The following is a 115,343-nucleotide window of genomic DNA, read 5'->3' as shown; positions in this document are numbered from 1 at the left end:
GTCGAATGCCTGCAGGAGCCGCTGCTGGTGTTCGGGACAGGGCGTGAAACGCTGGCGGTGGGCCCGCAGGTGCTGACCGGCCCGGTGATAGAGCTGCCGGCAGTAATCGATCCGACACTTCCGGCACAATGTTTTCCCTGTCCGGCATGCGTTAAGCAAAAGCCAGTAGCTCGGGTTGGTACGGAAGCCAGGAATTCGTTGAGCGGCTCTGGCGCTCCGTGAAATGGGAGTGCATCTACCTCAACCCCGCTGACGATGCGCAGCACCTCTACCAGCAACTGCAGGCCTACTTCACCTACTACCACCGCCGACCCCACCAAGCCCTGAAAGGCCAGACACCCGCCACGATCTACGCCCAAACGCCTACTTCAAAACCCGAACTCATTTGCTTAATGAACCCCGCTTAAGCTGGCCAGTTTTTGGGGAGTAGTACAGCTTTACCCTGGTCGAGAATAAGCGCCAGCTCGCCTCCCATACCGGTCTGGACGTGATGCAACGGCAAACCCAGAGAGGGATGTCCCAGGGCCCCCTGCTAGAAACTCCCTGCCGTAATTTTATTCCTCGCTTATATAAGCAGACCGCCTAGTGGGCAACTCTGCCCACTAGGCGGTCTGAATGCTATAGCAGTACGTTCCGGGACGGATTGCATAATTAGGTTCCCAATGATATCGTATTTTTTTCCTCCTGAGAGGCTGGGTACAGGGTCACTGGGTAGCGTAAAGATGCTGTACGCGGCGGGTAGAGCCAAGCTGCTGGGCCACAAGCGTGAGGTTTTGGGTGGCAATGGTGGGGTTGCGCAGCACCTGTTGCAGCGCCAGGGTGAGCTGGGCCGAGGTGCGGCGGCGACGGGCAGGGCGTTTGCTCAGGTCGAGGCAGCGGTTATGGATGGTTTCTTCGTAGACGAGCTGGTCCTGGCCATTGTAGAAGCGCACGAGGGTATAGTCACGGGTGGTGAGGTTGGTTTCGAGGTTCCAGTAGCCGGGCAGGGTGGCTACCGGCCCCTGAGCGCGGGCAAGAGGTGATGCCAACACCAGCAGCAAGAGAAAGAGCAGGCGGGAAATGAGCAGGGAATTCATAGCTGTAAGGGAAATGAGGGTTGAGGAAAAAGGGTGAAGAGCCAGTAGTGGGGCGCGGGCACCGCGAAACCGGCTACTGCCCCACAAATCGGGTGGCCACGTAAGTGCCTTGGCCGGAAATGGCCTGCCACTGGCCACTGATTTTCTGGAAGACGATGCTGCGGCGCACGTAGAGAAAGGACTCGCCGGCCGGGGTGCGGATTTTGATGCGCTTGGTCACAACCATGGTGGTCAGGTCCGGGGTGTAGGCAAAAATGTCGAACTGGGGAGCCATGCGCTCCACTGTTTGCCAGGGGCCGTGAATCAGGGTTTGTATTTCGGCGGCTTTGTTGTTGAGTTCGTTGTTGGGGGTGCAGTTGTAGTAAGGCTCGCTGTAGTAGCGGGCGAAGTAGGCGGAGTCTTTGGCAACCATTGCCCGGTTGTGGTCGTCGTCAAGGCGGTAGAAGTAGGCCTTGGCCTCGTCGGCGGTAGCAAACTCCGGGGCCGCCTGGGGTGCCACGGTGTCGTTTTTCTGACAGGCTGCCAGGGGCAAAAAGCAGAGGAGGTACAGGAGTTTTTTCATGGAATTGCGGGGCTTGCTGTGTGGATTTAACGGGCCTGAGCTGGGTGCCGGAGTAGCCGTGCTGCTGGTGAGTAAACCAAAGGTGGGGGTCCGGAAAAACGCCTGCCAGCTTATTCGCCCGGCGGCGTTGGCCCGACCCAATACACCGGCTTACCGGCGACCAACAACCGGTCTGGTCGTTGGTCGACGCCGGCTTGTCGTTAGTCTATAAAGCCCGCTGTTACTAGGCCGGCCGGGGTGTCCCCGATATATTTACTTCAGCTTCACCCCATTCCACCCCATGGCACAGGCACCGCAACCGTCGCTTGGGCGGGCTCTTCTCGCGCTGCCCGCGGCGCACTGGCTGCAACACGGCCTGTTTTGGACCGTGGACACGGCCCTGGTGGTGAACCTGTTTCTGCACGGCATGACAACCGACTTCCGGATGGCCCTGCGCGACGCCTGCCTGGTGCTGCTACAGCACCTTGTGCTCACCTATGCCCTGCTCTACGGGGTGTTGCCGGCACTGTGGCAGGCCAGCCGCAGCCACTTTCTGCTGCGGCTGCTGGCCTGGTTTGGGCTGAGCGTGGGAGTGACGTTTGGCTTCCGGTTCCTGGTATTTGTGCCGCTGCACGCTGCGGTGGCGTCGTCGTTCCGCGACTACCACGTGGTGTTTTCCATCGGGCCCTACGTGCTGATGCTGTGCACGGTGGGCGTAGCCGCCTGCCTGCGCCTGTACCGGCAGCTGCGGCAAAAGCAGCTCGACAACGTCCGACTTACCCACGAGAATTATCTGGCCGAACTGCAACTCCTCAAGGCCCAAATTCACCCGCATTTCCTCTTTAATACCCTCAACAACCTGTATGCCCTCACCCTGAAGCAGAGTAGCCAAGCCCCGGAGGTGGTGGAGCGCCTTGCCAGCCTGTTGCAGTTTGTGCTGGAGCAGGGCGATGCCCCGCTGGTAGACCTGGCGGCCGAAGTGGCCCTGCTGCGCAACTACGTCGCGCTGGAGCAGCTGCGCTACGGGACACGCCTCACCCTGCAGTTTGAGGCCAATGACATTCCCCCGGCGGGCCGCATTGCGCCGCTGCTCCTGCTGCCGCTCGTGGAAAACGCCTTCAAGCATGGCTCGGCCGAGCAGGTCGGCCGGGCCCACATCCGTATCGTGCTGGCCGGGGCGGGCCCCCGCTTCAGCTGCACCATCACCAACACCAAAAACGCCGCCCCCGCCGCCCCAACCGACCACCATGGTATTGGCCTGCTGAACGTGCGCAAGCGCCTGGAGCTGCTTTACCCGCAGCGGCACCGCTTCGAGGTAGAATCCGGCGACGAGACGTTCACGGTGCGGCTGGTACTGGAGCTGCCGGCCACCGCGGCGCCCACCGAAGCCGCTGATGATGGCCGCCCAGCCTACGCAGCCGTTTCCGCCGACCGCCCGCCCGTTTACGCCGCACCCATCGGGGCCGCCCCGTCGCTATGAAGGCGTTGTTTCGGCACCGCGTGGCGCGGCACGTACTTTTTTGGGCGGCGGTTTCGGTGTTCTTCGTCCTGATTCAGGGGACGACCAATGCCGTGGGGGGCACACGGTTTTACGTGGTGCGGGAGTATTTTTCTACCCTGCTGCCCACATTTTTGCTCACCACCTACCCGCTGCTGTACGGGCTGCTGCCGGGGTTGCTGGGGCCGCGCCTCCGGCCGCTGCTGGTGCTGCTGCTGCCCGCTTGGGCCGTGGCGGGTGGGCTGCTGGCCGGGCTGATGCGGGCGCTGTACGCGGTGGTGCTGGCGCCGGCGCTGTTTGGCCAGTTGCCGGGCCGGGCCTTTGCCTGGAAAGAGTATCTGGGGCTGATCAGCTTCAACTTTTTTGCCCTGCTGGTGGTGGCCGGCGGGGCGTCGGCCATCAAGGTGTTCAACGGCTGGCACGCCCAACAGGAACTCAGCCAGCGCCTGCTGCAACGCAGGGCGCAGACCGAACTGCAGCTGCTAAAGGCCCAACTGCAGCCGCCGTTTCTGTTCAGCACGCTGCGCACGCTGCACACGCTCACGCTGCACAAGTCGCCCGCATCGCCGGGGGCAGTGCTGCAGCTCTCGGCCCTGCTGCGCTACATGCTCTACGAAAGTCCCCTTGATGCCGTGCCGCTGGCCGACGAGGTAGTCATGATGCGCGACTACGTGGCCCTGGAAAAGCTGCGGGTGGGCAGCCACGTGGACGTGTCGCTCAACTTCACGGGCCCCCTGACGGCTCACCTCATTGCCCCGCTGCTGCTGCTGCCCTTCATTGAAAACGCCTTTCGGCACGGCACGGGGCCGGCGGTGGAGTGCCCCTGGGTGAGCATTGATCTGGTAGCCAAGCGCCATTCCCTCGCCTTCAAAGTCATCAACAGCCGCGCCGAAACCAACGCCGCCTTCGCCGAAGGCTGGGGCCTGGCCAGCATCCGGCAGCGCCTGGCCCATCTTTACCCCGGGCAGCACGAGCTCAAACTGATACCCGAAGCCGATACCTTTACGATAGTGCTCCACCTGCGCCTCACGCCCGCACCTACCGCCCCGGCCGGGCCCGCGCCGCGCCTCACCACAGAATCAACCCCATGAAAACGCAATGCTTGGTGGTAGACGATGAGCCGCCGGCGCTGGAAGTGCTGGCCGCGCACATTCGCGAAGTGGCGCACCTGGAGTTGGTGGCCACCTGCGATAACGCGCTTGCGGCCTTCGGCGTGCTGCAGCAACAGTCGGTCGACTTGATATTTCTGGACATCAAAATGCCCAAAATGCTGGGCACCGACTTCCTGCGCAGCCTGCGCCACCCACCACAGGTTATCTTCACCACCGCCTACCGCGAGTACGCCTATGAGGGCTTCGAACTGGATGCCGTGGACTATCTGCTCAAGCCCGTGTCGCTGGAACGCTTCCTGAAAGCCGTGGCCAAAGTGAATAAAACCGAGGCCCCGACCGCCAGCGCTGCCGAGCCCGTCCACGCTCCCAACCCGGAAGCCTTTTTGTACTTTCGCATCGATAGAAAGATGGTGAAAGTGGTGCTGCGCGACATTTTGTACGTGGAAGGCCTGAAGGATTACGTGAAGATTCACACCGTACTGGGCCCACCGCTGGTGGTGAAGCAGACCATCAACGGCATGGAGGAGAAGCTCTCAGAAAGCAACTTTCTGCGGATCCACCGCTCGTTCATCGTGGCCTTGGACAAAGTGCGCACGTTTAATGCCCGGCATATTGAGGTGGCGCAGGAGGAATTGCCCATCGGCCGGCTGTTTCGCCAGCGGGTAACGGAAGTACTCGGGTAATTGCCCGTGCCTGTTCCCGGCGCTGAGTTCGGAAGAGAGCTTCCTGGGGCGGGAAAGAACGCAAAGCCAGTGTTGCTGCAAGTCAAGTGCCGCGATGCATGTGCCGGAACGCGGGGGAAGGGCTTCAAGGGCACAATTCTCTTCCCACAATGCCTGCAACGCGCGGCAACCGGCAATCAGCGCCATGTGCTTGGAGAACATCGCAGGCAGATGCTCAGCAGTAAATTAACGGGCCCTGTGGGCATTGATGGTGCCAGCAGAAGTAGCGACCAGCTAGTGTGAAGTCAGTGAAAAGGATACAAATGCTAGGTCAGCTGATAGTTCTTGCCGCAGGTTGTTTACTAAAGGTGAATCCTTTTTAGCAGCTATTCCGCTGACTTACCATTTCTATCCTTTCGGCGGTGTTGATTATGTCCGCTTATTATTTCTAACCTTTCGAGTCCAAAGATGACCTTTTGTGATTCAGCGGGCAGTAAATTGTATACTGGTAAAGCATTACCTGATTTAGTATGCTTTCTGGAATGAATGCAGCCCAATAGTAACAGGGGGTACAATTTTGTGAATTCCGTGCTACAATTCACAAAGCCTATAAAGTAAATAAAAGCACAAAACGTCTTGAAATATATAGCTTATTTGTGCTAATTTAGACTTTATTTTGTTCATTCTTATTCCTGTTCAACGTTTTATACCTTATAAATCCCTTGCACCTTAGCGTCATCAATAAGTTTGTGAGCTTTTTTTATTTATCGTCTATTTACTGTATTTACAGGGGTATAAATTTTTACCTTCTGATATTTATACCAGTTAAAGAATATAAATGGTATGTGAAGAATAGATTTTTGAGCACAAAGGATGGATATTACCTCACAGTGAACGAGTTTAAAATCATGCTCTCGCTCAAGGCCCCCAAGAGCCACCAGCCGGAGCAGTATGAGAAGATTTCAGCCCTGCAGAATCTGAAGAAGCTGGAAATCCGAGACCCCAAGCTGTTCAACCAGATTCTGGGTAATGCCAAGAAGCTGAATGCCCTTTTCTCCTTCTGCTACAAATATAAAACTGGCAAGTAAAGGCTGATAATAACCTCGATGCACTATTCCTCAAGATGGTAAGCCTTAGCTAAACGGTACGACGCGGGTGGGTCTGTTCATAAGAAAAAAGTGTCGTCTATTATAACGCGCCCGGCCCTGTAGCACCCGCAGACCCGGCAGTCCGGCGATACGCTCGTGGTCTGGTGCTCAACCGACTGGGCCGCTCGCTCAAAGACCTGGTCAGGGTATTGTTAAACAAATAGGGGGCAACAGCCGACTCGCCCCTGTGCCGATTTGCTCGGTAGCTGACACATCTATTTTGGTTGTGCATTTTTGCCGTTCCAATTTACCCGCTGAATTAGTGCCTTTATTCCCCCGCAGATTTTTCCCCTGGCTGCTCTGCTTACTTATCGGGTGCGCTGGCGCGCCGTGGGCCCGTGTGGTACAAGCCGCGCCCGGTAGCAACCTAGTATCCGATTCTGCGCACGTGCTGAAGACCTATCGGTTCGTCATCACCCGCCTGCCTGCCAACACCCCGAGCGATGCGGCCTTCTACCTGGTCGGCTCGTTCAATAACTGGCAGCCGGCCGATACCCACTACCGTTTCCGGCGGCAGTCCAGTGGCCTGTATGGCTTGGCGCTGCGCACCAAGCAGGCGCGCATCGAATACAAGGTGTCGCGAGGAAGCTGGGCCACCGTGGAGGGAAGCGGCCATGGGCAGGTGCGAGCTAACCGGATGGCGACGCACCAGCAGGCCCGGGCCGGCGAGTTGGAAGTGCGCGTGCAAAGCTGGGAAGATTTGAACGGCACCTTTCAATTTTATTCGCTCTACGACCTGCTGCTGCTGTTCTCGTGCCTGCAGGGGGTTCTGCTTGCAGTTGCCATTCCCCAGACGCAGTACGCCAACCGGGCCGCCAACCGCTGGCTGCTATGGCTGCTGGGCCTGGGGGCGCTGGCCATGCTGCTCACGGTGGTGAGCGGCTACCGCGAGGTGGCCAATGCCTACCCCAAGCTCGCGCTGCTGCCGGATTTTATCTGGTTCCTCTACGGGCCGCTGTTTTACTGCTATCTGCGGCGCCTGCTGTTCAACGAGGTGCGGCCGGCCCACCAGTGGCGCTACCTGCTGCCAGTCGGCTTGCAGTTGCTGGTGTACCTGCCCTATCTGCTGCTCGACAGCTATGAGTTCCAGCTCAAGCTGGTGAGCCACGACGCCGTGCTGCGAGCGGTGCTGCTGGCCACCGGCGCGGCCGCCTGGCTGAGCAACGGGGCCTACTGGCTGGCCTGCCGGCGTATCCTGCGAGCCTATACCCGGCAGTACGAGTCCAGCGCATCGTACGAGCAAAGTCTGCAGTACCTGGGTACAGTGCTGGGCATTCAGGCGGCTTGCCTGATCCTGTGGGGATTCCTGTTCGGACTCGTGCTGGCCAGCCGCTGGGTGCCGTTTGACGTGGATGCGCTGGCGGCCCGCAACGTGGAGCTCATCTGGCTGACGTTTTCCACCCTGCCTTACGTGTTGGGCTACGTGGCCATCCGGCAGCCCGAAATTTTCAAGCTGGTGCCCGCCACCCCGGCCAATGGGCCCGATGTACCGGCGGCCCAGCCGGTGCCCGAAGCTCCGTCCCCCACCCTACCACCCCCCACGCCGGTAGCCGCGCCGCGCCCCGGTCCGGCCCGTCCGCCGCTGGCTCTCGACCAGCCGGCCTTGCTGGCTACCGTAACCGCCTACATGCAGGAGCACAAGCCCTACCTCAACCCCAGCCTGACTATCCATGAGCTGGCTACCGGGCTGAAGCTGCCGCCGCACGTGCTGTCGAAAGTTATCAACGAGGGATTTGGCAAGAACTTCTTTGACTTCATCAACGCCTACCGGATTGAGGAATTCAAGGCGGTGATGGCCACGCCGCGCGCCCAACAGTACAGCCTGCTGGGGGTAGCGCTGGAGGTGGGCTTTAACTCCAAGACGGCTTTCAACCGGGCGTTTAAAAAACAGACCGACCAGACCCCGCGCCAGTACTTCAGCGGCGTCCGCGAGGAGTAAGCGGCCCCGGCGCGGCCGGCGCGCGACCAGGTCGGCGCGCTGGCGGCAGCCCGGCAACGTACCGCCTTGCGAAAGAGGCACCTGTTTTTTTCAGTATAATTCACAGCATGTCAGTGGTTTGAAAATATGATTCGGTGGCGGATAGCCACCGGTGGAAAGTGGAGCGCGGCGCGAAGGGCGCCGCGGTAGGTTTGCCCAAACACTCTGGCCTGGCTAGCCCGACCGGAGCAGGACATCACCTATCCATTCACTCGCCGGCCGCCGGGCCGGCTCCGCTTCCCACCTCCTATGTTTTTCCCCAAGCCCCTGCTGGTGCTGCTGCTCGTACTCGTGAGCCGGCTGTCCGCCAGCGCCGCGCCCCTCGCCAAACCAGTCGCGCCCATCCAGCGCATCGACCCTACCTTCTGGTGGGTGGGCATGAAAAATCCCAAGCTCCAATTGCTGGTGCACGGCCCGGACCTGGCCACCAGCCGGGTGAGCCTGACCAGCTACCCGGGCGTGACGCTCGATGGCTTTCAGCGGCTGGAAAGCCCCAACTACCTGCTAGTAAATCTGACCATCAGCCCCAGCGCCCAGCCAGGTAACTTGCAGCTGACTTTCATCGGCAAGCAGAAAAGCACCTACGCCTACGAGCTGCGGGCCCGCACTACGCCCGGCGACAAGTCGAAGGTGCAGGGCATCAGCAGCGCCGATTTTGTGTACCTGCTCATGCCCGACCGCTTCGCCAACGGCGACCCGGGCAACGACGTGGTGAAGGGTAACCGCGCCCCCGGCGTGGCCCGCGACTCGATGTACGCCCGCCATGGCGGCGACCTGCGGGGCATCGAGCAGCACTTCGACTACCTGAAAGAGCTGGGCGTGACGGCCATCTGGCCTACGCCGGTGGTCGACAACAACATGCCCAAGGCCGGCTACCACGGCTACGCCCTCACCGATTACTACGCCGTCGACCCCCACTACGGCACCAATGAGGACTACGTGCGCTTTGTGCAGCGCGCCCACCAGCAGGGCCTGAAGGTGGTGCACGACGTAGTGCTTAACCACATCGGCAGCTTCAATTACCTCTGGCTCGACCAGCCGGCCAAGGACTGGTTTCACCAGTGGCCCACCTTCACGCGGGGCAACTATCGCAACGGCACCGTGAACGACCCCCACGCATCGTCCCTGGACCGCCGGCTGTTCAGTACCACCATGTTTGACACCACCATGCCCGACCCGGCTCAGGAAAATCCGTTGATGGCCACCTACCTCATTCAAAATTTTTTGTGGTGGGTGGAGTACACCGGCGTCGACGGCTACCGCGTGGACACCTACACGTACTCCGATCCAACCTTCCTCATGAACTGGGGCAAAGCCATTCTTGACGAGTACCCGCAGCTGGGTATGTTTGGCGAAACCTGGATGCAGGAGGCCGAGGGCGTGGCCCAGCAGGCCTTCTGGACGCGCAACGTGTTTCCGCCCGTCAACGGCTTTAAGAGTAACCTGCCCGGCGCCATCGATTTCATTTTGCGTCAGGCCCTGCTCGAAAGCCTCACCAAGCCCGCCGGCTTTGCCGAGGGCGTGGCCAAGCTCTACTACGCCGTGCAGGGCGACTGGATGTACGAGGATGCCAGCCGAAACCTGATTTTCCTGGATAATCACGACGTGGACCGCGTGTTCTCGGTACTGGGCGAAGATGTGCGTAAGCAGAAAATGGCCCTGGCCTGGCTGCTCACCGAGCGCGGCATTCCGCAGCTCTACTACGGCACCGAGGTACTGATGAAGAATTTCAGCCGCCCCGACGGCCTGCTGCGCGAAGACTTCCCCGGCGGCTTTCCCGGCGATGCGCGCAACGCCTTTACGGCCGCTGGCCGCACCCCAGCCCAGCAGGACGTGCATGAGTTCGTGCGGCGCCTGGCACAGTACCGCAAATCGCACCCCGTGCTGCACACCGGCCAGCTCACGCACTTCGTGCCCGAGGACGGCGTATACACCTACTTCCGGCACGATCAGCAGGGCCACAGCGTGCTGGTGATGCTGAACTGCGGTGCGGCCGCCAAAACGGTGCAGCTGAGCCGGTTTGCCGAGCGCCTGAAGGGCTATACTGCCGCGCAGGACGTGCTGACTGAGGCCATCGTGCCAGACCTGCGCACGGCCACCGTGCCGGCCTACTCCGCCCTAATCTGGGAACTACGCTAAGCCCGCAGATATAGCGAAGACTTATGGCATCGATTCTCATTCCGGGTGCCACGAGCTTCAACCATATCGTAACTTTGCCCGAGTTGCCGGCTCCGCGGCCGCAAACCATCCATCAGGTGCCTTTTTACGAGGGCATAGGGTCCACCGGGACGGACAAGACCTTGGCATTCACTCAGCTGTGGCTACTGAATACGTTGTATTCGTCTGCGGGCAACGGTGCCTACGGCCGTCACATCGTCGCGGACTTGCAGGCGCAGGGTGCGGGCCTACTACATGGTGGCCCCCGCCGGAACTGAGCGCCACATCAACCTGATGGATACCCAGGGTCAGCGCATCGCCACGATGGCAAATTCAATCGCTGGATAGGCCTGCTCAATTGTTTTGGCGCCGCTTGCTTGCGCTAGAAGATTCTGCTTGAAAACTACCCAGTCGATGGCCGCCCGATCAATGAAATTGGCTTGCATGATACTGACTACCTCTTCCAAGTATTTCTGCACCGCAGGGGCAGGGGACTTACGTTCTACACTACAAGTAGCAAAGACGAGTAATAAAATGCTGAAGTAGCGTAACCGTTTCATCCGTCCAAGGTGAGAATGCCTGGAATACAGTTAGTCACCCAGAAAACTTCCGGCCACGACCCGCGCACCGACCACTTGCGTCCTGTCATAGAGTCGTCCACTAGCTCAGGGCAACCGCCCGGCTCACTGGTGGCGCACAGAGAACGGCACGCGCAGTCGTTCACGTTTGAATGATAGCCAAATATCCGCTCGTTTAACCTCGTATGATTGCGGTGCCTTTCGGTGAAGGGCAGTTGGAGCAGGAAGCAGGGTCACCACGTTTAACCAAACGCGCGGCTGCGGTCTCGACGTTGTTACAAAGAAAGCGTGCCCTGCTTCCGTTTTGCCTGAAGACTGCACAGTATGGAGGGAACCTAAGCCGCGTGCGGGTATCCCGTATTTGTACGAGACAAGTTGTGGCAAAACCCTGGCCGGCTGATGGTTTCATCTGCTTACTGCTTGCCCAATGCCCGCCGCAAAACCCCTGATTCCCCCGCTCGAATACGTTGTCGGAATCGACATTGCCAAGAGCTCCTTTGTCGCCTGCTTTGGCCAGGTGGACGGCCACCAGCAGGTGCTATTTGGCAAGGAAACTACCTTTGACAACACGCTGGGTGGCCCGGCAGCAAGCGGCTGCCGTTCCGCTGTGGTTTGTAGTCGAAGCCACTGGCGTCTATTACGAGGAGCTAGCGTACTTTTTAGCCGATCAGCAGCAGCTCCTCAGCGTGCTGTTGCCCAATAAGGTGAAGCATTTTGCCCGCAGCACCGAACTCAAAAGCAAGACCGACCAGCTGGACGCGCGCTTGCTCTGCAGGTTGGGTCTGGAGCGGGCGCTGCCTGCCTGGCGGCCGCCTACGCCGGCGTTGCGGCAGCTGCGGGCCCTGGCCCGCGAGCGGCAGGTGCTGACCAAGCAAGGGGCGCAGCTCAAAGCCCGCGTTCATGCCTACCAGCCCAATAGCCGGACGCTGACACGCCTGGCGGCCCAGCAGCAACTTATCCTGCAGCAGTTGGCAGCGCTGGACCAGGACCTGACGGAACTGCTGGCAGCCGAGCCGGAGCTGGCGCGCAAGTTGGCCCAGCTGACCAGTATTCCAGGAATCGGTCTAACGACAGCCATCATCGTGGTAGCCGAAACCAGCGGCTTTGCCATAGTCGAGAACGAGCGCCAGCTCGCTTCGTACGCTGGCCTGGATGTGGTGCAACGGCAAAGCGGCCTCTCGTCGCATGCCACCCGCATCTCCAAGCGCGGCAACACACGCCTGCGCACGGCGCTTTATTTGCCCGCACTCAGCAGCCTACGCTATAATCCGTGGCAAATCGCCTTCTATGCCCGTTTGCGTACGCGTCACCCCAGCGGCAAGCTGGGCGTCATTGCGGTCATGCGCAAATTGCTCGTGCTTTGCTATTCGCTCTGGAAAAACGATCAAGCGTATAATCCTGACTACCCCACCGCCCACCAGAGCGGGCATGAAATAGCCCCGGCCACCGAAGTGAGCCGAGGCTACACAGGATGAACACGCACGTTCTCCTTTAGGAAGTCAAAGATAAATAAATGCGGCTTAGCGCTTGCTTACCATCACAGTATCTTTGTACCAAACTTTTAACCCAGGCCACCTTTACCCAGGTCACGCGGTGGAGTTAACTGTGGAGGGGGATCAGGACCCAAAGGGTCTTGCCATTAAACTGGCTCTAGTGCGCGAACTAGCAGCTGACGTTGATACGACCTAACCGCCCTGCTCATGAGCCACCACGCCGCCCCCGCCACCATCCCCTATCTGGAACGGATCGCTGTGCTCCAGCGCACCGCCCTGTTTGCCGCCACGCCCGCCAACGTGCTGGGAGCCATCGTGCCCATCATGAAAGAAGTTGCTTTCCGCGCTGGGGAAGCGATATTTGAAAAAGGCGACCTTGGAGCGTCGTTGTTCATCGTCCACTCCGGCGAGGTGGTCATCTTTAACGGCGCGCAGCACTTGGCCACGTTTCGGGCGGGCAACTTCTTCGGCGAGTTGGCTCTGCTCGATGCCGAGCCGCGCTCGGCCGCTGCCGTGGCCCGTGGCCCGGTGGTGGCGCTGCGGCTCGACCAGGACGACTTCTACGACGTGATGGAGGAGCGCGGCGAAGTGCTGCGCAACGTGCTGCGGGTACTCTGCCAGCGCCTGCGCCGCCAGAACGAAACCACGGCGGCTGCCCCACTGGCGGCCATCGACAATTAAAACTACCCGGTAGCGTACCAGGCCCTGGCGGTGCGCTCGGTTCAAGGCTACCCTTTAATGTCCCCGGACAAGCGCGGCGGGAGGCCGCGGGCAGGCCAGGTGGGGAGGCTGCGCCATCGGCCGTTAAATTTTGGTAAGCCGGAGCACTGGGATGGGTCCGCGCTTGCGGTATACACCCTTGTTTTTACAGACTAGCGACTCGGAAGTAAAACGCCCGAAAATGGCCGCAAATCAGGCCCCGAAGGCAAGCAACGATACGTCAAGCTGATAAGTCATTATCGCCTTAGAACCAGTCGCTGGAAAATCAGCGCGTCGCGCTGTGGTACCGCAAAGAAAAAGCCACCGTAAAGGTGGCTTCGGTAGATAAATGGTACACATGTGATACCGGTAGAACTGGCCTGATTCATAACCAGTGACGGTTACTTAACTGATTCTATACGGCCTTGCCATAAAGATCTTTATACTTTTTACTAAGTAAACCCGATCCCATTGGCGATGCAATATCAAGCAAATCAGTGGTGCACAGCGTATCCATCCTCGCTACTTGATCCGCTGCTGAATGAATCTTTCCTGCCTCCGCGTCAAAACGGGCGATGTTCTCGATAGCACATTTGATCACTGGTAGTAGCTGCCTGAAATCTTCAAGAGGCAGGTTGGCATGATTCACGTAATTCTCAAGCCTTCCACCCTGCCTGTAAGCGGGGTATCCTTCCAAGCCCATGAAGGCCAGCATCCACTCTTTGGAATAAAATCCTATGGTGTTGCTGATGCCGATGTAGTCCGCGACGAGTTCATCATGGAGGTTATTCGAAGCACAGCCGTACCGACGGAGAGTATACAGATGGGTACATTCATGCTCCAGTCTTAAAGTAAGCGACTGAGACATCCAGTCGGCTTCAGTAAGACCCAGGAAGTCAGCACTGATAGCGCTGTAAGGCTTTGCGCTCAGAATAATCAGTTTATCCTTGTACAATCCAGGATTCGGCAAGATGTTCTGAGAAAACTCCTGGCTCCAGCTCGCTGAGGGATGGTTTTGTTGCCATTTTGTTTTTAGCGCCTTGATTCGATCCCAGTTGTTTATCCCATTAAGCAGCAGAGCACCCATGGAATGGGGGACAGGCGTCGGATTGTTCTTGTACAGTAAGCATTGCACTATCTTGACGAAGTCCTCATCGTCAGCGACCGTCAGCACAGGGACTTTCCCCGCAATGCTTTCGTGCAAAGTAAATCTTACGTCTTCTGGTTTGGTGAGTAGCCGTGTATTCACCCCACTCCCAGGAAAGGATTTCCCCTTTAGCACCACATCGATGTAATCCTGGGTTTTGTTGATGCCTTCCTGAATGGGGAAGTTGAGTTGAGGGTAGCACGTTTTCAACAACTGAAAGGCTTCTTCTTCGCTATATGTTGCTGCGTAACCCTCCCAGGACCTGACGTAAGCATCATCAACAGTAGCCATTTTCTTACCAGGATTCTCGCAAAACCTGTTGAGAAAATACGCACTCATTTTATCCGTTATGCTGTCCATAGCATAAATTGAGACCATGGCTGACGAGTGTGCCATCATGATCTATGCAATTTGACGTTTTGCCAGTTGAGCGAACAGCATATCTTTCTCCATCAATTCATCATATGTGCCGCACTCAACGATGGTCCCTTTGTCCAGGACGTAAATACGGTCCGCGTTTTTGATGGTACTTAGTCGGTGAGCGATGATGATCCGGGTTGCCTGAAGTTTTTCCAAACTCTGGGATACCAACCCCTGCGTTCGATTGTCCAGTGCGCTGGTAGCTTCGTCCATGAACAGCAGTCGTGGCTTGTGGGCAATCGCTCTCGCAATCATAAGCCGCTGACGCTGGCCGCCGGAGAACGTACTGGCTCCTTCACTCACCACCGTATGCATTTCCATCGGCATCTGTTTTATATCATCCTCCATGCCGGCCATTTTCGCAGCTTCCCAGGCATCGTCCAGGGTTAGCTCTGAGTTGCCGATGATGTTCTGGAATATGCTACCCGACATCAACGCCCCGTTTTGCAGCACCACGCCGATCTGCCTGCGCAGCAACTCCCTGTTCATTAAATCAAACGAGTTTCCGTCGTAATAGATCAACCCTGCTTCAGGCTGCTCGAAGCCTAAAAGCAATCGCATGATTGTCGACTTCCCTGATCCAGAAGCACCGACGAATGCAACCATCTCCCCTGGCTTGATCTTGAACGTGACGTCATTCAGAACGAGGGGCTGGTCCTCGTTGTAGCGGAAGGACACAGAATTCATTTCTATCTCCCCAGCCAGTTCGCCTGGATCCGTACTTTGCTCGGCTGATTCTGTTTCTGCGGATAAAATCGGCTTAACGCGTTCATACAGCGTGACCACGTTCAGGGACGTTATCAGGGCCATGCTCAGACGCAGACTATCGTTCAGAAACTGATTGAATGATACGATGAACGCCATGAAAATCCCCACCGATAGTACACCCGCTACGCCGGTGGCATGCAACTGGGTATAGTATAGAAAAGAGAAGAAGAAAATGGTCGTAACCAGCGGGTATGAGGCCGTAAATGTCTCTACGAAGTTTTGGTAGGTGCCCGAATTGAAACCAAGCTTTTTCAGTAGAGAAAACTTATTGGCCCAAAGCGCGAAAACTCTCCGCTCCCCCCCCGTTATCCTGATCTTGGTGATTCCCGAGAGAAACTCAAAGAGGAAACCCTGAATCTCCCCCTGGTACTTGGAAACCTGGCGGTCGTACTTCAGCTTCAGCCAGCCGATCGTGAAAATGAACGCGGCGGCAATCACTCCTAAGGCTACCCCTACCAGGGCCAATTTAGAGTCGTAGTAAAAGAGTAATATCAGGTTTACCGATGAGAAAGCCCCGCTCAGCACGGCCGTCATTAAGGTGCTGGAGACGATTTGTCGGATCGTGTTGACGCTTAGTACACGGTTCGTTAAATCGCCCGCTGTGTACTTTTTATAGAACGTAACGGGTAGTCGTAGCATGTGGTCCATCATTCCGGCCTGCAGATTGATGCTGGACTTGGATTCGACCCGTAGCTGCAGTACCCCCTCAACCAAACGCAAGCCTGCCTTCACAAGCGCGATCATGACCAGGATTGTGAATACCTGAAGATGCAGGGATCTATCCGCGGTTGGCACTACTTCATCGTACATGACGCCTGACAGTATTGGCACCAACAAGCCAATGAGGCTACCCGCAAACGCCGCTAAAATCAATAGCTTAGCGTCTTTCTCGACGCTTCGAAGCGCAAACGAGAGCACCTTCTTCACCGAAGTCATCGTGTCATCGAAACCTGGGAAGAACATGTATCCGATCGGTTCTAATGACTCGGCGATCTGGTGATCAACCACCGACTCATTTCCCGTCGATACGTCTTTTATCGTATAACTGCTGGATGACTTCTGTAACAAAGCGACAGGGGTCCTGTCCGTTTTGGTGAAGGCCAGGAGTGGGCCATTCTCTTCTTTCCACCAAGTATCACGCAAAATAATTTTACGGATTCTCAGTTTCGAGCTTTTAGCAATGAGGTGCAGTTGATTCGTGACATTGTTTTGATGCGACTCAATGTATTTGGGCTCTTCTAACGTGAACCCAATCTGATCACCAATTAACTGACAGGTCAAATACAGAATATTCTGCTGCTTCAGGCTTCTATCGACCTTGAGCTCTGAGTTATTGTTGTTCCCAGCCACAACGGACTTAATCTGACCGAGTGTGTTCTCGAGGGCCAGCTGGTCAACGATGAGCTTTTCCGACAGGTACGTACTCTCCTCGAAGAGCTGCGTGTCGATGATATTGTTAATCTGGTCGTAAAAGTATGCCTCCAGCTTGCTCAACGACAGCAGGAAATAAATCTCATCCTGCAGCAGTATCTCACGGGTACTCAACAGCTGCACTACGGTCCCGTTTTTCAGCGATTTGAGCCACAGTTTATTCGATACTGGCACCAAAAAGCCGGAATACTGCTCTGACTTAACATGGGTGCTTTCGGCAAATACACTAACTTCTCCTTTCAACAGGTGAACCCAGCTTATGCCATTGGAGGGGAAAGCAACCGTATTAGCTTCCAGAGTCATTTCTTGGTAATCGTCAAGGGCTTTGTAGACCCTTGGCGCGATCCCGGTGTTGACAACGGACGAGGTTTTCTGAATCCATTTATCGATCATGTTCTTTAGAAAGAAATGATCCATCTCCAAAAGATCCGTCTTCTCAATTGACAGCAGAGTAGACGCGGGAGAAAAGGCAACGAGGCGGGTGCTCTTGGTAACTTCCGGAGTAAGCAGGCTAAATACTAACTCTCCCTTTTTTGCCGTGTATAGGTGTATGAGCCTATTGGTATAGTTTCCGCCCTCATCAATCTTTGTGTAGAAAACGTTTACCTCACCGGCAAGGACCATCCAAAACTGGTCGGAACGGTTGAGTACGAAGGGAGTCTCGCCGCTGACATAGATCTTTTCTTTTATAGATGACATAGGAGTAGCATTTATTTCGTTTCGATCAAGTGCGCGTACACTCCATGTTTATTTAGCAACTCCTGATGGGTCCCCCGCTCCACCACTTTACCATACTCCATGACGATGATCTCGTCGCAGTCGATGATTGTGCTGAGTCGGTGCGCCACAATTAGGCAGGTACATCCCCGTTTCTTAATGTTGTCCATGACAATTTTCTCGGCGGTAGGATCCAAAGCACTCGTTGCCTCATCCATGATGAGAATAGACGGGTTCGTGACTAAGGCTCGTGCGATCTCCAACCGCTGACGTTGTCCGCCACTGAAATTGGCACCCCCTTCCGTGACCGAGCTGTCGTAGGCATCTTTCCGGACGGAGATGATGTCGTGGATAGCTGCGTCACGGGCCGACTGGATCACGTGTTTATCAGGAATCATGGAATCCCAGAAGCTAATATTCTCTTTTATAGTCCCGCTCAATACAAGCACTTCCTGGTCGATTACGGCCAACGAGTTGGTGATGACATGCCTTGGGATCTCGCTTTTGGGTTTACCGTCGAAGTAGAGTTCCCCACTCCACAAGGGAAACAAACCGGAGGCTATCTTGGCTACGGTTGACTTACCGCTACCTGATCCACCCACCAGGGCAACCCGACTACCAGGCTTCAGCTTCAGATTGAAATTCTCGATTAGCGGGGACATCGTCGTGTTATACCCGAATGTCACATCCCTCATTTCGAAGTAGCCAACTAACTTACTGTGGCTACCCGCGTCGTTGCCAGACGTTTCCTCGCTTGCCTTTAACTGACTATCAAGCTCATAGTTCATCACGTCATCTATCCGCCCCATGTCGCTTTCCGTCTCGTGCAGCATCGTGCCGACGGAGATGAGTTGATTGACCGGAGAAATGAAGTTGCCCATCAAATACGTAAAGGATACCAACTCGCCGAGCGTCATATCGCCATCCATAATTCGCAAGGCACCCAAACCCAAAATGAATGTCGTGGTCAGGGAGGTGATCAGCGGGGGCAAAACATTAAGTCGTATGGTCAACCACCCCAAGGCCTGTTGGGCATTCATGACTTTGGCCAAGTAGCCGATCCAATTCGTGAAAAAGTCGTTTTCTCGACCCGACGCTTTGAGCGTCTCAATCATACTGATGCCCGAGGTAGTCGTCCCCAGCAATTTGCCTGTTTCGTTGCAAAGCACGCGAGAGCCATCTTTTCTGGCCCTGGATACATACTTAAGTGCGATTACGTTGAGGCCAGCCATGCATATCCCGATCAGCGTTAGGGATACATCATAGGAGAACATCAAAAGTGCATAGAAGATGACGATGATGATGTTCAGCACCGCGTTGGCGAGGTCCCCACTGAGCAATTTGGCTACTTTGTCGTTGAGGGACACCCGGTTGCCAATCTCGCCACTATACCGCTGCGTGAAAAACGAAATGGGTAGGTGAAAGACGTGCCAGAGAAACTTGCTGGACGTGGTTAGGGCGAGCTTCGTTTCTAATTTAAGCAGGTAATACTGCTGAAGATAGACTAAGGCGGCATTGATGATCAGCACGGCCGTCATGATCAACAGCAAGGGCATAACAAAGTCCGAGTGACCGTTCACCAGGTATTTATCGATAAACACCTGGATAAAAGACGGGATCACCAAGCCCGGAATGACCAGAAATAGACTCACCAGAAAGATATAGGTGATACTCAATTTTGAGTTCGAAATTCTGGAAGCCAGTGACGCAGCCAACCCCCGTTTCTCATTTCCTTTTTCGAAATGATCGTTTGGTTTAAACGTAAGGACGACGCCCGTGTACGCTTCGTCAAACTCTTGGTACGTAACATGATACCGCCCCTGAGCCGGATCACTGAGGTAGACCTTGTTTTTGGAAAACCCCTCCAAGACCAGAAAGTGGTTGAAGTTCCAGAAAATGACGGCTGGCGTCTCAATCTGCATCAACTTTTCAATCGACTTAGCATAACCCTTCGCATCCAGTCCGAATTGGCGGGCAGCCTTGAGAATATTAGTCGCCTTCAAGCCATCCCGGGATACACCACAGGCGATCCGGAGCTTCTCTAACGGCACGAACTTGCCGTAATAGCTTAGGATAATACTCAAGGCTGCTGCACCACACTCAACGCTTTCCATCTGTAAAATGGTAGGCGTCTTGACCGGCTTAGCTTGCTTACCTATGGGGTAGATTGCGCTGGCTGCCATCTTGAAAAATATCAATATAAGTTGAAGAACTTCTTGAATGCGGGGACCACTATCGTGATGGGGTTCTCTTGCTTTATTGTAATCTGACCCATGCAGGAGGTTCCTTCTTTTATCGATATATCAGGTCCTTTAGCGCTTGTCCATTTAAATCCACTGAAGGAGTTACTATCTTTTTCAAACTCTACGTGCACCTCGAACAGGGGCCCCATAGACAGCAAGCCTTTGGCTAACTGATCGTTTTTCACCGAGATCATCATCCCCTGCTGCGTGATGGGGAAATCCGATACGTAGGTAACTTTCCCCTTCATGAACCCATATTCCTGTGGCTGCACCGTCGAGGGCACCACAAAAGCCTCCATATTGCGCTTTATCTTTTTTCCATCTTGCGAAGGAATATAGAGGACTCCCTTCAGCGTGCCCGATTCCTCTCCACTCTGGTTTTTTAGTTTAAACAGCGGAGTGCCAGCGCCTACCATGCTACCCGCATCGGCCAGAACTTCGACAACTTCCCCGCTGTAAGCGCTTTTTATATTTGATTGCGTGTCGTAGCGCTCGTTCAGAAACTGAAAATTCCGCTCGGCTTCAGCTATACGTTGTTTTTGGATGGCAATTTTTTGCTGTATCCCAAAGCCCACGTCGTGTTGCCGACTGGACACTTCGGCCATCTGTCCCTTCAAACGCTCCATCGTATTCTTCGACGCATCAATCTGCTGCTTTGTACTGGCAAGCTGCGCTTTCACGATGAGTCCTTTTTCCAGCAGCCTGGTTTCTGATTCCAGCTGACTTTTGAGGAATATCAGCTTCTTTTTTTCAGCTTCGACTTCGCCCTGAATACTTACCCGGTTTTGGCTCATCAACTCCCCTTCCAACATCGTTCCTTTGCTACCATAGGACACGAGTTTGTTCATTTCGAGCTTCTGCTCCGCTAGAATAGCTTTGGCATCTTCGATCTTCTGGAGCAGCTCCGGTTGCTGCACGGTCGCGATGATGGCCCCCTTTTTTACCTTGTCGCTGATGGAAACATGTAGTTCCGTCAGTTGCCCCTGGGACGTGGCTACTACCTCGTGGACTTCTCCGCCCAGCACCACCCCCGTGACATTGAGTTTTGTACTTACCCGACCAAAGACCGACCAGGCCACACCCGTACCAAGCGCGACGAAGACAACGAGGAGCGCAATCCACGCCCTTGGGCTGGTAACCTGGATGAGTTGATCCAGCTTTTCGGGGGTTGACAGCTTTTCTAAAGCCGACTTTCTTAGAAAACTTGAGGCCATACTTTTAGCGTTTGGTATTGGATATTTCTGGGATCGTGTAAAAAGCCTGCTGATCGATGGTAAATCCTTTAGTATCAGCGTCGATCAACGTTCCCGTATCGTGTCTAAGATTGATTATGGCCGCAGCAAACTGCCGATAAGCCTGAAGATGGCTTAACTGTGCCGAGGTAAGACGCTCTTGGAACAGGATAAGGCTCAAAAGCGTCGTCAGACCCGATTTAAACTTAAGTTGCTCGTTGTTGAACACCTCTTGGTTATAGTTCGTGATTTCTTCCGCCTTCTCTAAGTTGGAAACACTGTTATTCAGGAAGTTCACATCGTTACTTACTTCCAGAGCGATGGTGCGTTCAATGTTGTTGAGGATCACGCCCTGATCATTCAACGTCACGTAGCTTTTCAGCAGGTTTCCTTTTGCCAGGTTGTTGCTAACTGGAAATGTGAACGTCAGCTTGGCACCAGTTCCGATCGTTTTGCCGAGACTGTTGGTAAACGAAGAGAGCATGTCGTTTGCACCGTTTCCGGTACTTACGCTGCCGTAGGAGAAAAATCCTGTTAAATCGAGTTGGGGTTTGACGTTGTTTTCCGCCAGCTGATACTGCTGCCTTAGGGCGTCGTTCCCCTGCTTAGCTGCCCGTAAATCGGCTCTTTCTTCTTTGGCTATTCTGATGAAATCCGCTTGATCTATACCCTTCTTGTATAATGACTGAGTGACAGTCGGGTAATCATTCGCAGGAATATCCAATAGCTGACTTTCCTCGCTACTCAGACCGGCCACTTTTCCTAACTGCATCTTGGCTGCGTACAACTCTCGTTCAGCAGCAATCGTCAGTCTTTCCTGACTGGCCAAGTCGGCCTTAATCTGAATCAAGTCGCCGGCTGGCTTCTTATCGCCTTCGACCAGGTCCTTCGTTACGGACAGAACGCTCCGAATTCTGGCTTCACTCTGCCGGTAGATGTCGAGACTCTTGTACGCCGTGTAGTAATTCCAGTAAGCAGTTCCAATTTGCCACAGCTCGTACGAGTTGACGTACTCATTGCTGCTCTTGGCGTTTTCCACGTACAGGACGTACGACCGTTCAAGTGCCGTGGCAACGTTTCTTCCCCGCCCCCTGGCCAAAGGTTGAATCAGCGAAAAGTTGAGCACGCTTGCATGATTGCCCAAGTAGGTATTTACCGGCTGATTGAAGTTGTTGAATGGATAGTTGTTGTTTGTAAAGCCGTAGTTCACCCCAAGCTCAGCTATCTGCCCCGTACGAACCTTCTTTCTAACTCCAGCGGAGAAATTGAAGACATTGGTCTTCAGGTGGTCATTTTCTAAGTAAGATCTCCTGGGATCAGCCTCCAACAAACTGTGCTGATCGGTACGAAAAAGCAATTCCGAAAACGAGTTCAGGTCGAATACGCTTCGTTGAATCTGCAAGTCAGACGTTACGCTCCGCACCGCATAAGAGCTTCGAATGATGTTCGGGTTTTTGCTGAAGGCCCCGTGGGCTATCTGAACCAAGTCAGCTTTGATCCTCGACTGGCTGCATACGTCGGCTGCATACAGAGTCATAGCGAAAAGCATGACGTATTTAAGGTATCTCATTATATAAATTATTTAATTTACAATGCTCTGGGTGGCCAATGATTTACGAAGCTGTTTAGGAATGCAGTGAAAGGGAAATTTTACGCGACAGCAGCACCGCAACGCCCAGCCAAGGGTAGGCGAGCTGGTTTCTTCGGACAGATTTCGTAACGCACGATTACCGTCTTGTAGAAATAGGCGTTAATGACTAGGGCCACTTTGCGGCCCTGGTAGCCAATTGCAGTTCCGCCGTTTTGAGCCGATGTACAGCTGCCAGCGAATTCAATGCCGGAAGGGTTCAGGGGCGGGGCGATGATGCCGTACGCGTTGCCAAGTCTGGTTCCAAGCTCCTTGCTTACGCCATTCGTCGAATGATTGTACACACCTTGCTAGCTGGATCGCTGGATCGGCAGCAGTTGTTGCGCGGGCAAGCAGTGCCACTAGCAAGCCGTTTGGGATTAGTACACGATGGCTCCGACCCCACCTTTAGGCTGGATCTTACGCCGACGACCGGGCGAGTGAAAAGGCAGATGGCGTTGCATCCAGCTCGAAATGATTCCTTTGGACAAGACTTCCAGGAAAGAGCGAAAAGAGGTTGAGGTACAACCAACCTCGCCCTACCGTGGGTGCCTTTATTGTTATAGCGTGCTGGAGCACTTTCTAAACAGCTTCTATGTCAATTTCAACAGTTTCAGTGCTTGTCAAAACGCGACCCTTTGCGGGGCTACTCGTCGAAACCGTCGTCCCAGTGCCAAGAGAGGCGAAAGGTTGCGTTTCCACGTTGGCGACAAGTACTTACAGCGTAAAAGCACGGCCTATTTAATATTCGCACCGGGTACTCCACGATCTCCACTATACGCTGTATTGCTGTGACGGCTCAGGCTGCTTCTGAGAACCGATGTATGATCTGGACGAACCGCGAGCCTGCTTGAGCGACTCCATCCAAAACGGTAGTTTCCAGCATGTCTTCTTCTTCTGGATTTCCAAATCCAAGCTGATCGGTCGTTCCTCTCAATCGGTTAGATAGGAACAAAGCCAGGGCGTGGTAGAAGTTTGCTTTGAATTCAGCGTTCTTCAGGAGCCGGGCGTCGATTTTATCACGGGAGATCTGGAAAATGGTAGAGGGTTCAGTGACGATTACCGATACCGAAGGGGGACGAGATTCTAGAAAAGACATTTCGCCAACCATATCGCCTGATTCCAGCTTGGCGATACATTTGTTGTGGCTGCTATTTACATACACGGCTAATTGCCCTGAGATTACGATGTATAAGCTATCTATTGCTTTTCCTTTGGTGATAAGCTGGTCACCAGCATCCAGCATTAATCTGGTACCGTTTTGGAGCATCCATTCTACGTCTCTGTCATTTAACTGACCCAGGAAAAAAAGTACGCGTTTCATAATGGCTTCTATTTAGATTTAGAAATTGTTTTTGCTTCATTACAAACGTACTATGCCCTAAAAAGGCATTTTGGTAAAAATGACTGTCATAAACGACATTTTACGAATTCGACTTATCTATAGCGGATTCGGGAACAGTTCGTCCTTCAACTGGTCAACGGCGTACAGCAGCGGATGAAACCGTATTCACTTGATTTACGCAGCCGCGTAGCGGCTGCCTGTCGTGAGCCGGGCGCTAGCAAGGCAGAGGTGGCACAGCGTTTTGGCGTGAGCCATTCGTTCGTCAAAGACCTGATGCGGCGCGAAGCGGCTCCCAAGCCCGCCACAGGCGGCCGTGCCCGCTACCTGGATGCGGCGGCGCAGGCTTGGCTGGTAGCCTACGTGCTGCAGCACGCCGATGCGACGCTGGCAGAGGTGAACCAGGCCTGGCAAGCCCAGGGCGGGCGCCCTGTGGGTCAGACCTGCATCTGGCAGGTGCTGAATGAGCAGCGGCTGCGGCGTAAAAAAAGCCCACACCCGGCCGAGCGTGAGCGGGCGGACGTGCAGGTGGCCCGGCGCCAGCACGTGGAAACCGTCTGCACGCGCCGGGACGTAGCCCGCTTTCATTTTCTGGACGAAACGGGGCTGCGCCTGAACTACGTCCGTACCCACGGCCGGGCGGTGGGCGGACAGCGCGTACGCGGCGCGCGGCCGCTCAAGCGCGGCCCATCCCGCACGCTCATCGGCACCTTGTCGGTGCGTGGATTGGGCGCAATGCAACTGCTGGAGGGGGCGTTGACCAAGCGCCGGTTTGCCTTCTATGTGGCCCGCTGCCTGGCCCCAACGCTGCGGCGTGGCGACGTGCTGGTGCTCGACAACCTGCCCGTCCACCACTTGAGTGGGCTGCGCCAGTGGCTGGCCAAGCGTGGGATAGAGGTGGTCTTTTTGCCGCCTTATTCGCCTGATTTTACCCCCATCGAGCAGGCCTGGAGCAAGCTCAAAACGAAACTGCGAGCCGCCCCTGCCCGCACGCTAGCCGAACTGGAAGCGGCCCTGCACGAGGCCATCGGCTGGATTACCAGTCAAGACGCCCGCAACTGGTTTGACCATTGCGGCTACCACACCCGATCCGCCTGAGTGCGGGGCAAACCGTTCACGAAACCGCTATAATGAGTCATATAGTGTTTTATAATCGGTCATAACAAAGCCGTTACCGTTTGAATCCGCTGCTGACTTATTCCCTTTCTGGTTCTGGGTCGGCCCTTTAACATCAGCATCTGGCTTAACCGGAATATTGATGTATAAATAGGACGGATCAGACTGATCGGTGACCTTAATTCTTTTTACAGAGGAGAATTTCTTACCGAAGGTCTGCTCTAGCGTTTCTTTCGGGTTGGCAAGCAAGGCTTGTTTAAATTGATCATTTTTCCAAGCTTCGGAAATTATCCTGAATAGGACTTCTTGCCCTTTTTTTTGTTGTTCGGTTAAATTCATAGGGTGGGTTTCATTTCGTAAAATTGAGTTTTACAATCGACTCGGAAATAGCTGGCTTCAAATGTAAAACCGATATCATTTCACCGTAGAGAACCCACGAGTTCTTTTGGAGAAACACTGTACTGACTCGCAAACAGCTTCGAAAAGTAATGCACGTCGTTGTAGCCTACTGCGTAGGCGATCTGGGGAATGGAATGTTCTACAAAGTTGTCAATCATCTGCTTTGCTTTGTGCAAACGCAGGATGCGAATGTACTTATTAGGGGTTAGGGCCACCAGACTCAAAAGTCTTCTATACAATTGCCGCTCGCTTACCGCCATTCTGCATGACAGATCATACAAATTCATGAAATTATTGCTTAGGTTGTCATAAACCTCTTTTTCGAGAAGCATCAACCACTCCTGATCGACTTTTGTCACTTTTTGAGGAGTTACGGCATCTGTACACATCTGTCTAACATTCTCGTTAGTCTCATAGATTTCAAATATGTCGGGGCGGCTTTCATGGGTTAAGCTAAGCGCTCTGGCTTTATTCTTGGCCACTATCGCTTCTATGATGTCATTTATCTCCTTGGTACTAGAAAATATTATCTCTTCTATTTTGCCTTTATTGTAATCGTCGCTGTTCCTTCCCGCAGCTGCGATGTTTTCCAAAGGAGCTTTAATGTTCCGAACAAGCTGTTCTAAAAGGTTGGGAGCATCCCAATCAATGACTTGATTTTCTGCCTGATTCATTGTTGTGACAGTTTTTGTTAGGAGTAGACTTCGTTCACCTGGTTATGACTTGTTTGGAAAGACTATTCGACTCTCACTAGGTCCTTATTTTTATGGTAAAATCTGCTTAGCCCCTGGGCACTTATTGAGATAGGAATAGTCTCCGATCCCAAGTAATTCACCGACTTGCCAATTATCCGGGACTCGATACCAAGGATGTTCAAGACTCTTAGTAGCTTACTGTCACACTCGGCGAATGCTACACTATCTTTCTCCTTACAAATAGGTGTCACGGCGTGGACCATGAGTTTTTTGAACATAGTCTTGTCTGTATTGCTTCTGCGCGTAGCAAACCGGCCGATGTGCCAGATAGAAGGCACATTGTGAGTGCAGTCCAGGGTGTCAATCGGGTTAATGTCGAAGATCTTTTGTATGGGTAACTTCGCTTTGTAGTCCCACTTGGTGAGTCTTATGGAGCCTTGAATAGTACCGGTTGAATCCCGGGCAATGTAAAACCTTGAGTTTTCGAGATGGTGCAACTCTTCACAGTAGATATTATGCACGTCACGTTGTACATCCACCTCGGGACATGTTACGGAGTGATGACTGAAGTTTTCCCCTACTACAAATGCTGCCAACTCACTAAGTAGTCCCAGCTCCAACTGCCCTAAGTAATTTTGGGTAATATTCATGTTTATTATAGGGATTAGACACAAATAAACCCCAGGCTAAAAGCCCCGCTACTACACTATATTGTAGTATATCAAAGAGGGCCGAACGACTACACTTTGTAGTTGTTTTATGTGATGATCTAGCTGAGCGAGACAAAAAGGGGGTAATTTTTGCCTATGTAAAAGCCCGATAAATACGGTAAGTAAAAAGCGGCCTGCAGCCCAGAAACCCTGCAAATGGTCGCCGAGAAACGCCCGTCCCCATTTGCCGCTCGGGCCTTGAGCCTGGATCCCAAGCCGCTCCACCAGTTGCAACGCGATGCCCAGCCCGTCCTGCCTGCAGACCCGGCCATGGCGCCCGAAGTGCGTCAGTTGCGTGCTGTCCACCGCCGGCTGGCGCAAGAGTTGGAGATTCTATAAAAAAAGACGACTTTTTTTCCGCCAGTCCCCAGTGCTATTAGTTGCTATCCTTAACGGATCACCAGCGCGGTAGCTTTTGCGTCCGGTTACCGGACAAGGTAGTGGAAGTGGCCCCCGCTCGCTATTATACCTGGCTCAAATAAACTCCCTCGCCTGCTGCCAGTGCGGCGCCCAGGGTGTGGAAATCAGCACTGGAAAAGGCCTTTGCCTACCACCACAAGCGCGCTGGCACCAGTCGCCTGCACTATTCAATTGCGGGAAGAGGGCCAGCACGTGGGCCCCAGCCGTTTGCTCAACCAGGCGGCCCAGAGGAGCTTATTCTGGGGTAGCGATATCGCCTATTGACCCCAGGCCCCTGGAACCGAGGGCATGGGCCTACCAGTACGCTTCCAGGACAGCTTTACCCAATAAGTGGTGGGCGCGCAGGTGCGCAAGACGATGCCGGAAGAACTTGAGCTCAGCTCCTTGCATTAGGCTTTGCTAGCCCGTACTCCCGCTGATGGTCTGTTGGTGCCTCCTGACCGAGACGGGCAGTATTGCGGTAGCGCCTACTGGGCCATGGTGGCTGCATATGGTTGCCTATGCTGCCAAGCCGGCGGGCTGAGTACCTGGACAATGCGCAGCCCGAGAGCTTGTGGTCGTGACGCTCAACCATAGAACTTAAAGCAGGGAACAGGCCTGTCTAGCGCGATTTGGCAGATGCACAAAAAAGCGTGTTTATCTGTATCAGAGTACTATAGCCACACCCGTTGCCACTCGATAATGGCCTACCAATCGCCCCCAAAAGCCTTTACAATCAGCAGCTTGAAAACACCTTCTTAGACTGCCCGGCCCACCCGGACCATTTTACTATATGGTATCCGGAGATTTTAAGTACAATCACCAGCACCTACACCAAGTGCTCAAGGGCCCACTACTGCCCCAGGTGTTTGTTTAAACCACTATTTGTGTCCTTACCACGATTTACTTAATAACCGCTCCTGAACTATCTAGATTTTTAAAGGATAAATACAATAGCTACTTTCACGGAATGTTACTTTAAGCAGTAAAAGGAAGCTAACTTAAACTGAACAGATGAAGGTAACTTCGAGTGGTAAGAAGGAGGTAAGCTCGTTTTTCAACGGTGCCAACACCATTCCTCACATCAAGCAGGAACACGGACAGCAGTTCAACTATTTAGACTGTGTAAAAGCTTTTGCAATAGCTACCAACAGTAGTATATACGTGATAGACTACATGAAACAGGGGTTTGAGTACGTCTCCGATAACCCGTTATTCTTGTGTGGCAACACGGCGACCCAGGTGCAGGAAATGGGCTACAACTACTATTTCAAGTACGTTCCCGATAAAGACTTGGAGTTGTTGCTGAAAATCAACACGGTCGGATTTGAGTTTTACGAGAAAATCCCGTTGAAAGACCGCAGTAATTACTCAATCTCATACGACTTCCATCTAAGAAACCAGGAAGGAAAACTGATATTGATCAATCAGAAGTTGACTCCTATATTCTTTAACGACGAGGGAAAGATTTGGAAAGCATTGTGTATCGTTTCACTCTCATCTGAGCGAACTGCAGGCAACATAAGAATTCACAAGAGTGGAGAGAACAAGGTCTATGCATACGACCTTAAGGAAAATGTATGGCGACCCGATCAGAAGATGAAACTATCGGATCGGGAAACAGAAATTTTGCAATTGTCCGTTAGAGGGCATACAATCAATGAAATTTCGGAGATGCTTTTTGTATCTCCAGATACAGTTAAATTCCACCGGAGAAAGCTTTTTGAGAAGATGGGCGTAAACAGCATGACTGAGGCCATTTCTTACGCTGTAAACAATAACCTTAATATATTTTGGCAGGTTAAGCTCTCCAAGTCTTGACTCCTTGGTTCTAAAAATAGAAAATAGCTTTCCTGTTTCAGAACCCAGTAAGCGCATGCTGCACCTGCACGCCCTGCGTGTGCCGCTGGACTCCTTCGCGGATGTACACCTGATGTTAGTCAATCATCTTTGCTTGTAGAACTACTTGCTTAAGCTATAGCCCCAACCGAGCGGAAACTCACCAGCTCAGAACGTATTGGGATTTAAGGGAGTTGGTTAAGTTGGCTGTAGGTAACCAGGTCTCAACGCTTGCCAGGCCACATTCATAGTCCACAGCCAAGCGGCCAAGATGGGCCAGGCTGGCAAGCGTGCACTTGACGACCCAGGCCTGGGCTACCGGGACAAAGGCGTGGACCGTGGGGGTGGGCGGCTACCTTGTGTGCCAAGCCCAACAGGCCGACACCGGCGGCGAAGCGCGCCGGTGGGCGTTGTCCGTCAACACCGTGGCCGGGCGACGGGCATGACCGGCCAGGGGGCAGTAAAGCCCGGCTGGTTAAACCGTAGTGGCTGTTGGCTGCGTGCACGTGGCAGGCAAAACGGCAATTCTTTACGTCGCTGCCGTTTGCGTTTGTTGCCGCGCTTGCCTCTCTCGATGACCCAGTGTTCCAAAAGGCACGGGAGCGGCTTGACGCTTAGCCTGTCCACGCACACACGCAAAGAAATGGGCGCCCGGTTAACCGCTGGTTGACCGGCCAGAATAACGGTGTCGTCAAGGTCGGCTTAGACGTGTTGCCCACGCTAACGCCGGAAGTAGTAATCCCCGGCAGGCGGCACCTCTGACAGCCCGTAAGGCCCACGTAGCGCATTAGCGACTTGAAGCAAACATTAACGGCCCAAGAGTTGCTGCGGCGCACTCGCTTGCCATTACGAGTCGGTAAGAGTTGATGGCGCTTCACCCTAAAGCGGACCGGAGTAGATGAACTCATCCAGCAACTGGATGGCTCGTTTATTTTTCAATTTAAGCAATTTACAATCAGGGCTCTAAATTAATGCACTAAATTGAAGAGCTATACAACTGTAAAAATTAAACTGTATGTGAGATTGAATGCTCAAGCAAGCTAGGAATTGATCCATCGAAGAATGTACTCCAACTGCTTTTCTTTATGTTCTGGTGTTAATAAATCCACTCGGTGGCGTATATTTTCAAGACAGCTGTATTCAAATATTTTTGGTGAATTTTTGCCTCCCAAAGTATTATCTGAGCTGTCGAGATTGAAAATAGGAATATCGCCATTGACCATTTGCTTTAGTTCAAAATCAAGTATAAAGTCATAGTCTTTTTTATTTTCTTCTCGGAAAGCTTTTGATAGTAAATTGCGTAGTGCAGAGTAATACACTTCATCACTTGACATGAAAGATGCTGATCTCATATATTTTAAAATTTTAAAATATACAAAAGTCGGGCGCCAAACATAACGCACTTCATTATTTACAAAGAAATTGAGCGGAGAATCTGTTGCTTTCAGTTCGTCTTTTGAATCTGAAAGCATGTCATATGTTGCAGAAAACCCGTTAATAAAATGTTCTTTATAGGTATCAACAAAAATATATTTTCCTCTTAATAATGGAATATTTTTGTCTATTACCTTTCTTGTAGAAAATCGAGTAGTTCTTTTGGAATTTATAGTATTAGGGTTTATCACTTTTTTCTCTAATTCGACAACTTCGATATTTCCTTTCACTCCGTATCCCACAATGTCTAAAGGTGATCCAGAGGCTGGATCCACTATCAGAAAGCTTTCTAATACCGAAAAAAGGGGCGTTTTGTATTGGGAATCCCATGTCCGGAAGGCTTTAATATTAAAAAACGGCTGGATAATGGTTTCATGATCGATTACAAATGGATTATTCCCCGACGCAATTATGTTTTCGTGATGACAGTCTTTACTGCCTAAAATTAAAGTAATTGCTAGCAGGGCTCCTGCTTTGTAGTAGTAATCTTGCAAATCCGCTTCTGAGGAAGCTTCTTCGTAATTGACAAATTCCAACCAGCCATAATTATTGCAATTAAGCCCCTTGAATGTCTTTAAGTTAATTTCAAGTTTAGAATTAACCCATTCAATAAAATGGTTATAAGAATTGCATATGTTTATATTTCTTGGTTTATATATCAATTTCGTTCCATTTGATAAATGCACTAAGGATGTACCCTCACCATTATGACCATCGCCGAGGTTTACATCAATATCTTTGATTGTAATGTCCTCTAAATTAAATGTGCTTTTTAGTCTTGCACTATCTTCTCGGAATCGGCGGGTAATATTATGAATATGTTTTGAAAAATTACTGGCCTTTAATTTAAGTATTCTGTCTAAAACAGGATACTTCACGGCCAACAACAGATCCATTTTTCCTACGAACTCCTCAAAACTAGAATTGCCATCGGCAACAAAAGTATCTAATTCTTCTTGTAATATAACTTCAGCAATAGAGCTTAATTCTTGTAGTAGATTGTATTCTAACTTATTTTTTGCTAAATCCGACAATTCAAAGTTAGGGTTGTCCATAAAACCTTCAGTATACCGCAACACGACTTCCACAAACGGAATTGATCGGTAGCTTTCTTTGATCTGGTACGGAGATTGACTAACCATTTTATGCTTAGTTGCTTTAAGGTCAACGAGAATACAAAAATTGCTATTTTTTTCAATCGCGGCTGAGTTTATGCGGATTTACTAGAATGCCAAGTCCGAAATAATAAGGATAATTGTACATTTTGTAACCCGTAGCATTCGAAATATCTATTACGGCACGCTTGACATCCAAGAAGCTTTCTGTGTCGTGAAAAATAACACAATCACTGTGTTGCGCTGCCCAAAGCCCACACTCATATGTTTCAGTATAATTATGCACGATATCTACATGAGCGAGATCATAATAATTGCTGTCATATGGTATCCAGTCCTGGTAATTTGACTTAAACAAAGTAATGTTTTCATAAGCAGCAAGTCGGACCTTAGTTTCATGGTAATGTTCCTTTTTATTAAGGGTATGCCTATCACCATCAAAAGTATCTACACCAATTAATGTATCAAAATAATTTGATAGAGCTACTGCCGAGTAACCGAACTCGACTCCGAACTCAATACATAAATTTCTTCCTAAACCAAATTGAATTATTATGTCGTCAATTATTGATTCCAAGCCTCTCCAGGCAGAAACAACATTCAATAGCTTTGAAGGCCTTTTTTTGTTGAGTGGCTTATATTCGATCATACATGGCTTGAACTGAGACAAATCTTTGATCACTCCTTCTGACATGGCTTTTGTCGTTGCTTAAGTTTTGATATTATTAACCGATATGACGCAATGGCCTTTCCGGTAGGAGTGAAACGCAGCCCAGCTATGACTTGCACACTAGGCCTGAGTAGAGATTATCGGCTTAGGCTGGCCTGGACAGACCTTAGGCACGGATCGGTTGCGGCTGTTTAAGGGCGCGATAAGTCATGATCAAGTCAGAAGCCCTCTAAATCCGGCTTGCTGGGACCCACCCTGGCAGTGGCAGCAGGACGAAGCCAGGATGCGGCAAATCGAGCTAATGCAAAAGCGGGTCGAGCATGGCATGCTCCTTGTCGAGGGGGAGAGCTACCGGGGTATCTTCTGGCGGCTACGCCCCGGCGCAGCTCAATGACAGCAGCCGGCCTAGCATCCTGTAAGCTCCCAATTGTTCGTTACGCCAAAAGTTGGCGTGCTGGTGGGATGGTCCCGCTCGCCCAGTGAGCGCCAGAAAATGCACCACAGGCGTATCCCGTTAGTCCTTGACGGGCACACCCGTCGGTTAACGCCGACTTAAACGCTTATCAGATTTGCCATCGCCATTTAACAGATGGATGCTCTTACCTTACGGCGTATTGGATAACTCTTTCCATCTGAAAATTTGAGATTGTTTCATTTATTTCAGACCTCAACTTATCTACCGCGCTAAAGTCTATTAATGTTTTTTTCTCAAACTTATTCACTAACTCAAGAAAAATATTCCAATAGTTAGGGTTGTCATCTGGATGGGGAATATGACCAGAAACACCAAGTTCTTGCAGTCTCTGTGCTATATCTTCTCGGTCGTAACACAGGGTGCCTACTGTTAGAGAAGGAACCCGATTCATTATTGGATAATGATACATCCCTGAACCACACTGATGAATAACCAAGTTAGAAATTCCGCAGATGTAATTTAATGGAAGCAGCTTATTGTAAAATACGGCATGCTTAAATTCCTCATTTACAATGCAGTCAGAAGTGGTTATGATAGCATAGTTGCGTTTTGCGAAGAACTCTATGAAATTCTCAATAGGAGTTCTATCTATTGTGCCCGTTGTAATGAATACAACAGGCTTCTGTCCATTATTTTTGAAAAATTCATCCAATCTAACGGTTAATTCACTAGATGGCTTGTCCATAACAAGGAGCGGGCCTGAATAGAAGTATGATTCTCTATTCTTGATATTATTTGGCAAGCGCTCAATTGTTGGTATTCCGGGAATTATTTTAGCTTTTGGCTTAACATACTGTCGCAAAAAATTAAAATCAGGATCATTACAATTAGATGCGGCTAAATTTACGTCGCTTACATCCAAAATAAATTCTGACTTTTCATTGTAGTGACCTTTTTGAATAGAATGTATGTGATTGCTATTCCTATAGCGCTCATCGATGGATCTAAAAGTTCCGGTTCGCTGAATCGATATGCGAGGTATATTATTTTTTTCGGCGATTAGTGGAGTCAAGAAAGAATTATCTTCGATAATCAGTGATGGCTCAACTTGATCGTAAGCCTCTTTTTCCATTTTTATGATACTCGCTCTCATGCTCGAGACATTCTCGAAGGTAAGAGTGTTGTCTTCAACGGTATAATCGTAATCAATAGGTGCACACGGTATCCCTTGCATCATGAGAAACCTTTGAATAGTACGATTAACTAAAAAATGATTTTTAACAGCTGCGTTTTTTCTTATATGTCTCTGTTGTAAAACGTAGGCAGGGACGAAGTGTGAAAGGCCACCAGCAATATATGGGATAGTCAGGATTTTCATCGAAATGCAATTATTTTATTATTAAATGCGGATTTTTCCGTTCAATGGACTACACTGCGTTCAATTCGTGTTGGAACTGGGTCAACCCTCATGGCAAGCTCACTTCCAATGTTACCCTTTTTAACTAGTTTTAATATGATCTTGATTGTTGTTACGACTTTTTTTTAACAACAAAAAAAGCAAGATGATGAAGACTACACTATAAAGAACATCCAGCCAGGGCTTCTCAAAAGTCAACGTGTTAAAGCTGAAATGATTTGCTATTGCACTACCTATAATAACCAAGAGGATTATTAAGGTGATACTGAGATTTCTGGTTTTCATGTTTTTCTTGGTTTGCTTTTACATAAATAATCATTCAAATCATTAAACACTCATTCTTTTAAAATGAGTGTTTAATGATTTGAATGCTACAGGTTTCCTACAATGTTAATCAGAGAGAGCCCAGCACACACCGTAGCCAATACATACCCCAAGGACATAGGCACCGCACACTACGGTGGTTCCACCAGAAATCGTTTCCAGTTGTTCTTCGGTCAATGCTAGGTCATCGAAGTCAGGCTTGGCTGGAATGTTGAAATAGATCACAGACTCATCAGTCTGATCTTCTACTGCAATCTTCTTATTTTGAAACATCGTTACTTTCTTTCCTGTAACGAGTTCAATTGTTTCCACAGGATTTTTTATCAACTGCTCTTTAAAAGTGGAGCTTTCCCATGCTTTCTGTGCTAAAAGTTGCATTAACTCTGCACCTTCTTCTTGTTGTTCTTTTGCGGTAGCCATTGTTGCTAAATTTTATTTGGTTTGTTTTTTACTCGTGTGTTGCTGACCAAAGAGCAATTCCAACTACAAAACCATAACCTATGGCACAGAACGGAGTTGATCCACCTGCAACCGTTTCCAATTGCTCCTCGGTCAGCTCCAAGCTGTCAACATCAACTTTTCTTGGAATATTGAAATAAACCGTAGAAGTATCTGTTTGATCTACTACTACTAGTTTTTGCCCCTCAGCTAAATTGAGCTTGTGGCCAGCAAACTTCTCCATCGTTGCTGCTGGATTTTTCATCAATTCCTCCTTGAATTGAGGATCCTCCCAAGCTTTTTGTACAATTTCTGCGTTCAATTTTTGTTCTGCTGCAATTTCCATTGGGTTCGGTTATTAAAGTGTTAAATCAGATTGACTCTCAATAAACTAGTACTTTACGGGGAGTACTTCCCCCCCTTACGCCATTACTTCCTGCGTTCGGATGTTGCGCACCACTTCGTCGCAGTTGGCGCAGGCATTCGCTCCTTCCTGATCGTACCATCGGCAGCGGGTGCGGATAGCGCAGGCGATGAGCGTAGCATCTGCTTGGCGGTTCATGGCTTCAACAATTTTGCCCACCAGACCGCAGTTGCTGTTTTGCAAACTCCAGTGACCACAACCGGATTTAGCACAGTTGCTAGCAAACCGAAACCTTTCCTCGGGCTGGCGGACCTGCTGGCGGGCAGTATCCACGAAAACCTGGTCAATTATGACTGTTTCTTCGAGGTACTGAATGTGGCCGGTATCATCCTGAATACCAAAAAGTGCGGCACCGGGCTTAGCAGTCGAGCTGGGACAGAGTAGAGAAGCCATGACCTACCCGTTTAGGACTCTGCAGGTGTCGGAAAATCGGGTGTCAACATGCCCAGATTGGGCAGGTCGATGAGCGCACTAATTTTGCCGGGGTCAGCACCTCCACTGATCTGCTCCAGCACATCATCCGAAAGTTGGCCTTCCTCATCGATCTCGGCGAGTTTCTCCATGAACTCCTCCTGATTTTCAGCGTCTTCTTTCAGCGCCTTAACCTTGTGGTTAATTGAATTTTTCATGCTCTGTTTGATCTATGTATAGGTGATTTATTTTGCTGTGCTCAACGGTTTTGACCACGAAAAAAGATTGTCAGTACCTAGGCTAGATAGGATCAATGGTGTAAGGAGGGAAGAAAGGCGGTGGCATGGATAAATCCACACCGCCATGTCCCCCAGCCACGACTTCGAGTTGGTCTTCGTTCAACTCGACATCCTCCGTGTTCAGCTTAGCCGGAATATTTATGTACACCGTGGACTCGTCGGTCTGATCGCGCACTACCAGGGTCTTGCCTTCGGGCAGGTTGAATTTGTGGCCAGTGGCTTTCTCAATGGCCTGGGTGGGATTAGCTAACAGCTCGCTTTTGAACTGAGGGTCTTCCCAAGCTTTTTGTACGATTTCAGCGTACACACTTTGACTTTTTGAAAATTCCATGTGGTTGGTTGTTAAAAATGGTTAACTGAAAAAAGGTGATGGTTAATAATGGTTGATTGTTAGAAGGCCCAGTTGTTTTTCATTTGGGCTTCTTAAGTGTTTCCTGTTGAAGAACTAAATCAGTAACCGCGGGGAGCTATGGGCTTGGTAGAAGAATCATGAAACAGAATGCCATGGATCGACTTAGTAAGGATCCCAAGTAACAATGCCCCCTCAACCACGACTTCGAAGTGGTCTTTGTTTAACTCGACATCTTCTGTGCTCAGGCCAGATAGTTTGAACTAAATATTTTTCTGTCCTAATATTTATACACCGTGGACTCGTCGGTCTGATCGCGCACTACCAGGGTCTTGCCTTCGGGCAGGTTGAATTTGTGGCCAGTGGCTTTCTCAATGGCCTGGGTGGGATTAGCTAACAGTTCGCTTTTGAACTGAGGGTCTTCCCAAGCTTTTTGTACGATTTCAGCGTACACACTTTGACTTTTTGAAAAAATTTTATCTGCTCTATAAGTTAAGGCAACATTGAAAACGTTATGCTTTCAAATCTGCAGTAATTGAGTAGAGAGTCGTGAGAATTGTTAAGGCCCGATCAGCCAAAAATCGAAAAGTCATTCAGTATTACAATTCTGTGACTACGATTATCAAATAATTGATTTGATTCAATTATTTACTTTTGGAATATTAAACACTGTTCAAGTGAAGGGAATAAACTGCCGACAAAATCAGTCCAGATTTTATGGCCGCCACCCGCTACCGCTTCGAGCTGCTCTTCCGTCAACTCCAGGCTCTCCACTTCAGGCTCTACCGGTATGTTAACGTATATCTTGGATTTGTCGGTTTGGTCTGTAACGACCAAACTCTTTCCTTCTGGTATTACCACTTTAACACCGATCAGCTTTTCTATTGCCTTGATGGGATCTACCTGGAGCTCTTTTCTAAAGCTAGCATCTTCCCAGGCTTTAGATATGATTGCTTCGATAACCTCTTGTTTTCTCTGTTCCATCTTTTACTAATTATGATACAAATTTGACTTGCCTTTTTTTTATAAATCCGCCAAAATAACTGTTAAAATATAAACTATTATTTTCCGCTATTTGCTGTGAAAAAAAGAGTTTTACCGTCCCTGATATTGATGTCGTTTGATGTTGTAAAAATATATAGTGCATTTTCTGCAAACCTGCCAAATAATCCGAAAAAACGTAGGTATACCTTGTTTAGGCTATGACCTTAGCTACGCGCACTTCTCCACGAAGTACATGGCTGCCTCCCCTTTACCCTTGGCATGGACGTAGCCTCTGTATTCAAACGAGAAGCAATCTTCGTCTTTGATGATCTGGTACAGCGCCTCGCTGATATTGACTTTCCCTACCATGCCGCTGCTCTCCATCCGGCTGGCCGTATTGACCGTGTCCCCCCATACGTCGTACTGGAACTTCCTCACCCCAACGATCCCGGCAACGATTGGCCCAATGTGGATGCCCAGTCTCATTTCAAAGGCGGGGCGATTCGTCCGGTAGCCCTCGAGGGCTCTATCCTTAATAAACGCCTGCATCTCAAGCCCTGCCAAGACGATGTTTCTTGCTGAGTCCTTGTGCGCCTTAGGAATGCCCCCTGCTGCCATATAGGCGTCCCCTATGGTTTTTATCTTCTCGATCTGGTATTTCTCTGTAATCAGGTCAAATGCTTTAAAGCATATATTTATTTCCTCGACCAAGCTCTGGGGAGTCATCTTTTCGGCGGTCTCAGTGAATGACTTGAAGTCGGTAAACAGGATCGACACCAGATCGTAATCCTGGGCACTCACATTGCCTTTCTCCTTCAGTTCCTCCGCAATTTCTTCTGGAAGGATGTTTAATAGTAAAGTTTCGGATCGGTCCTTCTCGATTTGTAATGCCGACTTAGCCTTTCTGGTGTAGGCTAACCGGTTCCATAAGCCAGCCGCAATCAGGAGCACAAAGCACAGCGAGATGGCGATAAGATTTCTGTTTTTTTCTCGGCGCCGCACATCCTCTTTGTGGCTGAGCTTTACGGCATACTCTTTTTTGACGTAAGCTATGCTATCAACCAACTGCTGCTTTTGGAACTCCATGCCCATTATCCTATTGGACGTTTCCGCTAAGTTTAAGCTGTCCTCGTACGCGTTGGCTTGCTCATAATAGCGCAATGCCTGCCGATTGTTACCTAGTGACTTATGTGCCTGGTACAGACAATCACATCCACTCTTCTTTTGGGACATAGATCCCAGTTTTTCGGCCAATCTCAATCCATCCTGGCATTTTACTATTGAGCTTTTGTTCCTTCCCAACTTGTGCATAATGCTGCCAATGGCAATCTGCGATTCACTTTGGTACTGCAATCTGCCTACTTCATTTGCGTAGGTCAAGCAACGAGTGTAATAAGGCAATGCCCGGTTGTAGTCTGACTTCCCATAGAACAAATCACCTAAACTAGCGAGCGCGCTGATTTGCAATTGCTTATCCCTCTCTTCGTCTGCAATTTGTAATGCTTTGGTAAGGTTCTCGAAAGCACTATCGTACCTACCTTCTTTGGCATACACTTTCCCTATTGGTATTAGGGTTTCGCCAATATTTTTCCGATTGTTTAACTTTCTATGAATTGCATAAGATTTGCGAAAATGATCCATCGCATTCTTATAGTCATTGCCCTCCATGTAAATCAACCCGATGTTTCGGGTAGCTACAGCCAGATTCTCCTTCTCTCCAACTTCTTCAAATATAACAATAGCTTGCCTGTAGTAATCTAATGCTTTGAGATAGTCTCCCGAGGTGTTATATACACTGCCTATGTTATTTAGCAGTGATGCCACTCCTTTTTTATATTTAGATTTTTTGTATGATTCAATGCTCTTCTTGAAGAAGAATATTGTTTTATAATAGTCACCTTGAAAATAATTTATTACTGCAATGTAGTTGAAGCAGTCTCCTATTTTTTTGTGATTATTAGTAAGGGCATACCGGTTGATGCTTTTTTGGAAAAGCGACAGGGATTGCTCATACCGCTGGGAATTCAAGTATTTTTCACCAAGATTAAAAAGACTGTCGGCTGATGTTTGGCCATTAGTTAAATTCGCCTCTTTACCGACCTTTGTGGAGTCGGATTGCGCATATAGCAATTCTCCTGGTCCTTTTGCTAGAACCAGGAGAATTAGTAACATAAATATGCGAGATATGCTCACGGTTTGAGTATCAAACCTCCATCCACACCGCCGGACACAATATCAAGCTGTTCTTCAGTTAGTTCAACGTCTTCTGTGTTTTGTGTAGATGGAAGGTTGATGAAAATAGTAGAAGGCTCTGTTTGATCAACAATTGCTATTTTCATCCCTTCAGGCAGAATAACCCGACGTCCTAAGAAGGTTTCTAAACCCGCGGTAGGGTTTTCTAATAGGATTTTCTTAAATTGAGCATCTTCTTCTACTTTTTTAGCCAGTCGTTGCAGAAAAGCTGGATCATTCATCAGTTCCATAGTTTTTGTGGGGTTACGTGGTTGATTATTTATTGATGGTACCTTTAAGATGCTCTCACTATTTCGTTTTAAGAAACAAGTTTTTTTTCGACCACATTCAGGTCTTTTCAGTTCAGGAGCACGATGGGAAATAGCGCAAACGGAACGATGATCCGAGAAGTGAGTCCTTATTATATCACGAGTCTAAGCCTGCCGTCAGCTCTTGCTCATACACGGAAACGCGATTGCTTGCTGAGCAAAATTATTTCTTTTTTTTGCCATATAACTGACAAATATTCCGATAAAACCCGAGTATCTGCGGAAGTACGTCGGTTAACAGAGCGGATGCCCCAACACAGAATACGCAAACTCATTCATACGAATCGTGAACCAGCGTTACATTCGAAATCGAATCTACTTGACCAAAGAAGAGCAAAACCTGATACAAGCCACACCAATTTTACTGGGTGGGGCGGGCATTGGGAGTGTGATCGCCGAATGTTTGGTGCGGTTTGGCTTTGAAACCATCACGCTGATTGATGGCGACGTGGTCGAGCTAACTAACCTCAACCGACAGAACTACCTAGAATCAGACCTAGCAATCCCAAAAGTAGAGGCCCTGAAAAACAGGTTGATTGCTATCAACAGCAACGCCAAAATCACCGCTTATAACTGCTTTATAACACCCGATACCATCAAGAGATTCGTGCCTGGCCACACGATAGCCATAAATGCATTGGACTTCACGTCGGAGGTCCCTCTGTTATTCGATAGCGTATGCCAAGAACACGACATCCCCATCTTGCACCCCTATAATTTAGGATGGAGTGCCTTGGTCATGGTCATTTCTGGAGACATCGGACTGGATACCCTGCGAGTAGCGGATCGGCCGTTCAATGAGCTAAGTGTTGTGCAGTACGTATCAGACTACATGAGAGGCAATAACCGTCCACTGGAATGGCTCGATGAGACGATAAGAAAGTACAAGGCAGAAGAAGAGCACCTTTCACCCCCCCAGTTGTCAATAGCATCTTGGTTAGCGGCAGGAGTCTGCACGCAGATTATCTTCGATCTTGTCACGGGGAGATCGGTGAAGAAATTCCCGGAATTCTATTTGACTACTATCCGGGACGCTGATGCTGTTTAGCATCACAAGCGAGACTTCCGAATAATTTTGAAACCCAAGGGGAGCAAAGTATTCCATTGGGAGCAATTCGGCTATACCCTTATGCTTTCTTATTCAGTCTTTCAACCGCGGGCAGCGCTGCTACTCCCTACAAAGCCCGAAGTATAGAGGTCTGACGTTTGGAGCAACTTCACTTGAGGAGTAGATCAGAAAGCTTAACCCGAATGAGGTCCTTTTTAAAGCTTACTGCTACTTGACATAAACCGACTTATACGACCGCTTAGGTGAACTTATGCGTTATTTAGTCCATCCTCTTGGCTTGCGCTTTACCTGCCCCTTCCAATGAACCGGAAATATGCTTATTGCGCTTCGCTGGTGGTTGCCCTGATGGGTAGCAGCGTCCTGGCCCAAATACCACCCAGAAAACACGTCGCAAGCCGGTGGTCGTACGGCCCCGGGTAAGGGAAAAGCCCAAGTCTTCCGTTGAACCATGGGAGTGCCATATAGGCGAAATAGAGTTTGCCAGGGAACAGATGTGCCTCTTTGAGTTGGGCGATACACTTGGCCAGCCGCTCGAGGCGAACTGGGTCTGGACGTACGTGGAGCAAATGCCGACGCTGAACAGTCAAAACGCCTTAACCGGCAGCATGGCGGCCATCCACCAGTATTTAATCGTACCCCCGGCCGCCCCGGACGGCCGCGTGTTTGTGCGGTTCGAGGTCGATACGGAAGGCCGTGTGCGCCATGCGCAGATTGCGAGGGGGGCTGCGGGCCGATGTGGATTCGGCCGTCATGGCGGCCACGCGGCAGCTTCCACGTTTTGTTCCCGGCCAGCAAGCAGGGCAGGTGGTGGTCGTGCGCTTTACGGTACCCGTGACCATTCCGGTAAAGAGGCAGCCGTAGGCTCCGCCGCCGCGTTGTTGGGCTAAGTTGGGTGGGTTTTGATAACTCCCTCCTTATTTTATTCGGACCGTTTTCCTGAACGCATGTTCGCCCCACTACCTAGATCGGTTTTGGGATCCGTGCACCGCAAGTTGTTTCCCGATAGAAAACGGTTGTCCGGAGAATTTACACGAACGGGCCCGCCGTTGCGCGGGAACGCGTCCAGCCGGGCAACTAAGGCCGAACCGCCGCGGCACGCTGCTCCAGCCGGCGTACCTCTGGCATGGTCACTATCTGATAGGGAATGCCGAGGCGCTGCGCGTTTTCTTCCACCGACGAGTCAAATCCGGCCTGCTTCCGGCGCTCGTTCACGGCGGCGGCATTTTCCACGGGCCAGATCAGGTTCACGGTTTCCGCCTGGCCTCGGGCATTGGGTACGCGGAAGCTGCGGCCCTGGGAGCCATAGACCTGGGGCCGGCCTTCCTGCATGAGTTTGCGGTCCAGCATCAGGGCGTAGAGTCGGAAAGGCACCTCGCCCTGTTCGGCGGCCCGCGCAATCAGGGGCAGAAACTCCGCAATACGGGCCGAGTGCTGTATCACGAGCAGGGCGACCTCGTTGGTGGGCTCCCCGACCAGGGTTTCACCGGGGTAGCCGTGCTGGCGGATAATCTGCGCCACGCGGAGCAGGTTGGTCGAATCGACCGGGCGGATCAACGACGTGAGGTGGGCCGTGACGTGCCCGAGGGGCAACCGCGCCGCCCGGGCCAGCGAATCGAGGCGGGGGTGGCGGGGCTGGGTCATGGCCAGCATCAGCAGCGCCCGGTGTTGCTGGTCGCGCACCTCGATGCTATCCAGCTCCCGCTTTAAGTGCCGGTTGATTTCAGGGGGCGCGGCCGTCAGGGGACGGGCTTGCTCGTGGCAGGCCAGCAGCACGCTGGCCCCCAGCATCAGCGCGGCGAGGAACGAGGACAGGGACAAAGGCAAGAGATTTACGGAACGTACACATCTGGCGAGGAAGGCGGGACCGCTCTTGACAATCATATCGCTCGTTATAATAAAACCCCAGATCGACACCTCAAAAGACAAGTCGATTCGATCACGTGAGCCAATCGTGAGCCAATTCACCTATCGAAAAATACGCCTCTACAGCGTCCATTCAGCTAATTGCCGTTGAGCGCCATCCGGTGGTGAGCCCATCATGAGCCAATCAACCGGTACTCTGTTCCGGCTCCGCGGGTCCCGGTTTTCTGCAGGTAGCCGCTCTTCTCTAACTCGCCCAGGTAGCGCGTGGCCGTGGGCTTGCTCACCCCCAGTTGCTGCTGTACCAACGTATTGGTAATACTGCCGTGTTGACCCGTGTAGAGTAGTACTGGAATCAGCTCCGCGCGCACGCCTTGTTGCTGCCAGTAGGCCGGGGAGTACTCGGCGAAGGCCACCACGAAACCCGAGGCCTCGAAGTAGAAGCGCGGGGCCGGCAGGTGGACGGCGCGGCACTCGCTGAGGATCTTGAGGGTGCCGCGGCCCCAGGATTCGATGTAGCCGGCACGGAAGAGGGTGTTGGCCACGTCTGGGTTGAAGGGTTTCGATGGGTGTTTGCGCAACAGGTTCTCCACCGTCCAGCTGTCGGGCAGGTCGCCTTCGTTCCAGAACTGCAATCGGTGCTCGTAGACACTAACCTGCACGGGGGTGCCGCCGCTGTAGTCTTTGTGGGCCAACGCATTGAGCAGGGCCTCGCGCAGGGCAGCAGTGGGAAACGGAGGTTCTTCCAGGCGGCTGGCGCCTTCGTAGCACACTTGGGCCTTGGTGTATTTGGTCTGCAGCAAATCCAGCGTGCGCTCGACCTGCTGCAGTAGCGGTCCATGCACTTCGTTTTGGTAGCGCAAATCGTCGTCGGTGGCAAAGAAGCCTATCTTAACGTAGGCCCCGGTGATGAACTTCGGCCTTGGTTAAAAGTTTGGTCCAAAAGTCGCATTTGAAGCGGTAGTATACTATCCTCCAGCAGCTTCCCATTCAACAGTGAGCAACGCACCCAAGTCGAAGCGTAGCGCATCGCTCAGGGCCTCGTCGGAGAAATCGAATTCCCCTTGCAGGTTGATGTGCTGCCAGCTCACGGGCGAGATGCGGGCGATGGCATCGGCCAGGGCCTGCCGCTCGGCAGGTGGGGCCTGGAACAGCTGCTGGTTCAGATACAAGCAGTTCCAGCACACAATCACGTTTTGCACCAGCCGTTTGCTGGCATCAGCGACCTGCTGTTCTTCCTTGCCGGCGTAGCGAAACTGGCCATTTTGCCCATAAAACACGGCGCGAGCGAACTGGTGCGTGCTTTCGAGCTTGTCGAGTTGGTCGTCGATGCGTTTGCGCAGGTCCTGGTCGTCCATGTAGCGCAGGCAGCCAGCGCCCAACGCGCTTTCCCGACACTTTTCGTGCCCAGCCACTGGAGGTGACGTACTGGACCCGTCGGCAAGTAGATAGCATCCAGGCGGCTCTGGGTGCTACCCGCGGGGAAAGGCAGCAGCGGCTGGGGGACTCAGCGGCGCGGTGCCGGGTCTTTTTCGGCGACGGCACGGACGACCGGCAGTTCCGCCTCTTCTATCGCCCCCTGGCCACCCCCACCCGGTGGGTGGAGATTAACTTAAACCCCTGGCTGCGGCGCTTAAATCCTTGGCTGAAAGAAAACGACAACTACTTGGCCTATATGCACGCCTACGTGGTGAACCTCGACCGCCGCGGGCCCGAAGAAATCATGGTGAAGACGGGCGGTGGCACCGGCGTGCAGGGCTACCGCACGGTCGTCGACCAAACGCTCCTGTTATCCCTCGACGGCCCGCCGCGCCTGCTCTGGCAGAGCATCGACGGGCGGCGGGAGGAGGTGCCGCCCACCCCGTCCGTTGAACCGGGCGAAAGGGTGGGCGGTAACCGGGCCGAGCGTAGCCGAACCGTGGCCCTGCGCAACGGCCTTATGTACGTCTCAAGCATCCACAAATCGGGCAGGTTTGAGGAGCCCGACCCGCAACTGACGCCCATTACGCCAGGCTACTACCAATATCAGAAGGGGCGTTTTCGGCGCGTGACGCTCTCAAAAAGCGCAGCCCATCCCAAGCCCGAATAGACACGCAGCACAGCGCAATATCAGGGCTTGAATAGTTAAACGTCGCGCTGGGTGGTGCGCCAAATGCGACTTTTGGACCAAACTTTTAACCAAGGCCAGAGATGTACAAAGTACTCAACGGGCTGGGTAACGTCGACAACTACCTCGCCATCTTCGCGGGGCAGCCCTTCGAGGGCTTGTCGCTGCTCGGATAAGAAAAGCCCCGACCATCTGGCCGGAGCTTTTCTTTTATTCTACGCGTGACTATGTTCTACAAAGGCAAACCCAGTGCCTGGTGCACGCAATGCGTCACTGCTTCCCGGCCTACTCGCTCTGTCTCGTCTGGCTGCTCCATCAGGTAGCGATCCACGACATAGCTGATGGCCTGGCTTGGGCCCATCGCCTGCCAGCCCAACCGGCTGATAGACACGTAAGCCGGAAAGTCATTGAACAGGTCCCGCTGAAACGCAAAGACCAACGGATCAGCACCGGCATCCTGCAGCCGGGCGGCCAATACGAATTGAACAGAAGAATTATTTGCTATCATATTTAGTATTTGCATTCAATATACTACTATTATTAGCAATAAAACAAGCTCTATTTATGTCACAAGAGATTCTATGCGCCGTTTGCGGAGACCCATTAGTAGAAGGCACCTGGGCTACGATTGTTCGCTGGAACCTTCCGCTGGACACGCCTATCTACAAATCGTATTTGTGGAGAGTAGAAAGACATAAGGGGAAACTGGTGCTGGTGGCGCAGGACACATACCAAGTGCTCCCAATCACCCCGGATACGGCCAGCGAATTAGGAGTTATTCAGCCATCCAACGCCCTATCCATTCTCGATTACCCATCCCAATGGCAGGCATGGCGGGCAGATGGCTGGGGGATCTACTTTATGGACACCTTCGACAACGGGATTATGATCTGCGCCAACAGCAAAAAGCTCTATTACACCAATCGAATCAGCGGGGAGGACTTTGCAGAATGCTTGCGCACACCGGGAGGCATAGAGAGGTTTCTGATGACCAGCCTACAAAGCGCCAACAAGGCCACACAGCGTAAGCGGCCTGATCAGTTCCCTGCAAATGGATCAATACTCACCACTGAATAACAGCCCTCCTTTCCTCAAGCACTTCACTTTTCGTATACAATCGCAAACTATAAGCAGTGATACATTGTACATTCGTCGAAGAAATTTCAACAGAAAAATAGCGGGCCAATGCCCGACCCGCTACATCCTAGTGGCGATTCAACCAGTGGTTTCCCACTGCCCGGATTACCGCTCCTAAGACTGCTTTATACAGCTCTAGGGAGACGCGAAATCATCCGCTTTCATCGGTCCGTTTCGCTTTTGCACTTGCCCTTTTGTCCATTGCCTTGGATGTTTAGGGTGCCAGATACCCTACTTATCCAGAAGCCTAAGTTGTTCCACCAACTTGGGCTTCGCTGTTTATAGACAGCAGCCGCACAGTGAGGAACAAACCAGTAGGATGTCACTACCAACAGCACTCGGTATGCTTCCCGTAGAACAGCGCTCTAGTGCCGTGAAAGGGTTTTGTTATCCATCCTACAGTGACATGTTCCAGGCCAGCCACATCCCTATAGTTCGGGGAGCTGCACCAGGTCCGCATACGCCAGCAAGGGGGCTTTACTCTGGAATGCCTGACAGTGATAATACAGGTCTACCTGCGTATCGTAGGAAAGCTCTGCAAAGGAATCCTCCAGGTGATAGAGGCGAATCTCTGTGTCCTGCCATCCTGCGCGTGTGCCCAGCAAGGTTCCTTCTGCCAACACCAGGGCAATCTGAGCGAAGTCGGGCATCTGCTGAAAGAACTCACACGGGGGCAGCGGCATAGGAAGCAGGATATGGACGCAGGATGTCGGTCAAAGGTCTCCCGTAGAAGCGACTCCGCAAAGTAGCACGCCCCGCTATCAGGTCTGTGTACTACAGTTCATCTATTGCCAGAGTCCCCGTTGCGTGAGACCTTTGCACGAATGGCTGAGCTTTACTTCTCCAACCCCATTGCGACCGTGTGGCTTGACCCGATGCATGTTCGGGTGGAATACAAACCGGGTCCGCGGCAATTTGAGGAATTCACAGGTCTACTCCAGCACCTGATGCGGGCCTTTACGCACCACCGGGTGTGTAAAGCCTTTATTGATCAACGGGAGATGGAGCCGTTCACTGCGCAGGAGCAGGCGTACGTGCTGCAGCAGTGGCTACCGGTCGCAATTATGCAAGGCGGATACTGCTTTGGGGCCGTGCTGTCGGCTAAGAACGTCTTTGCGCGCCTGGCCACCACCATTATTACTAACCAAGTGAAGGGCTTGCCGATGACCTACCAGTATTTCGAGGATGAAGCCCTGGCCCTGGCGTGGTTGAGCCAGCAGCAGGTGTAGCAACGTGACGGCTGCCGACTGCGGCACCTGCCACAGCTGCAGGCAACTGCACCAAGGCCGCGTATGCCTGCAGTTAGAAGACGTTGCGTAACATGCAGCCGTCCTGAATGGCGTTTAGCGCTGCATTACATAAGGCGATATGCCTACTTTTACGACCTTGCTTCGCCCAAGCTCCCTTCTATGTCGTACTCCTTGGTTGATCTGAACTTGCAGCAGTTCCCCGATGCATACCTGGCCGGCACGTGGCGGGTAGAAAGTCGCGCGTTGCACAGCGCTCCTCAGACCGCTCCGTTAGCGCAAGCTACCCACCTGCATCTGCACGAAGAAGGCCTGCGATTGGATACGCTTGGTACGCCCCTTTCCGGTGACTGGTGCGTGACGCGTGATCCGCTGCTCAGTCGCCCCTACTTGGAATTCAGTGTAGGCGGTGAGACCGTGCGCGCGTTGATCACGCGCCTTCGCCGCTCCACCGATGGACTTTACCAAGCCCTGGTGCTGTATTTCCAGTCCGGCCTGGAATTGGTTTTAACGCAACCCTAACCCTTGCTCCGTATGCAATCGTCGGATATTGAACGCCTGCAAACCGCCGTGGATGCGGCGGGGGTGGGCACCTGGGATTTTAATCCCCTGACCGGTAGCCTCATCTGGTCCGATCAGTGCAAACGCATTTTCGGTCTACCCGTGACGGCCGTCGTCACCTACGAGGATTTTCTCAATGGTGTGCACCCGGAGGATCGCGCGCACACGCATGCTGCCGTTGAGCGGGCATTGGATCCGGCGGGTGCCGGCACATATGACATTGAGTACCGTACGCGCTGGCAGGAAAGCGGTCCAGCCCATTGGGTACGGGCGACGGGCAAAGCCTTTTTCAACGCGGACCGGACGCAGGCCCAGCGCTTCATTGGGACGATCACGGACGTGAGCGCGTATAAAGCGCTCGTGGAGCAGCTCACCCGGGCGTATGAAGACTTAGAAGTCAAGGTCACTTTCCGCAATTTGGCCCTGGAGCAAGAGGTAAGTCAGTTACGAGCGCAGCTCGCCCGGTCAGAGGGAAACCCGTAGCCGCTACCGGGCGAGCGGCAGGGTGAATGGGTGCCTTGGTAGCGAAAGCCCCAGCCGGGTGGCCAAGACTTTCGCTGTATACCCGCCTACAACGGGTTGACGGGAACGCCCCCATGCAACGGGCGGGCAAGCCCATCAGTGAACGGGGTGCTCTCAGAAAACAAAACAGTCAACACGCTAAGACCTGGACGCGGGCAGCTGGTGTGCCCCCGCCACCTCGGTGTAGGTACAGGCGACCAGCTAAACCCAGCTGTATACATTCTTTGGGCTTTGTCTCATCCGCGTACGGGCTGTTTCAGTGGATTTTCCCGTACGCTATGACAACTAGCGGGTGCCGGCGCGCTCTGCGGGACGCACCTGAATGTTTACGCTTGCAGCCACAATTCAGCTCCCCCCCTGCTCGCTACCTTTGCTTCCCTGCCGGTGCTGGAGACCGTACCAAAACGTACGCCAGCCCGATTCAAAAGCGGCCTCAGCGGAAACCTGCTGTTTTCCGTATCAACCAGGAGGCTGCGTGCTGGCTTGCTCACGCCCTGACAGTAAATCCGTTTATGGCAGACTATTTCAGCCACTTGCCCCCCGGCCTCCCCACCGACCCGACCCTGCTAGCCACGCTGCTGAATATGCTGCCGATGGGGGTTATGTATTATACCCCCATCGTGGATGCCACGGGCGCGTTGACGGACTTGGCGCTGGCCTACCTCAACCCGGCCGCCCAGCGCATGACGGGTCTGCCTGCCCAGCCGGGCACTACCTACCGCCAGCAGTTTCCGACGACCGACGAGAACGGCGCCTGGGAGTTTCACCGCCGGAGCTGGCTTGCCCGGGAACCCCAGCAGTTTCAGTTTTACTACGATGCGGACGGCTTCGACAGCTACTTCCGCGTCACGGGCCAGCACCTGGGAGAAGGACTGCTGACCGTTTTTACCGATACGCAGGACGAAGTACGCAGCCAGGCCGAGCAGGCGCTGCTCGCCAGCCAGGCCCGGGAACGGCAGCGCACCCAAGAGCTGGCGGCGGCGCAGGCCGCCACCGAGCGCGAGCGGGCACTGCTGCAAGCCCTGCTCACCCAGGCCCCGGTGGCTATTGCCTTGTTTCAGGGCGAGCAACTGCAGGTAGCGACCGTTACCACCGAGATGGCGACTATCTGGGGCTACACGCCCACCCAGGTGGTGGGCCGGCCCCTGCTCGAAGGCGTGCCCGAATTGCGCGGCCAGGGCTTTGATGACCTGCTGCGGCAGGTGTTACACACCCGCGAGCCGGTCATGGGCACGGAAACCCCAGCCCAGCTGCTACGGGACGGCCAGCTGCACACCAGCTACTACAACTTCATCTACCAGCCGCTTATCGACGCGCAAGGGCAGATACTCGGCGTGATCGACGTGTCGGTGGACGTGACCCAGCAGGTGCTGGCCCGCCGGCAGGTCGAGCAGCTCAATCAGGAGCTGGAAGTCCGCGTGCAGGAGCGCACCCGCCAGCTCAGCGAGCAGCAGGCGCTGCTAAACCGCATCCTGGGGCAGGTACCCGCGTCCGTGGCTACGCTCCACGGGCCCGACCACCGCTATTCGTTTATCAATGAACACTACCAGCAGCTGGTGGGCAACCGGGTAACGCTGGGGCAGTCGGTCGCGGAGGCCCTGCCTGAAGCCGCGGAGCAGGGCTTCGTGGCCCTGCTCGACCAGGTCTACCAGACTGGGGAGCCCTACGCCGGCGACGAAACCCTGCTGCTGCTCCAGCAGCCGACGGGCCCGCCCACCGAGCACTACCTCAATTTCGTGTACCAGCCCCTGCGCGACGACCAGGGTCAGGTTCACGGCATCCTGGCCTTTGCCGTGGAGGTGACCGAGCAGGTGCTGGCCCGGCGGGAGCGCGAAACTCAGCGCCGTGAGCTGGCCACCCTCTTCGAGCAGGCCCCGGCCGGGGTGTGCATCCTCGACGGTCCGGAAATGGTCTACAGCTTTGCCAACCCGGCCTACCAGCGGATATTGCCCGGCCGCGAGCTGCTGGGCCACTCGGTCCTCGATGCCTTACCGGAGCTGCGGGGCACCGAGGTAGAAACCCTGTTACGGCAGGTATATATCACGGGCAACACGTACCAGGCGCAGGAGCAATGCATTCCCGTTGCCCGCGCTGACGGGAGTGGCGAGCTGGAAAATCGGTATTTTACGCTGGTGTACCAGGCCCGGCGCGACGAACACCACCGTATCACGGGCATTTTCAATCTGGTGGTGGAAGTAACCGAGCAGCTGCTGGCCCGTCAGCAGGCCGAGCAGAGCCGCCAACAGGTGCAGGTCCTCAACGAGGAGTTGGCCACCATCAACCGGGAGCTGCTTACCAGCAACGACGAGTTGTACGCGAGCAACACCCAGCTCACGCGCACCAACGTGGACCTGGACAACTTCATCTACACCGCCAGCCACGACCTGAAGGCGCCGATTACCAACATTGAGGGGCTGCTGCTGGCCCTGGAGCACGAACTGCCGGCCGCCAACCGCCCGGGCGACGTGTCGCTGATGCTGACGATGATGCAGGAGGCAATCGAGCGCTTTCAGCGCACCATCGTTCACCTCACCGACCTGAGCCGCCTGCAGAAGGAGCATAACCCGGCCAGCGCCGCCGTGGCCCTGGCCCCGGTGGTGGAGGCCGTGCGCCTCGACATCATCCCGCTGCTGGCGCAGACCCGGGGCCAGCTGACGGTCAGCATCCCCGAAGGCCTGACGGTAATTTTCGCCGAGAAGAACCTGCGCTCGGTGGTGTACAACCTGCTCAGCAACGCCTTCAAGTACCACCACCCCGACCGCGTGCCCGTGGTGCAGCTGCGCAGCGGGCTCGCCGACGGCTACGTGGTGCTGGAAGTGCAGGACAACGGCCTGGGGCTGGACCTGGCGCAAGGGCAGGAGCGGCTGTTTGGCCTGTTTCAGCGCCTGCACACCCACGTCGAGGGCACGGGTATCGGCCTGCATATGGTCAAGCGCATGCTGGAAAACGCCGGCGGGCGCATCGAGGTGAGCAGTCAACTGGGGCAGGGCACCACGTTCCGCGTGTATCTTCGGCGGTAAGGCCGCCCGGAAAGCCCCCGCATCGTATACGCAAGCCATGCCTACAATTCCCCTCGTGCTACTGGTGGATGACGACTCCACCACCAACTTTCTGCATAAGAAGCTGCTGCAGCGCCTTGACGTAACGGACGACATCCGGGTAGCCCTCAACGGGCAGGAAGCCCTGCGCGCGCTGCAGCAGTTGGGTCAATCGCCCTGGGCCGACCAGTCGATCTTGGTGTTACTGGACATCAACATGCCCGTGATGACCGGCATCCAGTTTCTGGAGGTGTACGCGCAATTGCCGGCCGCGCTGCGGCGGGCAGTGGTAGTGGTGGTAGTAACCAGCTCCGTCAGCCCCCGGGACCGGGAGCGGGCGCAAGAGCTGCCCATTGCGGATTACCTGGACAAGCCCTTGACGCAGCAGCAGGTGGAGCGCGTCGTGGCGCAACACTTCGCTACCTAGCACCAGGAAGGTGGTACGGGTCACCGCGGTAATTCGTTTTGTGAGACAACCCCTAATAAGACCGTGCAGGCCACGACAAGCTACCGACTTTAAGCAGATACCACCGAGGCAGCTCTTGGCAGTTGCCGATAGGTGACAGTGCAAGCCGGGGTGAACAGTTGCACCGGTGAGACTGTGCACGTTTGATACAGCCGGAAAACGGCTTTGCTACACAGGAAACGAAAAAGCCGTTGAGATTGGCTTTTTGCTACGTGACGCGTAAGGATTACCTGGTGATACCCTGCTCCCGGCTTTGGGGTTGGCGTTCCCGCTCCAGCTGGCTTACGGCATTGACACGGGCAGCTCGGCCCCCGAGACCTTCGTCTACCACCACTCTTTCGGAGCGGGCCGCCCGATCCAGTGTACTACTGATCGCCTCAATCGTTTCCCGTTTGAGTAAATACGCGACGTTCATCCACGTGCGCTGATCATCCAGGCCTTCTTATAGCAGTGGGGGATAAAATTACGCTAAGCCGTTTCCAAGGGCTTTCGCAGGCTGCGCAGCCCGTTAGGCTCCACTTCCACTTGGCGGGGAAAGGTATACTTGCCTAAGCGGTTGATGTGCTCGTAGCGGGCAGGAGGAGGAAGGTGAATGCAATCGGGTTCTGCGAGTCGTATTAGAGGAAAGTATTCTCAAGGGCCGGCCCCATCAGGCTGTGGAACACCACGTACATGCAAGAGGCCCTCCAGCCGCTGCAGACCGAAGGGGCTATCCAGTCGAGAAAGCCCACTTCCAATACATCTGCCCCGACTGGTCATACCTATTTGTTCATTTATACGACCTTTTGCGTGAACAGATTACGGCTATAATTCCGATGGCAGAAGCGGCTGAGCGGAGGCGTGGGCTCAGGGTTAGTTAAATTTGCGGAAGTGCATGTACCAATTCCATTCCCACGTCGTGCCTTGGTCTGGGGAAAAGGCTTGGCTCCAGACCGGGTTGTGCGGGTCGCGCGCATCCCAGCGAAAGGCGACTAGACTGGGCCGGTCCTGAAATACGTCTTGAGTGAAAAAGTGAGCCACTTGATTTTCAAACGAACCCGTTACCGGGGGCTGCAGGACTCTGTAGAGTCGGCCCAGTAGATGCTCCACAGGCGGGTGTGCGGGTTGAATAGGCGCAGCGACAAACCCTCGAAAGGCTGCCCTGCGAAGGTGGCGAGGTAGTTGTCGACGTTACACAGCCCGTTGAGCACTTTGTACATCTCCTGGGTGGACTCGAACTCGTCCCACTCCTTGCACTGGTTGAGCCGCGTCTTAAGCCTGCGGTTGTGCAGGCGCCACTTGCCCTGATAAAAGTCGAAGTCGTGCTCGGAGGAGGTCGGAGAAGGGATGACTTGCAGGGCCCCGGTGGCATCAAACGTTACAGGGGGAATTGCCAGAGGGATAGAAGTGAGCATGCGGCTGAGGGGGCTAGGAGGTGGAGGTGTTAACAGTGGTATGTAATTTGGGGCATGGAATATCTGCTAACCGACGCGCAGTGGGGACGCATCGCGCCGCTGCTGCCGGGCCGAGAAGGTACCAAGGGCGGGCGGGGCTAGGACAACCTCCGCTTTGTGGAAGCGGTGCTCTGGCTGTTGCGCAACGGCGGCCGCTGGCGGGCTTTGCCGGCGGCGTGGGGCAACTGGCACACGACGTACACGCGCTTCCAGCGCTGGACCGCTTCCGGGGTGTGGACCCGGGTGCTGGCCGCGGTGCAAGAAGACGATGCGCTGCACACGTTGCTGGTCGATTCGACCACGGTGCGGGCGCACCAGCACGCGAGTGGGGCGCGCAAAAAAACGGACCGCAAGCCCTCGGGCGCAGCCGCGGCGGCCTGACCACCAAACTGCACGCCGTGGCCGATGCCTCCGGCCGGCCCGTGCGCCTCAGCCTTACCGCCGGTCAGCGCCACGACGCCCCGCAGTCCTTGCCGCTGCTCGACGGTTTCGCCCCAGCTTACCTCATTGCCGAACGCGGCTATGATTCCGACCCGCTCGTGGCCGTCTTGGCTGCTCGCGGCACCTGCGCCGTGATTCCGCCCCGACGCAAGCGCCGCCACCTGCGTGCTTACGCCCCCCCCCGCTATGCCCAGCGCCATCCCATCGAGCGGCTCTTCAGCCGCCTCAAGCAGTTTCGCCGCGTGGCCACCCGCTATGACAAATTGGACACGAATTTTTTAGCCTTTATTCACCTGGCCGCAACCGTCCTCTGGTTGCGTGACTGTTAATACTTCCTAGCTACTTGGCCTGCCGGTAATGTCTGGCCTCGGCCAGAAACACCAGCCCCCAGACGGTAATCATCAGCAAGCCGAAGTTGGACATAATCACCGGGTCGGTTTCGGGATAACGGTATTGGTGCCCCCCGCGACAAGACCACTACAGCCAGAATATTGATCAGCCCGCAGGCAATGAACCAGTTGCGGATGAAGGTGTGGCGCATGCGTAGCAGCTGATTAGTTTTGAGATGCCGCCCTCTACCCTGATCGGGTCCGGGGTCAGGTTTGCGACTTTTACAGCCGTTGAATAAGAAAGGTAAGCTGGATCCGGCTATGGGAAGGCGGGGGCAGCTACCGGCCCGATGCAGCAGTTGTTCAAGCAGCAGCCCGACAGCGCCGGCCGGGACCTAGTGCAGGTCGAAAAAGACAACTATGCCTGCCACTGTGGATTCGTTGGTTTACGGGCGTTGATACCGGGAAACCGGCCGTTGGTGTAATAATCTTTTCGGGGCGCCGGAGACAAAGTAGGTTTGAAGCAGCAAGTAAGAAAGTGGCAGGCGCTTAGCACCACCTGCCACTTTCTTGCAGTTTTCACACTCTATCTCCACGTATGCGTCGCTTATTCTACTGCGTTTCCTTTTTACTGAGTATGGGCTTAGCCTCTCCCTTGGCTATCCAGGCTCAGACCACCGCCGAACCCGCAGCCCCGGCAGCAACGACTCCGGCACCCGGTTTTCGGCCCACCACTCTGCTCAAGCTCGGCACCGGCATCACGCGCGGCCTGACTATTGGCGGCTATCTGGGCACGGCCCTGCCGGTGGTGGCCGGTGTGGAGTGGCAGATGGCACCGGCCTGGTCTCTGTACGGCAACGTGAGCAGCGGCTGGCGGGTAGGGGCCCGCACTGCCGCCCCGGACGGGCGTGGCCGGTCGGCCATCGTCACGGAGCTGGGGATTGACCTGGGTGTGCGCCGCTACTATAACCAGGAGAAGCGCCGGGCCGCCGGGCGGGAAACCGGGCCCTTCGTGGGCAATTACGTAGCCGTGCAGGCCACCACCAGCTTTACGCCCTACTACGCGCCCCGGCTCTACCACGAGGTTTCGGCCCTGTCGGGACTGTGGGGCACACAGCACCGGCTGGGCGGCCACGGCCTGCTCGATGCCTACGTGGGCGGCGGGCTGGAAACCCGTCGGCTGAATATGCGCTACCGGGGCGTGCAGCTTCGTCCGCATCTGGAAGTGGGCGTTAAGCTGAGCCTGGTGCACTAGCCGTCCGCTACCACCGCGTAGTTTACTTTCTGAAGGCAAGTTTTATGAACACCTTTACGCCATCCTCGACTCGTTCATTTCCAGTGCCAATCAGCGTGACACGTTACAAAACTATTCTTTACCATTTGGCTGTATGGATTGGCTATTATTTATATGAAGCAGCTTATGTGTTAGGAGTAAAAATACCTTTTCCGCATCCAATAGATTCCCTTTTTCAGTTTTCGCTATATGCATGCGTAGTATATGCGCACAGTGAGTGGCTGTTTCCTAAGCTTTTTATTACGAAAAGATACAAGGTTTACACAGTCAGCGTAATTGGCCTGCTAATAGGTTATATAATAGCCCGCTACCTCGTTACCTTGCTGCTGTTGCGCCTCCATGTGCCACTATTAATACCTGTTCTCTCTTTCCGGATTATTGCTTCATATGGCATATTGCGTGGAGTACTTTTCTATACATACAGCCTAGCCTATGCCTATATGTCCTACGCTATTCGGGTGCAGAAGCAACTCCGGATGCAGGAACATCAACTTCGGGTACAGGAGCGGGGTTTGTTGGAGGCGGACATTGCCTTTCTGAAAAGCCAGATCAACCCGCACTTCCTCTTCAACGCCCTCAACTTCCTCTACGCCCAGGTCTACCCGCTCTCCGAGCCCACGGCCAAAAGCGTGCTGCTGCTCTCCGACATCATGCGCTACGCCCTCAACGAGGGGGGCGAGCACGGCAAGGTGATGCTGGACAAGGAAATCCAGCACCTGCGCAACTACGTGGCCTTGAATCAGCTGCGCTTCGGCCACAAGCTGCAGGTGCAGCTGCAGGTGGAGGGCAGCACCCAGTTTCTGCTGATCCTGCCGCTGGTGCTCATCACCTTCGTCGAGAACTGCTTCAAGCACGGCGAGCTGTTCGATGCCGCTTACCCGGTGCTGGTGCAGGTGCGGGTGCAGGAAAACCAGCTCACCTTCTTCACCAGCAACCGCAAGCACGGCGGCCCGGTGGAGCACTCCACCGGCATCGGCATTGACAACACCCGGCGGCGGCTGGCGGCCATCTACCCCGGCCGCCATCAGCTTACGGTGCACGACACGCCCGAATCCTACGCTACCCACCTGACCCTAAGCCTGTAGTGATACGCTGCCTGATTGTAGACGATGAGCAGGGCGCCATCGACATCCTGCGCCAGTTTGTGGCGAAAACGCCCTTTCTGGAGCTGGTTGCCAGTACTACCAACCCCGTGGAGGCCCTGCGCCTGGTGGCCACCCAGCCCGTGGACCTGGTGTTTCTCGACATCCACATGCCCCAGCTCTCGGGCCTCGATGCCATGCCGCTGCTCACGGGCAAGTGTCAGGTGATTCTGACCACGGCCTACAGCGAGTTTGCCCTCCAGGGCTTCGAACTGGAAGCCCTCGACTACCTGCTCAAGCCCATTGCCTTCGAGCGGTTCCTGAAAGCCGCCCAGAAAGCCCTGAAAGCGCAGGCCCCACCCACCCAGCCCATTGCCCCGCCGCCCGACAGCTACATCTTCGTCAAGACCGAAAGCAAGGGCCGCATGCGCAAGGTCAGCTTCGAGGAAATCGTGTACGTGGAGGGGCTCAAGAACTACGTATCCATCTACACCGAGCAGGAGCGCATCGTCACCCTGCTCAATATCAAGGACCTGCAGGAACGGCTGCCACCAACCCAGTTCATGCGGGTGCACAAGTCCTACATTGTGTCGCTGCCCAAGATTAAAGCGCTGGACGGCAACCTGATTCTGTTTCAGGACGGCAAGGCCAGCGCCCCGCTCGGTGACACCTACCGGCGCGGCTTCTTCGAGGCGCTGCAACGCCACGTGGTGGGCAGCTAGGGACGCGCCCCGGCTATTTTCTGCGTCTGACCTCCCGCGCAGCGCACCCCTTCGGTGGCGTGGGCGCTTGGTTACGCATTGCGCTGCCGATTATATCACGACCTAATACGCGCTATTTCACTCACCAACAAACCCAATTCCTATGCTCCCGATTCGTTACGTATGGCTGCTTTTGCTCACTTTCTGCGCCGGGGCACTACGAGCTCAAACCCCGGCTTTGCCCGCCAGCGCCCCGGCCATCCAGGCCAGCCCCGCCGCGCAGTCACTGACGCCCCGGCAGGTGGCGGGTGTGGCGGCCCTGGGTCAGCTCTGGGGCCTTTTGAAATACCACCACCCGGCCGTGGCGGCAGGGCAGCAGGATTGGGACGCCGCGCTGCTGCGCCAACTGCCCGCCCTGCTGGCCTGCCGCACAACCGCGGAGCAGCGGCAGCTGCTCCGCGGCTGGGTACGCAGCCTGGGCGAGGTGCCCGCCTGCCCCAGCTGCGCCACCCCGCCCGCCCTGCCCGTGCACACCACCCCCGACCTGCGTTGGGCCCGGGAGTCCCGGGTCTTTGATTCCGCCCTGCGGCGGCAGCTGGTCTACATTCAGGCCAACCGCTACCAGGGTGAGCCCTACTACGTGGGGAAGCTGCCGGCCGGCAACGCGTCGTTTCCGCACGAGGAAGCCTACGCCAACCAGGCCTGCCCCGACGTAGGGCTGCGCATCCTGGCTTTGTGCCGCTTCTGGAATATGGTGGAGTACTACTCGCCCTACAAGGAGCTGGCGGCCCGGCCCTGGGCCCGGGTGCTGCCCGAGCTGCTGCCGGTGTTTGTAGCCGCCGATACGCCCCTACGCTACCGCCACGCGGTGCTCCGCCTGCTGGGGGAGCTGCAGGACGGGCACGCCACCCTGGCCCCGGATGCCCTGCTCGACCAGGAAGCGGGCGCGTACCTGGTGCCGGCGGTGGTGCAGTTTATCGGGGAGCAGGCGGTGGTGCGGCACGTGCGCCAGGACGGCATAGGCCAGCCCAGCCCCCTGGCCCCGGGCGACATCATCACCCACCTCAACAGCGTGCCGGTGGCGGAGCTGATCCGGCGGCGCCTGCCCGAAACGCCGGGCTCCAACCGTCCCGCCCGCCTGCGCCTTATTGCCCGGGAGCTGCTGTTTATCCCCACACCTACGCTGACGCTGGACCTGCTGCGCGAGGGCCGGCCGCTGCGCGTGCAAGCCGAGGCCCGCCTGTATTCCACGCTGACGCCCGTGCCCCGGGCCGCGGCCGATAGCCTGTACCGGTTTCTGACCCCGACCGTGGGCTATATCGACATGGCGCAGGTGCGCCGCGACAAGCTGCCGCGGATGATGCAGACTTTCCGCCAGACCCGGGGCCTCATCATCGATCTGCGCAACTACCCCGGCGACTTCGTCGCGGGCCAGCTGCCCGGCTACTTCCTGCGCGAGCCGGCGACCTTCGCCCGGTACGCGCAGTTCGATACCCGCGCCCCCGGCCGCTTTCTGCGCGCCGACCCCGATACCGTCTACCCGCAGGCCGGGCCGGGGCTGCCCTACACCGGCCGGGTGGTGGTGCTGGTCAATGAAATCACGCTGAGCCAGGGCGAGTTTACGGCCATGACGCTGCGGGCCACGCCAAACTGCACCATTCTGGGCAGCCAGACGGCCGGGGCCGATGGCAACCGCTGCTCCATCACACTGCCGGGCGGGCTGAAAACGGGCATGTCGGGTATCGGCGTGTATTACCCCGACGGCCGGCCCACCCAGGGCCTCGGGATTGTGCCCGACGTGGTGGTGCAGCCCACCCCCGACGGCCTGCGCGCCGGCCGCGACGAGCTGCGGGAGCGGGCCCTGGAACTGCTTCAGCGCCAGTAGTACTACGTGGGGTGGCCGTGCCTACCCAGACCCGCCTGCTGAACCTGCTGCTCCAGGAGCCCCACCTCACCCCTCCGACCTGGCCCGGATTTCGGCGCCGGCGCTGGTGATGACGGGGGAGCACGACGTGATCCGGCCGGCCCACCCCCGGGCCATTGCGGCCACCCTGCCGCACGGCACGCTACTTTTCCTGCCCGCCACCACCCACTACGCGCCGGTGGAAACTCCCCGGCTTTTCAACGAGCAGGTGCTGCGCTTTTTCCGCCCGGCGGCCGAACCCGCTGCCCTGCCCGCGGCCCGGGCCAGACAGGCAGCCAACCTATTCCCCGCTATGCCAGCCTTTCCCGTTCGCCTTCTTATTGCCCTGGCGGTGCCGCTGCTCCCGCTCGGCGCCCACGCCCAGCGGGCCCAGCGGCCCCCCGCGGACCCGGCCCTGACCTATGCCGCCCGCATCACGCCCGCGGCGCTGCGCCAGTACCTGACGGTGCTGGCTTCCGACGCCTACGAGGGCCGCGCCACCGGCCAACGGGGGCAGCAGCAGGCCGCCGCGTACCTGGCCCGGGCCTTTGCCGCCGCGGGGCTGCAAGGCCCCGTAGCGGGCTCCGATATGCCCTACTATCAGCGCTTCGCCCTGACCCGGACGGGAGTGGACTCCGCCTCGTCGGTGACGGTAGGAACCCGGACCTTCCGGGTGAACCAGGACTTCTTCGTGCTGCTGCGCAATCCAGCCGCTGCCGCCGCCGTAATTCAGCCCACCTTCGTGGGCTACGGCATCAGCACCCCCGGCTTTGCCGACTACACCCCCTCGGACCCGGCGCTGCAGGCCAAGGACCTAGTGCTGCTGCTTGATGAGCCCCTCAACCCGGCCGGCCGGCCGCTGCTGAGCCCGACCGGCCAGGCCAGCGCCTACGCCCAGCCGGGCTTTGCCGAGATGGTGGCCCGCAGCCCGGCCATGCGCACGCTGGCCCCGCGCGCCACGTTCCGGATTATGCCCAGCGCCGCCGCCCTGGCGCGGATTCCGCAGGACTACGCCGACCTGCCTGGCTGGGAGCCTCGCATTGCCTTGCCTGGCGAACCGGCCCCGCCGCCCGCCGCGGGAGCCAACGTGTTTTTTGTGTCGCCCGAGATGGGAGCTGCATTGCTGGGGACTACTGAGGCCGGGCTGGCCGCCTACCGGCAGCAGGTAGCGGCCGCCGGCAAGCCCGTGGCTTCGCCGTTTCGGCCGCCGGCCGTGACGCTGCAGGTGCGGGAAAGCACCCAAGCCTTCCCCACCGAAAACGTGCTGGGCTACCTGGAAGGCACCGATAAGAAAGACGAGGTGGTGGTGATTTCCGCCCACTATGACCACGTGGGCCGCCAGCACGGGCAAGTCTACAACGGGGCCGACGACGATGGTTCCGGCACGGTGAGTGTGCTGGCCATGGCCCGGGCGTTTGCCCAGGCCAGGCGGGAGGGCCACGGGTCGCGCCGCAGCCTGCTGTTTGTGGGCTTCACGGGCGAAGAGCTGGGCCTGCTGGGCTCCCGGTACTACACCGACCACCCCGTGTTTCCGCTCACGGCCACCGTGGCCGACCTGCACCTGGACATGGTGGGCCGGGTGGACAGCCTCCACCAGCAGGGCGACTACCTGTACCTGCTGGGCAGCAACTGGCTTTCCGGCGAGCTGCACGAGCTGAGCGAGCAGACCAACGGCCGGCATCAGCCGCTGCAGCTCGACTACCGCTACAATACGCTCACCCATCCCGCGCACCTCTACTACCGCTCCGACCACTATAACTTCGCCCGGCAGCAGGTACCGGTCATCTACTACTTCAGCGGCTTCCACCCCGACTACCACCAGCCCGGCGACGACGTGGACAAGATCGACTTTGCGGCCCTCACCCGGCGCAGCCAGCTCATCTTCCGCACCGCCTGGGCGGTAGCCAACGCGCCCCAACGGCCGCGCCCGGACCCGGCGCGCGCAACCCCGGGCTCCCGGCCGACAGCGCCGGAGCTGGACCGCTACGCGGGGCGCTACAGCTGCCCGCAGCTGCCCCTGGCCATTACCCTTACCCGCGTGGGGGAAACGCTGCAGGCCCAGCCGGCGGGGCAGCCGGCTTTCGTGCTGCAGCCGGTGCGCCCAAGCGTCTTCCGGTTCGAGCCGACCGGCGCGCTGCTGGAGTTTGAGGCCGGCCAGCCGCGCTTCGTGCTGGTCGAAGCCGGCCGCCGTTTCACGTTCACCAAGCCCTGATAAGCGGGCCTCTTTCTCTCTGGTCTGCCAAGCATTTACTTCACCTTACTTCTTTTATCCCCATGTTTTTTACCTATGCTCTGCGCTGTGCGCTCTTCCTGCTAGGGTGCGTGCTGTTTCTGGTGACGGGCTCCTGCTCCAGGGACGATGCCGTGGCGCCCCTGCCTGCGGAGGGCACTGTTCAGGGCCAACTCATGCCGGCCCGGGCCGCCAGCGCCGTCACCCTAACGGCCGCCGACGGCCGCACGAGCACCGCCACGCCGGATGCGGCCGGCACGTTTGCTTTCCCGGGCCTGGCACCCGGTACCTACTCGCTCACGGCCGCCGCCACCAGCAGCTACAACGCGCCGGCCCCGGTTGCGGTGGTGGTGAAAGCCCGCGAGACACACCCCGTCACCCTGACCTTTTCGCGCAGCTTCCGCGTGCAGGGCACCGTGAGCTGGCAGCAGGGCGGCGTGCAGTACTCCGCCACCCGCCTTAGCGGACAGTTCACCGACAAGTTTTTCTCCCTGGAAGGCGTTTCTGCCCCCGATGCCAGCGGTAACCTGCGGAGCGTGAGCGTAGTGCTGAGCAATCTGGGCGGCCGCAATGCGGTTCCGTTTCAGGGGGCCGGATTCTACGCCCTGGGTCTGAGCGAGTACACCTTCGCCCTGGCCCGCTTCCGCACCGCGGCGGGCGCAATGGATGAGTATTACACCGGTGCCGGCGGCAGCTCGGTGAGCCATGTGCTGGTGGCCCGCTACGACTACGGCGCCCTGTCCTCGGCCGGCACCTTCGAGTTTACGGCCATCCCCAGCCTCTACGGTACGGGTACTGCCAGCCCCTACCAGACGATTACCAACGGCCGGTTTGATATCACCTTCTAGGGGCACTCCCTGGCTTCCTTCTCTTATTACGAGCAGCTATAAGTTTGCCGCCAGTTGCGGCATACGCGTGAAGAGCGGCTTCATTTTTCCATCTCATTCCATCATTCGACCATTATGCTTCCTATCCTCCCTATGTTTCGGCCTCTCACTGCCCTATTGATTACATCTGTCGGCCTCTCTTGCCCGGTGGCACGAGCTCAATCTGCCAAATTCACTTCGTACGCCCAATTCAACGACACCCTGGTGGCGCAGTTCAACCGCGGTGATTTCACGTCAGTGGAAGCGTTCGGGAGTCCGGCGCTGCGGAAGATAGAGCCGTTGGGCAGCATGGCCCGCTACCTTACCGGCGTGCAGCAGAAGACGGGTCGCATCACCAGCACCGCCGTGCTCACGGCCCGGGGCCAGCGCCATGAGTTTGCCTGGCAGGGCGAAAAGCAGAACCTGCGCGTGGCCCTCATGTCGCCGGTGCCCGGCGTAATTGACGACTACACCATTTCGGATTTCATTGCCCAGCCCACTGCCCGGACCACGCCGGTGCGCACCGACAACCCGCAGAAAACGGCCCTCGACCTGGCGGTGCATCGCGCCGCCTCGCTCTACCTGCAGCATCCCGCGGCGGTAGGCATGTCCATCGCCATCTACCAAAAGGGCAAGGAAACGTTTTACAACTACGGCGAGGTGGAAAAAGGCACGGGCCGCCTGCCTACTCCGGCTACCTATTACGACATGGGTTCGGTGGCCAAAACGTTCGTGACCACGCTGCTGGCCCAGGCCGTGCTCGACAAAAAAGTGCAACTCACCGACGACATCCGCCGCTACCTGCCCGGCCAGTACCCCAACCTGGAAGTGGAGGGCCAGCCCATTCGCTTCGTGGATTTGGCCAACCACACCTCCGGCCTGGGCGGCGCGTCCCGCCTTTATGCTCCGGCGACGAAAGAGCGACTGGGCAAGCTGAACCTGGCCGACAGAGTTGCCCATTACAGCCATTACACGGCCGACACTCTGCTCCACGACCTGCACGGCCTCCGGCTGGAGAGCAAGCCCGGCACCACCTACCGCTACACCGGCGTGGGCATGCTGGTGCTGCAGCTGCTGCTGGAGCGCGTGTACCAGCAGCCCTATGAGCAGCTCGTCACCCGCTACGTGAAAACCCGCTTCGGCATGCACGACACCAAGCGCGTGCTCTCCGCCAAAGAGCAGCAGCGCTACGCCATCGGGTACGCCCGGCCGGAGCTGCCCCAGGCGCACGTGAACTACACCGGCTACTGGGGCGGCCCCAACCTGAGTTCGACCCCGGCTGACCTGATGAAATACCTGCGGGCCAACCTAGCCGAGCGCGAGCCCGCCGTGCGCCTGGCCCACCAGCGCACACGCGGTACCGCCCCGGAGTTCGGTCTGGGCCTGGGCTGGATGCTAAACAGCGACGCCGATGGCAACCGCCGCATTTACCACGACGGCTCATCGCCCGGCTACAACACCCGCTTCGTACTCTACCCGGAGCAGGACCTGGGCATCGTCATCTTGGTTAATGAAAATATCAGCCAGGCCCGCCTGACCGAAATGGAAGAGTTCCTGAAGCAGGAGTTGCCGAAGCCGGCTGCGACTGGGAAATAAACCGGCGCGCTCCTCCGGATTACCGCCGGCGCCAGGCCCCTACGAACGTGACGTGCGAGGGCGGGCTGGAGGCAACCCACTCCCGACTTTGCAACAGTAATTTTCCTCATCAAGCACCTTGCAATTTCCGCAGTCTTTCGGGTAGGGCTCGTTTGCCCGGCTTACGCCCAGCAGGACCTGTTCACCAAGGATTTCGAAGGCGGCACGCCGGGAGGATTTCCGGCGGTGAATGCCCCGCAGGCACCGTCAGCCATTGTGCTGCCAGTAAACGAGCACCTGAGCCAGGACCACCTCACAGAGCCGGAAGAGCCGCTGACCCGTTTGCTGCCGCCGGGTTAGTAGGTCGGATCGGCTCAGCTGCCGGGGGCCGAAGTGGTCCTACGGCTTGAAGTCGTAGGACCACTATCGTGGAACGACAGGCCTTCCCCGGCACGATTCCGAACCCGACCAACCGCCTGAATTCATCCACCAGCGCCCCGCGATACGCTGTCGTTTTCCCTCATTTGGTTTCCTTGAAATGCCATATCTACTTCTGCTGTTCTGCTGGTTTGGTGCCAGTCAGTTGGCGGGCTTCGCACCCCGGCCGGCGCCCTCTGTACCTCGTCCCAAGACTACTCCCTGGGCTGACCGCGCTGCGGTCCGCCTGGTCATCGGACCGCGCCAGGAGCTGGGTCGCCCTCAGGGCGAGTCAGGGCGCAGTGCATTTTCGCCGGGCGCCGCTCTCCGGGGCAGCCGGGTCGGTAGCCAGCACCGGAATCGGGGCATCGGCAACAGCTTTTATGCAAGCTATAGGGGGCGCTACCACGGGTCCCTGCCCCCTGATACTACGGCCTCGTCTCCGGACCAGCGGGGCCCGACCGTGCTGCGGGGGCACTTTGACCACGCGCCCGCGGGCGATACGGTGCGGCTGTGGTACGGCCCCCACCAGGCCAAAACCACACTCACTGCGGCCGGCGACTTTACCCTAGTGCTCAACGGGCTCACCCAGGCCTCGCCGGCCTCTCTCTCCTACGTCCGCCAGCGCACGCCCTTATACCTGCGGCCGGGTGACCAGTTGCACCTCACCCTGGATTTCGCGCGCTTTGATGAAACGGTGCGCTACACCGGGCGCGGGGCGGCCGCCAACAATTACCTGGCCCAGTCCCTGTGGCACTTCCAGGCCGCACCAACGGCCGCGCATCCGGAACGGCAGCGTACCCCAGCCGCTACCCCGGCGTACATGCGGCAACTGGCCGATGCGTTTCGGCAGCGGCAACGAGCTTTTCTGGCCAGCTACGCGGCGGCGCACCCGCTGCCTCCGGCCTTTCAACGCCAGGCGGCACTGGATATTGAGCTGGAGTGGGCGCGCATCCTACTGGACTACCCTGGCTACCGCCGCGCCGCGAGCAAGGAGGCCCTGGTGCTTCCGGCTGGCTACTATGACTTTTTGCGGCAACTGCCCCGTGCTCAGCTAGACCAGCAGGTAACCCGGGAACCGGTACTGCGCCTGCTAACGGCGTATGGAGGGCGCCTGCTCCCGGATGGGCCGCTACGGGCAGACTCTGCCGAAGCAAGGCGGCTTTATGCCCAGGCCACGGCGGATTGGGGCCCCAACCGGGCCCGTGACTGGGCCATGTTTCAGCTGCTGGCATTCCAGCTCCCGGACAACCGAGCCGCCGTGCTGGCGGCCTACCCCACGTTTCAGGCCCACAATCGGGATACGCTGCTCAGCCGCAGCCTGCGGCAATTGCTGGCCGATGAGCAGCGCCTGCAACCCGGACAGCTGGCTCCCGACTTCACCCTCCTCAACCACGCCGGTCAGCCCGTTTCGCTGGCCAGCCTGCGGGGTAAAGTGGTCTACCTCGACTTTTGGGGTACGTGGTGCGCTCCGTGCCGCCAGGAGTTGCCCGCCGCCGCCCAGCTAACAAGGCAATTTGCCGGCCGCAACGTGGTATTTGTGTCCATCGCAGTGCGCGATTCGGAAAAGAAATGGCAACACGTGCTAGCCGCCGAGCACCTTCTCGGCCCCGGTCAGGTGCAGCTGCTCAGCCCCACCGACGAGGTACCCACCGCCTACCATGTGTGGGAGTATCCAACTTATTTGTTGATTGGGCGCGATGGACGGGTGCTCCAGGCGCGTGCGCCGCGTCCCTCCGCGGGAGCGGCCACTGTGCGGGCTATTGAGCAAGCACTGCGCCCGAAATCGGAGTGATAAAGTCCACCCAAAACTTCGACGCGACTAAGGAGGCAGGAGCGCTCCAGTTCTGCGGCCGCTCTGGTCTGCCCCAATGGTTATGGGTACAGGCTTAGGGGCCCTACCCGTGTACGTCCACCGATTATGCCAGCAGGTGAACCACGCACGTGCGCACAATTTCGGGTGTTGTTAAAAAAATGGGGAAAACCCGTGAATCGTCCTTTTATGCAAGGTTACGTACGCGCCACTCCAGCGACAAGCCCGGCCTCATTGCCGTTATGCGCAAACTGCCCGTGCTCTGCTACGCGCTCTGGAAAACGGACCGGGTGTATGATCCTGACTACCCCACCGCCCAGCTAGTCGGGCAAGCAATAGCCCCGGTCACCGAAGTGGGCCGAGACTACGCAGAATGAACGCGCACGTCCTCCTTCAGATGCTCAAAAATCAATAGATACGGCTGACCGCTTGCTTGCCATCACAGTATCTCTTGTGCCAAACTTTTAACCAAGGCCAGCAATGGGGCAGGCAACACCTGCTTTGCCGGCTTCCTGTACGGCTGGCTGCAGCGTGAGCCCGCGCAAAAATGCCTGCAGAACGGGGCCCAGTGCGGGAACCGGTGCGAGGGCGCAGCGGGCTTGGCAGCCATGAAATCCGGATAATGACCGGGTAGGTGCCCGGCAGCACAAACAGTCCCTGAGCCAAGTGGAGCGGCAGGTCGGCCGGAATGTGCTATTTCCCTTCAGGATGGCGTGAATCATGTCGTGCGCGTCGCGGGTAGCGTAGCGGTGGTGGTCGAGCTGGCCCAGGGCCATGCGCTTCATGGCGGCCACGGTATCCTCCATCAGGTGCTGCTCGTTGGGCTGCGGCCGCTCAATGACCGGCAAGAAGGGAACGTAAGGGAACGAGGCGGGGCAGCAGTCATCATAAGGCGGAAATTAACGGCTTTCAGAAAATCGAAAGGCACCAACGCCGGTACTGGCAACCGCCGGAAAGCTGAGCGGGCTGCGGCGGCAACATTAAATATTACAGATAGTATATAATACTAAAATCGGCAGCGTCGGCCTGGGTATCAGCACCCGGGCCGGCAATCCGGCCGATGCACTGTTCCAGGTTCCGTTTTTCCTCCTGTATGAACCTACCCTTACCCGTTGCCGCTGCACTCCTGGCCGTGGCCGCCCTGAGCGGCTGCCAATCCAAGCCTGAGCCTGCCCCCCCTGAACCGCCGGTTCCGGTACTGACGCGCGCCGTGCAAAGCCAGCAGCAAACGCGCACCATCGCCGTGAGCGGGGCCCTGGAGGCCGATAAAACCGTGGACGTGGGCTTTCTGATTGGGGGGCGGGTCAGCCGGGTGAACGTGGAGGAAGGCGGCCCGGTGCGCGCCGGCCAGGTGCTGGCCTCCCTGGATGCGGGCAGCTACCAGTTTGCCCTCAGCGCCGCCAACGCCACGCTGGCCCGCGCCCAGGACGAGTACGGCCGCCTCAAACTGATGTACGACCGGGGCAGCCTGACGCCCAGCGACCTGGAAGCCGCCGCCACGGCCGTGGCCCAGGCCCGCGCCCAGCAGCAGCAGGCGGCCAAAAACGTGCGCGACGGCCAGGTGCGGGCGCCTATTTCGGGCCGGCTGGCCCGGCGCGGCACCGACCCCGGCGAGATTATCGGGCCGGGTACGCCCCTGTTTACCATCGTCAGCGGCGGGCCGCTGACGATGCGGGCGGCCGTGCCCGAAGCCGAGGTAGGTGCCCTGCGGCCGGGCCTGCCGGCGCGCGTTATCGTACCGGCCCTGGATTCGGCCTTCACCGGCCGGGTGGAATCCATCGGCACGGTGGCCGATGCGGCTTCCCGCACCTACGCTGTCAAAATCACCCTGCCCAACCCCGGCAACCGGCTGCGGCCGGGTATGGTGGCGGAGGCCAGTCTGGCCACTACCGGCACGGCCCAGGTGCTGGCCGTACCAGGTGAAGCCATTGTGCGGGATGCCGACCAGCTAACCTACGTGTACGTGGCCGATGCCCAGCGCAAGCGGGCGTACCGGCAGCGGGTGCAAGTAGGCGACGTCACCGGGCAGGGCATCCAGATTACGTCGGGCCTGCGGGCGGGCCAGCTCGTGGTGATAGGCGGGCAGCAGCGCCTGCGCGACGGCGCGGCCATCACCCTTACTTCTTCGGCCCGATGAATCTCGTGAAATCTTCCCTGCGCTACCCGCAGGTGACGCTGGCGGTGCTGCTCATGGCCTTTCTGGCCGGGGTTTACTCGCTGCTGACCATGCCCCGGCGCGAAGACCCCAAGATTACCATCCGGGTGGGCCTGGTAGTGACCTACTTCCCCGGGGCTACGGCCGAACAGGTGGAAGCGCAGGTGACCCAGAAGCTGGAAGAGTACCTGTTCCGCTTCTCGGAGGTGCGCAAGGAGAAAACCTACTCCACCACCCGCGACGGGCAGGTGATTATCAACGTGGAGCTGAACGAGAACGTGGCCCGCCCCGATGAGTTCTGGTCGAAGCTGCGCCACGAGCTGAACGTGGCCAAGGCCGTGGACCTGCCGCCGGGCGTGCGGGGCCCAGTGGTGAGCACCGATTTCGGCGACACCGTGGCCATGCTCGTAGCCGTGGAGTCGGACCGGCTGTCCTACAGTGATTTACGGGCGGCCCTGCGCAGGATAGAAGACCAGCTGCGCACGGTGAAGGGCGTCTCGAAAATCAAGCGCTACGGCGAGCAGCCTGAGCAGATTTACCTGACGGCCAACTCCGAGCGGCTGGCCCAGTACGGGCTCAAGCTGCCGCAGGTGGTGCAGGTGCTGCAGTCGCAGAACAGCATCGGGCCCACCGGCAGCGTGAAAGTGGGCACCGCCGACGTGCCGCTGCACACCTCGGGCTTCTTCAGCTCCGAGCAGCAGATTGCCAGCCAGATTATCGGCTCCGCCCCCACCGGCCAGGTGATTCGGGTGGGCGACGTGGCCACCGTGACGCGCCGCTACGCCGAGCCCACCGCCCTGATTCGGGTGGACGGGCAACGCGCCCTGCTGCTGTCGGTAGAGATGCTGGAGGGCAACAACATCGTGGATTTCGGCCACGCCGTGCAGGCCAAACTGGAGGAAAGCAAACAGCTGCTGCCCGCCGATTTGCAGGTGCGCACCATCGTCGACCAGCCCGAGCTGGTCGACCACAGCATCAGCCACTTCATCCGGGAGTTTTTCCTGGCCATCATTTCCGTGGTGGTGGTGTGCATGCTGCTGCTGCCGTTCAGCATCGCCTCGGTAGCGGCCATGGCCATTCCCGTCACGGTGGCCGTCACCTTTGCCGTGATGAACATGATGGGCATTGAGCTGCACCAGGTGTCGCTGGCGGCGCTCATCGTGGTGCTGGGCATGGTCGTGGACGATGCCATCGTCATTGCCGACAACTACGTGGAGCTGCTCGACGAGGGTCTGGACCGCTGGGAGGCGGCCTGGCGCAGCGCCAGCAACCTGGTTATTCCGGTGCTCACGGCCACGCTCACCATCATTGCCTCGTTCCTGCCCATGGTGCTGCTCACCGGCTCGGTGGGCGAGTTCATCCGGGCCCTGCCCATCACCATTGCCGTGGCCCTGGCCAGCTCGTTCGTGGTGGCCATGCTGCTCACCCCCATCCTGTGCTACACCTTCATTAAGAAGGGCCTGCACGCGGTGGTGCCGGGGGCGGCGCATGGGAGCGCGCCTGGTGAAGAGGCTGCGCCCAAAAAGAAGAAGTTTTCGCTGCTGGATAAGATGCAGGCCGGCTACGACCGGCTGCTGGCTTGGTGCATGGGCTGGCCCCGGCTCACCATCGGGGTGGGCGTGTTGTCCATCGGGGCCGGGGTGCTGCTGTACCGCAGCGTGCAGCAGCGGTTTTTCCCGGCCGCCGAGCGCAACCAGTTCGCGGTGGAAATCTGGATGCCCATGGGCACCCGCCTAGAAACCACCGACCAGGCCGTGCGCGCCGTGGAGCGGGAGCTGCGCCGCGATAAGCGCGTGACCGACGTGGCCAGCTTCACGGGTACCAGCGCGCCGCGCTTCTACTACAACTTCAGCCCCGAGCCGCCGGCCAGCAACTACGGCCAGCTGCTGGTGAACACCCACACCGAGGAAGAAACCACCGAGCTGGCGGCCGCCCTCAGCCGGCGCATCGATGCGCTGGTGCCCAACGGGCGGCCCCAGGTCAAGCTCATGCAGCAGGGCTCGCCCACCAAAGCGCCGGTGGAAGTGCGCCTTATCGGCGAGGACCTGCCCCGGCTCAAGCAGCTGGGCGAGCAGGTGCAGGCCATTATTCGCCAAAGCCCGGGCAGCTACCTGGTGCGCACCGATTTCGAAAACGACTATTACGGCCTCATGGTGCAGCTGCGGCCTGAAGCCAACCGCCTGGGCTTCACCACCGGCAGCATCGCCCAGACCATCGGTACCGGCTTCGCCGGCGCGCCGGTCTCCACCTGGTACGAGGGCGACACGCCCCTGAGCGTGGTGCTGCGCCTGGACTCCACCCAGCGGGCCGGCTTCCAGAACCTGGCCAACACCTACGTCACCTCGCCCGCCACGGGGGCGCGGGTGCCCCTGCGCCAGGTAGCCGACCTGGTGCCCCAGTGGCAAACCGGCCGCCTTATGCACCGCAACGGCGTACGCACCCTCACGGTGCAGAGCGAAACCACCGGCGACGTGCTGACCTCGCAGCTGCTCAAGGAAATCCAGCCCCGGATTGCCGCGCTGAAGCTGCCGGCCGGCTACCGCGTGGAGTACGGCGGCGAGGTGGAAAACCAGAAAGCCACATTTGCCCAGATGATGATGGCCCTGGGCATCAGCATGGTGCTCATCTTCCTGATTCTGCTCTTCCAGTTCCGCAATCTGAAGGAAACCCTGCTGGTCATGGCCAGCATTCCGCTGAGCTTGTTCGGGGCGATTCTGGGCCTCGTCGTCACCCACAACCCCTTCGGGTTCACGGCTTTTCTGGGGCTCATCAGCCTGTCGGGCATTGTGGTGCGCAATTCCATCATCCTGGTTGACTTCGCCAATGAGCTGATTGTCAAGCACGGCATGGACATCCACACGGCGGCCACGGAAGCCGGTAAGCGCAGGCTGCGGCCCATTTTCCTGACTACGATGGCGGCGGCCATCGGCGTGCTGCCCATGATTCTGTCGGGCTCACCCATGTGGAGCCCGCTGGCCAGCGTCATTGCCGTCGGCCTCATCTTCTCCATGTTCATGGCCCTGCTCGTCACGCCGGTGCTGTTTGCGCTGGTGGTGAAGCCGGAGGATAAACTCGTGTCGGTGGAGGGCGCAGCGCCGGCACCGGCCGAGTCGCGGCCCGCTCATCCCGCTACCCCCCAAGCTGTCTGACCATGCGTAGCCTCCCGATACTATCCCTTCGACTACGCGGCGCGGCCGTCCTGCTCCTGGCTGCCGGCTGCTGCCTGGGTACGCCCGCTATGGCGCAGCAGCCGGCCCCGCCGTCCGCCGCCCCGGCTGCCAGCTCCGCGCCCCGCGCCATCACGCTGGGAGAGGCCACCGCGCTGGCCCTGACGCAAAACCGCCGCCTGGGCATCGTGCGCGAGCAGGTGGTCGAAGCCCAGTACAAGGAGCAGGAGGTGCACGCCAAGCGCTTCCCCAAACTCACGGCCCTGGCCAATGCCGGCTACAACACCAACAAGCTCGACATCACCGTGCCGCGCGGGGCGCTGGGCGTGTACCCGGCCACCGGCCCCATTCCCGCCGCCGACATTCCCATCAGCGAAGGCAGCCACACGCTGGTGCTGGGCACCGTGCAGGCCGCCCAGCCGCTCACCCAGCTGCTCAAGATTCGTACCGGCGAGCAGGTGGCCCGGCAGGACGTGGCGCTGGCCCGCACCAGCGTGCGGCAGGCCGAGTGGCAGGTGCGCCAGGGCGTCGAGAAGCTCTACTACGGCCTGCTTATTGCCCGGCAGCAGCAGCGGCAGGCCGAGCTGAGTTTGCAGGCCGCCCAGAAGCAGCGCTATGACGTGGAAAGCGCCCGGCTGGCCGGCAAGGCCCTGCCCGCCCAGCTCCTGGCCGCCGACGCCAACATTGCCGACCAGGAGCAGAAGCTGCTGGCCGTGCAGAACCAGCAGGCCGACTACGCCTACGATTTGAACCAGTTGCTGGGCCTGCCCGCCGACACCCCGCTTGCCCTAACGCCCCCAACCGGCGTGGATGAAGTGCCCCAGCCGCTGGAAGCCTACCTGAGCCGGGCCGATACGGCCAACCTGGCCATCCGCCAGGCCGCCCAGACGCGGGAAAAGGCGGGGCTGGGCGTGAAGGCCGCCCGCCAGCAGTACCTGCCCGACGTGTCGCTCACGGCCAATTATTTGCGTATTCAGGGCTCCCCCATCCTGCCCCGCAACAGCGTGCTGGTGGGTGGCCTGCTCAACTGGAACATCTACGACTTCGGGGAGCGGAAAGCGGTGGTGCAGCAGCGGGAGTCGCAGCAGCGGCAGGCCCGGGAAAACGAGCGGTATACCCGCGAGGAAGTGGCCGGGGAGGTGCAGAAAGCGTATCGCCAGCTGCGGCAGGCCGCCGCCCTCACCGCCGCCGCCCGGAAAGCCACCGACCTGCGCGCGGCTGAGCTGAAGGTGAAGCAGGACGCGCTGGCGGCCGGCAAGGTCTTGCCGGCCGAAGTACTCACTTCCGAGGCTACGCTGGCCAAAGCGGAGGTGGACCTGCTTTCCGCGCAGCTCAACTACCGGTTGGCCCTCACGGAACTGCTCCATGTAAGCGGCCAGTTGTAAGCACACAGCCATAACCAATTGACATAATGAATTTTACATTTATAAAACTTTCCATTTTAATAATTCTCCCAGCAAAGACTTGGATTACCTAAGTTGATGAAGGATAGAAGGACTTTAAGATATTCAGCAGCCAAGTACTGAGGATTTAGGTCCCATTCCTGAGTTCCGTGTATTTTAAGCCGCCAACTGCCCCGACTTCCGGTGGCCGGTGCCGCCCCTGAGCCTACCAACTGGTCAGGTATTCCATTCAGCCTTTCATTCGATAAGTCTGTAGCTATGGCAGATTACGCGTGCATTTCTCTTCCTGGCCGCGTGCTGGCCGCTTTGCTGGGGCTGCTGATCGGCGGAGGTCAGTTGGGACAGCCGGCAACAGCGCAGCCTACCCGGTCGTTTCACACCCTGGATGGCCGCACGCTCCCGCCCGCCTACCTGGACCGCACCATCCGGCACCTGATGGATTCGGCCCGGGTGCCGGGGCTGGCCGTGGCCCTGTTTGAGCACAACCGCCTGCAATACCTACGCACCTTCGGCTACCGCAACGTGGCCGCCCAGGAGCCACTCACGCCCCAAACCAGCATGTACGCGGCCTCTTTCAGCAAGGCCGTATTTGCTTACCTCGTCATGCAGCTGGTGGAGGAAGGCAAGCTGAATTTGGACCGGCCGCTGGCGCAGTACCTGCCCAAACCCATACCCGATTACCCGCAGTACCAGGATCTGGCGGGCGATGCGCGCTGGCAGCAGATTACGGCCCGGCAGTCCCTCACCCACACGACGGGCCTGCCCAACTGGCGCTGGATTGCCCCGGACAAAAAGCTGCGGTTCAAATTCAACCCCGGCCAGCAGTACTGGTACTCAGGCGAGGGCCTGCAGCTACTGCAGCTAGCGGTGGAACAGCTGACCGGGCAGAGCTTGGTGCAGCTGAGCGAGGCGCGGGTATTCCGACCCCTGAGCATGACCCAGACCAGCTACGTGTGGCAGCCCAAGTTTGAACAGAACTACGCCCTGGGCTACGACGAGCAGGGACAGCCGCTGCCGAAACGCCGCCGCACTACGGCCGGGGCGGCCGGCTCGCTGGAAACCACCCCGGCCGACTACGCCCGGTTTCTGGCCGCCGTGATGCAGGGCCGTGGCTTACGCCCGGCCACCAAGCAGGAAATGATCCGCCGGCAGGTGCGCATCCCCTACCGCGGCCAGTTCGGGCCCCTGGCCACGGTGGCGGCCGCCGACAGCAACCGCACGATTCAGTTGGGCTACGGCCTGGGCTGGGGCACGTTCGAGTCGCCCTACGGCCCCGCCTACTTCAAGGAAGGCCACGACGACGGCTGGGAAAACCACAGCGTGGTGTTCAGCCGGGCGGGCAAAGCCATTCTGCTGATGGGCAACAGCTCCAACGCCGATGCCACGTTTATGGCCCTGCTGGCCCGCCTGCTGGGCGACCGGACCACCCCGGCCCAGTGGGAAAACTATGCCGAGTATCCCCCCACCGCGCCCTAGCCGGTTTGCTCACTTCACCACTAGCGGCCGGGCCGTGAGGCCATAAAGCCCGATACCAGCTTCCAAGCAGGGGAGCGAGAAAGGTTGGCAAACGCCAAAAGCCGCCGCTATCTTGCACGCTCATTGAATCGGGCACTGCGCATGAAACGTTTGGGGTATCTGCTGGTGCTGGGCTGGGGGCTGCTGGGGTGGCCCCGGGCCGCACAGGCCCAAACCCTGCCCTTGCCGCTGCCGCACCTGCGGGTGCTGCGCGACAGCCTCACGGAGCTGCTGGCCCGGGAGCCCCGGCCTGATACGCTGCGGGTGCTGCGCCTCAACACCCTGGGCTTCGCCCTGCGCCTCAACGACCCGCCCCGGGCGCGGGCGTTGGCCCGGCAGGCGCTGGCCCTGGCCGAGCGGCTACGCTACGCTCCCGGGCTCATGGAAGCCCACTTCACCCTCGGCTACGACTACCGGGTCCGCAATCAGTACGATTCGGCGCTGTTCCACAGCCGGCAGGCGCTGACCTGGGCCACGCGCACCCGCAACCCACTTACCCAGTCGCGGGCCTATTACAACCTGTGCCGCATCTACACCGAGCAGGGCGACTACGCCGCCGCCCTTGGCCCCAGCCTCGATGGGCTGGCGCTGGCCCGCGCCCTGCACCGGCCCCAGGTGGAGGCGCTGCAGCTGGTGCAGGCCGGCCGCGTGGAGCTGGGGCTGGGCGAGCTGACGCTGGCCCGGCAGTACGTGGAAGAAGCACGCGACCTGCTGCCCGCCGTCCGGGACTCGGTCTGCACGGCCGTGGTGTACCAGGGGCTGGGCGACATTGACCGCCGGCAGGGGCGGTGGCAGGCCGCCCACCGGGCCTACGCCCGCACGCTGCGGGCCTACCGCACTATCTACACCGAGCGGGGTCTGCTGCCCGTTGAGCTGCTGCTGGCTGAGATGCGCGCGCAGCTGACCGACGAGGCGGCCGTGCGCCCCACGGCCTGGCAGCTGCTGGCCCGGGCCCGCCGCCTGCAGATGCCCGAGCAGACAGCCGGCGCGGCGCTGCTGCTGGCCCGCTCCTGGCAAACCACCCGCCCCGATAGCGCCCGCACCTACGCCGCGCTGAGCCTGAGCGCCGCCGCCGGGCACCGCCTGCTGCCCCTGGCCCATGATGCGGCCCAGCTGCTGGCCCGCGCCAGTGGCCAGCTGGGCGACTTCCGCCGGGCTTATGACTATCAGGCGCAGGCCGCGGCCTTCGCTGATACGCTCAGCGGCGAGGATACCCGCCGCCGGCTCTCGGCGGCCCAAGCCCGGGCCCTGCGCTCACGCACCCAGCTGCAGCTGGATGTGCTGCGGCAGCAGCAGGAGCTGGAGCGCCTGCGCCACCAGCAGCAGGTGGCCGGGCTCCTGGCCCTGCTGGCACTGACGGCCCTAGTAGTGGTGGGGCTGGTGTGGTCGTTTCGGCGGCGACAGGCCCGGCGGGAGGCCGCCCTGCGCACCCGACTAGCGGCCGACCTGCACGACGACGTGGGCAACCTGCTCACCCAGGTGAGCATGCAGGCCGACCTGCTGCAGGAAATCAGCCCGGCCAGCGACGCTCCGGCCCAGGCCCGACTGCGCCGCCTGAGCGAAACCAGCCGCCGGGCCCGGCGCGAAATGACCGACGTGGTGTGGGGCCTGCAGACCCCACTGCTCACGCTACCCGCCCTGCTCACCCGCCTGCGCGACCACGCCTACGAGGTGCTGCCCGCCGCCCAGCTGACCGTGGACTTCGACGTAACTGACGCCGGACCGGAGGAGGCCCTGCCGCCGCTGCTGGGTCAGCACCTGTACCTGATTTACAAAGAGGCTTTGCACAACGTGGTCAAGCACGCCCGCCACGCCACCCACGTGCAGGTGCGCGTGGCCCGGCACGAGGGCCAGCTGCGCCTGCGCGTGCAGGACAACGGGCAGCCAGCCCCCGCATCGGCGGCCGGTGAGCCGGCTCCGGCCCGCTCCGGGGGCGGCAACGGCCTGCGCAATATGCACCGGCGGGCTGAGGCGCTGGGTGGCACGCTGCACGCAGCGCCCGGCCCGGCCGGGTTCCGGCTCGAAGCCCGCCTGCCCGCTCCCTGACCCAACGCGGCGCCGCCCTGGCATCTTTATGTCAGGCCGGGGTGGCAAGGGGGCACGTACCTTTGCCTTATGCCGGAGCCACCCTACACCCTTGCCCTGATTGAAGACCAGGCCCCCATCCGGGAGATGCTGCAGGAATACCTGTGCGCCCAGCCCGAGTTCGAGTGCGAGCTGGTGGCCGAATCGGTGGAGGCGTTTCTGGCCGCGCTGCCCACCGCCACGCGCCCGCCCCAGCTGATTCTCTCCGACATCGGCCTGCCGGGCCTCTCCGGTATTGAGGGCATCCCGCTGCTGCAGGCTCGCCTGCCCCAGGCCCAGGTGGTGATGCTGAGCGTGTACGCCGAGGCCGAGCGCGTGTACCAGGCCCTGTGCGCGGGGGCCGTGGGCTATTTACTCAAGGACACGCCCCTGCGCGAGCTTAAGGAGCACCTGCTGCAGGTAATGGCCGGCGGCTCGCCCATGAGCCCGGGCGTGGCCCGGCACGTGGTGCAGGCCTTCCAGCGCATGAGTCAGCAGCCGGCCCCGGCAACTGGCCTCGGAGGCGAGCCACTCACGGCCCGCGAGCTGGACATCGTGCGCGGTATCGAGGACGGGCTCAGCTACAAGCTCATTGCCAGCCGCTACGGCATCAGCCTCGATACGGTGCGCAACCACATCCGCAGCGTGTACCGCAAGCTGCACATCAACTCCAAGGGTGAGTTGCTGGCCCGCGCCCTGCAGCGCCACCGGGGCTAGCCACCGGCCTCAGCGGGCTGAACATCTAGCATCTTTATGTCATGGCGCGGCATGCCGCTACGGGCGAGCTTTGCAACAGGAATATTCTAATCTATTCTGCGCTATACCGGCTTGATAGAAAGATGATTGCTATGCCCTATTGCTTGCTGTGTACTATGCCGGCTCCGGTGAAAACTCCTGCCGCCGGAGCCGGCCAACAGCGTGCGTTACGCGCCAGCCAGTGGGGCTGCTGGCTCCGCTGACGGCACTTTCCTTTCGCTTCTGACTCCCGGTCACACTGATTAGCGGGGTTTTCATTTTTCGGGCAGGTGCCTTTCCGGGGGCGCCCGACCTTCTCTGTTTTTTTTGGCCTGACCACCTCAACCGAGCGTGGCGTGGTGTACAGCACCACCAGCGGTGCTTTGTTTCGGCCCAGTATTACCTGCATTGCATCAACCAAAACGGGATTGCCAACTCGTACGATGCCAGTTCTGGCGTACTTACCCTCACGGGCACGGCTACGCTAGCTACCTATCAGGCGTCCCTGCGCTCAATACGGTACCTATACACCTGCCGGAATTCTACCTGTATCTCGTCTGGCTTGAAAACTTGTCTGCGCCCTTGGTGTCACTGCTACTGATGCCTCCATCCCCTAATTCAACCCGCTTTTTTTGCTTCACTAATTCAGTTTCTTTCATGATAAACTCTTACAATTTCGTTCGACGGGGGCCACTAGTCCCGCTCAGCCCCCCGCTAATCAGGCGTACAGCCGACCGGGTAAATGCGGGCGGGCTTCTAGTCTTGCTGTTATTGTTGCTGGCCAGCTTTAGCGCGCAAGCCCAGACGGCGGCCAGCAAGATTTACTGGGTACAGAGCAGCATCCCGGCGGCCGACGACCGGCTTTCGTCGGCCAACCTGGATGGCACGGGCCAGACCACACTGGCCTCCGGCAACTCGGCCACGACGTTCATTAACCCGCAAAGCTTACGAGTGGATATTCCCAACAGCGTTATCTACGTCGGCGACGGGGCCAACACCAGTAATACGGGCCGTTCCCGTTTCTCCCTGACCGGCACCTATATCAGCACTGTAGTAGCGGGCGGCGTATACTCCTTCAACGGCATTGGCAGCAATTCCGTGGCTGCCGCGGCTCCTACCGTAACCACGGCGGCGGCCACGAGCATTACTACCACCAGCGCCGTGCTGGGCGGCAACGTAACGGCCGACGGCGGAGCTAGCGTTACCGGCCGCGGCGTGGTGTACAGCAGCAGCAACACCAATCCCACCGTGGGCGGCGCGAATACGACGCAGTATAGCAACGGCAGCGGCACTGGCACTTTCTCCGAAACTGTTTCGGGCCTGACGGCAGGTACGCGCTACTACGTGGCCGCCTACGCCATTAACGCGGCGGGCACCAGCTACGGCGCGGTGCAGACGTTTACTACCCAAACCACCGTAACGTCCATCGTGCGGGCGGGCACCAACCCCACCAACGCCAGCCAGGTACAGTACACCGTGACGTTTGCCAACCCTGTGACGGGCCTGAACGTCAATAGTTTTGGCATAACGGCGCAGGGCAGCGGCTTTAGCGGCGGGGCTTCCGTGGCCAGCGTAAGCGGCTTGGGCACCACCTACACCGTTACCGTGAATACCGGCTCGGGCTCCACGTATTCGCTACGGCTGGACCTGCTGAACGCGACGGGTGTTTCTCCGGGCATAAGCAACGTGCCCTTCACTGGTGGCGAGACCTACGACATCGACAAAAGCCGGCCCACGGTAGCCATCAGCAGTACGGCCGGCACCAGCGGCAGCACTACGGCTACCACACCCATTCCGTTTACGGTGACCTTCTCGGAAAACGTGACGGGCTTCGTGGCCGGCGACGTGACCGTGACCAACGGCTCGATTACCGGCGGTACCGTGACTGGCACCAGCCCCGGCACGGTGTATACCTTCACGGTGACGCCCGCCACGGCCGGCACCGCTACCACGGTAGCCGTACCCGCCAACGTGGCCCAGGATGCGGCCGGCAACTTCAACACCGCCACCCCCTCGTCGTACTCGCTCACTTACCAGCAACCCTCGGCCACGGTAGCCTCCGTAACCGGCACCACTCCCTCGCCTACCGCTACGGGCACGGTAAGCTACCGGGTTACCTTCTCAGGTACGGTTTCGGGCCTGACGACCAGCAACTTTAACCTGACCACTACCGGCCTGACCGGAGCCGGCGTGAGCAGCGTGAGCAGCGTGGGCGGCACGAACGGTACGGCGTACACGGTGACGGTCAATACGGGTACCGGCGACGGCACGCTCCGGCTGAATGTGAACACCAGCGCGGGCGTCACGCCCACGCTCAGCAACGTGCCCTACACCAGCGGCACCACGTACACCATCACCAAGAGCTTCGCGGCGGCTCCTACCCTGCGCATTCAGGCAGCGGGCAGTGCCAGTGGCAACGGCGACATCACCGCCTTTGTGGATGCGGTGCAGGTGCTGAGCGGCGGCGCGACCTTCGCCAACGGCCTGCAAAACGGCAGCTTCGAGACGAACAACGTAGACCCAGGCACCTTCAAAAAAACGGCCGATGGCGTAGTGGCCACGCCCTGGAGATTCACCGGCACGGCCGGCGTGTCGCGCAACAACAGCGGCTTTGGCTCGACGGCCGCCGACGGCGACGCGGTAGCCCTGGTGCAGAGCAACGGCGACAACAACGCCAGCATCTCGCAGAACCTGGGCGTGCCTACGGGCAGCTACCAGATCCGCTTCCGGGCCATCCAGCGCAACTACACCGCCCTCGACCAGCGGCTCAACGTGTTCGTAAACGACGTGTTCGTGGGCTCTATTCAGGCCAATAACATTCCGACCTACGATACCTTCACCTCGGCGACTTTCGACGTGACGGCTCCGGACCTGACGGCCACCGTCAGCAGCACGGCCGCCGCCACGGGCGGTACCACCGCTACCTCGCCGATTCCCTTCTCGGTGAGCTTCTCGCAGAGCGTGGGCACCAGCTTTACCGATGCCGACGTGACCGTAACGAACGGTACCGTGACTACCGGCAGCTTCAGCGGCAGCGGCGCGGGGCCTTATACCTTCACGGTGACGCCCACCACGCCCGGCACAGCTACTACGGTAAGCCTGGTGGCCGGTGTAGCCCAGGATGACAACAACACCCTGAACTCGGCCAGCAACGCTTACAGCGTCACCTACAACCAGCCCCAGACGCCGGCCCCGACTGTCATCATCCCCTCCAACGGCGCCACGACCAGCAGCACGCCCAATTCCCTGGGCACGGCCGTGGTTGGCAGCACGGTACGGGTATACATTGATGGCGTGCAGGTTGGTGCGGCCGTCACCCCCAACTCGGGCGGCACCTGGATCCGGACTTACTCCGGCCTGCCGGCCCTGACCAGCGGTACGCACACGGTATACGCCACGGCCCAGCTTCCCGGCCAGCTGGTGAGTGCCCCCAGTGCCACCAACACCTTTACGGTACAGGTTCCGGCTACCTACAGCAGCAGCGCGGTTACGCAGGCCAGCACGGCCCGCGTGGTGGCGGGCAGCACCAACCAGGAGATTCTGCGGGTGGCCATCGTCATCGGGGGCGGACCGGATGCGCCGATTAGCGCTACTTCGTTCACGTTCACTACGACGGGCAGCACCACTCCGGCCGACATTTCGTCGGCCCGCGTGTACTACACCGGCACCAACACCGCCTTTACCACCGCCTCCCCGTTCGGCAACGCCACGGCCAATCCGAACGGCACTTTCACCATCACGGGCATCCGGCAGCTGGTTACCGGCACCAACTACTTCTGGCTGGCGTACGACGTAGCGGCCAACGCCACGAACGGCAACGTACTGGATGCCACCGCGCCGAGCTTCACCTTGTTCGACGGCTCGTTCTCGAGCACGAGAAACCCCAGCACCCCAGCTCCGGCCGGCAGCCGCCAGATCATTCAGATCAGCCGCGTGGCGGGTACCGCCCTGCGCTTCACGGGTGGCAATACTCCCGGCTATGTCAACTTCAGCGCGGCAACTCCTCCGGCCCCGGCCCCGACCGGGAGCTACACCCAGGCGGTATGGATTAAGCCGGCTATTGGTACGGGCAGCACCACGTACTACGTGCTCGGCAATGGTACCGGCAACTCGGCGGCGCCCTACATCTTCGTAACCGGCAACGGCCGCCTTGGGGCCGGCTTCGGCACGGGCACTACTACAGTAAACCAGCAGACCGGCCCCAATACCGTTCAGGGCAGTGAATGGAACCACGTGGTGGCTACCTACAACGGTACCACGCTGCTGGTGTACCTCAACGGAGAATCGGTTGTCAGCTTTAATACCAGCACGCCACCGGCCGGCACCAGCGTCAGCTTTATTGGCGGGGTCGGCACGACGGGCACCAGCTTCTTCCCCGGCGACATTGACGAGGTGAGCCAGTGGAACCGGGCCCTGACCCAGACGGAAATCCGCCAGCTGCGGCACCTGACGCTCAGCGGCACGGAAAACGGGCTGGTATCCTACCTGCAGTTCAACGAGAACGGGGCGACTACTACGGACGGCATCAGCGGCTCAACGGGTACCCTGACCGGTGCTACCCGCATTGTCAGCACGGCTCCGATAGGTGCCGGCGTCAGCAATCTGCAGTCGGTTACCAGTGCCAGCAACTACTCGTTCACGGGTACCAACGTCGCCATCAACTTCACGTCGGCCTCGGGTACGCCCTATGATTTGGTGGTGACCCGCCTGGAAGGTACGCCGCTGGGCACCCAGGTGAGTGATGCCAACCTGCGCAGCACCCACACCCGGGCCTACTGGATTGTGGACAAGTATAGCACCAGCAGCTTTACCGCCAACATCACGTACACCCTGGATCAGGGCCTTATCAGCGCGGGCGACGCATCAACGCCCTCGAACCTGAAGCTCTACAAGCGCGGCAGCAACAGCGACGGTGCGTTTGACGCCCCCATTTCGGCAAACGCCGCCAATGCGGTGGCCAGCACGGTGACCTTCCCGGTGAACTCGTTCAGCCAGACGTTCATCGGTACCTATGGCAGCTCGCCGCTGCCGGTGGAGCTGGTACGCTTCACGGCGGAACGCAAGGGCAACGACGCACTGCTGCAGTGGGCTACGGCGCAGGAACGTAATAATGCTCACTTCGATGTGGAAAGCAGCGCTGATGGGCGCACGTTCCGGGCTGTGGGCCGGATAACGGGCCACGGTACCAGCACTCAGCCCCACGAATATCAGCTCACGGACAAAAACCTAGCTCGCTACGGGACCACGGTGGTATACTACCGCCTGCGCCAGGTGGATCTGGACGGGACGGTTGCCTACTCATCAGTGCAGGTGATCACGCGCGCCGTCGAGTCGCGCCCGGCCCTGACGCTGGCTCCTAACCCTACCCAGGGCACGGCCACGCTGCAAGGAGCCACGCCGGACACATCGGTACAGGTGTACGACGCCGTCGGGCGACTGGTCCTCACAACCCGCACCGCTGCCGACGGCTCGGCCCGCTTGGTGCTGCCGGCCGCGCTGCCTACGGGCGTGTATGTGGTGCGCTGCGGCGCGCAGGCCGCCCGCCTAGTGCTGGAGTAAGCCAGTTGCTGCCACTACTCTGTAAAAACGGGCTCCCGGAAATATTCCGGGAGCCCGTTTGGCGTTCGGCAGTACTCTGCAGGCAGCCTGCTCGGCTACTTACACCAGCAACCAGACAGTAAACTATCTGCGTTACTTCCGCCCATATCCCCACCCGCCTCTCTCCTACCTTTACTCACGAATCCGCTTATTACTGGGCTCGGCTTTCATTCACTCCGTCGGTTCTGTCCCTTCCATCGTGCGCGTCACTCTGACCGGGAGTTAGAGCGCGTCAACGTGGAGGATATCCCGCCTGCTGCTCACCAGCTAACTATTCAGGGACGGTACGCAGCCGGTCGCGCAAACGTAACCCGGCGCAGGGCCGTACTTCCCATGGGCAGCAACTCAACCGGCACCGTCCGGGCGCTGCCCGGGGCCTGCACCGTGCCGCGCAGGCGGGGCGTGTGGTCCCAGCCGATTAAGCCGGCGGGGGCCGGCACGGGGCGGAAAGCGCCCGACCGGGTCGGCAGGGTGAAGTCAGCGGGGGCGGTGCTGGTCAGCTGCACGTCCTGGAAGCCGGGTACGGGGTAGGCTTTGGTGGCCGTTGGAGTGCCGGGTAGCGGCAGCGCGTACACCAGCGGGCCGTGGCTGAAGTAGGCGTCGCCCTGGGCATCGGTGTGCTGCTGCACGGCGGCCGGCAGCTCGAAGCGGATGCGCTCCTGCTGCCCCCAGATTTTGCGGATGTACACCAGTCCGTCGGCCTCGCGCACGGTAGCCCCGGCGGGCACTTTCACCCGCAGCCGGCCGGCCCAGGCGGGCTGGCGCAGCACCACGTCAAAAGCCGTGGGCTTGTCGGCCGAAACGGTGATGGTGCCGGTCAGCTCCAGCGGGTAGGCCGTTTCCTCCACCAGGTGCACGGGGGTATTCTGCACGGTGGTGCGCACTTCGCAGGGGCCGTAGAGGGCCGCCAACAGCCCGCCCTCGGGGGTGCGCAGCCACATAGTGCGGGTGTAGTACGGGTAGAGGCGGCCGGCATTGGGCACGCAGCACACGGCCACGTCCTGGTGTACGGGCGAATACTTGTAGCGCGTCTGCGGGTCCTTGCCCACGGGGGCGTCGCCGGGATGCAGCGGGCCGGTCATGGAGAAGGAGTTGTCGGTTTTGAGGTAGGCAATGGCGCTGCCGCCGGGGTAGCGCGCCCCCTGCCCGGCGTTGAAGGTGAGCCACTCTAGGCGGTCGGCCCAGCGGGTATTGCCGCTGCGCTGCAGCAGCAGGGCGTAGGAATCGGTCAACTCGTGAATGGAGCAGTACTCGTAGCCGGTGGCCGCGGCGCTGGCCGTCCGGCCCGCAATCCACTCGTCGCCGATGGGCCCGCCGCTGGGGGCCAGGCAGGCGTCGAGCTTGGCAAGGTAGCCCTGCAGGCCCGCCTGCAGCACCGGGTTGCCCGAGTTGTAGGCCGCCTGCACCACGGTGCGCAGATGCTCGTAGGTATGCGCCCCGTGGGCCTGAAAGCGGTAGTCCGGGTCGAGCAAGTGGCCCAACTGGGCGTCGGCCTCGGTGGCGGGGCGGGTCGAAAAGTCCTCGTACAGCCACAACGCGTAGTCGCGGTAGCGCTGCTGACCGGTGAGCTGGTAGAGCCGCTCCAGCGTGTCGGTGAAGGTGAGGCCGTGGGCCACGCCCCCGCTGGCGGCCGCAAACGGGGCCGACTGCCGCACCGGGTAGGCGCGCATTGTCACGGCCACGGCCCGCTCCACAGCCCGCAGCACCCGCGCGTCGCGGGTGGTCTCGTAGTAGCCCAGCAGCCCGCGCAGCAGCGTGGCCTGGGCCCACAGCTCCCCGTTTTCGCCGGTGAAGTGAAAGCGCAGATCGGGGGCGTAGATGCCCAGGTAGCCGTCCGGGTCCTGGGTGGCGAGGATGCGCTTCACGTACTGCCGGGCCCGGGCCAGGGCCGGCGCGTCGTCGGTGAGCAGGGCCGTGCGCACGAAGCCGTCCCACCAGTTCGACTGGGTTTCGCTGTTCCACCACAAATACTGCACGTCAGCCGGCGAGGGCGCGCTGATGGCCCCCACGCTCTTGCTCTTCACGGCTGTGGTCAGCCGGTCGCGGCCGTAGATGTCATCCCGGGTAATCAGGTCGGGCACCAGCGCGTCGAGCTGGCCCACGAAGCCGTGCTGCAAATCGTGGCGCATCTGCGCCAGCAGCCAGCCGGTGGGCTTCACCTCCCCAAACCACAGCGGCTCGAAGGCCGCCGGCCGGGGTTGCACCATCTGAAAGGCGGTGGCGGGTACGGGCGCGGCGGACCCGGGCGTGGGTTGAGCCGCAGCGGGCGCGGCGGCCGTCAGGCAGCAGGCGGTGAGCATCAGAAGGTGTTTCATGGGAGGAAAAAAGGCGAACCGGGCCGGCGAGCCGGCCCCCGGCGACATTACTGGTAGCGGCGGCGGAACCGGGTGGGGGCGCAGCCGACGACGCGGGCAAACTGTTTGTTGAAGTTGGAAAGGCTGTTAAAGCCGCAGGCGTAGCCCACGTCGGCCACGGGGCGGTCAGTGGTCATGAGCAGCTGCTGGGCCTGCCCCACCCGGGCCTCGTTCACCACCTGCGAAAACGTCTTCTGGGTGTGCTTGCGGAAGTAGTGGCAGAACGCCGAGGGGCTCAGGTGCAGGGCGGCGGCGGCCGTACCCAGGTCGGGGCCGGTGGTCAGGGTTTCATAGATGTAGCCGTACACCTGGTTGAGGCGGCGGCTGTCTTCCTGGCGCAGCGGCACCCGGAAGCTGGGGCTGCTCAGGGGGCGGTAGTCGCCGGAGCGGGCCACTTGGCTGAGCAGCCCCAGCAGGGCAAGTACCTGCTCGAAGGCGGGCAGCTCCGGGAGGGTGTGCAGCACCTGCGCGGCGGCCTCGCGGGCAGCACCCAGCAGGCACAGCCCCCGGCGACTCTCGTGCAGCAATTGGGCCACGTGCTGGCCGCCCGCCCGCTGCCACCAGTCGGCCGTGGCCACGTCGGCTCCGAACTGCACCACCACGGCTTCGGCGGGCGTACCGGGGGCGGCAGGTAGCGGGCTGGCCCAGCGGTGCGGCAGATTTTCGCCCAGCAGCACCACGTCGCCGGCCTCGAAGGCTTCCAGACTGTCGCCCACGTAGCGCTGGCCGCCGCTGCGCACGATGAGCGTCAGCTCCAGCTCGGGGTGAAAGTGCAGGGGTCCGGTAAACGCCTCCTCCACCACGCGCTGCACCACCAGGGGCGTGCCGGCGGCCGGGGTTATCTTTTCGAAGTGCAGTTTCATGGATGAGCAACGGAAAGTGCTACGAATTTGCGCCAACTGGGCGCATATGTCGGCAATCTGTTCAATAGAGAGTCAGCATTTGCAATCCGGCGGAAAAACCCGCTTTACGCAGCCTCTACTTTTGCATTGGGCCTTCCGGGAAAAGCGGCCGGCTCCGGCCCGCCGCCAGAGTACCCCGCGCCGGAGGAACTTCTTTCTGCTGTTACTGCCGATTTATGAATGCATTCTGCCGATTCCTGCTCGTGCTGCTGACGGGGCTGACGCTGGGGGCCTGCCGCCCGCCAGGCCCGTCGGCCACACCCGATTATACCCGGTTCGTGAATCCCTTTATCGGCACCGATGGCACGGGCCACACCTTCCCGGGACCATGCCGGCCGTTTGGTCTGGTGCAGCCCGGCCCCGACAATGTGGACCAAGGCTGGGACTACACCAGCGGCTACCAGTACCGGGCCCCACGCATCCTGGGCTTTTCGCAGACCCGGGCCAGCGGCACCGGCATCAGCGAGCTGGGCGACGTGCTGCTGCAGCCCGTCACGTCCGACACGGCCACGCACTTCGGCCAGTCCTACGCCAAGAGCACCGAGCGGGCCTCGCCGGGCTACTACGCCGTGACGCTGGGCAACCGGGTGCGGGTGGAGCTGGCCTCCACCGAGCGCGTAGCCCTGCACCGCTATACCTACCCCACGGCCCAGGCCCGGCTGCTGGTGGACTTGCAGCACGGCCTGCGCTTTTTCACCGACTCGCTGGTGCTGGAAAGCGCCGTGCGGGTGGAAAACCAACGAACCATCAGCGGGTACTGCCACACCAAAAACTGGGTGGAGCGCAAATACTTCTTCGTCATCTCCTTCAACCAGCCCTTCACGGAGGCTACGCCGCTGCCCCGCCGCCCCCGCGACAACGCGCCGCGCTACCTGCTGCGCTTCGCGCTGCCCGACAGCACATTGCTCACTAAGGTGGCCCTCTCGACGGTGAGCGTGGCCGGGGCCCGCCGGAATCTGCAAGCCGAGCTGCCGGGCTGGGACTTTGCGGCGGTGGTGGCCCAGTCCCGGCAGAGCTGGAACCAGTACCTGAGCCGCATTGAGGTTACCGGCTCGCGGTCCGAGAAAGAAGTATTCTACAGCTGCCTGTACCGGCTGTTCATCCAGCCCAGCAACGTGGTCGACGTGGACGGCCGCTACCGGGGGCCCGACGATTCGGTGCGGGTGGCCCCGCACAAGGCCTACTACTCCACCCTCTCGCTCTGGGACACCTACCGCGGCGTGCACCCGCTCTACACCCTTATTGCGCCCGAGCGGGTGGATGGCTTCGCCTCGTCGATGCTGGCGCACGGCCGGGCGGCGGGCTTCCTGCCCATCTGGACCATCTGGGGGCAGGAAAACTACTGCATGATTGGCAACCACGCCCTACCGGTGCTGGCCGACGCCTACGCCAAGGGCTTCCGTGGCTTTTCCGGCCGCGAAGCCCTGCGCCAGATGGTGCAGTCGACCACGGAAAACCACCTAAACAGCAACTGGCCGCTGCTGAACCGCTACGGCTACTACCCTACGGACAGCCTGCCCAACGAGGCCGTGTCGCGCACTCTGGAGCACGGCGTGGACGACTACTGCGTGGCCCAGCTGGCCGGGCAGCTGGGCCAGCCGGCCGTGGCTGCCACCTACGCCCGCCGGGCCGGCTACTACCGCAACCTCTTCGACCCCGCCACCCGCCTGCTGCGGGGCAGGGACAGCCGGGGCCGCTGGCGCACGCCCTTCCGCCCGCTGGAAGCCACCTCGCCCATGAACAACCCCGGCGACTACACCGAGGCCAACGCCTGGCAGTACTTCTGGACGCCGGCCCAGTACGACGTGGCGGGCCTCACCCGCCTGCTGGGGGGCCGCGGGGCCTTCACCGCTCAGCTCGACAGCTTCTTCAGCATCCGGGCCACGGGGGCCAACAAGCATCTGGGCCAGGAGGCCCTCATCGGCCAGTACGCCCACGGCAACGAGCCCGACCAGCACGTGCCCTACCTCTACGCCTACTCCGACACGCCCGCCCGGGGCCCGGCCCTGGTGGCGCGCATCTGCCGGGAGTTCTACCGCAACACCCCGGACGGCCTCACCGGTAACGACGACTGCGGGCAGATGTCGGCCTGGTACATCTTCGCCGTACTGGGCTTCTACCCGGTCAATCCGGCCGCGGGCGACTACGTGCTGGGCCGCCCCCTGGTAAGCCGGGCCGTAGTGCACGTAGGCGGCGGCAAAACGCTGACTATTACCCGGAACAACGCCGACCACACGGGCCGTATTTCGTTGAATGACACAGTACTGACCACGCCCACTGTGCCCCACCAGGCGCTGGTGCGGGGCGGGGCCCGGCTAGTATTCTAAGTGCCGATGCCGGGCGGGACGGTCCCGCCCGGCTGGTTGTCTTTTTTTCCGTATCGATGAAAAATATTCTCCGTTTACTGCCCTTGCTGACTTTGCTGGCGGCCCCCGCGGCGGCCCGGGCCGCCACTCCCACACCGCCCACCTGGGCCCGCGACGCGGTATGGTACCAGATTTTCGTGGAGCGCTTCGCCAACGGGGACCCCACCAACGACCCCACGCCCGCCACCATGGCCGGGGTGCTGCCAGTGCCGGCCGGCTGGTCGGTGACGCCCTGGACCCACAACTGGTACGCGCCCGAGCCCTGGGCCAAAGCGGCCGGCCTTTCGCACAACGACAACATGACGCTGCGCCGCTTCGGGGGCGACCTGCAGGGCGTGCTCGACAAGCTCGACTACCTGCAGCAGCTGGGCGTGACGGCCCTGTTTCTGAACCCCATCAACGACGCGCCTTCCCTGCACAAGTACGACGCCCGCCACTACCACCACGTGGACGTCAACTTCGGCCCCGACCCGGCCGGTGACCTGCGACTGATGGCCCAGGAAAATCCCAATGACCCCGCCACCTGGCGCTGGACGGCCGCCGACCGGCTGTTTCTCAAGCTCATTGCCGAGGTCCACCGGCGCGGCATGCGCCTCATTCTGGACTATTCCTGGAACCACACCGGCACCCAGTTCTGGGCCTGGCAGGATGTGGTGCAGCGCCAGCAGCAGTCGGCCTTCCGCGACTGGTACGCCGTGGACGCCTTCGACAACCCGGCCACCGCGCCCAACGAGTTTGCCTACACCGGCTGGGCGGGTGTACCCAGCCTGCCCGAAATCAAGAAAATAGATGTGCCCGTGCCGCGCCGCAGCGGCCACCCCTATGAGGGCCAACTGAACCCCGGTGCCAAGGCCCACGTGCTGGCCACCACCCGGCGCTGGCTGGCCCCCGACGGCGACGTAACGCGCGGCCTCGACGGTTACCGCCTCGATGTGGCCGACCAGTTGCCGATGGGCTTCTGGCGCGAGTACCACCAGTTCGTGAAGGGCATCAACCCGCAGGCCTACCTGGTGGGCGAAATCTGGTGGGAGGCGTTTCCGGGCCGGCTCATGAATCCGGTGCCCTACACCGGCGCGGCCGGCGTGTTCGATGCCGTGATGTTCTACCAGGCCTACCGCCCGGCCCGCAGCTTCTTCGCCAAAAATACCGCCGACCACCTCGACGCGGCCGGGCTGCGCGACAGTCTGCAGCTGCAGTGGAACCGCCTGCCGGTGGCCACCCGCCAGGCCATGATGAACGTGAGCTCCAGCCACGATACCCCGCGCCTGCTCTCCGACTTCTACAACCCCAACCAGTACAAGCTGCGCGCCACGCCCCACGACGACCCGGCCTACCGCACCAGCCGGCCCGACGCCGAAACCTACCAGCGCCTGCGCCTCTACCTGCTGCACCAGTACACCAGCCTGGGCGCCCCGCAAATCTGGAACGGCGAGGAAATGGGCATGTGGGGCGCCGACGACCCCGATTGCCGCAAGCCCCTGACTTGGCCGGGCCTGTCGTTCGAGCCCGAAACCCGCCACAACTACCAGCCCGGCCCCAGCCCCACCGACCCCATCGGCTTTAATAAGGAGCAGTTTGCCTACTACCAGCAGCTCATCCGCCTGCGCAAAACCCACCCCGTGCTGCGCACCGGCGAGCTGGAATTCCTGACCGCCCAGGGTGGCCAGCTGGCCTACCGCCGTTACGATAAGCAGCAGCCCAGCCGGCAGATTGTGGTGCTTTTCAACATGGGCGCGGCCCCGGCCACCTTCCGGCTGCCCGCCGCCGGCCGCTGGACCAACCTGCTCACCCAGGCCCGCACCAGCGGAGCCACCGCCGAGGTGCCGCCCCTCAGCGGGCTGGTGCTGGGGCAGTAGCCATGGTGCGGCCGGCATAAGGGCACCTACCAACGGTAGGCTATCTTCGCGGGAACGATGCGACAAGATCCGACTACCATCTGGCGGCAGACGGGCTATGAGCTGTTTGCCGCTACCGGCCCCCAGGGGTTGAAAGTGGAGGTGCTGGCCCAGAAGGTGGGCATCAGCAAATCCTCGTTTTATCACCATTTCGCCGATCTGGACGTGTTCCTGGAGCAGCTGCTGGAGTACCACGTGGCGCGGGCGCAGCAGCTGGCCGGTCGGGAAGCGGCCTGCCGCAGCATCTGCCCCGAGCTGGTGACGGTGCTGCTGGAGCACCGCACCGATCTGCTGTTTCAGCGGCAGCTGCGCGTGCACCGGCAGGACGAGCGGTACCACCACTGCCTGACCCAGGCTTCCGGCCCGCCGGCCGAGGCTTTCATCATGCTCTGGGCCCGGGAGCTGCGGCTGGACCTGCCCCCGCATCTACTGCGCGGCATCTTTCAGCTGGCGCTGGAGAATTTTTATCTGCAGCTGACCGAGGCCACCCTCACGCGGGAGTGGCTCACGGCCTATTTTACCCGCCTGACGGGTTTGATTCAGGCCCTGGGCACGCCGCTTCCGGGAAATGGACGGTAGCGTCTAAAACTGCGGTCGGGCCGCTTGTATCTATGCGCCGGATTCACCTTTCTGGCACAGTATGTCTCACTCGTTTCACCGGTTCTGGCTGAAAATTACGGCCATTGTCGTCGGTATTTTCGGCCCCGTCTTCACGCTCGGCACCAGGGCGGCCACTGCGGAACCCGCCCGTTTCACCTTGGATCTGCTCAGCTGGCCCCTCGACGGCCGCACCACCTTCACCCACCCCGATACCCAGTTTTTAGCGGCGCTTACCGGGGGCTTTCTGGTGGGGTGGGGCGTGATGATCTGGCTGCTGGCCACCAGCGTGTACGACCACGCTCCGGAAGCCGTGCGCCGCGCCGTGCTCCTGGGCGTGCTCAGCTGGTTTGTACTGGACAGCGCAGGCTCGATAGCCTCCGGTAACGCCTCCAACGCGGTGTTCAACGTGGCCGTGCTGCTTTTGGCCGTGGGGCCTTTGTGGCGCCCCGCCCGCGCCTGAGTGGCAACCATCAGCTGCGCCTTCCACCTGTCCGCCGGCCTCCCCTATTGTACTTAGTAGCGCACGGTGAGCTCCCGGGTAACATCGGCCGACACGATTAGGGAATCCAGGGTGCGCACGTACGCGCCGTTGCTGCCACGCGTGGCCTGCACGTAGATTTTCTGGTCGCCGGCTACTTCCAGGAGCGTAGTAAACGGGGTGCCCTGCCGGGGAATTCCCACTGAGCTCCCGCCCCCAATGGACTGCGGCGTAACCTGCAGCTCGTGCAGGTGGGCACTGGTGAAACTCACGGCAAAGTAGTCCTGGATCTGGTCGGGGTTGGGCACGGTGAGCTTCACGTAGGCTTTGCGCGGAATCAGGAAGGGAGGCAGGTGATACGTGGTGTCGCGCCGCCGCCCCGCCGCCCCCGTATCCGGGCCGTCGGTGTTGCCGAGCACGTAGTAGCGGCTCTTGCTGACCTCGTACATCAGGTCGAAGTAGCCCTGCTGCCGTTCGTCTTCCTTCACGTAGAAGCTCACCTGAAAGCGGCCGTTGGCATCGGTGGTGGCGCGGGCTCGGGTCCGGGGCGCGGAGTAGCCTTGGCCGCTGTGCCAGCGGGCCGTAACGGGAGCTCCGGCCAGGGGTTGCAGGCCGCTGGTGAGCAGCTGCCCGGTGATGACGGTGCACTGACCGGGGCAGTTTTCCAGTTTTTCCTTGCGGCAGCCGGCCACCAGCAGGGCCAGGGCCAGCAGCACCGGCGGGGAGGAAGTAGGGAGCATCACGCGAATACGTCAAAAAGAAATACCTGCCACAAGAGGCAGCGGGCGGCGCGCAGGTTGCATGCGCGGCCCAAGTTGCCTGCTTTCCGGGCTGACGCGCATAAAGGAAGAATACGTTGAAACAGAAGCTGTATCAGTCTCAATATATTACCGGAAGCCGGTCATACACACCGGCCCGGCCGGTGTACAACGCAGGCAATGCGGACCGGCACCCGGAACAAGCGGCCCAACTCGGGCTACAGCTGGCGGGACACTTTTCCGGCAACTGGCTGGGTGGCGCACCCGCCACCGGTCCCACCTTTGCAGACGGAACCGGCGCTGCATTACGGTTTACTCTACGGCAAGCCATACTCCAGCGCCGATTACCTGCTAACTCTCCTACCCTATTCTCCCATGTACCAAGTTGCCATTCTGCTGTTTCACGACGTTGAAGTGCTGGATTTCGCCGGCCCGTTCGAGGTATTCGCCGTCACCGAGGTCGACGGCAAGCGTCCCTTTAACGTGTTTACCGTGGCCGAGCACAGCCCCGTCTTCGCCCGCAACGGCCTGTCAGTGAACCCCACTTACCGACTACAGGATCACCCCGACGCGGATATCATTCTGATACCGGGTGGGGCGAGCCTGCTGGCCGACGGCACCCCGCTGGGCACCCGCCGGGAGATGCACAACGAGGTGATTTTAAACTGGGTGCGCCGGCACATGCGCACGGCCGAGCTGGTGCTGTCGGTGTGCACGGGAGCCTTCGTGCTGGCCAAGGCCGGCGTGCTCGACGGGCTCACCGTCACCACCCACTACTCCGTGGCCCATCAGCTGCAGGAGCTGTTGCCCGCCGCCACCGTGGCCCCGGAGCAGCGCTGGACCGACAACGGCCAGGTGATTACCTCCGCCGGCATCTCGGCCGGCATCGACATGGCCCTGCACGTGGTAAGCCGCCTGCTAGGGCCGGAGGTGGCCGCCGCCACGATGCGGGAAATGCAGTACGCGCCGGGCCCCCATTCGGCAGCCGGGTTGCAGTAGCCCCGGCTAATGCAGCGCGCGCAAAGCCGTTTCGAGTATTCGCACGCTGCGCTCCAGCTCGGCGGGCGTAAGCACGGCAAAGCCCAGGCGCAGGTGCGAGGGTTGGGGTTCGGTCGGCAGCTGGTAGGCCCGCCCGTCGCTGATCAGTAGCCCGAGCTCCTGGCAGCGCTGCGCCAGCTTCGGCAGGTCGACGCCCGCCGCAAAACGCCCCCACACGGCCAGCCCCCCGGCGGGCGGCACGAAGGTAAACCACGGGGCCAGCCGCGCCTGCAACGCCGCGCAGAATACGTCGCGCCGATGCTGGTACTGCTGCCGGGAGCGGGCCAGGTGGTTGTGCAGCGTACCGTCGGCCAACAGCTCAGCCACGGCCGTTTCCAGCAGCGGGTCGCCCAGCTGGTCTACCAGTACCCGGATGGGGGCCAGCGCCGCGAGCACCTCCGCCGGGGCCACCACGTAGCCGATGCGGTAGGCCGGGGCCAGCACCTTGCTCAGCGAGCCGGTGTAGATGACCCGCCCGCGCCGGTCGGCGCTGGCCAGAGGCAGGATGGGTGCTTCGGCGTAGTGATAGTCGAAGTCGTAGTCATCCTCCAGCACAATGAAATCGTACTGTTCGGCCAAGGCCAGCAGCCGCACCCGCCGCGCGGCCGACAGCGTGACGGTGGTGGGATAGTGGTGGTGGGGCGTTACGTAGAGCAGCCGCACCGGCTGCCGCCGGCAGAGGACTTCCAGTTCATCCAGCACCAGCCCGTGCTCGTCCACGGCCACCCGCGCCAGCCGGGCCCCGCGGCTTTGAAAAATGGCATCGGCCTCGGCGTAGCTGCGCGCGGCCACCACCACCGTATCGCCAGCCTGCACCAGCAATTGGGCCAGCAGAAAGAAGGCCATGGTGCTGCCCCGGGTGACGAACACATGGTCGGCCGTGGCGGGCACGCCGCGCGTGTCGTGCAGGTAGCGGGCCAGCTGCTCACGCAGGCGCCGCACCCCGTTGGGGGCCGCGTAGCCCAGCAGATGCGGACGGCGGGCAGCCCCGCGGGAGGCCAATCGGTAGTTACGCGCCAGCAAGGCATGCGGGACCAGCCGCGCATCGGGCGAGCCGCCATCGAGCACCAGGGTTGATTGGGCGGGTAACTGTCCGGCCGGGGCCGCCGCTGTTTTGGTAAACTGAAAAGCAGCACGGGCCGGGAATTGCCCGGCGGCAACCGGCAAAGGTTGGCCCGGCACCTCGGGCAGCTGCGCGCAAACTACCGGCGCGGTGCGGGGCCGCTGCACCAGCCAGCCCTGCGCCTGCAGCTCCTCGTAGGCCAGGCCCACCGTTTGCCGGTTCACCCCGAGCTGCCCAGCCAGCTGCCGGGCACCCGGAAACCGCGCCCCGAACGGCAGTACGCCCCGCCGGATCAGGTCAATAAGGCCGGCGGCAATCTGCTGGGGCAGACCGGGCGAGGCGCCGCGCTGCAGGGGAAGGAGCGTTTGGTAGGGAAGCATACGGGAAATCCGCCGCGGCCACCGGCTGCGGAAAGCGCGGCGGGCCACAGGGTAGCGGCGGCAGGCGGTGGCAAAAAAGTAGGGCAAATGTCGGATTACCCGCACAAAAAACCCCGGTCCATCTGCCGGACCGGGGTTTTACTGGGCATCCGCTCTCGGCCGCCGCTCAGCGTAGCAGCAGCAGATCGTCGAGGCCCAGGGGGCGGCGGCTGGTGTAGCCCTCCGCGTACTGCACCCCAATGTAGCTACCCAGCTCCCGGGCCCGGGCCTCCAGGATGCGCAGGAAGTCGGGGGTGGAGATGTACGTAGTGGCTTCTTCGGATTCGTACTCGGGGTGGTAAAACTGGCTTTTGAACGCCGTAAGGGCCGCCAGCTTCTGCTCCCAGAACCTGGTAATATCCACCACGATATCGGGGCGCACGTAGCTGTTGTGAATGGCCTGCAGCAGCAGCCGGGGCCGCCAGGGTGCCTGCGGCGCGCCCTGCCACCGGGTCTGCACCCCGGCCAGCCCGGCCAGGAAGGCCGCGTCGTGCACCAGGTCGGCGGCGCGGCCGTGGTCGGGGTGCCGGTCGTGGTTCGGGTTGGTGAGCACCAGCTCCGGCTGGAAGCGGCGGATAACTTCCACCACGCGCAGCTGGTGGGCTTCGTCGTTGCGGAAGAATCCGTCGCGCATGCGCAGGTTTTCGCGCACCTGCAGGCCCAGAATCCGGGCGGCTGCCCGGGCTTCCTCGTCCCGCAGCTCGGCCGAGCCCCGGGTGCCCAGCTCCCCGCGGGTTAGGTCGACCACGCCCACGCGGCGGCCGGCGGCCACGTGGCGCAGCAGCGTGCCGGCGCAGCCCAGCTCGGCGTCGTCGGGGTGCGCGGCCAGCATCAGAACGTCTAGTTTCATGGCAATAGATGAACGGGTAAAGGGCAGGTAAGCAGAACCAAGCCGAAAGCGGCCGTCTTGGCTAGCCGGGCGTCACTTCCAGCAGCTCATTCAGACGCACGTCGTACACGTAGCCGAACACCAGCACCCCGGCCGGCACCTGCGGATGCTGGCGGATGCGCGCCAGGTCGGCGGCCACGGCGGCCCGCAGGTCGGAAAAGGAGGCGCGGCCGGCCGAAACGATGGTGGGCACCCGGCTGCCGAGGGTGGTGGCCACTTCGAGGTCAGAAAGGCGCACGCCGCAGTCGGTATGCTGAATCAGAAACCACTCACGCGTACCCAGCAATTGGTGCGTGAGAATCAGGGTCTGGATGGCCTCGTCGGTGGCGTGGCCGCCGGCGTTGCGGATAACGTGGGCGCTGCCCTCAGGCACGCCCAGCAGGCGGGTGGGGTCGAGGCGGGCGTCCATGCAGGTGAGGATGGCAAAACGGCGGGCATCGCGGGGCGGCGCGCCAAGGGCGGCCGGGCGACTGGTGGACGCGGGCCGGAGAACGGGTTCAGCGGAGGAGAAACGCATAGCGGGCGGAAGGAAACGGGTGAATACGGGTGGAAAGGAAGGTGGCCTCGGGCGGCCGGAGGCAGGCCCCCGGCCGCCCCCAGCCTACTCCTGCTCGGCCGAAATGGCCGCGGGACCGTCGGGCAGGTTCAGCAGGCCGCCCAGCAGCAGGGCGTTGCTGAACAGGCGGGAGGTGCCGTGCCAGTAGTGGCGGAAGTTGGGGTCGTCGGCGAACAAGACCACCCGGCCGCTGCCCACCTTGCTTACCACCACGGCCGCCGAGCTGCTGATCTGGCGCAGGTTGTTGCTCGACACGTAGCCGCTCACCAGCGGGGCCGAGGCGTACTGCACCACGGTGGCGTACGGGTTGCGGCTGGGGCGCAGGAAGGTGGTACCGTTGCGGAACACGTACAGCCGGCGGCTGGTCAGCCCGAAGCCGATGGGGTTGGTGATGTCGATATCGGCCTGGTAGATGGAGCCGGCAATGGCGCGGGTTCCCTCCTGCTCCTGGCTCACGAAGTCGGCGCGCCGGGCCACGGGCAGTCCGGCCGCCGGGCGCGCACCGGCTTTGGGCGTCGAAAGCGGGCTGGCTTCGGCTAGGGCGGTGGAATCAGCCCAGCCGCCGTGGGCCGGGATGAGCAGCTTTTCCTTCACGATACCCTGCTTGATAGCCCACTCCGAGGCGTTTTTCAGGGTGATGAGCGTGCCGCCGTCCTGCACCCAGCGGCGCAGGCGTTCCACGGTGGACTTGTCGAGGGCCGCGTAGGAGCCGCCTACCAGCACCAGCGTGTTGTAGCGGCCCAGCGGGGCCCGGCCGAAGTTGCCGACCTCGATGCGGCTGAGCGGCAGCCCCAGCTGCTGGCTGGCTACAAACCACGCCTCCCCCGCTTCGGCGGCATTGACGCCCGTGCCCACCAGCAGGGCCGCTTTGGTTTCGGGCACGGTGCGCACGTTGTTCGAGCCCAGGTCGATGCCGCCCAGGCTGAAGCCGGTGGTCACGCCGGTAAACGTCACCTGGTTCTGGCGGCTTACCCGGCTTACAATCTGGAACACCGAATCGGCCGGCAGCGCCTGGGCAGCTACGGGAATAACCAGCGTGCCGTAGCCGAAATCGGTGGCCGTCTTCTCGTCGGCCCCGGCCCGGAAGGGCTTGAAGCTGACTTTGGCCGTCAGGCCGGCGCGCTGCAGGGCCACTAGGGCGCGGGCCGCGTTGTAATCCGACCACGGCAGCAGGTAGGCGTAGCTGCTTTGCCCGCCGCGCACGGTGCCGGCCAGCACCTTGGGAGCGGTAATGCGCGCGCCCTGCACCAGACTGGTATTCTTCTGCCGGGCCACGGCCAGGCCGTAGGCGTGGGCTTGGCTCCAGCCGGTCACGTCGTAGAACACGCTGTCGTGGAAGGTGGTCAGCTCCTCGAACAGGGAATGAACGATGCGGTACTGGGGCTGGCTGGTGGGCACCACGTAGGCCTTGCCTTGCTCGAAGGTCTGCTTGTCGAGGGTGACGCTCTTGCTTAGCTCGTGCACCTCAATCTTGTGCTGCAGCAGCAAACTCAGGAACCGGTTGGTCAAAGTCTCGTCGGCGGCGTTGCCGAACACGTAGGCCTTGGTCGGAAACTTCTTGGCGTCGGTCAGGGCCGAGGCGAAAAAGTCGCGCTGGTGGCGCAGGTACAGGTCTTTTTCCTCCACGGCGCCCTTTACCGTGGCCAGGCCGGTGGCCACGTGGTTGCGGATGGTGAAGGGGAAGGTCACCACGCCGTTCGTGCCTTCCTGGGCCAGCCCGCGGGAGCTGCCCACCTCGAAGGTCACGCCCACGCCGCCCTGAAAATCGGGGTAGGTGGAGCCGTAGATGGGCGAGAGGTTATCGAACTGTTCCTTGGTCCAGTACAGGGAGCCGAGGTTGTCGAGCGACTTGGCGAAGTACTTGGCCAGGTGCACGTTCAGCACCTCGTAGGTGGCCCGCGGAATCAGGTCGTTTTCGGTGCTGAAGGGCTTGGAGGGCTCGAAGTAGTAGGTGCCGTTGGTGCCCATCTCGTGAAAGTCAATCATCACGTTCGGGTACCACTCGTGGAAGAAAGCCATGCGGGCTCGGCTTTCGGGCTGGGTCAGGGCCAGCCAGTCGCGGTTCAGGTCGGTGTAGAAGTGGTTGGTGCGCCCGCCCGGCCAGGCCTCGGTGTGCTCCCGGTCGAGCGGGTCGGTGGGGTTGGGCCAGGATTTGTTCTGATCAAACCAGTGCGAGGCCCAGTCGCGCCCATCGGGGTTTTCCAGCGGGTCAATGGTCACTACGGCCTGCTCCAGCCACTGCTTGGTTTCGGGGCTGGTGGAGGCCGTCAGGTAGTAGGCCAGCAGCAAGGCCGCCTCCGAGGAGCTGCTCTCGTTGCCGTGCACGCCGAAGTTGAGGCTCACCACCACCGGCAGCTGCCGGTAGTCGGGCGCGGGCAGCTTCGGGTCCACCAACGCCCGCCGGGCTTTTTGCAGCTGCGACAGATTTTGCTGGTTTTCGGCGGCCGTGATGGTAGCCACCACCTGGGGCCGCTCCTCAAACGTGTTGCCAATCACCCGCACGCTCACCTTGTCCGACACCCGATCCAGCTCCTTCAGGTAGGCCACAATCTGGTCGGTGCGGGTGTAGTGCGTGCCGATGGGGTAGCCCAGAAACTGCTCCGGGGTGGGCACTGCGGGGTCAAATGCCGCCGCCGCGCTACCGGGGAAGTAGTAGCTGGTGGGGCTATTGGTCTGGGCCAGGGCCGGGCCGGCCAGCAGCAGCGCCAGCGCGGTGGTAAAAAGCGTAGGTTTCAACATGAAGGAAGGAAGTTGCGGGTGACGGATACTGCGGGATGACAACGGAGTCCGCCCCGGCGCGGACCGGCACAAAAAAGCCGGGAATGGGCCCTGAGCCCACCCCCGGCTGCCGGGAATTCGGGCGCTAGACCAGAACCTGGATGACGGCTTCCGAGAACCGCTCCATTTCCTCCAGCTGCGGGCTACACTGCAGCAGAAACAGGTCGACGCCGGCGTCCTCAAACGCGCCGATGCGGTCGGCTACCTGCTGGGGCGTGCCGGTGAGGCCGGAGCGCAGGCCCCGGTTGGAAACGGAGTAATCGGCCAGGCTCACCTGGTTTTCGAGCTGGGTGCCGGCCAGCCACTGCTGGTAGTTTTTATAGCCCGCGGCCGAGCCCTGCACGTCGGTGATGCGGGCCAGCTCCTTCTTTACCTCGGTTTCGGTGTTGCGCACGATGCTGTAGGCAGCCACCCCGAACTTCATGCGGGGCAGGCCCAGCTTTTCGCGCCGCTCGCTCAGGTCGCGGATGCGGCGGCCAATGGCCTGCGGGTCGTCGCCGTGCATCACGTAGCCGTCGCACTGGGCCGCAATCAGGTTCTTGGCCGCTTCCGACTCGCCCCCGGCGTACAGGAACGGGGCCTTGGCGGGCTTGGGCTGCAGCACGTTGTCGGCCACCTGGTAGTACTTGCCGCTGTAGCTGAAGTGGTCCTGCTTCCACAGGTTGGTCACCACGTCCAGCCACTCGGCCGTGCGGGCGTACCGGTCGTCGTGCTTTTCGAACTGCACGCCGTACTTGGTGGCCTCATCCTGCCACCACGACGATACCACGTTCAAACTGAGCCGGCCGTTGCTGATCAAATCGATGTTGGCCGCTTGCTTGGCCAGCAGGGCGGGGTTATGAAAGGTGGGGCGCACGGCCACCATCAGCTCCAGCTTTTGGGTAACGGCGGCCAACGCGGCGGCCGTGCTCCAGGCATCCAGCGAGGGGGCTTCCTCGCCCTTAATGTCGTTGAGGTTCAGCTCGGCAATCAGCGAGAGGTCGTAGCCGAGCTCCTCGCTGCGCTGGGCCAGCGTTTTCACGTAATCCCAGTCGGCGCGCATGTTCTCGTCCTCGACGTTGCGCAGCCACCCGCCAAAAACGGGCATCCAATATCCGTAACGCATACTATGTTAGTGAAAAGCCGGTACCGGCAGTTGAGTGGCAGAAAGGGGGGCAGTCGGGGCCGCGGCGTTCACCTGGGTTTCGAGGTAGTCCACAAAGCGGGCGTAGGGGTCGAAGCCCACCACGTTCACCGCGTCGGCCACGAAGTTGGACAGGGCGTTGATGTCGTAGAACAGCACGTCACCGGTCCGGTCGTCGATGAGGTATTCGATGCCGCCCACGTCAATCTTAGCGGCGGCCACGATGCGCTCCACGGCCTCAATCACCTCGGCCGGGGGCGTGAAGGCTTCCACCTGGATGCCTTTTTTCGGAGCCTCAGTCAGGCAGAAGTCGCCGGCGGCGGGCTCCTCCGGAATCTGGCAGATTTCGGCCGGGCACAGGTTAAAGCTCTCCCCGGTGGTGTACACCTTCATGGCGTAGAGGAACTTGCCGTTGAGGGTTTCCACGCGGTGGATGTGGCCGCCGCGGGGCGTGACAAACTCCTGCACCAGGGCCGTCTGGTCGATGCCCAGATCAATCTGGCCGGCGGCCACGGCGGCTTCCACACCCTCCGGGGTGTCAAAGCGGATGATGCCCGCGCCGCTGCCCCCGATGTTGACTTTCACCACGATGGGAAACTGCAACTGCCGGGCCGCATCCGGGATGCGGGAGGCATGGTTCACCACGAAGGACTTGGGGAATTTCAGCCCCAACGAGGCAAACAGGCTGAGCTGCCGGGCCTTGTTGGTTTCGATGCTGGTAGCCACCGAGCCATTGATGATGCGCGTGCCGATGCGCTCCAGGTGCGTGGCGTAACCGGCCGTGTGGAAGATGCCCTGGCCGTGCCCGCGCAGGTAGGCCGAGGAGCTCATCCGGTTCACCACCAGCGAGTAGCGGCTCTCGGTTTCGGAGGGGTCGAACAGGTGATGGGCGGCGTCGATTTTCTCGTAGGGCAGGCCGCGACGGTCCAGCTCCGCAAACAGGGGCTTAAACCACTCAGGGTGCTCGAAGTAAATGCCGATGGGCTTGGGGGAATTTGCCATAACAGTGAAATGTGAGAGAAGAAAAAAAGGGGAAATCAGGCTAGTAGCCGGGGTTCTGTTCCAAGTCGGGGTCGGCTACCAGGTCGTTGAAGGGCAGCGGGAATACCCAGCGGCGCTGGTCCGTGACGCCGAGCACCGCGCCGGCACGGCCGGTGCGTACCAGGTCAAACCACCGGTCGGCCTCGAAGGCAAACTCCACCCGCCGCTCGTTCTCGATGGCCAGCAGCAAGGCGTCGACCGTGGCGGCGGTGCTGGCCGGCACCCCGGCGCGGGCGCGCACGGCATTCAGGTCGGCCAGGGCATCGGTGAGCTTGCCTTGTTTGGCGCGGGCCTCGGCCCGGATGAGGTACTGCTCGGCTAGGCGCAGCACGTAGCTGGGGTCGTCGCGCTGGGCCGAGCGGCTGTAGAGGTTGCCGTAGGTGACGTTGGCGCCGGCAATGACGGTGCTGCCCAGCAGGGCCGAGCGGCTGCCGCCCACGGCGGGGTCATTCAGCAGGGTAATGGCCGCCGGCACCGGTTGGAAGTTGAACTGCCCGCCCAGCGCGCTCGGGAACCAGTTGTTCCACATGGTGTTGGGGTCGGCGTTGCTGAAGGTAAGCTCGAAGATGGCCTCCCGGCTCCCAAACGGGGCCGTGGATATGGCCCGGTAGGGCGTCACGAGGCCATAGTTGGTGTTGCTGATAACCTGGGTGGCGTAGCTTTCGGCGTCGGTCCACTGCTGGCGGTAGAGGTGCAGGCGGGCGCGCAAAGCGCGGGCCGTGGCCTTCACGGCCCGGTTGCGGGTGGCGGCCTCGGGCAGCAGGGTTTCGGCCTGGGTCAGGTCGGCCAGCACCTGGTCGTAGGTCTGGGCCGGGGTGCTGCGGCGGGTGCCGCGGCCGTTTTCCTTGGTGCGGGTGGGCGTAAGCACCAGCGGTACGCCGCCCCAGCCCCGGTTCAGGTCGAAGTACACCAGTGCCCGCAGAAAGTAGGCCTCGCCCAGCAGCTGATTTTTCTCGGCGGAGGGCAGCAGCGGGTCACTCAGGCCGGGCACGGCCGCAATGACGTTGTTGGCCCCGTTCACGGCCTGGTACATCTGGGTCCAGGCCTCGGTGATGAGCACGTTGTCGGCGCTGAGCTGGTTCTGGTCGATCTGCAAAAACTGGTTGAGCGTACCGTTGAAGCGCACGTTCTCGCCGGGCAGAAAGCCCAGCACCGGCCAGTTGAGCTGGTAATACGCCTGCACCCGGTCGTACACGCCGATGGTGGCCGAGCGGGCACTACCGGCGTCGGTAATGGCCTGGTCGTCGGGCAGCTGCTGCACCGGGGTGGGCTCCAGCAGGTCGTTGCAGGCCGAAATGCTCAGCGAAGCGGCCGACAGCAGCACGGCCACGAATAGTTGATTTATCGAAGACAGTTTCATCGGATGCACAGGCTTAGAGGCCGACGGTCAAGCCCACCTGGAAGGTGTGGGGCTGGGGCACGGTGGCCCAGTCGAAGTTTTTGGTATTGCTGACCCCGCTCTGCGAGTTCACCTCGGGGTCGAGGCCGGAGTAAGGCGTGATGGTGAACAGGTTGGCCGCCTGCACGTACACGCGCAGCGAGTTGAGGCGGGCCCGGGCGGCTACGTCCTTCGGCACGGTGTAGCCCAGCGAGAGGGTGCGCAGGCGCAGGAAGGAGCCGTCCTCCAGGTACCGGTCGCTCAGGTTCTGCACCACCCCGCCGTAGTTGTTGGAGGCCGGGTTGGTGGTCAGGCGTGGAATGTCGGTCACGTCGCCGGGCTTTTGCCAGCGGTCCAGCTGCTCGCGCAGGTAGCCGATGTTGCTCTGCGTGCCGCCGTGCACCAGGAAGAAGCGGTTCATGTTCATGATCTTCGCTCCCTGCTCGAAGTTCAGGGTAAAGCCCAGATCCAGCCCCTTGTAGGTCACGGAGTTGGTCAGGCCCCCGAAGTAGTTGGGCCAGGCGTTGCCCACCAGCCGGCGGTCGGCCACGGTCAGCTGGCCGTCGCCGTTCACGTCCTGGTACTGGGCGTCGCCGTTTTCGGGGTTCACGCCGGTCTGGTGATACAGCCAGAACGAGTAGAGCGGGGCACCCTCTTCCAGTCGGAAAATGTCGCGCGAGCCCGAGGTGATGGGCGCGGCCAGCTTCTCGATTTTGTTCACGTTGCGGGCCACGTTGGCCGTGGTGCTCCACTGCACGGCGGCGGTGCGCGGCAGCCAGTTGGCCGTCACCTGCACCTCGAAGCCCTTGTTGCGCACGGCCCCGAAGTTTTCCACCACCGAGGCGAAGCCGGTTTTGCGCGGCACCGGCACGTCCAGCAGCAGGCCGGAGGTGTACTTGTCGTAGTAGTTCAGCTCCAGCAGCAGGCGGCTCTGCAGCACGGCCGCGTCCAGGCCCACGTTCCACTGCCGGGTGCTTTCCCAACTCAGCGCGGGGTTGGCCAGCTGCAGGGGCCGGGTGCCGGGCAAGTCGAGGTAGTTGGCCCCGCCCTGCACCAGGCCGCGGGCGGCAAAGTCGCTGATGCCGGCCTGGTTGCCGGTTTTGCCCAGGCTGCCGCGCAGCTTCAGTTCCTGAAACACGTTCAGGTTGCGGATAAACTCCTCCTCGCTCAGGCGCCAGCCCAGGCCCACGGCCGGGAAGTAGCCCCAGCGGTTATCGGCCCCGAAGCGCGATGAAGCGTCGGCCCGCAAACTCACGTCGGCGGTGTAGCGCTGCTTGAAGCTGTAGGTGGCCTTGCCGAAGAACGACAGCAGCCCGGCCTGGGAGCGGGCCGAGGAGCCCGTCTGGGTAGCGGCCGAGGCAATGCTGGTTAAATCGTTGCTCGGAAACTGCTGGCCCGCGAGGCTGGTGCGCTGGAAGGTGTTTTTCTGAATGGTATTGCCCACCAGCGCCTGCAGCGAGTGGTCCTCGCCCAGGTCCACCGAGTAATTCAGGGTCTGCTCATTGAGCAGGGTGATGTCGCGGGAGAGGAACGAGGTAGCCGTACCCCGGGGCTGCCCGGCCAGGATGAGCGTGTTGTTGAAGTTGTTCTCGTACATGTCGTTGAAGTCGATGCTCCAACTGCTGCGCAGGGTCAGGTGCTTGCCAAACTGGTACTGCCCGTACACGTTCGAGATGACGCGCGAGCCCACCGCGTCGTTGTTCAGGTTGTCAATCAGGGCCTGGTGGTTATCGAAGGAGCCGTACTTGGCGTAGGAGCCGTCGGGGTTGTAGACCGGCAGGTTGGTGCGCGGGAACAACGCCGAGTTGATGACGCCCACCGGGTTGTTGTCGTTGCTGCTCACGTTGCGGTGGGTGCGCGTGAGGGCCGTGCTGGTGCCGATGCGCAGCCGGTCCGTCACGGCGTTATCTAGGTTCACGCGCAAACTGAACCGGTCGAAGTTGGTGGGCCGGGCAATGCTTTCCTGCCGGAAATAGCCGCCCCCGATGTAGAACTGGGTTTTTTGCGAGCCCCCGGCCGCCGACAGCTCGTAGCTCTGGGTCTGGGCCGTGCGGAACACGTCCGAGAGCCGGTCATAGGTCTGCTGCTCCTCGGGCAGGCCGCGCCCCCCGGCCGACACCGGGCGGTAGGGCAGTTGGGCGGGGTTGCCGCCGTCGTTGAGGAACCGCTCGTTTTCCAGCTGGGCCAGCTCCGGGCCGGTTACCAGCTCGTACTGCTTGGGTGCTTTGGAAAGGGCGTGGTAGGTATTGAAGGTGATGCGGGTTTTGTCGCCGGCCTTGCCGCGCTTGGTGGTGATGAGCACCACGCCGTTGGCCCCGCGGGAGCCGTAAATGGCCGTGGCGTTGGCGTCCTTCAGGATTTCGATGCTCTCGATGTCCTGGGGGTTGATATCGGCCAGCGGGTTGCTGGCCACCTGGTTGCCCAGGCCGGTGGCAATCAGGTTGGTGTTGTTGATGAATACCCCGTCCACCACGTAGAGCGGGTCGTTGCTGGCGTTCACCGAGTTGCTGCCCCGGATGCGGATGAAGATGCCCCCGCCCGGCACCCCGGAGTTGGCCGATACCTGCACGCCGGGCGCTTTGCCCTGCAGCAGCTGGTCGGGGCTGGCGGCCGGAATGTCCTTGAGCGCATCGCCGCTCACCGAGCTGATGGCACTGGTCAGCGTCTTGCGGTTCTGCTCGCTGTAGCCGGTTACCACCACTTCCGAGAGCTGCTTTACGTCGGCTTTCAGCGCCACGCTGATCGAGCCGCCGGTTACAGGTACCGTCTGGGTTTCGTAGCCGATGGCGCTCAGCAGCAGCGTGCTGCTGCCGGCGGGCAAGGTCAGCGAAAAGCGGCCATCCGGGCCGGTAGAGGTACCGGCGGTGGTGCCCTTCACGAGCACCGTCACGCCCGGCAGCGGGCTACGGTCGGCGGCATCCATCACGAGGCCGGTTACTGTCTGGGCGGCAGCGGTCTGGGCGAAAGCCGGCTGCGCCAGGCCCACCGCCACCGGCAGGGCCAGTAGAGTAGAGGATTTCATAGGAAAGGAGGAAAGTGTGCTTGGGGAAATACCCCGCTCCGCTGCCGGCCCGTGCCCGTGGCCATTCATCGAAAATGCCGCCCTTGCCTGTGTCTTCTTCAGCCGCCACTCTCCGCAACCATCCCACTAACCAAATACACTACCCTTTCAAACGCGGTAAACCGCCTTCAGACGCAGTTTTTAGCCGATTCCGCCACGGCGGTAACCGACCTGGTCAGGGAGTAGCAAAAAGCAGGGATGGGAATAGCCGGTCGTCGACCAGGAGTAGCACACCGAACCGCTGTGGGGAAGATGGCGCGTCAGGGCGCAACAATCCGGCAACGGGGCAGCAGACGGGGCGGGCCCTATCAGGCCCGGCAGCGCGGGGAACCGCTACAAAAAGGGAAACGAGGGAATGGGAAACGCCCTAGCAACCCTGGCCCACCGTCGGCATACAGACGGGGCCACGCATCACGCCACAACACCCATGCTGTACAGCGGGACGGTTGGCAAAGAAAGCGGGGGTGCTGGTGAAGGAATTCACGGCGTTGTTGTTTTTATATGTTCAGGAGTTGGCACCGTTCCGGAGTTTCCGGGGGTTGTCGGCGGTTCATCGAGCCTGTCTCTCCGCGCCTCTGTATAAAAACAATCCTTTGTGGGGTAAAGAATTGGTCCTGCAAATGTACTGGTGGATTTTTCAAAAATCCAAATCTTGTTGTTGGCGCATTCATTCAACTACCCCGCTGCCAAGCAGTAGGGAGGCGCAAAAAGACACCGTGAGCATACCGGCGCATTCGCTTTGGAACTTGCCTGGTAAGCCCGCGTGCCTATATTTGCCGCCGGCCTTTCGGGGCCGTACTGCTGGCTGGCCGCCCATTCTACGGGCATTTTCGCCGCCGCTTCCCGTCTCATATGCTGCCCGAAATTCTGCTGAAACACTGCTGTTGTTGTTGCCCCGCAACACGCTAACGCCCTAGTGCGCCGGTGCCCCCGAGCCGCCGGCATTTCCGCCGTTTTTCTGTCTGCTCATGCTTTCTGCTCCCGACGCCGCGCCGCGGCCGGATTTGGTGCGCGGTATCCGCCGCTGGGATTTTGTGGCCCTGATTATCAACATCACCATCGGTGCCGGTATTCTGGGCCTGCCGGCCAAGCTCTACGCCCTGGTGGGTGCCTACAGTTTGTGGGCCTACGGGGTCAGCGCGGCCGTCGTCACGCTTATCGTGCTGTGCTTTGCCGAGGTCAGCAGCCGGTTTCAGGGCAGCGGTGGGCCCTATCTGTACGCCCGCGAGGCCTTCGGGCCGCTGGTGGGGTTTGAGGTGGGCTGGCTGCTGTGGATTTCGCGGCTGGCCAGCTTCGCGGCCCTTTGCAACCTGCTGGTGGAGTACGCCGCCTACTTCTGGCCGGTCGTGGGTCAGGGCCTGGGCCGGGCGCTACTGATGGCCGGGCTGATTACGGGCCTCACCCTGCTTAACCTGGTGGGCGTGCGCACGGCCGCCGCCGTCAACAACCTGCTGACGGTGAGCAAGCTGCTGGTGTTTGGCTTGTTCACGGGGGTAGGGCTGTTTTTCGTGGACTGGCAGGCGTTTTCGTTTGTCGCCGCCCCGCCCGCAGCCAGCTTTTCCAGCGCGGTGCTGCTGCTCATCTTCACGTTCTCGGGTTTCGACGTGGCTGCCATTCCGGCGGCTGAAATTCAGCAGCCCCAGCGCACCGTGCCGTTTGCCTTGTTCACGGCCATTGGCACGGTGGCGGTGCTGTTCGTGCTGGTGCAGGTGGTGTGCATTGGCACGCTGCCAGGCCTGGCCACGGCCGAGCGGCCCCTGGCCGCGGCCGCCGCGCAGTTTATGGGGCCGGCTGGGGCCGGCCTGATTGCGGCGGCCGCCATGCTCACGGCCCTGGGCACGCTCAACGCCCTGATGCTGGCCGGTCCGCGCCTGCTGTTTGCCCTGGCCGAGCAGGGGCAGATTCCGGCCGGGTTCGGGGCCACGCACCCGCGCTTCCGCACGCCATACGTGGCCCTGCTGGTGTCGGCGGCGCTGAAGCTGGTACTGGCCATTTCGGGCACGTTCATTTACGCGCTTACCCTGAGCACCATCATCCGGCTGACGTATTTTGCCCTGACCTGCGCGGCCCTGCCGGTGCTGCGGCGGCGGCACCCCCACCAGCCGGCCCCGTTCCGGGTAGTTGGGGGAAGCGTAGTGGCGGTAGTGTGCATTGCCCTCTGCCTCTGGCTGCTGCTGAGCAGCAAGGGCACCGAGGCCCGCGACGTAGCTATTGCCGCCGTGGTGGGGCTGGGGCTGTACGCCGGCTTCCGTCGCCGGCCGGCCACCACGTAGCCCGTCGCCACGGGCGTCCGGCCTGCCACGCCCACTGCTGATTTGTAGTTCCACTTTCCTCCCCAACGCCCCTTTCGCCGATGTCCCTTTCCCTGCCCATAACCTCCGTGCCCATCCGCACCCCGCAGCGGGTGGCCGAAATTTCCTGGTTTGATGACCTGTGCGGCGGCGACACGCAGTACCTGAGCGTGCTCGACGGGGCCTACCGCAGCTCCTGGGCCCACTGCCGCGACATCGTGCTGAAATCGGAGCAGCTGAGCTACTCCAACATTCTGCTGCCGACCTCCTACACCGTAGGGCAGGACGTGATGACGTTTGCCGCCGGCATTGCCCCGCAAACCTCACGCATCAACCTGCTCACCGCCATCCGCACCGGCGAGATTCACCCGCCCATGCTGGCCCGGGCCCTGGCCTCGCTCGACCACATGCTGGAAGGCCGGCTTACCATCAACATCATCAACTCCGATCTGCCCGGCCTGCGCGAGGTGCCCGAGCTGCGCTACCAGCGCTGCGCCGAAACCATCCAGATTCTGCACCAGGCCTGGACCCAGGAGCGCATCGAGCACCGCGGCGAGCTGTACCAGTTCGACATGCCCTCGGACCCGGCCAAGCCTTACCAGCAGAACGGCGGCCCGCTGCTGTATTTCGGGGGAACCTCGGAAGGGGCCCGCGCCGTGTGCGCCGAGTACTGCGACATGTTCCTGATGTGGCCCGAAACCGAGGAGATGCTCTACGAAACCATGCAGGACCTGAGCGCCCGCGCCGCCGCCCACGGCCGCCGTATCGACTTTGGCCTGCGCATCCACGTCATCGTGCGCGAAACCGAGGACGAGGCCCGCGCCTACGCCAAGAAGCTGATGTCGAAGTTTGATCCGGTAAAAGGGGCCGAAATCAAGAGCCGGGCCCAAGATTCGTGGTCCTTGGGCGTGCACCGCCAGAACCAGCTGCGCGAGCACGCCGACATGGAAGGCTTCGTGGAGCCGCTGCTCTGGACCGACATCGGCAAGGCCCGCTCCGGGGCCGGCGGGGCCCTGGTAGGCAACCCCGACCAGATTGTGGAAAAGCTCAACCGCTACATGGACATGGGCTTCCGGGCCTTCATTTTTTCGGGCTACCCCTTGCTGGATGAAGCCGACTACTTCGCCCGCTACGTGCTGCCGCGCCTGCCCAACGTATCCATGCCCGACCTGCAGGGCCGCCGGCCGGCCACCACGCCCGTAACGCCCCTGACCACGGCTACGCCTAGGTAATTAGATTCAGCCAGCCGGGCTGCAGCTGCATAAATTTCAATAGATAAACCCGCCAGCCGGGGTTTCCTTTACGTTCCTTTTCCTACTCTTCATGAAACATTTTCTGTACAGCGCACTGCTGCTGCTGCTGCCCGGCCTGACGCAGGCCCAAGCTCCCGCCGAAAACTTCGTGGTGAAAGGCCGCGTAGGCGCCAAAGCCGGTATCACAAAGGCTTACCTGGGTTACTCTCTCAACAAAGTCTGGACTACTGACTCGGCAGTGGTGAAAAAGGGCCGTTTTGAATTCAAGGGCACGCTGCCCGAGCCGGGCCGCGCCTCACTCACTTTTGCCCACAACGGCACGCCGTTTAAGAAATCTAAGGATGCCTCCCGGCAGTTTTTCTACCTGGAAAAAGGCACCATCACCGTCACCACGCCGGATTCGGCCAAGCGTCTGGTGGTGCGGGGTACTCCCCTCAACGACGAAAATGCCAAGCTGACGGTGACCCTAAGACCCTTGGACGACCAGTATGAAGCCATCATCAGGGAATACCGGGCCCAGCCTGAGGCCACGCGCAAAGATGCGGCCTACCTCCAGCAGCTTGAAGCCAAGCTTGCCCCCCTTGAGGCCGAGCAGAAAAAGGTTCGGACCAACTACGTGAAGTTGCACCCGGACACGCGCTTCAGCCTGTTCGTTTTGCAGGATGCTGGCGGATCGGTGCCTGATGTGGGGCCCTACGCCGCGCTGTTTCAGGGCCTGAGCACCACCGTGCGCAACTCGCCGCGCGGTCAGCGCATCGACGAGCAAATCAAGCGTCTGCAGAAAGTAGCCGTAGGTGCCACCGCCCCGGATTTCACCCAAAATACCCCCGACAACGTGCCCGTGACGCTCTCCAGCCTACGAGGTAAATACGTGCTCATCGATTTCTGGGCCAGTTGGTGCGGCCCCTGCCGACAGGAAAATCCTAATGTGGTAAAGGCCTATCAGCAGTTCAAGGACAAAGGTTTCACTGTACTCGGCGTATCACTGGACCGGGAGGGTGCGCGCGAAGCCTGGATGCGGGCCATTGAGAAAGATGGGCTAACATGGACGCAGGTGTCGGACCTGAAATTCTGGAATAACGCCGTGGCTCAGGAATATGGTATACAGGCTATTCCGCAGAATTTTCTCCTGGATCCACAGGGTAAAATTGTGGCCATCAATCTGCGCGGGGAGGCGCTGCAAACTACCCTTGGCCAGTTATTGAACAGGGTAAACTAGTCCGTTTCGGTCCATTACCCTAGCCGCAGCTTCTTGGACTCTTTACAGGGCCTCGGATCTGCGGCTGTTTTTTTCTGCGCATCCATGGAAAACGCATTTCTCACACCAGTATGAAATGGTTTGCAGCGTGCGTGGGGCGCTACTGGCGTACTGGGCTACCTTTCGTCCGGCCCAGCCGGCAGCACCCATTGCAGCATTCAATCATGGTCATATCCGCGACATGCTGGTACACGTCGCGGATATGACCATTTCTGGCTAGGCCAGTCGGGGTTGCAGAGGCCCCCGGTTCAATTATTTATCGGAATGTGCCCGAAATAGTGGCGGTGCTGCATCAACAGGCACCACAACCTTTTTCTACTCTGCATGTATTCACTCACATCATTAGGCACGAGTTTCATCACAAAGGCCAAATGTTAAACATGAGCCGACAGCTGGGTTGTACGCCGGTGGACACTGATGCCATTCGGAGATAAACTGCTCCGTGACGGGTAGTCAGATGGGAGTATATCCGTGCGGAAACTTTGGCCAGTAGTTCGTGCATTCAGATTTCGAAACCCCACACGCGGTTTCTACTGCCAGTTGAATTGAGCAGTATCTCAGCAATCAGGAAGAATTCCCTATCATTTCAGATTGCCTGGGGCAGGAAGCCCCTATTGCATTACGGCTGCCAGCTTGTCCAGCAAATCCTGATCCGAGGGGTTATCCTGCAGGGCCCGGCGGTACTCCAGGGCGGCCTGGGACTTGTCGCCGGTGAGGGCGTACCAGTCGCCCCAGCGGGCGGCCACGATGCCCGACTGCGGGTACTGCTGGCGGGCCAGCTCCAGCAGCCCCCGGGCCCCGGCCACGTCGGGCCCGCCGGGCCGGCGTGGGTTCAGCAGCTCGTAAATCAGGTAGGTGAGCGGGTATTCGCCGAGCTGCAGATTGCGGTAGCCTGCTACGGCTTCGGCCACGCGCTCCAGGCGCAGCAGCTCGTTGGGCAGCAGCGCGTCGTTGGGCAGTCGGGGCAGAGCTGGGCCGCCCGCCAGCATCCGCAGCCCGGCTACCCGGCCATCGGGGGCGCGCTCGAACACGGCCCGCAGTGGGAAGTCGGTAAAGGCCAGCGTATCGCCGCCGCCGGGGTAGCACAGAATGCCGGGGCCGCCGTTGATGCGCTCCACTAGGTGCTCACCCTCCACGCGGAAGTCCAGCACCTCGTCCGGCCCGCGCTGGTAGCGCCCGGCCACGGCGGCCAGCCACCCGGGGGCCGCCGGCCGGGGCACCAGAGCTGGCGGCAGAAAGGCCGGCCAGCCATACACGCGGGCTACGGCCCGGCGCACTTCCTTGCCCAGCTCGCTGGCGCCTCCGTCCTGGTTCATCATGATGACCACCCCCTCGCCCCCCACCACGCTGCCGATGGCGTAGGCCACAAAGCCGGCGTTGACGCCCGTGTGCTCGAAGTAGCGGCTGGCCTCGCCCTGCTGGTCGGCCCGCTGCAGCAGGAACGGGCCCAGCGCTATCTGCTCGCGGTAAGTGCCCGCCGACACGTCCGCCTGGGGCGTAAGCAGGGTGCGGGCCGTGGCCTGCTGCAATACGCGGCCCTTGCCCCGATAGGCCTGCTGTACCTCGATGAGCAGCCGGGCCAGGTCGGTGGGGGTGGCGTAGAGGCCGGCCGCCGCCTGCTGGGGGTACACGTAAGGCATGCCCTTAAACCAGGCGTTTTCAGAGTAGGCCCCGGCCGCCCGCGCCTGCCAGGCGGCCGGCAGCGGCTGGCGGAAGGTGAGGCTGCGCAGCTTTAGTGGCCGAAACAGCCGCTGCTCGGTGAGCGTGGCGAAATCCTGGTGGGTAACATCCATCAGGGCCAGCTGGGCCACCATATAGCCGCCCCCCGAGTAGTTGAAGCCCGTCCCCGGCTCCCGGTTCACCACTACCGGCCGCGTCTGGGCAGCGGGCTGCCCGCTGAGTACGTCCACTACCGAGGGCAGCGGGCCCCGGCCCGGCACGAAGCCAAAGTACGCCGACTGGCTGGTACCGCCCTGGTGGCTGAGCAGCTGACGCAGCGTCACGGGCCGGCGGCGGGTCCAGTCGTTGTCGGCCAGCTGCCACGAGGTCAGGTAGGAGTTGATGGGCGCATCCAGCGCCAGCCGGCCCTCCTGCACCAGCTGCAGGGCGGCAATAGCCGTCACCAGCTTGGAGATGGAGCCGGCCGAGAACAGCGTGGCCGGGGTGACGGGCCGTTGGGTAGTGGTGTCAGCCAGCCCATAGCCTTGGGCCCATTCCACCCGGTAGTTATGAATGACGGCAATGCTCAGGCCTGGCACCCGGTAGTAGCGCATGCGCTCCAGCAAACTCCAGCCGGGCAGACCCTGCACCGGCACGTAAGGCATGAGCCCCTGCTCCACCGCGGCCCGGCGGGCGGCTACGGTGGCGGGGACAATAGCAGGTGACTGGGCCCGCAGCCGGGCAGGCAGCAGGGCGACGAGCAGCAGGGGGCAGAGCAGGAAACGCAGATGCATGGCAGCGGGAGTAAGGTGAAGAGGCAAACCTAGCTTCCCAGTGCGTCGGATTCGTCCCGAAGTGTAGCTTGATACCTCTTTTGGTACTGACTGGGCGTCAGCTGATTCCGTTCCTTGAACGCGCGGTTGAACGTGCTTTTGGAGTTGAAGCCCGCTTCCAGGGCCAGGGCCAGCAGGGTGTAGCGCGCGGCGTCGGGGGTGAGGAGTCGGCGCTCTACTTCGGCCAGCCGACAGTTGTTCACCCACTCGGTAAAGGTCTGGCCGATGCCCGCGTTGATCAGGTGCGAGACGGTGTTGGGCGGCAGCCCCAGGTGCTGGGCCACCGTCCCCAACGACAGGTCCGGGCCCCGGTACAGCGCCTCGCCTTCCATGACCTGCACCAGGCGTGCCAGCAGCACCGGATCGGGCGGGGCTTTACCTGCCGTCGGTGCAGCTCCTAGGAGTTGTCCAGCGCTGAGCGGGGCCGGCGAAGTTTCACTTAACGCTACCTCGGCGGGCGCAGTTAGCTGCGGACGCGCGTTCACCGCATCGGGTCCTTTCAGCCACGCGACTAGCGCCGCTGCGTAGGTGAGCACGGGCAGCAGCAAGCTGGTCAGGTAGAATTTGGGAGCCCCTTCGGGTAAGTAAGAATCGTTAATCAGCGGATCCAGCGCTGCCAGCGCGTAGAAGCCCACCACTCCCCACAGCCCCTGCTCCGCCCACCGCGGCCGGGCGGGGTGACTACGCACCAGCCGTAATGCCTGGGCCGCGTACCAGCTCACCGACAGTACAGCCCCGTAATACTCCAGGTAGCGGGTAACGGGCTTGTGCACGTGCTGCCAGAACCAGGCTTTGGTGTCCAGAGACTGCGCGGCCAGCAGCAGGTAAAAGCCAGTCTGCACCGCGCCGGGTACGAAGTGCCACTTTGCGGGTGCGCGGCCGTCACCGTAGCGGGCCCGCACGGCCGCCCACAGCAGGGGCCCGTAGCACCAGGAGTAGAACAAGGGCATAAAATACAGCGTCCGGTGCCGAAAGTACGTGCCCGAGCTGGCCAGCCCGTAATCCAATACCTGCAGCGTTAGGCCCAGTACCAGCAGGCCCAGCCACCCGGCCCCGAGCCGCCGCCGGGCTAACAGGTAGCCGCCGGTGGTCAGCCCCTGCACGAGGCTAAACGCCAGGAATACCACCCACCAGCTTACGTGAATAATCATAGCATCAGCAGCTCAGCCCAGGTATTCACCGCCGGACTGCTCATCAAGATACGGAGCCGCACTGTTTGATGGAGTAGTACACCGAAAGCCGCACCAGGCAGGTACAAACCGGGAAAAACCAGTACTGCCGCAGGCCGTCGAAATCCAGCCTGTTGCTCCGAAGCCGGCGTACAGGTTTGGTTACCGGCGCAGCTGACCTTTCGTTTGCGGCCGGATTGTCGCACCCCTACCCCGCGGCTGGGTAGATGCACGCGTCAGGCCGTGGCCATTCTGGCTTCTTTGCTCACTCTCGGGCATTGCGCCGGGCAGCTGGGCATTGGGGCCAGTTGCCCGGCTGCCGCGCGACTACATTGCCCGGGAGCTGTGCGTAAACCGTAGCCGGTCCCAACTTAAGTCAACGCCCCAGCTCAAGTGCAACGGCAGGTGCCACCTGGCCAAAGAGCTTAAAATCGTTGCACGGACGGAGCGTAGGCAGCAGTCCGATAATCGGCAGGCATTCCAGGAAATTATCCTGTTCTGCACGCCCTTCGCGGCCCTGGGGGTGGTGCCGCCCGGCCACCGCCCGGCCACGCCGCGCTCCGTCGCCCTCCAAATTGGCAGCTACCACTGGCACCGGCCCCGATCATCCACCCGCGCCTAAGCGCGGCCGTTTCCGGCACTTTCTTCGTGTTTCGCCAGTCAGCTGTGCCCGCCTTCCTGCGGGCTGATGGTCCGGGCATAGCGTGGACGAGCCGGATACTTTGCCCGGCAGGTTCGCCCTGCCAGCGCAAGCCGTTGCCGGCCGGTTTACAGATCCACGAGACTGCGCAACGTTCTGCCTCCCTTCTTTTTTTTTAGCGTCCCCGGTGCCCCGCGAGCTGAACGGCGGGCAGAAAGGCGGCCATGACGAAGAGTAGTTTCCCGGAGTAACGCAGTCACTTCGTACGCGTACCATGAACCCAGCGAGAAGCCTTCCGCTTGCGTCGCCCCCCTCCCCCATCACTTGCGTCCGGTACGGAACAGCCACTAATCCAAGACTACCATCTGGCTTCTTCATTGCCCACCAAGGCGCAGTGTTGCCGCCCCACGGCGGCAGGTAACAGGTGGCGGCGGGCTTGATTTACTTCAGACTGGCATACAGCCCCGGAAACTCCGTTTTCAGCAGGTTTATGGTGGTACCGCCCAGATTGTCAAATACCTTATTCCCCGCCTCAAAGTCGCGCAGCAGCGGGTGCGATACTTTCATCAGCCGGGCAATCCGGACCTCATCGTCCCCCATGAAATTCAGCACGTGCTGGATCTGGGTCGGGGTCATCTTCAGCTTTTGCAGACGGGTGATGATGCGCTGCTGTAGGGTCGGCAGCTCCGCCTGCAGGGCCAGCGTCATCTGCTTTTCCAGCGGCCGGCCCGAACCAGCCGGTTTGGGCGCACCATCGTCCTGCGCCGGATCTGCCAGCTGCACCTGCGGCTTGGGAATCAGAAAGCGTACCGATTTAACCTTTTTGCCGTCCTTGATGGGTTCGTAGTTCACCACCCAGCCCAGGGAGTGCAATTCGCGCATGGCCGGCTCCAGCACGTAGCGCTTGAAGTCATAAAACAGCGTGTAGGTCACGTCGTTATCATC

88 protein-coding genes, 2 pseudogenes and 1 riboswitch (1 of these 91 only partly in view) are annotated in these 115,343 nt (G+C 59.6%); of the genes and pseudogenes, 46 read left to right on the top strand and 44 right to left on the bottom strand.

Annotated elements, in window-relative coordinates; genetic code table 11:
• Positions 1-200: 200 nt before the first annotated feature.
• Positions 201-407, top strand: a pseudogene (locus tag EI291_RS15140) (integrase core domain-containing protein); the annotation flags it as partial.
• A 297-nt stretch (positions 408-704) separates the two neighbouring features.
• On the opposite strand, the gene EI291_RS15135 reads toward EI291_RS15140, so the two are convergent.
• Together EI291_RS15135 and EI291_RS15130 are read right to left on the bottom strand one after the other, a co-directional pair.
• Positions 705-1,076 carry a hypothetical protein gene (locus tag EI291_RS15135; RefSeq protein WP_125421648.1) on the bottom strand — a complete coding sequence of 124 codons (372 nt, stop codon included), beginning with the start codon at positions 1,074-1,076 and terminating at the stop codon, positions 705-707.
• A 73-nt stretch (positions 1,077-1,149) separates the two neighbouring features.
• On the bottom strand, positions 1,150-1,638 hold the full coding sequence (locus EI291_RS15130; protein WP_125421645.1) for a nuclear transport factor 2 family protein: 489 nt from the start codon (positions 1,636-1,638) through the stop codon (positions 1,150-1,152).
• A 280-nt stretch (positions 1,639-1,918) separates the two neighbouring features.
• Here EI291_RS15130 and EI291_RS15125 point away from each other — a divergent pair, with 280 nt between their 5' ends.
• From EI291_RS15125 to EI291_RS15100, 6 genes are all read left to right on the top strand, one after another.
• Positions 1,919-3,097 carry a sensor histidine kinase gene (locus tag EI291_RS15125; protein WP_125421642.1) on the top strand — a complete coding sequence of 393 codons (1,179 nt, stop codon included), beginning with the start codon at positions 1,919-1,921 and terminating at the stop codon, positions 3,095-3,097.
• Complete coding sequence (locus EI291_RS15120) at positions 3,094-4,206, top strand: sensor histidine kinase (RefSeq protein WP_125421639.1); 1,113 nt, start codon at positions 3,094-3,096, stop codon at positions 4,204-4,206. Before EI291_RS15125 ends, EI291_RS15120 begins: the two co-directional genes overlap by 4 nt.
• Complete coding sequence (locus EI291_RS15115; protein WP_125421636.1) at positions 4,203-4,910, top strand: LytR/AlgR family response regulator transcription factor; 708 nt, start codon at positions 4,203-4,205, stop codon at positions 4,908-4,910. Before EI291_RS15120 ends, EI291_RS15115 begins: the two co-directional genes overlap by 4 nt.
• A gap of 869 nt (positions 4,911-5,779) precedes the next feature.
• Complete coding sequence (locus tag EI291_RS15110) at positions 5,780-5,977, top strand: hypothetical protein (protein ID WP_125421633.1); 198 nt, start codon at positions 5,780-5,782, stop codon at positions 5,975-5,977.
• 448 nt (positions 5,978-6,425) lie between these two features.
• Positions 6,426-7,976, top strand: coding sequence for a helix-turn-helix domain-containing protein (locus EI291_RS15105; RefSeq protein ID WP_125421630.1), 1,551 nt, complete (start codon positions 6,426-6,428; stop codon positions 7,974-7,976).
• A 288-nt stretch (positions 7,977-8,264) separates the two neighbouring features.
• Positions 8,265-10,154, top strand: a complete 1,890-nt coding sequence (locus tag EI291_RS15100; protein ID WP_125421627.1) for a glycoside hydrolase family 13 protein — start codon at positions 8,265-8,267, stop codon at positions 10,152-10,154.
• Between the two features lie 326 nt (positions 10,155-10,480).
• Here EI291_RS15100 and EI291_RS15095 read toward each other — a convergent pair whose 3' ends face one another.
• Complete coding sequence (locus tag EI291_RS15095; protein WP_125421624.1) at positions 10,481-10,732, bottom strand: hypothetical protein; 252 nt, start codon at positions 10,730-10,732, stop codon at positions 10,481-10,483.
• 578 nt (positions 10,733-11,310) lie between these two features.
• Here EI291_RS15095 and EI291_RS15090 point away from each other — a divergent pair.
• Together EI291_RS15090 and EI291_RS15085 are read left to right on the top strand one after the other, a co-directional pair.
• Positions 11,311-12,225 (top strand): transposase, encoded by a 915-nt coding sequence (locus EI291_RS15090; protein WP_170172664.1) that lies wholly within the window; start codon positions 11,311-11,313, stop codon positions 12,223-12,225.
• A gap of 225 nt (positions 12,226-12,450) precedes the next feature.
• Entirely contained in the window at positions 12,451-12,924 is a 474-nt protein-coding gene (locus tag EI291_RS15085) for a Crp/Fnr family transcriptional regulator (protein ID WP_125421618.1), read from the top strand.
• A 433-nt stretch (positions 12,925-13,357) separates the two neighbouring features.
• Here EI291_RS15085 and EI291_RS15080 read toward each other — a convergent pair whose 3' ends face one another.
• The 6 genes from EI291_RS15080 to EI291_RS15055 all read right to left on the bottom strand — a co-directional run bounded on the left by EI291_RS15080 (position 13,358) and on the right by EI291_RS15055 (position 23,851).
• Positions 13,358-14,488 carry a DUF7005 family protein gene (locus EI291_RS15080; protein WP_125421615.1) on the bottom strand — a complete coding sequence of 377 codons (1,131 nt, stop codon included), beginning with the start codon at positions 14,486-14,488 and terminating at the stop codon, positions 13,358-13,360.
• 3 nt (positions 14,489-14,491) lie between these two features.
• Positions 14,492-17,407 carry an NHLP bacteriocin export ABC transporter permease/ATPase subunit gene (locus tag EI291_RS15075; protein WP_125421612.1) on the bottom strand — a complete coding sequence of 972 codons (2,916 nt, stop codon included), beginning with the start codon at positions 17,405-17,407 and terminating at the stop codon, positions 14,492-14,494.
• An 11-nt stretch (positions 17,408-17,418) separates the two neighbouring features.
• A complete protein-coding gene (locus EI291_RS15070) occupies positions 17,419-19,608 on the bottom strand; it encodes an NHLP family bacteriocin export ABC transporter peptidase/permease/ATPase subunit (RefSeq protein WP_125421609.1) in 2,190 nt (729 codons plus the stop codon).
• Positions 19,609-19,619: 11 nt separating this feature from the next.
• Entirely contained in the window at positions 19,620-20,882 is a 1,263-nt protein-coding gene (locus tag EI291_RS15065) for an NHLP bacteriocin system secretion protein (protein ID WP_125421606.1), read from the bottom strand.
• 4 nt (positions 20,883-20,886) lie between these two features.
• Positions 20,887-22,437 (bottom strand): TolC family protein, encoded by a 1,551-nt coding sequence (locus EI291_RS15060; RefSeq protein ID WP_170172663.1) that lies wholly within the window; start codon positions 22,435-22,437, stop codon positions 20,887-20,889.
• A gap of 889 nt (positions 22,438-23,326) precedes the next feature.
• A complete protein-coding gene (locus tag EI291_RS15055) occupies positions 23,327-23,851 on the bottom strand; it encodes a cyclic nucleotide-binding domain-containing protein (protein ID WP_125421600.1) in 525 nt (174 codons plus the stop codon).
• A 174-nt stretch (positions 23,852-24,025) separates the two neighbouring features.
• On the opposite strand from EI291_RS15055, the gene EI291_RS15050 reads away from it, so the two are divergent.
• On the top strand, positions 24,026-24,967 hold the full coding sequence (locus EI291_RS15050) for an IS630 family transposase (RefSeq protein ID WP_125421597.1): 942 nt from the start codon (positions 24,026-24,028) through the stop codon (positions 24,965-24,967).
• A 27-nt stretch (positions 24,968-24,994) separates the two neighbouring features.
• On the opposite strand, the gene EI291_RS15045 is transcribed toward EI291_RS15050, so the two are convergent.
• Both EI291_RS15045 and EI291_RS15040 read right to left on the bottom strand, forming a co-directional pair.
• Positions 24,995-25,324, bottom strand: a complete 330-nt coding sequence (locus EI291_RS15045; protein ID WP_125421593.1) for a hypothetical protein — start codon at positions 25,322-25,324, stop codon at positions 24,995-24,997.
• 80 nt (positions 25,325-25,404) lie between these two features.
• Positions 25,405-26,058: a helix-turn-helix transcriptional regulator gene (locus EI291_RS15040; RefSeq protein ID WP_125421591.1), complete on the bottom strand. Its 654-nt coding sequence runs from the start codon at positions 26,056-26,058 to the stop codon at positions 25,405-25,407.
• Positions 26,059-28,202: 2,144 nt separating this feature from the next.
• Between EI291_RS15040 and EI291_RS15035 the strand changes: the two genes are divergently transcribed.
• Positions 28,203-29,009, top strand: coding sequence for a response regulator transcription factor (locus EI291_RS15035; protein ID WP_125421588.1), 807 nt, complete (start codon positions 28,203-28,205; stop codon positions 29,007-29,009).
• Between the two features lie 1,058 nt (positions 29,010-30,067).
• On the opposite strand, the gene EI291_RS15030 is transcribed toward EI291_RS15035, so the two are convergent.
• The 12 genes from EI291_RS15030 to EI291_RS14975 form a co-directional block, all read right to left on the bottom strand.
• The gene (locus EI291_RS15030) at positions 30,068-31,603 is read right to left on the bottom strand and encodes a type 2 lanthipeptide synthetase LanM (RefSeq protein ID WP_125421585.1); all 1,536 of its coding nucleotides are present in this window, start codon (positions 31,601-31,603) and stop codon (positions 30,068-30,070) included.
• Positions 31,604-31,655: 52 nt separating this feature from the next.
• A complete protein-coding gene (locus tag EI291_RS15025) occupies positions 31,656-32,270 on the bottom strand; it encodes a class I SAM-dependent methyltransferase (protein WP_125421582.1) in 615 nt (204 codons plus the stop codon).
• 575 nt (positions 32,271-32,845) lie between these two features.
• The gene (locus EI291_RS15020) at positions 32,846-34,039 is read right to left on the bottom strand and encodes a glycosyltransferase family protein (protein WP_125421579.1); all 1,194 of its coding nucleotides are present in this window, start codon (positions 34,037-34,039) and stop codon (positions 32,846-32,848) included.
• A gap of 429 nt (positions 34,040-34,468) precedes the next feature.
• Positions 34,469-34,822 (bottom strand): TOMM propeptide domain-containing protein, encoded by a 354-nt coding sequence (locus tag EI291_RS15015; RefSeq protein WP_125421576.1) that lies wholly within the window; start codon positions 34,820-34,822, stop codon positions 34,469-34,471.
• A gap of 28 nt (positions 34,823-34,850) precedes the next feature.
• A complete protein-coding gene (locus tag EI291_RS15010; RefSeq protein WP_125421573.1) occupies positions 34,851-35,186 on the bottom strand; it encodes an NHLP leader peptide family RiPP precursor in 336 nt (111 codons plus the stop codon).
• A gap of 75 nt (positions 35,187-35,261) precedes the next feature.
• Entirely contained in the window at positions 35,262-35,657 is a 396-nt protein-coding gene (locus EI291_RS15005; RefSeq protein ID WP_125421570.1) for a hypothetical protein, read from the bottom strand.
• An 11-nt stretch (positions 35,658-35,668) separates the two neighbouring features.
• Entirely contained in the window at positions 35,669-35,893 is a 225-nt protein-coding gene (locus EI291_RS15000; RefSeq protein WP_125421567.1) for a hypothetical protein, read from the bottom strand.
• A gap of 82 nt (positions 35,894-35,975) precedes the next feature.
• Complete coding sequence (locus EI291_RS14995) at positions 35,976-36,305, bottom strand: NHLP leader peptide family RiPP precursor (RefSeq protein ID WP_125421565.1); 330 nt, start codon at positions 36,303-36,305, stop codon at positions 35,976-35,978.
• 298 nt (positions 36,306-36,603) lie between these two features.
• Positions 36,604-36,777, bottom strand: coding sequence for a nitrile hydratase subunit alpha (locus tag EI291_RS14990; RefSeq protein WP_240635561.1), 174 nt, complete (start codon positions 36,775-36,777; stop codon positions 36,604-36,606).
• A 194-nt stretch (positions 36,778-36,971) separates the two neighbouring features.
• Positions 36,972-37,307, bottom strand: a complete 336-nt coding sequence (locus EI291_RS14985; RefSeq protein WP_125421559.1) for an NHLP leader peptide family RiPP precursor — start codon at positions 37,305-37,307, stop codon at positions 36,972-36,974.
• 228 nt (positions 37,308-37,535) lie between these two features.
• Positions 37,536-39,479 carry an adenylate/guanylate cyclase domain-containing protein gene (locus EI291_RS14980; RefSeq protein WP_125421556.1) on the bottom strand — a complete coding sequence of 648 codons (1,944 nt, stop codon included), beginning with the start codon at positions 39,477-39,479 and terminating at the stop codon, positions 37,536-37,538.
• Between the two features lie 17 nt (positions 39,480-39,496).
• Positions 39,497-39,790, bottom strand: coding sequence for an NHLP leader peptide family RiPP precursor (locus tag EI291_RS14975; RefSeq protein WP_125421553.1), 294 nt, complete (start codon positions 39,788-39,790; stop codon positions 39,497-39,499).
• Between the two features lie 364 nt (positions 39,791-40,154).
• Between EI291_RS14975 and EI291_RS14970 the strand changes: the two genes are divergently transcribed.
• On the top strand, positions 40,155-40,916 hold the full coding sequence (locus EI291_RS14970; protein ID WP_125421550.1) for a HesA/MoeB/ThiF family protein: 762 nt from the start codon (positions 40,155-40,157) through the stop codon (positions 40,914-40,916).
• Positions 40,917-42,011: 1,095 nt separating this feature from the next.
• Here EI291_RS14970 and EI291_RS14965 read toward each other — a convergent pair.
• From EI291_RS14965 to EI291_RS14955, 3 genes are all read right to left on the bottom strand, one after another.
• The gene (locus EI291_RS14965; RefSeq protein WP_125421547.1) at positions 42,012-42,755 is read right to left on the bottom strand and encodes a DUF6624 domain-containing protein; all 744 of its coding nucleotides are present in this window, start codon (positions 42,753-42,755) and stop codon (positions 42,012-42,014) included.
• Between the two features lie 218 nt (positions 42,756-42,973).
• Positions 42,974-43,642 (bottom strand): ATP-binding protein, encoded by a 669-nt coding sequence (locus EI291_RS14960; RefSeq protein ID WP_125421543.1) that lies wholly within the window; start codon positions 43,640-43,642, stop codon positions 42,974-42,976.
• Between the two features lie 123 nt (positions 43,643-43,765).
• Positions 43,766-44,212, bottom strand: a complete 447-nt coding sequence (locus EI291_RS14955) for a Tn3 family transposase (protein WP_125421540.1) — start codon at positions 44,210-44,212, stop codon at positions 43,766-43,768.
• Between the two features lie 5 nt (positions 44,213-44,217).
• Here EI291_RS14955 and EI291_RS14950 point away from each other — a divergent pair, with 5 nt between their 5' ends.
• A complete protein-coding gene (locus EI291_RS14950; protein WP_125421537.1) occupies positions 44,218-44,886 on the top strand; it encodes a hypothetical protein in 669 nt (222 codons plus the stop codon).
• A gap of 250 nt (positions 44,887-45,136) precedes the next feature.
• Here EI291_RS14950 and EI291_RS14945 read toward each other — a convergent pair whose 3' ends face one another.
• Complete coding sequence (locus EI291_RS14945) at positions 45,137-45,412, bottom strand: hypothetical protein (RefSeq protein WP_125421534.1); 276 nt, start codon at positions 45,410-45,412, stop codon at positions 45,137-45,139.
• 56 nt (positions 45,413-45,468) lie between these two features.
• Here EI291_RS14945 and EI291_RS14940 point away from each other — a divergent pair, with 56 nt between their 5' ends.
• A complete protein-coding gene (locus tag EI291_RS14940; protein ID WP_125421531.1) occupies positions 45,469-45,981 on the top strand; it encodes a hypothetical protein in 513 nt (170 codons plus the stop codon).
• 488 nt (positions 45,982-46,469) lie between these two features.
• Here EI291_RS14940 and EI291_RS14935 read toward each other — a convergent pair whose 3' ends face one another.
• A complete protein-coding gene (locus EI291_RS14935) occupies positions 46,470-46,724 on the bottom strand; it encodes a hypothetical protein (RefSeq protein WP_148103417.1) in 255 nt (84 codons plus the stop codon).
• Positions 46,725-46,865: 141 nt separating this feature from the next.
• On the opposite strand from EI291_RS14935, the gene EI291_RS14930 reads away from it, so the two are divergent.
• The 5 genes from EI291_RS14930 (at position 46,866) to EI291_RS14910 (ending at position 51,836) form a co-directional block, all read left to right on the top strand.
• On the top strand, positions 46,866-47,270 hold the full coding sequence (locus tag EI291_RS14930; protein WP_125421525.1) for a hypothetical protein: 405 nt from the start codon (positions 46,866-46,868) through the stop codon (positions 47,268-47,270).
• 180 nt (positions 47,271-47,450) lie between these two features.
• The gene (locus EI291_RS14925) at positions 47,451-47,810 is read left to right on the top strand and encodes a hypothetical protein (protein WP_125421522.1); all 360 of its coding nucleotides are present in this window, start codon (positions 47,451-47,453) and stop codon (positions 47,808-47,810) included.
• 12 nt (positions 47,811-47,822) lie between these two features.
• Positions 47,823-48,332 (top strand): PAS domain-containing protein, encoded by a 510-nt coding sequence (locus tag EI291_RS14920; RefSeq protein ID WP_125421519.1) that lies wholly within the window; start codon positions 47,823-47,825, stop codon positions 48,330-48,332.
• A gap of 551 nt (positions 48,333-48,883) precedes the next feature.
• Positions 48,884-51,391, top strand: a complete 2,508-nt coding sequence (locus EI291_RS14915) for a PAS domain-containing sensor histidine kinase (protein ID WP_170172661.1) — start codon at positions 48,884-48,886, stop codon at positions 51,389-51,391.
• Positions 51,392-51,428: 37 nt separating this feature from the next.
• Positions 51,429-51,836, top strand: coding sequence for a response regulator (locus tag EI291_RS14910; protein WP_125421514.1), 408 nt, complete (start codon positions 51,429-51,431; stop codon positions 51,834-51,836).
• 1,079 nt (positions 51,837-52,915) lie between these two features.
• Here EI291_RS14910 and EI291_RS14905 read toward each other — a convergent pair.
• Complete coding sequence (locus EI291_RS14905) at positions 52,916-53,269, bottom strand: hypothetical protein (protein ID WP_205701607.1); 354 nt, start codon at positions 53,267-53,269, stop codon at positions 52,916-52,918.
• Between the two features lie 54 nt (positions 53,270-53,323).
• On the opposite strand from EI291_RS14905, the pseudogene EI291_RS14900 reads away from it, so the two are divergent.
• The 10 genes and pseudogenes from EI291_RS14900 to EI291_RS23360 all read left to right on the top strand — a co-directional run bounded on the left by EI291_RS14900 (position 53,324) and on the right by EI291_RS23360 (position 66,336).
• Positions 53,324-54,078: pseudogene (locus tag EI291_RS14900) on the top strand (IS5 family transposase).
• Positions 54,079-54,676: 598 nt separating this feature from the next.
• Positions 54,677-55,333: a hypothetical protein gene (locus EI291_RS14895; RefSeq protein ID WP_148103416.1), complete on the top strand. Its 657-nt coding sequence runs from the start codon at positions 54,677-54,679 to the stop codon at positions 55,331-55,333.
• A gap of 479 nt (positions 55,334-55,812) precedes the next feature.
• The gene (locus EI291_RS22910; RefSeq protein ID WP_170172660.1) at positions 55,813-56,457 is read left to right on the top strand and encodes a sensor histidine kinase; all 645 of its coding nucleotides are present in this window, start codon (positions 55,813-55,815) and stop codon (positions 56,455-56,457) included.
• The gene (locus EI291_RS14885) at positions 56,457-57,176 is read left to right on the top strand and encodes a LytR/AlgR family response regulator transcription factor (protein ID WP_125421505.1); all 720 of its coding nucleotides are present in this window, start codon (positions 56,457-56,459) and stop codon (positions 57,174-57,176) included. The genes EI291_RS22910 and EI291_RS14885 overlap by 1 nt, the downstream gene beginning before the upstream one ends.
• Positions 57,177-57,318: 142 nt before the next feature.
• Positions 57,319-59,040 carry a S41 family peptidase gene (locus tag EI291_RS14880; RefSeq protein WP_125421502.1) on the top strand — a complete coding sequence of 574 codons (1,722 nt, stop codon included), beginning with the start codon at positions 57,319-57,321 and terminating at the stop codon, positions 59,038-59,040.
• 109 nt (positions 59,041-59,149) lie between these two features.
• Positions 59,150-61,270: a M28 family peptidase gene (locus EI291_RS14875; RefSeq protein WP_125421499.1), complete on the top strand. Its 2,121-nt coding sequence runs from the start codon at positions 59,150-59,152 to the stop codon at positions 61,268-61,270.
• A gap of 62 nt (positions 61,271-61,332) precedes the next feature.
• Positions 61,333-62,136, top strand: coding sequence for a carboxypeptidase-like regulatory domain-containing protein (locus EI291_RS14870; RefSeq protein ID WP_125421496.1), 804 nt, complete (start codon positions 61,333-61,335; stop codon positions 62,134-62,136).
• A 186-nt stretch (positions 62,137-62,322) separates the two neighbouring features.
• Positions 62,323-63,750: a serine hydrolase domain-containing protein gene (locus EI291_RS14865; RefSeq protein WP_170172659.1), complete on the top strand. Its 1,428-nt coding sequence runs from the start codon at positions 62,323-62,325 to the stop codon at positions 63,748-63,750.
• A 517-nt stretch (positions 63,751-64,267) separates the two neighbouring features.
• The gene (locus tag EI291_RS14860; RefSeq protein ID WP_125421490.1) at positions 64,268-65,941 is read left to right on the top strand and encodes a TlpA disulfide reductase family protein; all 1,674 of its coding nucleotides are present in this window, start codon (positions 64,268-64,270) and stop codon (positions 65,939-65,941) included.
• A gap of 260 nt (positions 65,942-66,201) precedes the next feature.
• Complete coding sequence (locus EI291_RS23360) at positions 66,202-66,336, top strand: hypothetical protein (protein ID WP_262697277.1); 135 nt, start codon at positions 66,202-66,204, stop codon at positions 66,334-66,336.
• 87 nt (positions 66,337-66,423) lie between these two features.
• Here the strand turns inward: EI291_RS23360 and EI291_RS14855 are convergent, their stop codons facing one another.
• The gene (locus EI291_RS14855; RefSeq protein WP_125421487.1) at positions 66,424-66,807 is read right to left on the bottom strand and encodes a hypothetical protein; all 384 of its coding nucleotides are present in this window, start codon (positions 66,805-66,807) and stop codon (positions 66,424-66,426) included.
• Positions 66,808-67,052: 245 nt separating this feature from the next.
• On the opposite strand from EI291_RS14855, the gene EI291_RS14850 reads away from it, so the two are divergent.
• The 7 genes from EI291_RS14850 (at position 67,053) to EI291_RS14820 (ending at position 82,557) form a co-directional block, all read left to right on the top strand.
• Positions 67,053-68,096, top strand: a complete 1,044-nt coding sequence (locus tag EI291_RS14850; protein WP_170172658.1) for an efflux RND transporter periplasmic adaptor subunit — start codon at positions 67,053-67,055, stop codon at positions 68,094-68,096.
• Positions 68,093-71,263, top strand: coding sequence for an efflux RND transporter permease subunit (locus EI291_RS14845; RefSeq protein WP_125421481.1), 3,171 nt, complete (start codon positions 68,093-68,095; stop codon positions 71,261-71,263). The genes EI291_RS14850 and EI291_RS14845 overlap by 4 nt, the downstream gene beginning before the upstream one ends.
• 2 nt (positions 71,264-71,265) lie before the next feature.
• Positions 71,266-72,666 carry a TolC family protein gene (locus tag EI291_RS14840; RefSeq protein WP_125421478.1) on the top strand — a complete coding sequence of 467 codons (1,401 nt, stop codon included), beginning with the start codon at positions 71,266-71,268 and terminating at the stop codon, positions 72,664-72,666.
• Between the two features lie 276 nt (positions 72,667-72,942).
• Positions 72,943-74,160: a serine hydrolase domain-containing protein gene (locus EI291_RS14835; RefSeq protein WP_125421475.1), complete on the top strand. Its 1,218-nt coding sequence runs from the start codon at positions 72,943-72,945 to the stop codon at positions 74,158-74,160.
• 141 nt (positions 74,161-74,301) lie between these two features.
• Entirely contained in the window at positions 74,302-76,245 is a 1,944-nt protein-coding gene (locus EI291_RS14830) for a tetratricopeptide repeat-containing sensor histidine kinase (RefSeq protein WP_125421472.1), read from the top strand.
• A 69-nt stretch (positions 76,246-76,314) separates the two neighbouring features.
• Positions 76,315-76,980 (top strand): response regulator, encoded by a 666-nt coding sequence (locus EI291_RS14825; RefSeq protein ID WP_125421469.1) that lies wholly within the window; start codon positions 76,315-76,317, stop codon positions 76,978-76,980.
• Between the two features lie 780 nt (positions 76,981-77,760).
• Positions 77,761-82,557 (top strand): beta strand repeat-containing protein, encoded by a 4,797-nt coding sequence (locus tag EI291_RS14820; protein WP_170172657.1) that lies wholly within the window; start codon positions 77,761-77,763, stop codon positions 82,555-82,557.
• Positions 82,558-82,871: 314 nt separating this feature from the next.
• Here EI291_RS14820 and EI291_RS14815 read toward each other — a convergent pair whose 3' ends face one another.
• Positions 82,872-84,911, bottom strand: coding sequence for a beta-L-arabinofuranosidase domain-containing protein (locus tag EI291_RS14815; RefSeq protein ID WP_170172656.1), 2,040 nt, complete (start codon positions 84,909-84,911; stop codon positions 82,872-82,874).
• A 47-nt stretch (positions 84,912-84,958) separates the two neighbouring features.
• Positions 84,959-85,813: an AraC family transcriptional regulator gene (locus EI291_RS14810; protein ID WP_125421460.1), complete on the bottom strand. Its 855-nt coding sequence runs from the start codon at positions 85,811-85,813 to the stop codon at positions 84,959-84,961.
• Positions 85,814-86,028: 215 nt separating this feature from the next.
• On the opposite strand from EI291_RS14810, the gene EI291_RS14805 reads away from it, so the two are divergent.
• The 4 genes from EI291_RS14805 (at position 86,029) to EI291_RS14790 (ending at position 91,173) form a co-directional block, all read left to right on the top strand.
• Entirely contained in the window at positions 86,029-88,179 is a 2,151-nt protein-coding gene (locus EI291_RS14805; RefSeq protein ID WP_125421457.1) for a GH92 family glycosyl hydrolase, read from the top strand.
• Positions 88,180-88,235: 56 nt separating this feature from the next.
• A complete protein-coding gene (locus EI291_RS14800) occupies positions 88,236-90,074 on the top strand; it encodes a glycoside hydrolase family 13 protein (RefSeq protein WP_125421454.1) in 1,839 nt (612 codons plus the stop codon).
• A 57-nt stretch (positions 90,075-90,131) separates the two neighbouring features.
• Positions 90,132-90,692: a TetR/AcrR family transcriptional regulator gene (locus EI291_RS14795; protein WP_125421451.1), complete on the top strand. Its 561-nt coding sequence runs from the start codon at positions 90,132-90,134 to the stop codon at positions 90,690-90,692.
• A 61-nt stretch (positions 90,693-90,753) separates the two neighbouring features.
• Positions 90,754-91,173, top strand: a complete 420-nt coding sequence (locus EI291_RS14790; RefSeq protein WP_125421448.1) for a hypothetical protein — start codon at positions 90,754-90,756, stop codon at positions 91,171-91,173.
• 53 nt (positions 91,174-91,226) lie between these two features.
• On the opposite strand, the gene EI291_RS14785 is transcribed toward EI291_RS14790, so the two are convergent.
• Entirely contained in the window at positions 91,227-91,934 is a 708-nt protein-coding gene (locus tag EI291_RS14785) for a DUF4198 domain-containing protein (RefSeq protein WP_148103415.1), read from the bottom strand.
• 390 nt (positions 91,935-92,324) lie between these two features.
• Here EI291_RS14785 and EI291_RS14780 point away from each other — a divergent pair, with 390 nt between their 5' ends.
• Positions 92,325-92,948, top strand: a complete 624-nt coding sequence (locus tag EI291_RS14780; RefSeq protein ID WP_125421442.1) for a DJ-1/PfpI family protein — start codon at positions 92,325-92,327, stop codon at positions 92,946-92,948.
• A 6-nt stretch (positions 92,949-92,954) separates the two neighbouring features.
• Here EI291_RS14780 and pdxR read toward each other — a convergent pair whose 3' ends face one another.
• The 8 genes from pdxR to EI291_RS14740 all read right to left on the bottom strand — a co-directional run bounded on the left by pdxR (position 92,955) and on the right by EI291_RS14740 (position 105,256).
• Positions 92,955-94,430, bottom strand: a complete 1,476-nt coding sequence (pdxR, locus tag EI291_RS14775) for a MocR-like pyridoxine biosynthesis transcription factor PdxR (RefSeq protein WP_125421439.1) — start codon at positions 94,428-94,430, stop codon at positions 92,955-92,957.
• Between the two features lie 166 nt (positions 94,431-94,596).
• Positions 94,597-95,319, bottom strand: a complete 723-nt coding sequence (bshB1, locus tag EI291_RS14770) for a bacillithiol biosynthesis deacetylase BshB1 (RefSeq protein WP_125421436.1) — start codon at positions 95,317-95,319, stop codon at positions 94,597-94,599.
• A gap of 61 nt (positions 95,320-95,380) precedes the next feature.
• Positions 95,381-95,875: a beta-class carbonic anhydrase gene (locus EI291_RS14765; RefSeq protein ID WP_125421433.1), complete on the bottom strand. Its 495-nt coding sequence runs from the start codon at positions 95,873-95,875 to the stop codon at positions 95,381-95,383.
• Between the two features lie 84 nt (positions 95,876-95,959).
• Positions 95,960-98,653 (bottom strand): M14 family zinc carboxypeptidase, encoded by a 2,694-nt coding sequence (locus EI291_RS14760; RefSeq protein WP_125421430.1) that lies wholly within the window; start codon positions 98,651-98,653, stop codon positions 95,960-95,962.
• A gap of 124 nt (positions 98,654-98,777) precedes the next feature.
• A complete protein-coding gene (locus tag EI291_RS14755) occupies positions 98,778-99,797 on the bottom strand; it encodes an LLM class flavin-dependent oxidoreductase (RefSeq protein ID WP_125421427.1) in 1,020 nt (339 codons plus the stop codon).
• A 6-nt stretch (positions 99,798-99,803) separates the two neighbouring features.
• A complete protein-coding gene (locus EI291_RS14750) occupies positions 99,804-100,817 on the bottom strand; it encodes an ATP-grasp domain-containing protein (RefSeq protein ID WP_125421425.1) in 1,014 nt (337 codons plus the stop codon).
• Positions 100,818-100,857: 40 nt separating this feature from the next.
• Entirely contained in the window at positions 100,858-102,216 is a 1,359-nt protein-coding gene (locus EI291_RS14745) for a RagB/SusD family nutrient uptake outer membrane protein (protein WP_125421422.1), read from the bottom strand.
• A 13-nt stretch (positions 102,217-102,229) separates the two neighbouring features.
• Positions 102,230-105,256 carry a SusC/RagA family TonB-linked outer membrane protein gene (locus EI291_RS14740; RefSeq protein WP_125421419.1) on the bottom strand — a complete coding sequence of 1,009 codons (3,027 nt, stop codon included), beginning with the start codon at positions 105,254-105,256 and terminating at the stop codon, positions 102,230-102,232.
• A gap of 533 nt (positions 105,257-105,789) precedes the next feature.
• Positions 105,790-105,881: riboswitch (SAM riboswitch) on the bottom strand.
• 382 nt (positions 105,882-106,263) lie between these two features.
• Here EI291_RS14740 and EI291_RS14735 point away from each other — a divergent pair.
• The 4 genes from EI291_RS14735 (at position 106,264) to EI291_RS14720 (ending at position 110,531) form a co-directional block, all read left to right on the top strand.
• On the top strand, positions 106,264-107,568 hold the full coding sequence (locus EI291_RS14735; RefSeq protein ID WP_125421416.1) for an APC family permease: 1,305 nt from the start codon (positions 106,264-106,266) through the stop codon (positions 107,566-107,568).
• A gap of 80 nt (positions 107,569-107,648) precedes the next feature.
• Positions 107,649-108,818: an LLM class flavin-dependent oxidoreductase gene (locus tag EI291_RS14730; RefSeq protein WP_125421413.1), complete on the top strand. Its 1,170-nt coding sequence runs from the start codon at positions 107,649-107,651 to the stop codon at positions 108,816-108,818.
• Between the two features lie 91 nt (positions 108,819-108,909).
• Positions 108,910-110,058 (top strand): TlpA disulfide reductase family protein, encoded by a 1,149-nt coding sequence (locus tag EI291_RS14725; RefSeq protein ID WP_125421410.1) that lies wholly within the window; start codon positions 108,910-108,912, stop codon positions 110,056-110,058.
• Between the two features lie 305 nt (positions 110,059-110,363).
• On the top strand, positions 110,364-110,531 hold the full coding sequence (locus EI291_RS14720) for a DinB family protein (RefSeq protein ID WP_317127668.1): 168 nt from the start codon (positions 110,364-110,366) through the stop codon (positions 110,529-110,531).
• A gap of 177 nt (positions 110,532-110,708) precedes the next feature.
• On the opposite strand, the gene EI291_RS14715 is transcribed toward EI291_RS14720, so the two are convergent.
• Positions 110,709-112,550, bottom strand: coding sequence for a serine hydrolase domain-containing protein (locus tag EI291_RS14715; protein ID WP_125421407.1), 1,842 nt, complete (start codon positions 112,548-112,550; stop codon positions 110,709-110,711).
• Between the two features lie 29 nt (positions 112,551-112,579).
• Positions 112,580-113,740 carry a helix-turn-helix domain-containing protein gene (locus EI291_RS14710; RefSeq protein ID WP_125421404.1) on the bottom strand — a complete coding sequence of 387 codons (1,161 nt, stop codon included), beginning with the start codon at positions 113,738-113,740 and terminating at the stop codon, positions 112,580-112,582.
• A 316-nt stretch (positions 113,741-114,056) separates the two neighbouring features.
• Between EI291_RS14710 and EI291_RS14705 the strand changes: the two genes are divergently transcribed.
• Positions 114,057-114,380, top strand: coding sequence for a hypothetical protein (locus EI291_RS14705; protein WP_125421401.1), 324 nt, complete (start codon positions 114,057-114,059; stop codon positions 114,378-114,380).
• Between the two features lie 459 nt (positions 114,381-114,839).
• On the opposite strand, the gene EI291_RS14700 is transcribed toward EI291_RS14705, so the two are convergent.
• Positions 114,840-115,343, bottom strand: partial view of a replication initiation protein gene (locus EI291_RS14700; protein ID WP_125421398.1) — the end only. Its footprint extends 531 nt past the window's final position; 504 of the gene's 1,035 nt are visible here — the last part of the coding sequence; its start codon lies off the right edge, out of view — the gene reads right to left on this strand; the stop codon is at positions 114,840-114,842.

The organism is Hymenobacter rigui, from assembly GCF_003944715.1.
Classification (GTDB): Bacteria; Bacteroidota; Bacteroidia; order Cytophagales; family Hymenobacteraceae; genus Hymenobacter; species Hymenobacter rigui.
This window is presented reverse-complemented; position numbering and strand designations above follow the sequence as displayed.

Coding starts and splice junctions, on each gene's coding strand:
- EI291_RS14980 (WP_125421556.1), bottom strand. CDS start 39,479: ATGTTACTAATTCTCCTGGTTCTAGCAAAAGGACCAGGAGAATTGCTA.
- EI291_RS14765 (WP_125421433.1), bottom strand. CDS start 95,875: ATGCGTTTCTCCTCCGCTGAACCCGTTCTCCGGCCCGCGTCCACCAGT.
- EI291_RS14925 (WP_125421522.1), top strand. CDS start 47,451: ATGTCGTACTCCTTGGTTGATCTGAACTTGCAGCAGTTCCCCGATGCA.
- EI291_RS15135 (WP_125421648.1), bottom strand. CDS start 1,076: ATGAATTCCCTGCTCATTTCCCGCCTGCTCTTTCTCTTGCTGCTGGTG.
- EI291_RS14710 (WP_125421404.1), bottom strand. CDS start 113,740: ATGATTATTCACGTAAGCTGGTGGGTGGTATTCCTGGCGTTTAGCCTC.
- EI291_RS15100 (WP_125421627.1), top strand. CDS start 8,265: ATGTTTTTCCCCAAGCCCCTGCTGGTGCTGCTGCTCGTACTCGTGAGC.
- EI291_RS14915 (WP_170172661.1), top strand. CDS start 48,884: ATGGCAGACTATTTCAGCCACTTGCCCCCCGGCCTCCCCACCGACCCG.
- EI291_RS15040 (WP_125421591.1), bottom strand. CDS start 26,058: ATGAATCAGGCAGAAAATCAAGTCATTGATTGGGATGCTCCCAACCTT.
- EI291_RS15085 (WP_125421618.1), top strand. CDS start 12,451: ATGAGCCACCACGCCGCCCCCGCCACCATCCCCTATCTGGAACGGATC.
- EI291_RS14920 (WP_125421519.1), top strand. CDS start 47,823: ATGCAATCGTCGGATATTGAACGCCTGCAAACCGCCGTGGATGCGGCG.
- EI291_RS14715 (WP_125421407.1), bottom strand. CDS start 112,550: ATGCATCTGCGTTTCCTGCTCTGCCCCCTGCTGCTCGTCGCCCTGCTG.
- EI291_RS14840 (WP_125421478.1), top strand. CDS start 71,266: ATGCGTAGCCTCCCGATACTATCCCTTCGACTACGCGGCGCGGCCGTC.
- EI291_RS14755 (WP_125421427.1), bottom strand. CDS start 99,797: ATGCGTTACGGATATTGGATGCCCGTTTTTGGCGGGTGGCTGCGCAAC.
- EI291_RS14745 (WP_125421422.1), bottom strand. CDS start 102,216: ATGAAACTGTCTTCGATAAATCAACTATTCGTGGCCGTGCTGCTGTCG.
- EI291_RS15070 (WP_125421609.1), bottom strand. CDS start 19,608: ATGGCAGCCAGCGCAATCTACCCCATAGGTAAGCAAGCTAAGCCGGTC.
- EI291_RS14935 (WP_148103417.1), bottom strand. CDS start 46,724: ATGCCGCTGCCCCCGTGTGAGTTCTTTCAGCAGATGCCCGACTTCGCT.
- EI291_RS15005 (WP_125421570.1), bottom strand. CDS start 35,657: ATGGCTTCTCTACTCTGTCCCAGCTCGACTGCTAAGCCCGGTGCCGCA.
- EI291_RS14975 (WP_125421553.1), bottom strand. CDS start 39,790: ATGGAACTGATGAATGATCCAGCTTTTCTGCAACGACTGGCTAAAAAA.
- EI291_RS15075 (WP_125421612.1), bottom strand. CDS start 17,407: ATGTCATCTATAAAAGAAAAGATCTATGTCAGCGGCGAGACTCCCTTC.
- EI291_RS15120 (WP_125421639.1), top strand. CDS start 3,094: ATGAAGGCGTTGTTTCGGCACCGCGTGGCGCGGCACGTACTTTTTTGG.
- EI291_RS15125 (WP_125421642.1), top strand. CDS start 1,919: ATGGCACAGGCACCGCAACCGTCGCTTGGGCGGGCTCTTCTCGCGCTG.
- EI291_RS14870 (WP_125421496.1), top strand. CDS start 61,333: ATGTTTTTTACCTATGCTCTGCGCTGTGCGCTCTTCCTGCTAGGGTGC.
- EI291_RS14795 (WP_125421451.1), top strand. CDS start 90,132: ATGCGACAAGATCCGACTACCATCTGGCGGCAGACGGGCTATGAGCTG.
- EI291_RS14895 (WP_148103416.1), top strand. CDS start 54,677: ATGCGTCGCTTATTCTACTGCGTTTCCTTTTTACTGAGTATGGGCTTA.
- EI291_RS15130 (WP_125421645.1), bottom strand. CDS start 1,638: ATGAAAAAACTCCTGTACCTCCTCTGCTTTTTGCCCCTGGCAGCCTGT.
- EI291_RS14735 (WP_125421416.1), top strand. CDS start 106,264: ATGCTTTCTGCTCCCGACGCCGCGCCGCGGCCGGATTTGGTGCGCGGT.
- EI291_RS14730 (WP_125421413.1), top strand. CDS start 107,649: ATGTCCCTTTCCCTGCCCATAACCTCCGTGCCCATCCGCACCCCGCAG.
- EI291_RS14830 (WP_125421472.1), top strand. CDS start 74,302: ATGAAACGTTTGGGGTATCTGCTGGTGCTGGGCTGGGGGCTGCTGGGG.
- EI291_RS14910 (WP_125421514.1), top strand. CDS start 51,429: ATGCCTACAATTCCCCTCGTGCTACTGGTGGATGACGACTCCACCACC.
- EI291_RS14905 (WP_205701607.1), bottom strand. CDS start 53,269: ATGCTCACTTCTATCCCTCTGGCAATTCCCCCTGTAACGTTTGATGCC.
- EI291_RS14985 (WP_125421559.1), bottom strand. CDS start 37,307: ATGGAACAGAGAAAACAAGAGGTTATCGAAGCAATCATATCTAAAGCC.
- EI291_RS15095 (WP_125421624.1), bottom strand. CDS start 10,732: ATGAAACGGTTACGCTACTTCAGCATTTTATTACTCGTCTTTGCTACT.
- EI291_RS15115 (WP_125421636.1), top strand. CDS start 4,203: ATGAAAACGCAATGCTTGGTGGTAGACGATGAGCCGCCGGCGCTGGAA.
- EI291_RS14835 (WP_125421475.1), top strand. CDS start 72,943: ATGGCAGATTACGCGTGCATTTCTCTTCCTGGCCGCGTGCTGGCCGCT.
- EI291_RS14780 (WP_125421442.1), top strand. CDS start 92,325: ATGTACCAAGTTGCCATTCTGCTGTTTCACGACGTTGAAGTGCTGGAT.
- EI291_RS14880 (WP_125421502.1), top strand. CDS start 57,319: ATGCTCCCGATTCGTTACGTATGGCTGCTTTTGCTCACTTTCTGCGCC.
- EI291_RS14805 (WP_125421457.1), top strand. CDS start 86,029: ATGAATGCATTCTGCCGATTCCTGCTCGTGCTGCTGACGGGGCTGACG.
- EI291_RS14995 (WP_125421565.1), bottom strand. CDS start 36,305: ATGGAATTTTCAAAAAGTCAAAGTGTGTACGCTGAAATCGTACAAAAA.
- EI291_RS15060 (WP_170172663.1), bottom strand. CDS start 22,437: ATGACTCTGTATGCAGCCGACGTATGCAGCCAGTCGAGGATCAAAGCT.
- EI291_RS15055 (WP_125421600.1), bottom strand. CDS start 23,851: ATGAAACGCGTACTTTTTTTCCTGGGTCAGTTAAATGACAGAGACGTA.
- bshB1 (WP_125421436.1), bottom strand. CDS start 95,319: ATGAAACTAGACGTTCTGATGCTGGCCGCGCACCCCGACGACGCCGAG.
- EI291_RS14845 (WP_125421481.1), top strand. CDS start 68,093: ATGAATCTCGTGAAATCTTCCCTGCGCTACCCGCAGGTGACGCTGGCG.
- EI291_RS14760 (WP_125421430.1), bottom strand. CDS start 98,653: ATGTTGAAACCTACGCTTTTTACCACCGCGCTGGCGCTGCTGCTGGCC.
- EI291_RS15000 (WP_125421567.1), bottom strand. CDS start 35,893: ATGAAAAATTCAATTAACCACAAGGTTAAGGCGCTGAAAGAAGACGCT.
- EI291_RS14815 (WP_170172656.1), bottom strand. CDS start 84,911: ATGAAACACCTTCTGATGCTCACCGCCTGCTGCCTGACGGCCGCCGCG.
- EI291_RS14725 (WP_125421410.1), top strand. CDS start 108,910: ATGAAACATTTTCTGTACAGCGCACTGCTGCTGCTGCTGCCCGGCCTG.
- EI291_RS15080 (WP_125421615.1), bottom strand. CDS start 14,488: ATGATGGCACACTCGTCAGCCATGGTCTCAATTTATGCTATGGACAGC.
- EI291_RS15065 (WP_125421606.1), bottom strand. CDS start 20,882: ATGGCCTCAAGTTTTCTAAGAAAGTCGGCTTTAGAAAAGCTGTCAACC.
- EI291_RS15030 (WP_125421585.1), bottom strand. CDS start 31,603: ATGGTTAGTCAATCTCCGTACCAGATCAAAGAAAGCTACCGATCAATT.
- EI291_RS14750 (WP_125421425.1), bottom strand. CDS start 100,817: ATGGCAAATTCCCCCAAGCCCATCGGCATTTACTTCGAGCACCCTGAG.
- EI291_RS14810 (WP_125421460.1), bottom strand. CDS start 85,813: ATGAAACTGCACTTCGAAAAGATAACCCCGGCCGCCGGCACGCCCCTG.
- pdxR (WP_125421439.1), bottom strand. CDS start 94,430: ATGCTTCCCTACCAAACGCTCCTTCCCCTGCAGCGCGGCGCCTCGCCC.
- EI291_RS15045 (WP_125421593.1), bottom strand. CDS start 25,324: ATGAATTTAACCGAACAACAAAAAAAAGGGCAAGAAGTCCTATTCAGG.
- EI291_RS15035 (WP_125421588.1), top strand. CDS start 28,203: ATGAAGGTAACTTCGAGTGGTAAGAAGGAGGTAAGCTCGTTTTTCAAC.
- EI291_RS14790 (WP_125421448.1), top strand. CDS start 90,754: ATGTCTCACTCGTTTCACCGGTTCTGGCTGAAAATTACGGCCATTGTC.
- EI291_RS14825 (WP_125421469.1), top strand. CDS start 76,315: ATGCCGGAGCCACCCTACACCCTTGCCCTGATTGAAGACCAGGCCCCC.
- EI291_RS14930 (WP_125421525.1), top strand. CDS start 46,866: ATGGCTGAGCTTTACTTCTCCAACCCCATTGCGACCGTGTGGCTTGAC.
- EI291_RS14850 (WP_170172658.1), top strand. CDS start 67,053: ATGAACCTACCCTTACCCGTTGCCGCTGCACTCCTGGCCGTGGCCGCC.
- EI291_RS15010 (WP_125421573.1), bottom strand. CDS start 35,186: ATGGAAATTGCAGCAGAACAAAAATTGAACGCAGAAATTGTACAAAAA.
- EI291_RS14940 (WP_125421531.1), top strand. CDS start 45,469: ATGTCACAAGAGATTCTATGCGCCGTTTGCGGAGACCCATTAGTAGAA.
- EI291_RS14740 (WP_125421419.1), bottom strand. CDS start 105,256: ATGAAATCCTCTACTCTACTGGCCCTGCCGGTGGCGGTGGGCCTGGCG.
- EI291_RS15020 (WP_125421579.1), bottom strand. CDS start 34,039: ATGAAAATCCTGACTATCCCATATATTGCTGGTGGCCTTTCACACTTC.
- EI291_RS15015 (WP_125421576.1), bottom strand. CDS start 34,822: ATGGCTACCGCAAAAGAACAACAAGAAGAAGGTGCAGAGTTAATGCAA.
- EI291_RS15050 (WP_125421597.1), top strand. CDS start 24,026: ATGAAACCGTATTCACTTGATTTACGCAGCCGCGTAGCGGCTGCCTGT.
- EI291_RS22910 (WP_170172660.1), top strand. CDS start 55,813: ATGTCCTACGCTATTCGGGTGCAGAAGCAACTCCGGATGCAGGAACAT.
- EI291_RS15025 (WP_125421582.1), bottom strand. CDS start 32,270: ATGTCAGAAGGAGTGATCAAAGATTTGTCTCAGTTCAAGCCATGTATG.
- EI291_RS23360 (WP_262697277.1), top strand. CDS start 66,202: ATGCGCAAACTGCCCGTGCTCTGCTACGCGCTCTGGAAAACGGACCGG.
- EI291_RS14875 (WP_125421499.1), top strand. CDS start 59,150: ATGACGGGGGAGCACGACGTGATCCGGCCGGCCCACCCCCGGGCCATT.
- EI291_RS14860 (WP_125421490.1), top strand. CDS start 64,268: ATGCCATATCTACTTCTGCTGTTCTGCTGGTTTGGTGCCAGTCAGTTG.
- EI291_RS14800 (WP_125421454.1), top strand. CDS start 88,236: ATGAAAAATATTCTCCGTTTACTGCCCTTGCTGACTTTGCTGGCGGCC.
- EI291_RS14945 (WP_125421534.1), bottom strand. CDS start 45,412: ATGATAGCAAATAATTCTTCTGTTCAATTCGTATTGGCCGCCCGGCTG.